The sequence below is a fragment of the Actinoplanes sp. NPDC026619 genome (assembly GCF_040638295.1).
In the GTDB taxonomy this organism is placed as follows: domain Bacteria; phylum Actinomycetota; class Actinomycetes; order Mycobacteriales; family Micromonosporaceae; genus Actinoplanes.
Window position 1 is genome coordinate 164,185 of record NZ_JBEZYA010000017.1, and the last position, 101,763, is coordinate 265,947.

Here is a 101,763-nt window from a genome sequence, read left to right on the forward strand (position 1 = left end):
GGTGGGCTCCGCCGGCTCGTCGGGGGTCTCGGTGCGGGCGGCATCGCCGGCCTGGGCGCGCAGCGGCACCTGCGGCAGGAACAGGAACAGCAGGAACGCCACGACCAGGATCGCCGCCGCCAGCAGGAAGATGTGGTCCATCGCCGTCGAGAAGCCGGACTGGAACGGCCGGGTCAGCGCCGGCGACGCCTTCGCCAGGAAGGACGTGTCGTCCAGCGAGGTGGCGCCGCCACCTTGCAGAAGAGCCAGCAACGGCTTGTTGGCCGGCAGCGCGGCCAGCGCCGGATCGGCCACTGCCTTCCGCGCGCTGTCGGTGGCGAACGCGTCGGCGATCCGGTCACCGACGGTGCCGAACAGGATGGAGAGGAAGATCGCGGTGCCCGCGGTGGCGCCCATCTGCCGGAAGAACGTCGCCGACGCGGTGGCCACCCCGATCTCCGACGGCGCCATCGCGTTCTGCACGGCCAGGGTGATCGGCTGGAGCACGAAGCCCAGCCCGAGCCCGAACACCCCCATGAACACCCCGGCGTGCCAGAACGGCGTGTCGACCCCGAGCGTGGCCAGCAGCAACAGCCCACCGACCATGAGCAGAGCACCGAGCATCGGGTACGGCTTGTAGCGGCCGATGCGACTGATCAGCTGCCCGGAGACGAGCGACCCGAGCATGATCCCGGCGGTGAGCGGGAGCAGTTGCAGACCCGACTCGGTCGGCGTCGCACCCCGCACGATCTGCAAGTAGAGCGGGAGCAGGGCGAGGCCGCCGAACATCCCCATGCCGATCACGAAGCCGCCGGCCGAGGTAAGCGCGAACGTCCGGTTCCGGAAGAACCGCAGCGGGATCAGCGCCTCCTCTTTCATGTGCGCCTCGGCGACGAGGAAGGCGAGCAGCCCGACGGCGCCGACGGCGAAGCAGGCGATCGAGCGCAGGTCGGTCCAGCCCCAGGTGCGGCCCTGCTCGGCCACGGTGAGCAGCGGAACCAGGCAGACGCAGATGGTGGCCGCGCCCCACCAGTCGATGCGGTGGTTGCGGCGGTTGTGCGGCAGCCGCAGCACCCGGGCGACGACGACCAGCGCGACGATACCGATCGGCACGTTGACCAGGAAGACCCAGCGCCAGCCGGTGAGCCCGAGGATCTCGTCGGCGCCGGCGAAGAAGCCGCCGACGACCGGCCCGAGCACGCTGGACATGCCGAAGACACCGAGGAAGTAACCCTGGTAGCGAGGGCGGTCCCGGGCCGGGACGACGTCCGCGATGATCGCCAGAGCCAGCGAGAAGAGGCCGCCGGCGCCGAGGCCCTGCACCGCGCGGAAGCCGGCGAGCTGGTACATCGAGGTCGCGAACGAGCAGGCGGCCGAGCCGATCACGAAGATCGTGATGGCGGCCAGGAAGAAGCGCTTGCGGCCGTAGATGTCGGAGAGCTTGCCGTACAGCGGGGTCGAGATGGTCGCGGTGATGAGGTACGCCGTGGTGACCCACGCCTGCATCGAAAGCCCGTGCAGGTCGTCGCCGATGGTGCGGATCGCCGACGCCACGATCGTCTGGTCGAGGGCCGCCAGGAACATGCCGAGCATCAGCCCGGCGAGCACCTCGAGAATTTGGCGATGACTGAGTTGAGCTGACTCGCTGGTTGATCCCACTCAACTCGCAACGATGCATCGCGCCGTCAGGTTTCAGCGTGGCCAAAGCCGGACATCAGCGGCGCCCGTCAGGGTCGCCGTCCGGAAGTGCGCCGGGCGGAATCCGGACGGAATGGGGTGTCCTATGCGGAGAACAGTCGTCGCGGTGCTCGCGGGCGTGATAGGTGCGGCAGCGTTGGCCGGCGTGGCATCGGCGGTGGTCATCGCCCCGGCGTCGCCGCGGGCCGGCAAGCTGGTGCAGGTCGGCCCGATCGCCGAGCACGGCTTCCCGGCGTGGTTCCGGGACAGCAACGACGTGCGGCTGGAGGCCTGCACGTCGCTGGACGATCCGCTCTGCCCGGCGCTGGCCGACGAGGTGCCGAACCCGGAACAGCCGGTCTCGTTCCCGGACAATTTCCCGGGCGAGTTCTTCTACCAGTTGACCGACGCCACGCTCAACCTCACCTCGGGCGCCAAGGTGGTGATCGGGATGAACCTGGAGGGAGCGTTCGCCAACGACGAGGTGGTGGACGGCGACCAGATGGTGTTCGGCCGGATCCGGATCCGGTTCGACGCGCCGGCCGGCGAGCGCTACCGGATCACCCACCCGTACGGCGTCGACGACCTGGTCGCGACCGACAAAAAGGGCGTCAACCTGACCGACGACGTCGGTGCGGTGGCGGGCGCGTTCGGGCAGGTCCTGAACAGCCGGATCGGCCCGTTCCTCAAGTGGGATCCGGCGGTCGCCCCGGCCGCTCCGGCGGGCTACGCCGGCGATCCGGGCGTGACCCACAAGATCGTCGGCAGCCCCTACAACACCAACTTCATCCGGATCGAGCGCCTCGATCCGGTCACCGGCGCGGTCCTGAGTCAGGTCGGTTTCACCGATTTGTTCAGCGTGCAGGGCCGCTACGCGACCAACGCGGGCGTCGATGTCGATCAGGCGACGTACGCCGACAGCGCGCTCGAGGTGTTCGCGACCAGCGAGCCCGGCCAGTCGATCGAGGTGACTGGCATCCCGGCGCTGGGCTTCCGCACCACCCGGCTGCGCGGCGGCAGCAACGGCCGCTACTACGGCCGTTTCCCGCTCACCGGCCCGGTCCCGCCGGGCACGAAGATCGAGGTGGTCAACGCCAGCGATCGGCCGGTCGCGAAGAAGATCAGGGCGGTCACCGACGTGGTGCGGATCAGCAAGATCGAGTACGACGCGGACGCCGCCCGTCTCAGCGTGGAGGCGACGTCGAGCGGCGGCAGCGCGCTCACCGTCACCGGCTTCGGCCCGCTGACCAACTCCCCGTTCACCTCGGTCCTCGCCCCGCCGCCGACGATCACGGTCACCTCGGCCGGGGGCGGCTCGGCGACCTCGGCGCTGTCCGGCACCGGTGGGACGTTCCAGCCGGCCGCTCCGGTGGCGGCCGCGATCGCTGACTCCCCGGCGATCATCGGCCAGACCGTGCGGTTGAGCGGCGGCGGCTCGGCGGGCGAGATCGACACGTACGCCTGGATGCAGACCGCCGGTCCGGCCGTGACGCTTTCCGGCGGGAGCTCCGCGACCGCCTCATTCGTCCCGACCCAGCCCGGCACCTACACGTTCGCGCTTGCGGTGGCCGGCCCCGGCGGTGAAAGCACGCCGGCGTCGGTGACGATCACGGTGGTCGCGGCGGCACTGCCGAAGTCGGTTCCCGGCGCCGAGCAGACCGTCGTCCGCGGTCGCGCCGTGACTCTGGACGGCAGCGGGTCGACCGGCGTGGAGACGTACTCCTGGCGGCAGGTCTCCGGCCCGGCGGTGACGCTCACCGGCGCCACCACCGCGAAGCCGTCGTTCACCTTCCCGGCGCAGGCGTTGCCGGCCGCACCCGGCCCGAACGCCACCTTCGTCGCGGACAACAGCCCGGTCGTGCTGGAGCTGACCGTGCGCAACCCGGCCGGGACCGATGTCGCGACGACGACGGTCCGCCCGGCCGCCGAGCAGTTCACCGGGCTGGCCGTGCGCTACCGCACCGGCAACAACGAGTGGCGGATCAGCGGCACCAGCACGCTGATCACCGGCCAGCGGGTCATCGCGGTGCTCGGCGCCAACCTCACCGGCCGGGTGATCGGCACGCCGGTGGCGGTGGACGCGGCGGGCGCGTTCAGCATCCGGGTCACCGGCCCGGCGCCTGGCCCGGTGACGCAGATCAGCCTGGTCACCACGAGCGGCGGCACCCAACTGGCGATCCCGGTGCAGGTCACGAACTAGCCGCGAGCAGGCCGCGCAGGTAGCGGCCGGATGCGCCGGACACCTGACCGGCCACGGCGTCACGGATCAGCGTGGCGCGGTGGCCGGTCAGTGCGTCCGGGCGCTCGCCGAGCAGGTGGGCGTGGGTGAGATGGTCGACCGCGCCGAGCACCTCGGCGGCCGGATAGCCGGTGAGCCGCACCAGATCGTCGGCGCTCAGGTCGCCGAGCACCGCGCAGAAACGCAGGATGTCCCAGGCCGGGTCGGGCATCCACCGGGTGCGGGACCGGGCGGTCTGCATGGCCACCCCGAGCGCCACCTCGCGGGACCGGTTCGCGACCGCGACCAGGGCCGGGATGCCGCCGGTGCGGAGCAGCAGCGTGTCGTCGCCGAGCGGGGCGAGCTCGTCGGCGGTGAGCGGCTCCAGCCGCAGCACCACCGGCGTGCCGAGGCCGGCCACCGGGCGGCGGACGATCTGCGACGGGTAGTGGTAGGTCAGCACCACGTGCAGGCCCGGGCAGTTGGCGGACAGCCAGGCCAGCTCGGCGACGCTGGCGCCGTCGAGGTCGGCGGCGTCGTCGACGGCCAGCACGACCGGTTCCGGGCCGGTCAGTGCCGCGGCGATGCGGTCGAGCTCGGCACGGCCCATCGGTTCGCCCGGACCGGCCGCGTCCACCACGGCCAGCACCGCCGGCTCGACGCCGAGCTGAACCAGCGCCGACCGCAGCCAGGCGAGCCGCTGCACGCCCACCGACGAGCCCGCCACGCCGGCGCCGACCCGGCCGACCAGGTGCCGGGCCAGCTCGGCGAGGAAGGCCGTCTTGCCGGCGCCGTGCGGGCCGACGATGTGGATGACCTTGGGCTGGTGCGGCTCGACCAGGACGCGCACCTCGGCGATCCGGCCGAGGAACTCATCGCCGACCGGCTGCCGGCGCGGTGGCGGCGGTGGCGGCGAAGGAACCGGTGTCCGGTCGGTGAGCAGCTTGCGATGCAGGCGCAACAGGTCGGCCGACGGCGATACGGCCAGCTCGTCGCTGAGCACCCGGCGGCAGCGCTCGAAGAACCGCAGCGCGTCGTCGCGCCGGTCCATCGCGATGGCCGCCTCCATCGCCATCCGGTAGCCCCGCTCCAGGAACGGGTTGAGCTCGATCGCCTCCTGGGCCAGCCGCAACGACCGGTTCGCGTCGCGTTCCAGGCAGGCGGTGGCCAGTTCGAGGCGGGCGCCGACCGCGGCGATCTGCACCTCGGTGCGGGCCGAGTCGGCCCAGTCCGCGTACGGGTCCTCGGGAAACGGCAGCTCCCGGGTCAGCTCGAGGATCTCCTCCTGGCGGGAGAGCCGTTCCGGGCCACCCTGCGGCAGCGAGTCGAGGTCGCGGACCAGTTGCCGCAGGTCGGCGAGGTCGAGCTCGGCCCGCGCGGTGTCGAAGTAGTAGCCGCCGCCGTTGGTGACGATGAAGCAGGCCGAGGCCGCGTCGTTCGGCTGGAACCGGCGGCGGATCACCGAGACGTAGTGCTCGAGCGCGGCCACATGATTGCCGGGCAGGTCGTCGCCCCACACCGCGTCGGCGAGCGCGTCCTTGGACTGGATCCGGCCGTGCCGGGCGGCCAGCACGGCCAGCACCTGCCGCGCCCGCCGGGGCAGTTCACCGGCGGGAAGCACGGTCCCGTCGCCGGCGATGACCGACAACTGTCCGAGCACTCTGACTCGCATGTCCGCCTGATCGGCAGATCGGCCGCGATTCTCAGCTTTTACACAGGTCGACTTCAGGCCCCGTTTCTAGCGTCTGCCGCCCCTGGCACCTGAGGAGACGGGAGGGCCCATGGCACGTGGAAAGGTGAGCCGGCGCGATCTGTTGCGGGGCGCGCTGGCGATGGGCGGCGGTGGACTCATCGTCGCGGCGGGCGGCGGCGAGGTGCTGGCCGCGTCGAGCAAGCTGGCCTCGAAGAACACGCCGACGCCGTACACCAATATGTTCCGGCGTCCGCCGGTGCTGATGCCGTTCGAGGAGGGCGCCGACGAGCAGGGGCCGTTCCAGCGTTACCGGCTGACCCAGAAGCTCGGCGCGGCCTCGATCGTGCCCGGCCTGACCACCACCATCGCCGGCTACAACGGGATCTTCCCGGGCCCGACCATCAAGGTGAACCAGGGCACCCGCACCGAGGTGCGGATCGCCAACAAGCTCACCGTGAACCGGATCAACGGCCTGCCCTTCTCCACCGTCACCCACCTGCACGGCTCGGCGTCGCTGCCGCAGTACGACGGCTACGCCAACGACCAGACCGCGCCCGGGTGCTGCAAGACTTACAAGTACCCGAACTGGCAGCAGGCGCGCACGCTCTGGTACCACGACCACAATCACCGGGACACCGCGCAGAACGTGTTCTCCGGGCTGGCCGCGCAGTACCACCTCAGCGACCGGTACGAACGAGCACAACTGCCGCAGGGCGAGTACGACGTGCCGCTGATCGTCAGCGACATGGCGTTCAACGCGGACGGCTCGGTCGCCTTCGACGACTCGTCCAACGCCGGCTTCATGGGCGACGTCATCCTGGTCAACGGGGTGCCGTGGCCGCTGATGAAGGTCAAGCCGCGGGTCTACCGCTTCCGCGTGCTGGCGGCCGGCATCTCCCGCTCGTTCCGGTTCGGGCTCTCCACCGGCGACCCGGTCTACATCGTCGGCACCGACGCCGGCATGACGCCCAAGGTGGCCGCGGTGCCGTCCTGGCGGCACGGCGTCGCCGAGCGCTACGAGGTGCTGATCGACTTCCGGAAGTACAAGCCCGGCACCAAGGTCGAGCTCAAGAACCTCAGCAACAAGAACAACGTCGACTTCGCCAACACCGGCAAGGTGGTCCAGTTCCAGGTCGTCGAGGACACCGGACCCAAGGATGTGTACGCCATCCCGACCACCCTTGATCTCGGCCCGCAGCCGTTCGCGAACCGCGGCGCGATCGAGGTCAACAAGCTCACCGCCGACATGGCGGTCGCCAGGCGCCGGCTCCGGGTCGAGCGCAAGCACGGCCTCTGGACGATCAACGGCGAGACCTGGGAGGACGTCGAGGACTCCGGTTTCACCCGGGTGCTGGGCAATCCCAAGCCGTACGACATCGAGATCTGGGAGTTGGTGAACGAGTCCGGTGGCTGGTTCCACCCACTGCACATCCACCTGATCGACGCCCAGATCATCGGCCGCAACACGACCGCGGACGGCAAGGCGCACGCCTGGGAGGGCGGCGGCAAGGACGTCTTCTATCTCGGCGAGAACGAGACCGTGACCGCGCTCATGCAGTTCACCACCGGCGACGGCAACGCCGGCGGCCGGTACATGACGCACTGCCACAACCTCGTGCACGAGGACAACGACATGATGATCCAGTTCGCGGTCGGCGACGCGAAGGTCAACGACCCGGTCTCCTCGGACAAGCCGGTGAGCGACGGCGAGGACGAGATGCCGACGACGTACGGCGTCTCGTACCCCCTGGGCACCTGATGCGCCGTTTGCTGATCGCCGCCGCAGTGGCGGCGGCCCTGATCCTGGCCGGCGTGTACGCGTCGGCCAGGCCTCCCGCGTCGTCCCCATCGACCACCGCCATAGATGGGGACGACGCGGGCGACGCCCAGGCGACCACGACGTTCGACGGGGCGATGGTGCGCAAGCGGGCGGCCATCGCCGTGCACCCGGCGGCCGGCGCGGACCGGGTGAAGATCCGATCCGAGTTGGCCGCCGCGGCCCGGAGGGCGGACCTCGGCGCCCTGACCGAGGCGACCTTCGCGGTGTTCAGCGAACAGATGCTCGACTATCTGGTGCCGGAGATGACGTTCGTGCTGCCCGAGGGGGTCGCGGTGACCCGGGGCGAGGCGTTCATGCGCGACAACCAGCCCACCGACGTAGCGTTCTACCTGGTCGAGCCGGTGCTCGTGCACGACCTGACGTTCGCCGTGGTGCCGGCGGCCGGAGTCACGCCCGCCACGGTTCGGGCCACCGAGGACTCCGAGGGGATCCTGTCCGACACGCTCAACCACTACGACACGGCGGTGCAGCCGGCCGGGGTGACGGTGAAGTATTTCGGCGCGATCCTGTCCGACCCGGCCATCGCCTCGGTGCGCGACGCGATGGCCCGGGCCGCAGGAGTGCCGGCCGACCGGGTGCAGTTGACCGCGAACGAGCCCGGCCCCGGCATCGACCTCTCCAACGGGGCGCCTCTGCTCGACGACGAGTCACCCCACCATCACCACTGACCTCAGCTGGTGTAGCTGCCGGCGTCGAGGTCGGCGATCAGGCCCGGCCCGGTCGGCTTCCAGCCGAGCGTCTGCTGGGTCTTCTCGCTGGTCACCGGCGCGTCCATGGCGAAGAACATGGCCAGCCACTCGAAGTGCTCGGCCGGGACCGACTTGACCGGCAGGTCGAGCGCCCGGCCGATCGCCTCGGCGATCTCCCTGGTGGTGACGCCCTCCTCGGCGACCGCGTGCCAGGAGGTGCCGGCCGGCGCCTCCTCGGCGACCATCCGCACCAGCGCGGCGGCGTCGGTCACGTGCACGGCCGGCCAGCGGTTGCTGCCGTCGGCCGGGTAACCGCTGACGCCGCTGCGGCGGGCGATGTCGACGAGGGCGGCCATGAAGCCGTAGTCGCCCTTGCCGTGCACGGTCGGCGCGAACCGGACGACCGCCGCGCGCACGCCCCGGCCGGCGAAGGCGAGGGTGGCGGCCGCGTTGGCCGACCGCGGGTGGGCGGCCGGGTCGGGCTGGTCGTCCTCGGTGGCAAAGCGGCCCTGGGCGAGGCCGATCACGCCCGAGGCGATCACGAACGGCTTGCCGGTGCCCTCGAGCGCCTCGCCGATCGTGGTGATCGCGACGCCGTCGGCGCGGGCGCCCTCGGCCATGCCCGCGGGTGTGAAGATGTGCTTGTAGCCGAGGTGGATCACGCCGTCCGAGTCGGCGGCGCCGGCCCGCAGGCCGTCGAGGTCGTCCAGGTCGCCGCGGCGGACCTCGGCCCCCACCGCTTCGAGCTTGGCGGCGGACTCGTCCGAGCGGGCGAGACCGACGACCTGGTGGCCGGCCTTCAGGAGCTCGGCGGTGGTGGCGGAGCCGATCCAGCCGGATGCGCCGGTGACGAAGATGCGCATGGAAACCTCCAGTGATGTCACTTGATGACATCACCGACGTTAGCACGAGTGATGTCATCAAGTGACATGACTAGAATCATGGTCGTGGCTAGGTGGCAGGGAGGAACGGCGGGCCGTCTTCAAGAGACGGCCATGCGGCTGTACGTGGAGCGCGGCTACGACCAGACGACGGTCGCCGACATCGCGAACGAGGCCGGCCTCACCGCGCGCACGTTCTTCCGGCACTTCGCCGACAAGCGCGAGGTGCTCTTCGCCGGCTCCGAGTTCCTGCGCGATGCCATGGTCAAGGCGGTCGCCGACGTGCCGTCGTCGGCCGACCCGATGCGGGCCGTGGCCGCCGCGCTCGACGCCACCGCCGCCGTGCTCGGCCGCGACCACCGGCACTCCAGTCAGCGGCAGGCGGTGATCGCGTCGAACGCCGAGCTGCGTGAGCGCGAGCTGATCAAGATGGCGAACCTGGCCGCGCTCCTGGCCGGCGAGCTGCGCGAGCGGGGCGTCCCGGGTCGCGACGCGAGCCTGGCCGCCGAGAGCGGCGCCGTGGTGCTGCGGGTCGCCTTCGAGCAGTGGGTCGACGGGCCGCCCACCGGCGATCTCCGCCAGATCATGCGCGACACCCTGGCTCGCCTGAGCGTCGTCACCAAATCTTCAGCGAACCCACAGGACGACTAGAGCCGCTTTTCCGAGTATGTGCCGAAATTTCGGTCATCTCGGAGAGGCGCCCATGAGGTTCCGTTCCTGGCTCGCGATCGGTTCACTGCTCCCGACTCTCCTGGTCGCGGCACCGGCACAGGCATTTGCCCCGATCGGGCAAGGCTTCACGATCACCCCGGCCGACCTGGCGTACATCCTCAAACAGATCAAGATCGCCGAGGCGCACGTGGCCGGCACGAACAGCGTCACCGGCCCGTGCGGCGCGCTGCTCGCCCAGCTCGGCAGCCCTCTTCTCGCTCAGGGGCTGCGCACCGTCGACGGCTCGTGCAACAACCTGATCCCCGGCCAGAACAGCTACGGCGCGGCCGACCAGCTCTTCCCGCGGCTTGCCGACGCCAGTTTCCGGGCGGCCGAGAACAGCACGACCTACGCCGCCAAGGGCGTGGTCTACGACTCGCAGCCCCGGCTGATCAGCAACCTGATCGCCGACCAGACCGCCGGCAACCCGGCCGCGGTCGCCGCCGCCGGGGCCCCGGTGCGCAGCCAGTCCGGTTCGTCGACACCGGCCGGCGACGGGAGCACGCTGTTCATCCCGAACGTGACCACCGACGTCGGGCTGTCCGCGCCGTACAACTCGTGGTTCACGCTCTTCGGGCAGTTCTTCGACCATGGCGTCGACCAGACCGTCAAGGGCGGCGGCACGGTGATCGTCCCGCTGCGCGCCGACGACCCGCTGATCGCCGGCCCGGACCGGATCCCCGGCAACGCCGACGACCCGCGGCCGGGCGACGCCCGTTACGTCGCGCCGTCGATGCGCTTCATGGTGTTGACCCGCGCGGCCACCCAGCCCGGCGGCGTTCAGGAAGCCGAGAACACCGACACCCCGTGGGTCGACAACTCGCAGACCTACACGTCGCACGCCGCCCACCAGGTGTTTCTGCGCGAATACCGGCGGGACGCCACGACCACCGGCCGCCTGCTCGAAGGCGCCGCCGGCGGCCTGCCGACCTGGGCCGACGTCAAGCGGCAGGCCCGCGAAGTGCTGGGCCTCGCGCTGACCGACGCCGACGTGCTGGCCGTCCCGCAAGTCCTGGCGGATGCTTACGGGCGATTTGTCCCCGGCCCGGCTCGCGGCCTCCCTCAGTACGTCACCGCCACCGGTCTGGTCGAGGGCGACACCGCCAATCCGGTTCCGATCCCAGCGGGTGCGCTGCGGACGGACGCGCCGTTCCTCGGCGACATCGCGCACGATGCCGACCCGTCCTCGGGCCTTCGACCCGACGATGACTCCGTGGTCAGTCCGACCGTCGCCGCCGGCACCTACGACGACGAGCTGCTGGACACCCACTTCATCGCCGGTGACGGCCGGGTCAACGAGAACCTCGGCCTCACCGCCGTCCACCAGGTCTTCCACGCCGAGCACAACCGCCTGACCGGCGACATCGAGCGGGTCCTGACCGAGGACGGCACCGCGCTCGCCGACTGGCAGAGCTTCGACGGCACCTGGAACGGCGAACGAATCTTCCAGGCCGCCCGGTTCGTCAACGAGATGGAATACCAGCACCTGGTGTTCGAGGAGTTCGCCCGCAAGATCCAGCCGTCGATCAACGCGTTCCAGCCGTTCGCGTTCCCGCAGACCGACCTCAACCCGGCCATCTACGCCGAGTTCGCGCACGCCGTCTACCGCTTCGGGCACTCGATGCTGACCGAGACGATCGCCCGCACCCGGGAGGACGGCACCGACGACTCGGTGTCGCTGTTGGACGGTTTCCTCAATCCGGTCGCCTACACCGATGGCGGCACGCTCGGTCCTGAGGACGCCGCCGCCGAGGTGATCCGGGGCATGTCCGGCCAGGTCGGCAACGAGCTCGACGAGTTCATGACCGACACCCTGCGCAACAACCTGCTCGGCCTGCCGATGGACCTGGCCGCGGTGAACATCGCGCGCGGCCGCTCCGAGGGGGTGCCCCGGCTCAACCCGTTCCGCCGCACCCTGTACGCGAAGACCGGTGATACCCGGCTCAAGCCGTACACCAGCTGGATTGACTTTGGTGAACACCTGAAGCATCCGGAGTCGCTGGTCAACTTCGTCGCCGCCTACGGCACCTACCCGACGATTGCCGCCGCCACGACGGTGGCCGGCAAGCGCGAAGCGGCCCGCGTCCTCATCGAGGATGCGCCCAGCGGCGCGGCCGAGTTCCTCAACGCGACCAGCGGATCCGGCCTCGAGGATGTCGACCTGTGGATCGGCGGCCTCGCCGAGGTTACCGACCCGTTCGGCGGCCTGCTCGGCAGCACCTTCGGCTACGTCTTCGAGAACCAGCTGACCCGCCTGCAGGACGGCGACCGGCTCTACTACCTGGCCCGTACGCCTGGCATGAACCTGCGCACCCAGCTCGAGGGCAACTCGTTCGCCGAGCTGATCGGGCGCACCACCGGCGCCGGATTCCTGCGCGCCGACGCGTTCGCGACCAGCGACTGCGTCTTCGACCTGGCGCAGCTGACCGGCACCGGCAACCAGGTCACCGACGACCCGGCGACCACCTGCGACGAACACGCCCTGCTGATCCGCATGCCGGGCGGCACGATCCAGTACCGCGCCCGCAACAGCGTCGACAAGCCCGGCCTCAACGCGCAGTCGGTCTACCGCGGCACCGACGACCCCGACCGGGTGGTGGCCGGCAACGACAACGACACGATCTGGGGCGCCGAGGGCGACGACGTGCTCGAGGGCGGCGCCGGCAACGACGTGGCGCTGGGCGGCGAGGGCGACGACATCATCACCGACTCCGGCGGCGACGACATCCCCAAGGGCGGCCCCGGCAACGACGCGATCGCGGCCGGCCCCGGACTGGACATCGTCAACGCCGGCACCGGCAACGACTTCGCCGACGGCGGCGCCAACACCGATACGGTCTTCGCCGGCGAGGGCAACGATCTCGTCCTGGCCGGCGACGGCGAGGACGAGGTGTTCGGCGACTCCGGCGACGACTGGGCGGAGGGCGGCGACGGCGCCGACCTGCTGCAGGGCGACAGCGGCAACCTGTTCTTCCTGGACGACTCCAACAAGCCCGGCAACGACGTGCTGATCGGCCAGGGCGGCGACGACGACTACGACATGGAGGGCGGCGACGACATCGGGGTGCAGGGCCCCGGCATCGAGAAGAACGCCGGCGGCTCCGGCTGGGACTGGTCCATCGCGGCCGCCGCCGACCAGGGCGGCGACGCCCAGCCGATGGACTCCGACCTGGCCCTCCCGTTGACCCCGCTGGGCATTCCCGCGATCGGCGTCCGCGACCGCTACAACGAGGTCGAATCTCTGTCCGGCGGCGCCGGCGACGACACCCTGCGCGGCGACGACCTGGTCCCGGCGAACATCGGCGGCGGCGGCTTCATCGGCTGCGACGCCCTGGACGCCACCGGCATCGCCCGCATCAACGGCCTCGACCAGGTGGTGACGACGCTGCCGACGCCGGCATCGGCCGTCGGCAACGCCTCCGGCCGGGCCTGCGACCTGCACGGCAACGTCTGGGGCGCCGGCAACATCCTGCTCGGCGGCCCCGGCAACGACACCATCGAGGGCCGCGGCGGAGACGACCTCATCGACGGCGATCGTTACCTCACGGTCCGCCTGTCGGTCCGCGACGCGTCCGGCGCCGAGATCCGCACCGCCCGAAGCCTCACCGAGCTCCGCCCCGACATCCTTTCCGGCAAGATCAACCCCAACGACATCCATGTGGTACGGGATATCCAGACGTCCCCAACCACAGACCACGACGTAGCCGTGTTCACGGGTCCACGCGCCTCGTACACGATTACCCCGATCGCCGGCGGCGTTCTGGTCGCCGGTCCCGACGGCAACGACCCGGTCCGCAACGTGGAAACCCTGGAATTCGACGACGAATCCGTGGATGCCACCGGTTTCGTGGCCCGCCCCGCGGTGACCGCGATCGCCACCGACGCCGGCGCGACCGTCCTGCTGACCATCCCCACCGGCACCGCCGCGACCAGCCTGACCCTGCGCCGCGCGGCCGGCCCCACCACGACCGACACCGAGCTGGCCGCGGATGTCCGCACCGTGGACGTCACCGGCCTGACCAACGGCGTCCCGGTGACCTTCCAGATCCGCATCAACACCTCGGCCGGCCCCGGCGTGTTCTCGACGGCGTCGGACCCGGTGACTCCGCGGGCCGGCGCCACCCCGCCGGTCGCGACCGGCCCCGGCATCCCGGCGATCGGCACCGCGACCGTCGGCGACGAATCGGCCGTGGTGCGCTGGACGCCACCGGCTTCGGACGGCGGTTTCCCGATCATCGGCTACGAGATCCAGGCGGTCGACCCGGCCACCGAGGCCGCCGTGGCCGTGGATGCCGCCGCCCCCGATGCCACGTCGCTGACCATGTACGGCCTGACCAACGGCGTGCGCTACGCCTTCCGGGTCCGAGCCGTGACCGCCACCGGCGCGAGCGAGTTCTCCGCCCTGTCCGCTCCGGTCACCCCCGGCCCGGGCCCGTCAACCAGCGCGCCGGCGACGTCCCACCCACCGACGACCCAGCCGACCCAGCCGCCGACGACCCAGCCGACCCAGCCGCCGACGACCCAGCCGCCGACGACCCAGCCGACCCAGCCGCCGACAACGCAGCCGCCGACCCAGCTGCCGACCACCCAGCCGACTGCCCAGCCCACCACTCAGCCGACGACGATTCAGCCGCCGGCACCGACGGGCGGCCCGACAACACAGCCCACCACCAGCCCGCCGACCAGCCCGCCGGGTTCCGTCCCCGGAGCTCCCGCCCTGGGCGCGCTGAAAAGCGGAAACGGCACCGTGGTCGTGCGCTGGGCCGGTCCCGCGTCGACCGGCGGCTCACCGATCACCCGCTACGAGATCGAGGTGCTGGCGGCCGCGAACGGCGCACGGACGGGCGCGATCCGCAGCGCATCCGGGACCAGCCGGGAACTGACCGTGACCGGCCTGGCCAACGGAACCGCCTACCGCTTCCGGATCCGGGCATGGAACGCGTCCGGCGCCGGAGCGTGGTCAACGCCGTCGGCCCCGGTCGCCCCGCGAACCGTCCCCGGCGCACCCACCAGGGTCACGGCCCGTCCCGGCCCCCGAACCGTGACGATCTCCTGGTCCCCGCCGGCAAGCACCGGTGGCGCCGCGGTCACCGGCTACCGGGTCACCTGGCAGCCCGTGAACGGCGCGCCGGTGATCGTGACCCGCCCCGCGTCGGCGCGTTCGGCAACGTTGACCGTCAGGGGTTCCGGCCGCGTCACCGTCCAGGCGATCAACCCGGCGGGTGCGGGGAAGGGAGTCACCCTCGTCGTCCAGCCCCGCTGAGGCTGCCGATCATGGCGGCCGGAAGCGGCCGACGGCCGTGGCCACGCACCCAGTCGGTGCGTGGCCACGGTTGGTCGGAGCTGCGGTTGTGGAAGTTGATCGCCGTATTATTCCGGAACTTTTCGGTAAGCCCCGTCGCTGGCGCTGGTGGCCATCGAGGCGTAAGCGCGCAGCGCCGCCGAGACCGGACGGGTGCGGTCGACCGGTGTGTAGGGCTTCGGGCGGCGCTCCTGCTCGTGCCGGCGCTGAGCGAGGGTCTCGTCGTCGACGTGCAGCGAGATGCTGCGCCCCGGGATGTCGATGGTGATCTCGTCGCCGGTCTCGACGAGGGCGATGAGCCCGCCGGCGGCCGCCTCCGGAGAGACGTGGCCGATCGAGAGGCCGCTGGTGCCGCCGGAGAAACGTCCGTCAGTGATCAGTGCGCACGCCTTGCCGAGGCCGCGCCCCTTCAGGAAGGACGTCGGGTAGAGCATCTCCTGCATGCCCGGCCCGCCGCGTGGCCCCTCGTAGCGGATGACCACCACGTCGCCCTCGACAACTTCCTTGCCGAGGATGCCGGTGACCGCGTCGTCCTGGGATTCGAAGACCCGGGCCGGCCCGGTGAACTTCCAGATCGACTCGTCCACGCCGGCGGTCTTGACGACGCAGCCGTCCGGGGCGATGTTGCCGAAGAGGATGGCCAGACCACCGTCGACGGTGTAGGCGTGCTCGACCGAGCGGATGCAGCCCTCGACCGAGTCGGTGTCCAATTTTGCCCAGCGGTTTTCGGTGCTGAACGGCTGGGTGGTGCGCACCCCGCCCGGCGCCGCGTGGAAGAGCTCCAGCGCCTCGGCCGAGGGCGACCCGCCCCGGATGTCCCACTTGCCGAGCCAGGACGTCAGGTCGGGGGAGTGCACCGCCCGGACGCCGGTCTTGAGCGACCCGCCTCGGTGCAGCTCACCGAGCAGAGCCGGGATGCCGCCGGCCCGGTGCACGTCTTCCATGTGGTATTTCGGGCTGTTCGGCGCGACCTTGGACAGGCACGGCACCCGCCGGGAGATCGCGTCGATGTCCGACACGCTGAAGTCGAGCCCCGCCTCGCGGGCCGCCGCCAGCAGGTGCAGCACCGTGTTGGTGGAACCGCCCATCGCCACGTCGAGGGCCACGGCGTTTTCGAACGCGTCACGACTGGCGATCGAGCGCGGCAGGACCGACTCGTCGTCCTTCTCGTAGTACTCCTTGGCGATCTTGACGATCAGCCGGCCGGCCTCCTCGAAGAGAGCCTTGCGGGAGGCGTGCGTGGCCAGCGTCGACCCGTTGCCGGGCAGCGAGAGGCCGATCGCCTCGGTGAGGCAGTTCATCGAGTTGGCGGTGAACATGCCGGAGCACGAGCCGCAGGTCGGGCAGGCGGCGCGCTCGATGGTGTCGAGCTGGGCGTCGGTGACGTTTTCGTTGGCGCTGGCGCTCATCGCGTCGACCAGGTCGAGCTTCTCGTGCACGATGCCCTCGATCGCGACCGTCTTGCCGGCTTCCATCGGGCCGCCGGAGACGAAGACCGTCGGGATGTTGAGCCGCAGGGCGGCGATCAGCATGCCGGGGGTGATCTTGTCGCAGTTCGAGATGCAGACCAGGGCGTCCGCGCAGTGCGCGTTGACCATGTATTCCACCGCGTCGGCGATGAGCTCGCGGCTGGGCAGCGAGTAGAGCATGCCGCCGTGGCCCATCGCGATGCCGTCGTCGACGGCGATCGTGCTGAATTCGCGGCCGACACCGCCGGCCTCGGCGATGGAATCCGCGACGAGGCCGCCGAGGTCCTTGAGGTGCACGTGCCCGGGTACGAACTGGGTGTAACTGTTGGCAATCGCCACGATGGGCTTGCCGAAGTCGTCGTCGGTCATCCCGGTGGCGCGCCAAAGGGCACGCGCGCCGGCCATGGTCCGACCGTGGGTCGAGGTCCGGGAACGCAGGTCAGGCATTACCTCAGCATGCCACTCCGGTAAGGGGCGGCTGCCAGTTGCGTCCACAGCGCGGGATTTCAGGGCTCCCTATTCGGAGCGAGATCGGGCACAGTGTTCCCGTGCAATCACCGTCCGGCGTGGAGCTGGCCGGGCTGGCCGGTCTCCTGATCGCCGTCCCGGCCGTTGCCCTGCTGGGCAATTCCGGCCGCCGGCACACCGGCGCGGCCCGGCGGGCGCACCTCATCCTGGCTCTCGGCGGGGCGCTGGCCACCGCGGCGGCCCTCGCCGGGCTGATCAGCGCGCTGCTCACCGACGCGCCGGTGCCGCGCATCCACCTGGGCTCGGCGGTGGCGATCGGCACCGCGATCGGCACGCTCACCCTGCTGGTCGGCACGGCCGTGCTGCCCGGCGCGGCGGAGAGCCCGGGGGCGGCCCTGCGTCACCTGCTCGACGGCGTGGTCATCGCGGCGGCGTTCTGGTTCGTCGGCTGGGTGCTGCTCACCGAGCCCACCCACCTCCTCGGCGGCGCCACCCCGATGGCCTGCCCCTCGATCCTGGTCCCGGCCGGGCTCGCGGTGATCTCCCTGGGCCTGACCATCGTGCTGGCGCTGCACGCGCACCGGCCCCGGCTGACCACCGTGCGGGTGGCCGGCGGGGTGACCCTGGTGGCGATCGCAGCGGTGGCCCTGGGCGGCGGCATCTGCCAGGACCGCGACATCGACGTCCTGTGCGGCGCGCTGCTGCTGCCGGGCGGGCTGTTCATCATCGCCCGCGCGGTGAAGGTGGCCGACCGCCCGGTCGAGGTCGTCGGCGACGTCAGCGAGCGCGGCACCGCGTACGCGGTGGTGCCGATGTTCGCGATGGTCGCGGCGCTGGGCTGGCACCTGTCCCAGAGCGGCGAGTTCGACTTCTACGGCTACCTGGGCGCCAGCGTCGAGGGCTTCGCGCTGGTCGCCCGGCAATACCTGGCGCTCGGCGACGTGCGGCGATACACGCTGAAGCTGCGGCAGAGCGAGGCGCACTTCCGCGAGCTGGCCCACACCGACCCGCTCACCGGCCTGGCCAACCGGCGCGGCCTGCAGCGGGCGCTCAAGGAGTGCCAGTGCCCCGAGGAGCCGCTGGTGCTGGTCGGCATCGACCTCGACGGCTTCAAGACGGTCAACGACGTGCGCGGCCACGACGTGGGCGACGCGGTGCTGGTCGAGGTGGGCGAGCGGCTGCGGCGCAACCTGCTGGCCGGTGACGTGGCGGCCCGGCTCGGCGGCGACGAGTTCGCCATCCTGATGCGTGGCACGGCCGACGAGGCGACCCTCACCGCGCACCGGCTGCTGGCGGTGCTGGGGGAGCCGTACGAGGTGGAGGGCATTTCGATCTTCCTGTCCGCGAGCCTGGGCGTGGCCGACACCGGCGAGCTGATCCGCGACGCCGACCTGGCCCTGCGCTACGCCAAGCAGCGCGGGAAAAACCGGGTGGAGCGCTACCAGCCGCGTTACGACGAGCTGCTGCGCCGCCGGGGCACGCTGGAGAGCGAGCTGCGGCACGCGATCGACCGGGAAGAGCTGCGCCTGGTCTTCCAGCCGGTGGTGGCGCTGCCGTCGATGCGGCCGGTCGGGGCCGAGGCGCTGCTGCGCTGGCACCACCCGACGCTGGGCGCGGTCCGGCCGGACGAGTTCATCCCGGTGGCCGAGGAGGCCGGCCTGATCAACCGGATCGGCTCGTGGGTGCTCGACAACGCGTGCAAGCAGCTCGCCGACTGGCTGGCCAAGGGGCACGACGTCTGGGTGTCGGTCAACCTGTCGCCCAAGGAACTGCACGCCGCCGACTACGCGGGTCAGGTCGCCGACGTGCTGGCCGAGCACGGCGTGCCGCCGCAGCGACTGGTGCTCGAGGTGACCGAGCACGCGGTGGCCACCGACATGGACGAGCTGATCAGCCGCCTCGCCGAGCTGCGCACCACCGGCGTGCGGATCGCGCTCGACGACTTCGGGGCCGGCTATTCGTCGCTCAGCCAGTTGCGCACCCTGCCGGTCGACATCCTCAAGATCGACCGTTTGCTGGTGGCCGAGCCGGAGTCGCGCACCGGCGAGGCGGCGCCGCTCGTCGACGTGGTGGTCCGGCTCGGGCACCGGCTCGGTCTCGAGGTGCTGGCCGAGGGGATCGGCACGCCGGCGCAGCGGTCCTCGGTCGAGGAGGCCGGCTGTCGGCTCGGGCAGGGCTCGCTGTTCGGCTGGGGCGTGCCCGCCGAGCATCTGGAAGCTCAGTTGGACAGCCTCCGCACCGGCACCCGGCCGGTGCCGCAGCCCCGCAACGAGCCGCCGAAGGGCGCCGCGGCGCGCAGCCAGGTAGTGACGCTCGGGCCGGGAATGAAGCAGCTCAGAGCCGTTTTGCCGACCGATCCCACGTTCGGGTCGATGGTCGGTGATCAAAATGTGGGATCAGTTGACTCGCCGAGTGAGATGGGGCAAGGTTAGGTCCATGTGCTTCGCATCCCGAGTACTTAGTTGAGCGCACTCCTCCCGCAGTGATTTCGGTGAGGGTGCGCTAGGTCCCGTGCTTACAGCACGAGGGCCTTTTTTGTTGCTCAAGTACTGATGGATGACCATCCCGAGAAGGTTCGAATAGCCATGACGAGACCCACTCCCGAGACCCTCGCCCACCGAGCCAATCCGGCCACCGTCGCGGCCGGCGCCCCGGCTTCGGCCGTAGTCACTCCGGTGCCCACCTCCGGCGCCGGCGCTCTTGTTCGGTCGCTCGAGGCGCTCGGGGTCGAGGTCGTCTTCGGCATTCCGGGCGGGGCGATCCTGCCGGCCTACGACCCGCTGTTCGACTCGAAGGTCCGCCACATCCTGGTCCGCCACGAGCAGGGCGCCGGGCACGCCGCCACCGGCTACGCCCAGGCCACCGGCAGGGTCGGCGTCTGCATCGCGACCAGCGGCCCGGGCGCGACGAACCTGGTCACCCCGATCGCCGACGCCTACATGGATTCGGTGCCGATCGTCGCGATCACCGGCCAGGTCGCCCGGCCGTCGATCGGCACGGACGCCTTCCAGGAGGCGGACATCCAGGGCATCACCCTGCCGATCACCAAGCACAACTTCCTGGTGCAGACCCCGGAGGAGCTGCCCCGGATCCTGGCCGAGGCGTTCCACCTGGCCGCCACCGGCCGGCCCGGCCCGGTCCTGGTCGACATCCCCAAGGATGTCCTGCAGCTGCCGACCACGTTCGCCTGGCCGCCCACCCTCGACCTGCCCGGTTACCGGCCCACCCTGCACCCGCACGGCAAGCAGATCCGCGAGGCGGCCCGGCTGATCGCCGCCGCCCGCCGCCCGGTGCTGTACGTCGGCGGCGGCGTGCTCAAGGCCGGCGCCACCGAGGGGCTGAAGAAGCTGGCCGAGATGACCGGCATCCCGGTGGTCACCACGCTGATGGCCCTGGGCTCGTTCCCCGATTCGCACCCGCAGCACCTGGGCATGCCGGGTATGCACGGCACGGTCCCAGCGGTGTACGCGTTGCAGAAGTCCGACCTGCTGATCACCCTGGGCGCCCGCTTCGACGACCGGGTCACCGGCAAGCTGGACTCGTTCGCGCCGGACGCCAAGGTCGTGCACGCCGACATCGATCCGGCCGAGATCGGCAAGAACCGGCACGCCGACGTCCCGATCGTGGGCGACGCCCGGCACGTCATCGACGAGCTGATCGCCGCGGTGTCGGCGACGGCCGGCGGCATCAAGCAGTACGAGTCGTGGTGGGCGACCCTCAACGAGCTCCGCGAGCGTTACCCGCTGGGCTACGACGAGCCGACCGACGGCACCCTGGCCCCGCAGTACGTGATCCAGCGGATCGGCGAGCTGGTCGGCCCGGAGGCGATCTACGTGGCCGGCGTCGGCCAGCACCAGATGTGGGCCTCCCAGTTCATCCGCTACGAGAGGCCGGGCACCTGGCTCAACTCGGGCGGCGCGGGCACGATGGGCTACGCGGTTCCGGCCGCGATGGGCGCCAAGGTGGGCCGGCCGGACACGGCGGTCTGGGCGATCGACGGCGACGGCTGCTTCCAGATGACCAACCAGGAGCTGGCCACCTGCGCGCTGGAGGGCATCCCGGTCAAGATCGCCGTGATCAACAATGGCAACCTGGGCATGGTCCGGCAGTGGCAGACGCTCTTCTACGACGGTCGCTACTCCAACACCGAGCTGGGCACGCACAAGCACCGGATCCCCGACTTCGTGAAGCTGGCGGAGGCGCTGGGCTGCATCGGGCTGCGGTGTGAGTCCAAGGATGATGTTGACAAGATCATCAAGCAGGCCATGGAGATCAACGACGCCCCCGTGGTCATCGACTTCACCGTCGGCAAGGACGCCATGGTGTGGCCCATGGTCGCGGCCGGCACGAGCAACGACGAAATCATGTTCGCCCGGGACGTGCGCCCCAGCTTCGAAGAGGACGACCTGTAATGAACAAGCACACCCTCTCCGTGCTGGTCGAGAACAAGCCCGGTGTGCTCGCCCGGGTGAGTGGGCTCTTCTCCCGGCGCAGCTTCAACATCGACTCCCTGGCGGTGGGCGAGACGGAGAACCCGGACGTCTCCCGCATCACGATCGTGGTCAATGCCGACTCCTCACCCCTGGAGCAGGTGACCAAGCAGCTCAACAAGCTGGTGAACGTTCTGAAGATCGTCGAGCTGGACCCGCAGCAGTCGGTCCAGCGCGAGCTCCTGCTGGTCAAGGTGCGCGCCGACCGTGCGCAGCGGGGCCAGGTCCTCGAGACGGTGGAGCTGTTCCGGGCGAAGGTGATCGACGTCGCCCCGGACACCCTGACGATCGAGGCGACTGGCAACCCCGACAAACTGGACGCGTTGCTGCGCGACCTCGAGCCGTACGGCATCAAGGAGATGGTGCAGTCGGGTCTCGTGGCCATCGGCCGCGGCTCTCGCTCCATCACGACCGGCCCGGCGCTCCGCGCCGCCTAGACAAACGAAGCCCGTCCCTGCCCCGCCGCCGCCTTAACACGACTAAAGACTCAAAGGATTCAAATGACCGCGGAAGTTTTTTACGACGACGACGCCGACCTGTCGATCATCCAGGGCAAGAAGGTTGCCGTGATCGGCTACGGCAGCCAGGGCCACGCGCACTCGCTGTCGCTGCGTGACTCCGGCGTCGAGGTGGTCGTCGGGCTGCAGGAGGGCTCGAAGAGCCGGGCCAAGGCCGAGGAGCAGGGCCTCGAGGTCAAGACGCCGGCCGACGCGTCCGCCTGGGCCGACGTGATCATGGTGCTGGCGCCGGACACCGCGCAGCGCAAGATCTACACCGAGTCGATCGCCCCGAACCTGACCGCCGGCAAGGCGCTCTTCTTCGGCCACGGCCTGAACATCCGGTTCGGCCTGATCACGCCGCCGGCCGACGTGACCGTCGCGATGGTCGCCCCGAAGGGCCCCGGCCACCTGGTGCGCCGCCAGTACGTGGACGGCAAGGGCGTGCCGTGTCTGGTCGCCGTCGAGCAGGACCCGACCGGCGAGGGGCTCGCGCTCGCGCTCTCCTACGCGAAGGCGATCGGTGGCGCGCGGGCCGGCGTCATCAAGACCACCTTCACCGAGGAGACCGAGACCGACCTCTTCGGCGAGCAGGCGGTGCTCTGCGGCGGCACCGCGGCGCTGGTGCAGACCGGCTTCGAGGTGCTCACCGAGGCCGGCTACGCCCCGGAGATCGCCTACTTCGAGTGCCTGCACGAGCTCAAGCTGATCGTCGACCTGATGTACGAGGGCGGCATCTCCCGGATGCGTTACAGCGTCTCGGACACCGCCGAGTTCGGCGACTACGTCAGCGGCCCGCGGGTCATCAACGCCGAGACCAAGGCCGAGATGAAGCGGATCCTCGCCGACATCCAGTCGGGTGAGTTCACCCGCCAGCTGATCGAGGACGACGACAACGGCGGCCCGCTGCTCAAGAAGTACCGCGAGCAGGGCGCCAACCACCCCATCGAGGTCACCGGCAAGAAGCTGCGCGACATGATGAGCTGGGTCGACCGGCCGATCACCGAGACCGCCTGACGCTTCCCCTTCGGCGCCCGTCTTTGTTACAAAGGCGGGCGCCGAAGCATTTTCGAAACGTCCACGTTACGTCCCCCTTACCTTCGCGGTGTCGAAATAGAATTGTGCGTCATTCAGGTACATAGGAGGCCGGTCCGGCGGGTACATTCCCCGCATGCGACTGGCTGATTCTTTCCGGAGTGAGCGTTTCGGCGCGGTTCGGATTCACGAGCTGCAGCGGGTCATTGAGCTGGACTCGGGCGTGTCGGCCGGGCCCGGCAGTCGTATCGTCCCGACGGATGCGTTGCGCGCCGTCGAATCGCAAATGGTAATCGTCGTGCCCTGCATGAATGAGACACGAAGCGTCATCGAGGGAGTGCTCTCCGGCATTCCGCACGACTGTCTGATAGTTCTCGTGTCGAACAGCGACCGGGCCCCGGTGGACCGGTACGAGATCGAGGCGCAGACGGTCGAGCAGTTCTGCCGGCTGGCCGGGCGCTCGGCGATCACCGTGCATCAGCGCGACCCGGGCGTGGCCGGAGCGTTCAAGGCGGCCGGCATGCCCGAGCTGATCGACGACGCCGGCCTGGTCCGCAACGGCAAGGGCGAGGCCATGCTGATCGGCATGGCGCTGGCCGCCACGACCGGTCGGCGATACATCGGCTACGTGGACGCGGACAACTACGTGCCCGGTTCGGTCCACGAATACTGCAAGGTCTACGCGGCCGGGCTCTACCTGGCCGAATCGCCCTACTCGATGGTGCGCATCTCCTGGCACTCGAAGCCGAAGCTGCGCGACAACCGGCTGTTCTTCAGCCGAAAGGGCCGCAGTTCGCAGATCACCAACGAGTGGCTCAACCGCTTCCTGGCGGAATACTCCGGGTTCGGCACCGAGGTGATCGCCACCGGCAATGCGGGTGAGCATGCGATGACCCTCGACCTCGGCCTCAAGCTGCGCCTGGCCGGCGGTTTCGCGGTCGAACCGTACGAGTACCTGGACCTGTTCGAGCAGTTCGGCGGCGTGCTGGAGAGCACCAGTGCGGACGTCATGACCAATTCGGTCCCGGTGCTGCAGATCGAGACCCGCAATCCGCACTTCCACGACAACAAGGGTGAAGAGCACGTGCAGGGCATGCGGATGCAGGCCCTCAACGTGCTTTATCACTCGCCGGTGACGCTGCCGGCGGTCCGCCAGCAGATCATCGAGTTCATGATCGAGCAAGGTGCGCTCGGCCCCGGCCAGGAGCCGCCGCGCGAGCGGGTCTACCCGCCGGTCGGCACGCTCGATCTCGACCTGCTCTACGACGCGCTGGACGCCGAGGCGCTCAGCTTCCGGCAGCCGGACGGCCTGGCCGCGGCGGGTATGCCGGCGGCGCCGCCGATCGACCGCGCGGCGATCCCGCGGCGCGTTGCTTAGATGACAATCATGTGACGCCGGTCACAAATACGTGACGCGACGACGGGAGTCAGCGGCACCATACGAGCGCGGCACGCGTCGCGACAACGTATGGAGGGGCTTTGACTCCCGTCGTTCTGATCGCCGAGGAACTCGCCCCGTCCGCCATCGACGTGCTCGCCTATGACTTCGACGTCCGCCACGTCGACGGCACCGACCGGGCCGCCCTGCTCGCCGCCGTCGCCGAGGCCGACGCGCTGATCGTGCGCAGCGCCACCGCGGTCGACGCCGAGGTGTTCGCGGCCGGCGGGCTGCTGAAAGTCGTCGCCCGAGCCGGCGTCGGTCTCGACAACGTCGACGTGTCCGCCGCCACCGCCCGCGGTGTCATGGTGGTCAACGCGCCGACCAGCAACATCGTCTCGGCCGCCGAGCAGGCCATCGCCCTGCTGCTCGCGGTCGCCCGCAACACCGCCAGCGCCAGCCAGTCGCTCAAGCGCGGCGAGTGGAAGCGGGCCCGCTACACCGGCGTCGAGGTGCAGGGCAAAACCGTGGGCGTGGTCGGGCTCGGCCGGATCGGGGTGCTGTTCGCGCAGCGGATGGCGTCGTTCGGCACCCGGCTGATCGCCTACGACCCGTACATCCAGCCGGCCCGCGCCGCTCAGCTCGGCGTGCGGCTGGTCGGGCTCGAGGAGCTGATGCGGGAGAGCGACTTCATCTCGGTGCACCTGCCGCGTACACCGGAGACGTTCGGCCTGATCGGCGAGAAGGAGCTCGGCATGGTCAAGCCGGGCGTGCGGATCGTCAACGCGGCCCGGGGCGGCCTGATCGACGAGCAGGCCCTCGCGGTCGCGCTGGCCGAGGGCCGGGTCGCCGGGGCCGGCCTCGACGTGTTCGTCACCGAGCCGACCACCGAGTCGCCGTTGTTCGCCTTCGACAACGTGGTGGTCACCCCGCACCTGGGCGCGTCGACCGCGGAGGCGCAGGACAAGGCCGGCCTGTCGGTGGCGCGCAGCGTGAAGCTGGCGCTACAGGGGGAATTCGTGCCGGACGCGGTGAACGTGCAGGCCGGCGGGGTGGTGGACGAAGACGTACGCCCGCTGCTGTCGCTGGCCGAAAAGCTCGGCCGGGTCTTCACCGCGGTAGCCGGCGGCGTCGCGGCCAGCGTCACCGTGGAGGTGAGCGGGGAGATCGTCTCGCACGACGTCGGCGTGCTGAAATTGGCCGCCACCAAGGGCCTGTTCGCGTCGGTGGTCGACGAGCGGGTGACGTACGTCAACGCCCCCCAGCTCGCCGCCGACCGGGGCGTCGACGTCGAGCTCGCGATCAGCGAGGAGCCGTGCGATCACCTCAATCTGGTGACCGTGCGCGGCGCGCTGCCCGACGGCCGCCGGGTGAGCGTGGCCGGCACGCTGACCGTGACCGGCACCCGCGAGATCTGCAAGCTGACCGGCGTGGACGGGTTCGACATCGACCTGACCGCGCACGGAGTGCTGCTGTTCTTCCGGTACAGCGACCGGCCCGGCGTGATCGGTGCGATCGGCACACTGCTGGGCGAGTCGGGCGTCAACATCGCGGCCATGCAGGTGGCCCGCCGCGAGGCCGGCGGCGAGGCGCTGATGACCCTCACGCTGGACTCGTCGATCGACGCCGAGGTGCTCGCGGCGGTGGCCGAGGCGGTCGGGTCGGCCCGCGGCGCCCTGGTCGACCTACGAAGCGAATGACCTGGTCGGCGGCGGATAGACGGTGCCGTCCTGCAGGTCGAGCAGATCCAGGTTGAGTTCGGCGGCCAGCCTCTCGATCGTCTCCAGCACCACGTCCGGGCAGTTCTCGTCCAGCCGCATCTCGATGTGGTCGGCGGCGGCGTGCAGCGGCGCATGGGCCCAGGGCGAGCCGGGCAGCGAGGCACGGGGGCCCCGGTCGGGATAATGGCTGGTCAGGGCGTCATAGAAGGCGACGACGCGGGGGTCGGCCGGGCGTTGCGGGTGCTCCCCGCGCGCGCAACGGGCGTTGGCGTCCCGCACCGCGTCCGGCGGGTCCGTCTTGTCCATCGCCCACACCACTAGGTCGAAACTCACCGGCGCATGGTGCCATCACGGCGGGCGACACGCGGGAAGAAACGGCGGCGACACGCGGGGGATGCGTCTTGCGCGTCATTAGTCCGCATCGCTAGCGTTGTCCCCGTCGTGCAGCCCGCAGGCGGGCCCGTCTTCGGGTGACGTGTCTGCCGCCGCGCGCCGCGCGACTGTGAATCCGGCGAGACCAAGCCACGCGTCATCGTCGCAGCAGCCCCCGACCGTTTGCCGCGGTGCGGGGGCTGTTCGCGTCTCGGGCCTTGGGACCGCGTTACCGTAGATCGGGACGCGGGTCTAGCCTTGGGCCCGTCTGGAGTACGACTCGAGGGAGCTAAAAGTGAGCGTGGCGCGGATCGCGGTGGTGGCCGGCGACGGCATCGGAACCGAAGTAACCGCCCAGGCCCGAAAGGTCATCGAGGCCGTGCTCCCGGGCACCGAGTTCGACGACTACGACCTCGGCGCCCGCTTCTACAACCGCACCGGCGAGGTCCTGCCGCAGGCCATCGAGGACGAGTTGGCCCGCCACGACGCCATCCTGCTCGGCGCGATCGGTGACCCGAGCGTCCCGCCGGGCGTCCTCGAGCGCGGCCTGCTGCTGAAGCTCCGCTTCGACTTCGACCAGTATGTAAACCTGCGCCCGTCGAAGCTCTGGCCCGGCACCACCAGCCCGCTGTCCGGCCTCAAGCCCGGCGAGATCGACATGGTCGTGGTCCGCGAGGGCACCGAGGGCCTCTACGTCGGCGCCGGCGGCGTCCTGCACAAGGACACCCCCGCCGAGATCGCCACCGAGGAAAGCCTCAACACTCGGTACGGCGTGGAGCGCGTCGTCCGGGACGCGTTCGCCCGCGCCCAGCGCCGCGAGCGCCGCCATCTCACCCTGGTGCACAAGACCAACGTGCTGACCAAGGCCGGCAGCCTCTGGGCGCGCACGTTCGCCGCCGTCGCCGCCGAGTTCCCCGAGGTCACCACGGAATACCAGCACGTCGACGCGGCCAGCATGTTCATGGTCAGCAACCCGCAGCGGTTCGACGTGGTGGTCACCGACAACCTCTTCGGCGACATCATCACCGACATCGCCGCGGCCGTGACCGGCGGCATCGGCATGGCCGCCAGCGGCTCGGTCAACCCGGAGCGCAAGTTCCCGTCGACCTTCGAGCCGGTGCACGGCTCCGCGCCGGACATCGCCGGCAAGGGCATCGCCGACCCGGCCGCCGCCATCCTCTCCGCCGCCCTGCTCCTCGAGCACCTGGGCCACGAGGACGAGGCCCGCCGCGTCTCCGAGGCGGTCGCCGCCGAGGTGGCCGGCCGCACCCCCGGCGCCGACCTGCGCACCGACGAGGTCGGCGACCGCGTCGCTGCCGCCCTCTGAGCGTTGTCTTAACGGGCGTTCGGGGTATCTTCAGGTGCACCTTCCCTTACGCCTAGAAAGCAGGTCGCCGAACCATGAGCGGTGGTGACAACCTCGATTTCGAGATCCGTCCGAACCCGGCGCCCGTAGCCGCCGCCGAACGCGACGCGCTGCTGGTCAACCCCGGTTTTGGGCGCATCTTCACCGACCACATGGTCACGGTGCGCTACGCCGAAGGCAAGGGTTGGTACGACGCACGCGTCGAGGCCCGGGCGCCGATCTCGGTCGACCCCGCATCCGCGGTGCTGCACTACGCGCAGGAGATCTTCGAGGGCCTCAAGGCGTACAAGATGGCCGATGGTGGGGTGGCGATGTTCCGCCCCGACGCCAACGGCGCCCGGTTCGCCCAGTCGGCGAAGCGGATGGCGATGCCGCAGCTGCCCGAGCCCGCGTTCCTGCAGTCGCTGCGCGAGATGATCCGGATCGACCAGGAGTGGATCCCGCAGAGCGACGAGGGCAGCCTCTACCTGCGCCCCTTCGCGTACGCGAGCGAGGTCTTCCTCGGCGTCCGCCCCGCACTCGAATACCTCTACCTGGTGATCGCGTCCCCGGTCGGCGCCTACTTCTCCGGCGGCGTCAAGCCGGTCTCGGTGTGGGTCAGCCCCGACTTCACCCGGGCCGCGCCCGGCGGCACCGGCGCGGCGAAGTGCGGCGGCAACTACGCGGCCGGCCTCTCCGCCCAGGCCGAGGCGATTGAAAACGGCTGCGACCAGGTCGTCTACCTCGACGCCGTGCAGCGAAAATATGTCGACGAGCTGGGCGGCATGAACGTCGTCTTCGTCCTCGACGACGGCAGCCTGGTCACCCCGCCGCTGACCGGCACCATCCTGCCGGGAATCACCCGCGACTCGGTGCTCAAGCTCGCCCAGCGGGCCGGCCGCCGCGTCGAGGAACGCCCGGTCAGCATCGACGAGTGGCGCGAGGGCGCCGCTTCGGGCCGCATCCGCGAGGCCTTCGCCTGCGGCACCGCCGCCGTGATCACCCCGATCGGCACGATCAAGTCCCCCGACTTCGAGTTCACGGTCGCCGACGGCGGCTCCGGCCCGGTGACGATGGCCCTCCGCAAGGAACTGGTCGACATCCAGCGAGGCCGCGCCGAAGACCCGTTCGGCTGGGTCCACCGAGTCCTCTAAGGGCTTTCGCTTCTTCGGGCCGGCGGCGGCCTTCGGGGTTGGGATTTCCTACGCTTGGACGGTTGGGGCCGGGGTGACCCCACACCAACGGTGGAGCGCTTTTATGTTGGTGCGGGGTCACCCCGGCCCCAACCTCGCGTGGGATCAAGCGACGGCCAGGCGATGGCTTGCTCACCGCTGGGTGCCTGGCTGGGCTTGGCGTTCACCTCCGGCGCGGTGGTCTGGCTGCCGCGCGGTGGCGACGCCGGGCGCTCCGCTCGGGCAGGCCGAGCCGGGTGGTGGGCTCCGCGACGCACCTCGCCGCCTACGGCCATAGCAGGCAAGCTCAAAGCCCAAGCCACCTTCTCAACTCACCGACTAGTGCTTCGATCGATACGGCGGCGACGACAGCACCACTGATGCGGAGACTCGGCCCTGCCTGGTGCCACCTGGAGCTCTTTCTCTCGGCCGTAAGCGGCGCGGTGCGCCGCCGGACCCACTACCCAGCGCGGCCTGCCCGCCGGAATCTCCGGCCGTTGCCACCGCGCGGCAGCCAGATTCCGCAGCGAAGGGGGACCGCTCAGCCCGGCCAAACACGCAGCGGCGAGTAAGCCAAAGCCTGGCCGTCACGTGTTCCCCGCGAGGTTGGGGCCGGGGTGACCCCGCACCAACATAAAAACGCTCCACCGTTGGTGTGGGGTCACCCCGGCCCCAACCGTCCCAGCGTGAGCGAAAGGCACTACGACAGGAGGTGGCCCCGCATGGCGTCGATCTCCTTGTCGAGCATGCCGATCTCGCGGACGTAGTTCTCGATCGAACCGTGCAAGGCGCGCAAGTCGGACAGGAACATCAGCATGGCGCCCGGGGGCGAGTCGAACATGTGCTCGTTGCCGAGGACCGCTGACGGGTGGTTCTCCATCAGGTAGTCGGTGAGGCGCTTCATCGACGACGTGGTCAGCGCGTAGTCGGCCGCGATGTCCTCGTCGGACACGCCCAGCAGGGACAGCGTCAGTGCGCAGACCGTGCCGGTGCGGTCCTTGCCGGCCATGCAGTGCACGATCACCGGCGCGCGCGACGCGTCGGCGATGATGCGCAGTGAGGCGAGCAGTGCTTCCTGGCCGTCCTCGGCGAAGTTCAGGTAGCGGTCGGCCAGCCAGCGCTCGTGGACGACGTCGGACGGGTGGTCGATCTCTTCCCAGTCGACGTGCTCGAGCACGAGATTGCGGTAGTCGAGGCCGTAGCGTTCGGCCACCCGGCCGTACCGCTCGATCTCGTGCGGGCGCCTCAGGTCGATCACGGTGCGGACACCGAGGGCGGCGAAGGCGGAGGCATCCTCGTCGCCGATGCGGTGCAGCGCGTCCGAGCGGAAGAGTCGCCGCCAGCGCACGGTGCGGCCGTCGAGTCCGGCGTAACCGCCGACGTCACGGAAGTTGTACGTCTTGGAAAATCCGAGATTCCGCGTCTCCACACCCCCAACCTAGTCTCGAAAGGTGGAACAACGCTTCCCACGGCAGCCGAGAGTGGCATGCTTCATCTCGTGACCCACTCCGTGCTGATTATTGGCACCTAGCGCGCCGGCTGACTCTTCGCCGACGTGCTGACCTCCCGCATCCGCGGGGGGTCTTTTTGTTGGGCCCGCCAAGAAACAATCCTCGGAAAGGGATTTCCCCCATGGACTACCAGGTCTTCGACACCACGTTGCGCGACGGCGGGCAACGCGAGGGAATCAGCTACTCGGTCGCCGACAAGCTCGCGGTGGCGAAGCTGCTGGACGAGTTCGGTGTGGGCTTCATCGAGGGCGGCTGGCCCGGCGCCATGCCGAAGGACACCGAGTTCTTCGAACGGGCCAAGACCGAGCTGGACCTCAAGAACGCGCTGCTCGTCGCGTTCGGCGCGACCCGCAAGGCCGGTGTCGCGGTGGAGGCGGACAAGCAGGTCAAGGCGCTGCTCGACGCCGAGACCCCGGTGGTCTGCGTGGTCGCCAAGTCGGACATCCGGCACGTCGAGCGGGCCCTGCGCACCACCGGCGACGAGAACCTGGCGATGGTCCGCGACACCGTTCGCCACCTCAAAGAAAACGGCCGCCGGGCGTTCGTCGACTGCGAGCACTTCTTCGACGGCTTCCGCTACGACCCGGCGTACACGGCAAGTGTGGTGAAAGCCGCGATCGACGCCGGCGCCGAGCGGGTCGTCATGTGTGACACCAACGGCGGCATGCTCCCGTCGATGATCACCAAGGCGATCGAGGAGGTCGTCGAGCGCACCGGCGTCAGCGCCGACCAGCTCGGCATCCACTGCCAGAACGACACGTCCTGCGCGGTCGCCAACACGATCGCCGCCGTCGAGGCGGGCGTGAAGCATTTCCAGTGCACCGCGAACGGTTACGGCGAGCGTCCGGGCAACGCCGACCTGTTCGCGACGGTCAGCAACGTACAGCTCAAGCTCGGGGTTCAGGTCCTACCGGACGGCTGCCTCGAGAAGGCGACGCGGGTCTCGACCGCGCTCGCCGAGATCGCCAACATCGCCCCCGACACCCACCAGGCTTACGTCGGGGCCGCGGCTTTCGCTCACAAGGCGGGGTTGCACGCGAGCGCGATCAAGGTGGATCCGCTGCTCTACAACCACGTCGACCCGTCGGTTGTCGGCAATGACATGCGGATCCTGGTGACGGAGATGGCCGGCCGGGCCAGCATCGAACTCAAGAGTCGCGAGCTCGGACTGGAGCTGGCCGGCCACCCGGACGCCGTCACCACGATCACCCAGAAGGTGAAGGACCTGGAAGCCGGCGGCTGGTCGTTCGAGGCCGCGGACGCCTCGTTCGAGCTGCTGGTGCGGGGTGAGCTGCCGGGCGAGGGCTACGCCCGCCCGTTCAACCTGGAGTCCTACCGGGTGCTGGTCGAGCATCGCGAGGACGGCTCGGTGGTCTCCGAGGCGACCGTCAAGGTGCGGGTCCGCGGCGAGCGGGTGATCGCGACGGCCGAGGGGAACGGCCCGGTCAACGCGCTCGACGAGGCGCTGCGGGTGGCGCTGTCGCAGCACTACCCGCAGCTCAAGACCGTCGAGCTGACCGACTACAAGGTGCGCATCCTGGAGGGCAGCCACGGCACCAACGCGGTCACCCGGGTGCTGCTGGAGACCGGCGACGGCAACCGCGACTGGACCACCGTGGGCGTGCACGAGAACATCGTCGAGGCCAGCTGGGTCGCTCTGGTCGACGCACTGACCTACGGCCTTGCCCGCACGTCGACGGCGGCCTAGAGCGGCAGCCGCCCGGCGGAGGCGATCAGCGCGATCGCTTCCGCCGCCGGCATCGCCGGCAACTGACGTCCGTCCCGCAAGCGAAGAGCGATCAGGTTTTCCGCCACCTCCCTCTCTCCGACGATGCCGATATACGGAATTTTCCGGTCCCCAACCGCAGCTCGGATCCGCGCGCCGAGCGAGCCGTCCTCGTGCACCTCGGCGCGTACCCCGGCCTCGACCGCCGCGACCGCGAATCCCCGCGCCGCCTCGGCCTGGCCCGCCCCGAGTGGCAGCACGTCCAGCTGCACCGGCGCATACCAGGCCGGGAACGCCCCCTGATGCACCTCGATCAGATGCCCGAAGAGCCGCTCCATCGACCCGATCAGGCTCTGGTGCACCATGACCGGTCGTTCCCGTCCACCGTCCGCGGCCACGAACGACAGGTCGAAGGCGGCCGGCTGGTGGAAGTCGATCTGAATGGTGGCGAGGGTCCATTCGCGCCCGGCCGAGTCCTCGATCTGCACGTCGATCTTCGGCCCGTAGAACGCCGCTTCGCCCGGTGCTTCGTTGTAGTCGACCCCGGCCAAAGCCCCCCGCAAGAGGCTTTCGGCCCGTGCCCACATAGCGTCGTCCCCGGCATACTTGCCCCCATCACCGCGCAGCGACAGCCGGAAGGCAGCCGGCTCGAAGCCCAGCGCGGCATGGGAGACACGCATCAGCCGCAGCACCGCGGCCACCTCATCGCCCACCTGGTCAAGGGCGCAGAAGTTATGGGCGTCGTCGAGCTGGATCGACCGCACCCGGGCCAGTCCGCCGAGCACTCCGGAGCGCTCGGCGCGATACATCGGCCCGACCTCGGCGATCCGCATCGGGAGATCGCGGTAGGAGCGCTGCCGTGACTTGAAGATCAATGCGTGGTGCGGACACTGCGACGGCCGCAGCACCAACTCGTCGCCACCGAGCCGCATCGGCGGGAACATGTCGTCGGCGAAGTTCTGCCAGTGCCCCGACATCTCGTACATCTGGCGCTTGCCCAGAGCGGGGGAGTGCACGTGCCGGTAGCCGTGCCGGCGTTCAATTTCATAGAGATAGGACTCGACCGCGTGGCGCGCGGCGGCGCCGTCGGGCAGCCAGAACGGCAGGCCCGCACCGATCAGCGGATCGGAGTCGAAGAGGTCGAGCTCGCGCCCGAGCTTGCGGTGGTCGACAGACATTGGGGCTCCTCGCGGGAATGGGCGAGACCCCAGGCTCCGGGCATCTCGCCCGGAGTTGGCTGATCAGGTCAGCGAAGATCAACGCCGGGTGGAACCGGCGTCGTCGTCACGAACCTGCGCATCATGCGGCCAAGGCTAGGGCCGGCGGCGCGGCGAAGCATCCGAATTAGGCTGGCACCCGTGACCGCACCCCGTTTGGAGATCGAGTACTGCACCCAGTGCCGCTGGCTGATGCGCGCCGCTTGGTACGCGCAGGAGGTGCTCACCACGTTCCCGCGCGACCTCGGCGAGGTGGCGCTGGTGCCCGGCATCGGCGGCGTCTTCGAGATCCGGCTCGACGGCGAGAGCCTGTGGTCCCGCAAGGAGAACGGCGGCTTCCCCGAGCTGGCCGACCTCAAGCGCCAGGTGCGCGACCGGGTCGCCCCCGACCGCGACCTCGGCCACACCGATCGGGCCAACACCGACCGGACCCGTCAGTCGTCGTCGGAGAGCAGCTGAAACAGCAGGTGGTCGCGCCACTCGCCGTTGATTCGCAGGTAACGCGGCGCCACGCCGTAGCGTCGGAAGCCGTTGCGTTCCAGCACCCGCTGAGAGGCCGCGTTGTGCAGCTGCGTGCCCGCCTCGATCCGGTGCAGCCGCAGCTCGCCGAAGGCGAAGCGGGCGACCTCGGCCACCGCGGCCGAGGCGAGCCCGCGCCCGTTCGCGTCGGCGGCCACCCAGTAACCGAGGCCGGCCGACTGGAACGGCCCGCGACTGACCGCGCTGAGCGTGATGCGCCCGCGGATCCGCCCGTCGTCGATGATCACATGCGGGTAAGCGGCGCCGGTGGCCACCTGGTGCAACGCGCCCTCGAGGTAGGTGCGCTGCCCTTCCTCGGTGTAGTAGTCCTCCGGCCGGATCGGCTCCCACGGCTGGAGGAAGTCGCGGTTGGCGGTGAGCACGGCCGCCATCTCGGGAGCGTCGCTGGGCGAGACGAGGCGGGTGATCACTCCGACATCATGCCGCCGGGACGGTGAGCACGGCGATCAGGGCGCGGTGGTCACTTCTGGGGATGCGATGCGCGCTCAGCTGCCGTACGCCGATGCGCTTGTCGACGAGCACATGGTCGATGGTCACCTTCGGGACGCCCTCGTGCTCCAGGTAGGGCCAGGTCGGCACCAGCCCCGACCCGGTCGCGTCGCCGGCGTCGCGGTAACCGGTGCTGATCAGCCTGCGTAGCGACCGATGATCGAGCGTGGAGTTGAAATCGCCGAGCAGCACCTGCGGCGGCCCTTCGGCGTCGGGCTGCGGCTGGTCGGCGAGATCCTGCTGCCACTGCCGGTTGACGTCCGGAGTGACCGGCGCCCGCGGATGCGCCGACTCGAACACCAGCGGCCCCGCCCCCGGCGGCTGCACAGTCCCGTACGCCTGGCGGAAGCCGCCGCCGTACCGCCGATCTCCGCCCCCGGTGATCGGAAAGCGCGAGTAGAGCCCCGACCCGGACGCCCCGGGTTCGTCGCCGAGCGACGAATAGGGCAGCAGCTCGCGAAGCCCACTGCTCTCCAGTGCCCGCCGCCCGCTCGGGGTGAACTCCTGCAACGCGAGCACGTCGACCTTGTTCTCCCGCACCAGCCGCACGATCGCCGCCGGATCGGCCCCGCCGATCAGCATGTTGCTGGTCATCACGTGCAGCTCGACCCCTTGGGACGGCCCGGGGTCGCCGGTCCGCACCCGCGGCATGACCAGCACGGCAAACACCAGAACAACGGCGAACGCGACCACCGCGACATTCCAGCGCCGAGCGGCGACGGCCAGCACGAGGGGCACCAGGCTCCATCCGGCGACGTACGGCGTGAAGGCCATCAACTGCACCAGCGCCCCGCGCTCCCACCCGCCGAGCCGGAAGACCAGCCAGACGACGGCCGGCACAACGAGAACCCAGAGCAGCACACTTACCACCTTGCGTTGCTTTTTCGGTACCGGTACGGGCCGAACCACAGCCGCGGTGCTGATGATCTTCACAGAGCCGAGGCTAGTGGCGCGACACCCACCAAGGGCCCATCATCACGAGGTCTGCACAACCCCTTCACGGATCGAAGACTGGCATGCTGTCGATCTATCCGTACGGGGGTGCTGTGATGGCAGTGTTGCGTGTTCGTGGTTTTGCTCTTCCCGAAGGCGAGCCGGTCGATCTCTATGCCGACGGCGATCGATGGACGTCGGACCCGGTGCCCGGCGCCGAGCTGGTCGCCGAGGGCTGGATCCTGCCCGGCCTGGTCGACGCGCATACCCACCCGGGGGCCAACGCGCCCGGCGACCCGCTGGACCTGGACATCTTGAAGGGTGACCTCCGGGCGCACCTGGATTCCGGGGTCACGCTCATCCGTTCGCCCGGCCTCGCGGATGACCCGCCCGACTGGTTCGGTCAGTCGGACGACAGCCCGCGCGCCTTCCACGCCGGCCCGTGGATCGCACAGCACGGCCAGTTCATGCCGGGCTGGGGCCGCCGCCCCGACCCGGCCGACATGCCTGCCGTTGCCGCCGAGCAGGCCGCCCGCACCGGGTGGGCCAAGGTGGTGATCGACTGGAAGCCGGGCGACGAGGTCATGCCGGTGGACGTGCTGCGCGAGGCGGTCCGGCGGGTGCACGCGGTCGGCGGACGGCTGGCGGTGCACTCGCAGCACGCGGCCGGTGGTGCGGTCGCGGTCGAGGCCGGCGTGGATTCCATCGAGCACGGCATGGGCCTGGACCCGGCGCTCCTGCCGCTGATGGCCGAGCGGGGCATCGCGCTGACCCCGACGCTCTCGGCGATCACCGAGCACCTGGCCCAGATCCTCGCCGACCCGGAACGCGCCCGCACCAACTGGCACGTGCCGGGCGCGAGCGTGCACCGCCGGCTCGCCGCGGCCGCCGTCGAAGCCGGCGTGACGGTGCTGGCCGGCACCGACTCGCGCCCGCACGGCGGCGTCGCCCGGGAGATCCGCGCGCTGGTGGCCGCCGGCATTTCCCCGCACGAGGCCCTCGCCGCCGCCTCCTGGACCGCCCGCTCCTACCTGGGCCTGCAAGGCCTGGTCGACGGCGCCCCGGCCGACGCGGTCGTGTTCGCCGCCGACCCACGAGCCGACCTGAGCCAGCTCGACCAGCCCCAAGCCGTCATCGTCCGCGGAAAACGCGCCCACCGACGGCCGGACCCGCACTGACGTCAGCGATCCGCCGGCGGCCGGTAGGTGTCGCACCGGCCGCCGCGCTCGGCCTGGGACGCCGTCCAGCCCGCGCAGAGCCGCACCGGCGGCTTGACGCCACGGAAGAGGTAGGAGGCCTCGACGCGGACTCGGGTCCGGCCCGGCCCGCACTGCCGGCCGAACGTCTGCCACTCGACGCCGTCCGCAGGCCCGCTGCGGGCGACCTGGACCACGGCACACCGGAACAGCCCACGCCCGGCCAGGGCACCGGAAATACGGATCGGCGCCCCGGGCCCCGCCGGGCTGTGCTCATAGGTGCCGGTCCCGATAAAACCGTCACTGACCAGCCGAAACGTCGTAGTCTCGGCAGCCGCGGCGGGCGTCGCGACGACACCTAGGCCGACACCGGCGGCGAGCGCGGCAAGCATGAAAGACCGCATTTTCTGGCCCCTTCCAAGGCGGGTGGACGGATCGTCAAGAGTTCAACGCCGTACCGTCCGCCTGGTCGTTATCGGTCATCCGATGTAGGCCATCGCGAAGCCGATCGTGGGGATGCCGAAGACGAGCGAGACAACCGCGAGCTTGGTGATCGTCGGGCGCACGGTCAGCGCCGCATACACCCCGGCCAGCGCCGGCGCCATAAACAGCTGCGGCACCAAGGTCGAACGCGGCACCAGCACATCGAACGCCGCGCAGACCAGCGAAAAGACCAGAGCCGAAACCCAGAGAACCAGCCCGATTGCGTACGCGACCCGCGCCCCGAATCGCACCGCGAAGGTGGTGTCCGCGGCCCCGGTGTCCGCGACCAGGTCGGTAACCGTGGTGGGCACGTAGAGCGCCGCCGCGAACAGCACCCCGATCACCCCGAACTGCCAGGGAAACTGCCACGGCTCACGGGTGATCGACCACCCGGCAACCGGCGAGACGAGCCCGACCACCAGCGCGTTGACCGCAACGTCCCACCCCGGCCGCGTCTTGAGACGCAGCGGCGGCACGCTGTAGGCCCACCCGAGCACCAGCACGCCGCCCACCCCGACCACGAAGAGCGGCCCGACGACCAGCGCGGCCCCGACCGAGGCGACCGCCATCAAGGCGTACCACCGACGGAGGCGCGCGGCGGACACCGCACCGGTGACCAGCGGCGCGTTCGCCTTGCGCGGGTTAGCCCGGTCGCTGTCGAGGTCGTGCAGGTCATTCTGAGCGAGAACCGCACCCCAGATCAGCGGCCCGAGGACAAGCAGGGCCACGGCCGCCCGCGGAACGTCGTCCGGCAGCCAGGCCCGCCCGGCGAGAACGGTGCCGAGGTAGGCAGGCGCCCACGAAACCGGCCAGAACCAGGGCCGCGCTACCGCCATGAGCAGAACAGAAGGACGCCGAGCCAACGTCGTCATGCCCGCATCGTCGTACTGCGCTCCTGTGCCGCCGCTGTGCTCCCGTGCCCCGCAGAGACGAAAATCGACAGACCGAGCTGCGCCGCGTCGATACTGACGGCCTTGGTCACCCCGTCTCGCTGGCCGGCTCCGGCCAGCCAGGTAAGGCGAGCGGAGCCGCAGGTGACTGTGCAACTCTCATGCCGCCGTCCTCCGTCACGTCGACGCCAGCGCTCGGGGGCTGTCGCTCCGGCTCGATCGGGTGCCCCGAACTGGTCGGAACTGCCGATCCAGGTGGCCGCCGACTCCGGCGGCCAAGCTCAGTTCGTGACCGGCTGCCGGAGGATTGTGCGGAGTTTTTCGGGGGCGACCTTGCGGGCGTCGCTCAGGTAGATCTCGTGGTGTTTGCCGGTCATGCGGAGGGCGTTGGCCGGGATGAACTCGGCGTGCATGCGGGCCAGCACCGGCGCCTCGTCGTCGTAGGAGCCGACGTGCAGGGTCTGCACGCAGCGTCCCTCGGACAGCTTCTCCAGGCGCACGGCCTCGGACGTGAGCATGTCCGGGGTGATCCAGTCGGGGGTCATGATCATCAGGGTCCAGTGCCAGCGGGACTTGTCGCGGGCCGCCGTGAAGGACTCCATGTCGTCGGCCCACCACAGGCCTTCCAGGGGTGGGACGACGTAGTCGCGGGCCAGCTCGCGCTTGCTGGCGAACTTCAGCTGATAGGCCACCGGGTAGAGGGCCGCGGTGGCCTCGGCGAACGCGGGGCCGGTGTTCGGGTCGCCTTGGCCGTCGATCATCAGGTACTGCAGGTCGGGCACGTCGACGATCGCGAAGCGCCCGCGTGGCGCGCGGTAGGCCGCGATCTCCCGCTTGAAGTCGATTTTGTCGGCCATCAGTCGGTCGGGAAGGAGCGGCGGTTCTTCTTCGTCTCGCCGCGGCGTTTCTTCTCGGCGATGCGGCGTTCGACCGAGCCCTTGCTCGGGCGGGTCGCACGCCGGGCCCGCGGCGGTGCGGCGACCGCGCTCGCGACCAGGGCGGCGAGGCGGGCGGCCGCGGCCTCGCGGTTGCGCAGCTGGGAGCGGTGCTCGGAGGCGACCACCGTCAGCACGCCCTGCACCAGGCGTGATTCGAGCCGGGACAGCGCGCGCTCGCGCAGCGTGGTGGGCAGCAGCGGCGAGCCGGCGACGTCCCAGGAGAGCTCGACCCGGGAGTCGGTGGTGTTGACCCCTTGGCCGCCGGGCCCGCTGGATCGCGAGAAGCGCCAGGCAAGCTCGGCCGCCGGAATCGTCAAGCGGTCGTTGACCCGGACATCCTCAAGCACGCGCCCAGCATGGCACCCGGGGCCGGGAAGCCGCCACGCGGTTATCGATCAAGCGGGGCGACCGTTGACCCACAGGGCAGTATGGGTGGGTGACGTCCCCAAGTGCGCCGGTTGTCACCACCGGCTATCCGTGGCCTATTGAAACCACGCGACTGGCTAACGGCCTCCGGGTTGTGGTCAGTGAAGACCGGAGCTCGCCGGTCGTCTGCGTCAACCTGTGGTACGACGTGGGCTCGCGCCACGAGCCGGCCGGGCAGACCGGCTTCGCGCATCTCTTCGAGCATCTGATGTTCGAGGGCTCGGAGCACGTCAAGAAGACCGAGCACATGCGGCTCGTCCAGGGCAACGGCGGCTCGCTGAACGCGACCACCAACCCGGACCGCACCAATTACTTCGAGACCATGCCGTCGGAGCACCTCGAGCTGGCGCTGTGGCTGGAGGCCGACCGGATGGGCGGGCTGGTGCCGGCGCTCACCCAGGAAACCCTCGACAACCAGCGCGAGGTGGTCAAGAACGAACGCCGCCAGCGGTACGACAATGTCCCGTACGGCGATGCCTGGTTGCGTCTTCTCGCCCTGCTCTACCCGCCGGGCCACCCGTATCACCACGCCACGATCGGGTCGATGGAGGATCTGAACGCGGCGAGCCTGGACACTTTCAAGGCGTTTCATCAGCAGTACTACGCCCCCAACAACTGCGTATTGACGGTTGTCGGCGACGCGGGGAAAGAAGAGGTCGTCGCGCTCGCCGAGAAATACTTCGGGGCGATCGAGCCGGTCGCCGGCATTCCGGCGGCGCCCGGCGGGCACCTGACCGGGCCGGCGACGACCCCGGCGCGGGAAACGGTGCATGCGGCGGTGCCGGCGCCGCGGATCTACCTTTCGCACCGTACGCATCCGTTCGGCACCAAGGGGTACGACGCGATCACCGTGCTCGCCACGATTCTCGGCAACGGGCGTGGCTGCCGGCTCTACCAGCGGTTGGCCGACGGCAAGCGGATCGCCCAGCCGGACTACATCGGCTCGTACGGCGTCGATCTGGCGCACGCCCCGGCCCCGCTGATCATCACGGCGACGGTCAAGGACGGCGTGGACGTGGCCGAGCTCGAGGACGGTCTGTCCGAGGTCGTCGCGAGCCTGGTCAGCGAGCCGGTCACGGAGGACGAGCTGTCCCGGGCCAAGGCGCTGCTGACCACCGCGTGGTGGCGGTCGCTGTCCACGGTGGGCGGCCGGGCCGACACCCTGGGGCGGTACGCGACGCAGTTCGGCGACCCGGCCACGGTGGCCTACCGGCTGCCGCAGTGGCTCGCGGTGAACGCCGACGACGTGACCGAGGCCGCCGCGTACGCCCTCAAGCCCGAGTCCCGGGTGACGCTGACCTACCTGCCGGAGGAAAACGCATGACGCTCGTCGCCACCAGGCCGGGGACGGGCGAGGCCCGGCCGTACACCTTCCCGGAGATCCGCCGGGTCGCCGTCAGCGGCGGCACCGTGATCGCCGCCCACCTGCCCGGCCAGCTTCTGGCCAGCGCCATGCTGATGCTCGAGGCCGGCGCCGCGCACGAGTCCGACGGCCGTGAGGGCACCGCGACCGTGCTGGCCAAGTCGCTCGAGGAAGGCACCCGGGCGCGCGACTCGGCGGCCTACGCTCTCGCGCTCGAGGGCCTCGGCGCCGAGCTGTCCCCGGCGGTCGACTGGGACTCGTTCCGGGTCGGCGTCTCCGCGCCGGTGCCGTTGCTGCTCGACGCCGTCCGGCTGGCCGGTGAGGCGGTCCGCACCCCGCGCCTCGACCCGGCCGACGTGCTGCGGGTGCGCGACGACGAGGTGACCGCGCTGCGGATGGACTGGGCGCAGCCCGGCCCGCGGGCCGACGCCACGTTGCGCGCCGACCTGTTCGGCACCGGCCGGTTCGGGCGTCCGCTGCACGGCGATCCGACGTCGGTGGCCGCCGTGACCGTGGACGACGTGGTCGCGTTCCACCAGGGGTGGCTGCTGCGCGCGGGCGTGCTGCTCGTGGCCGGCGACCTGGACACGCTCGACCTGGCCGCGCTGGGTGCGGCCGCGTTCGCCGGCACCACCGGCGAGCCGCCGGCGCCGGCCGGCCCGCTGCCCTGGTCGGTGCGCGAGCAGCGCAAGATCATCCTGGTGGACCGGCCCGGCTCGGTGCAGTCGACGCTGCGCATCGGCCACCGGGCGCCGGAGCGGGCCAACCCCGACTACGTGTCGATGACTCTCGCGGCGACGGTGCTCGGCGGCGCGTTCACGTCCCGGCTCAACCACCTGATCCGCGAGGTGAAGGGCTACACGTACGGGATCCGCGGCAGTTACGCGATGTCCCGGCGCTTCGGCCGGTTCGAGGTGGCGGCGGGCGTGCAGACCGCGGTGACGGTGCCGGCGATCGTCGACACGCTCGGCGAGATCGACCGCACCCAGCTCGACGGCATCACCGAGGACGAGCTGGCGGTGGCCCGTTCGTGGCGGGCCGGCCAGCTGTCGGTGGAGATGCAGACGCCGGGCGCGATCGTCGGCGCGCTGAGCACGCTGGTGCTGCACAACCTGCCGGACGACTACTACCCGACGGTGCGCCGGGAGTATTTGGAGGCGACCGTCGAGCAGGTGTCGGCGGCCGCGGCGGCGCACCTGCACCCGAAGGGCCTGACCCTGGTGATCGAGGGGGACGCCGCGGTGATCCGGGACGAGTTGACCGCGGCCGGCATCGGCGACGTGGAAACCGCGTCGATCTGATCGGATGAGCCGGCGGGGCGGGTCAGCCCTGCCCCGCCGGCTCACGGAAGGTCCGGAACCAGCTCACGGTAACTGCGGAAGTCGCCGGCGCCGGTCGCGGCGAGCATGCCGTGCACGACCGCCCGGCTGAACGTGTCGGCGGCGACCGTGAGCAGTGCGCTGAACTCCACCGGCCCGAGCGGCGCGCCGGTTCCGGTGGCGAGCGCGAAGATCGTGTCACCGTCGAACATGGAGTGCACCGGGCGGATCGCCCGCGCCATGCCGTCGTGGGTGACCCCGGCCAGCTTCTGGCACTGCGCCTTGGTGAGGCTGGCGTCGGTGGCCACGACGCCGATCGTGGTGTGGAAGCCCCGGACGGGCGCCGCGACCGGCTCGATCGGCGAAATGTCCGGAAACTCCCCGGCGAGGCCGAACGGCAACCCGTAGAGCATGCCGGTCGACGGATCCACGCACGAGCCGGCCGCGTTCACCACGGCCAGCGCGCCCACGGTAAGGCCGCCTTCGATCACCACCGGCCCGCCTGTGATCACCGCGCTGGCCGAGCCGACCCCGCCCTTGAGCCCACCGGCCACCGCCCCGGTCCCGGCGCCGACCGTGCCCAACGCCACCGGTCCGTCGCTCGCGGCGTCGTAGGCAGCCGCCCCGAACGCGGCATCCGGCGCCCGGCCCCAAGTGCCGCCGCGACCGAGATCGAACAGCACGGCGGCCGGCACGATCGGCACCACCTGATGGGGCTCGGGGCCGACCGGGAACCCGATCCCGGCCGCCGCCAGCCGCCGCATCACCCCGCCCGCCGCGTCCAGCCCGAACGCGCTGCCCCCGCCCAGCACCACGGCGTTGACCCGTTCCACCAGGTTGCGTGGATCGAGCAGGTCGGTCTCCCGGGTGCCGGGCCCGCCGCCACGCACGTCGACCCCGCCGACCGCACCGCCCGGCGGCGCCAGCACCACCGTGGTCCCGGTGAGCCATCCGTCGCCGATCTGCTCGTAATGGCCGACCCGCACGCCAGCCACATCGGTGATGCCGTTGAGCCGTCCGGGTCTGATTTCGGTCACCCGACTCACACTAGCCAGGTTCGGTAACGCGGGCCCGATAGCGTCGGCCGCATGACGATCACCAGCACGCCGGCCGAGATCCGCCCGGCTCGTCGGGTGACCCGCACGGTGCTGCTCGCACTGCTGGTGCTGCCCGGCCTGCTGTGGGCGATCATCCGGCTGTTCGGCTGGGAGCGCGGCCCGCTGGTGCAGTTGTTCGCCTTCACGCCGTACGCGGCCGGCTGGGTGTTGATTCCGCTTTTGATCGCGGTGATCGCCCGGAAGTGGCTGATCGCGGCGGCCGCTCTGCTGGCCGCGGCGCTGCTGGCGGTGTGCGTGCTGCCGCGCGCGCTGCCCGACGCCGACCGGGGCCCGTCGGCCGGCCTGCCGCTGACCGTCATGACCATCAACGTGTACATCGGCCACGCCGACCCGGCCGCGATCGTCAAGCTGGTCCGGGACCACGACGTGTCGGTGCTGGCGCTGCAGGAGTTCACCCCCGAGGAGATGTGGGGCCTGTCCGCGGCCGGCCTGGACCGCTTGCTGCCCTATCACTCGCTGGCCGATGTCTGGGGCACGACCGGCTCGGGGCTCTACTCCCGCCTCCCGGTCAGCGCGACCGGTTCGACGCTCAGCAAGGGCGGCAACCGGCAGGCGTACGCGACGGTCCAGCCACCCGGCGCCACCGCCCTGGCCGTCGACTCGGCGCACCCGCTGGCCCCGTACGCGACGTCGGCCCTCGGCGATTGGCGAGCCGACCTGGCCGACGAGCCCGCGACGAACTCGACCGGAACCCCGCACATCCTGATCGGCGATTTCAACTCGACGCTCGACCACGCCCCGGTCCGCAACCTGATCGAACAGGGCTACCGGGACGCCGCCGACACGGTGGGCAAGGGCTTGATCGCAACCTGGGGCCCGTACGGCGACAAGCATCTGCCCCCGGTAACGCTGGACCACGTCCTGGTGGACAAGCGCATAGGCGTGCGGGATGTCGCGGTCCACGGCGTAGCCGGAACCGACCACCGAGCCGTGATAGCCGAACTGACCGTCCCAACGGCGTGATCAGCGGCGGCCTGATCAGCGGCGGTTGAAGGGGGCCACTGCCTCTCGGCTCCGGGCGGAGTCCTCCGGGCCCATCAGCTCTTCGCAGACTCGGATCAGGCGGGCTCGCAGGGCGGCCGCGCGGCGGGCGAACTCACGCTGGCGCGCCACATACTCCGCCTTGCCCTCGGCGGTTTCGATCTTTACCGGCTCGAAGCCGTACGACGTCAAGTCGTACGGGCTGGCCTGCATGTCCAGCAGGCGGATGTCGATGGCCAGGGCGAAGCAGTCCAGGGCCAGCGCGCCGGGGACGGCGGGGCCGAGTTTCTGCGCCCACTTGTGCACGTCCATCGCGGCGTGCAGGCAGCCGGGCTGGTCGAGGTCGACCTGGGTGGCCCGGGTGGGCTGCAGGCGGTTCAGGCCGACGGCCTCGGGGGTGAAGAAGCGGAACGCGTCGAAATGCGTACAGCGGATGGGGTGTTGTTCGACGACCTTGTCGGTCTCGGCCTGGCCGAGACGCAGTGGCAGCGGGTGGCGGTGGTCGGGGTCGCGGTAGACCATGGCCCACTCGTGCAGGCCGAAGCAGCCGGAGAAGACCGGGCGGGACGCCGTCGCGGTGAGCAGGCCGTGGATGTACCGCACGCTCTCGCCGCGGGCGTGCATGAACGCCACCTCGTCCAGCGTCACGACGCCGTCGGGGTAGCTCATGTAGAACTTCCAGTTCGCCTGCTCGGCCCGGCCGCCGGGGGCCGGGGCCAGGCCCGCGCCGACGCCGGGATGCCAGCGGCGCAGTTGCGCGGGGCGGGTGCCGTAGTAGTCGTAGAGGAAGTCTTCGATCGCGTGTTTCTCGCCGGTGGCGCGCCGGGCGCGGTGGCCCGCGGTCATCTCGTCGGCCCGCTCGGCGTGGGCTTGGCCGAGGGGAATCCAGGTGACCGCGGGCAGCGTCGTGGTGAGCGCCCTCACCTGCTTGATCCCCATCGCACCAGCGTATCCAGCCGAGGCGATCAACACGATCACCGTTAGGCGCGAATGAGGTCCGCCACGGCGGCCGGATGCCCCAAGTCAGGTGCATTATGGTCGAATTCCGGCGTAACGACGAGCTTGGCGTTCGGGATCACGTCGACCAGCAAGGGCAACATCTGCTTGATGTACGCCGGGGAGCGCCCGCCACCGAGCAGAAGAACCGGCGCGGTGATCGCCCCGTAGCGGCTGCCGTCCGAATCAAGCGCATAGATCTCGTGCAGTTCGCGCACCACCGTCGGCAGCAGCTCCCGGGTGGCCCGGCCCTCGGCCGCGAACCGCTGCATCGCCCAGACCATCGCGGTGACCAGCGCGCCGCCCGGCATGAATTCGCACGTGTGCAGGAAGTGAACCATCGCGCGCGCGTCCTTGCCCTCGGCGAGCAACTGCTCGTAGCGGGGCATCCAGGACCGGGGCATGGTGTTGCCGATGCTGACCCCGGGCTCGTAGGCGATCACCCGGTCGAGGTCGGTGCGCAGCGCGACGTGCAGCGCGATCAGCCCGCCGTAGCTGTGCCCGAAGATCTGCTTGGACCCGGTCTCGGTCAGCACTTCGAGCGCGTCGGAGATCTCGGCATCGAGGCAGTAGGAGGAGTCCTGCGCGGGGCTGCGGCCGCGCCCGCGCCGCTCGACGACGTGCACCGTGTACATCTCGGACAGGGCCGTGGCCATCGCACCGTAGTGCCGGGCCCGGCGGGTGGCGCCGGGCAGGACGACCAGCCCGGGACCTCGACCGACCGTCGTTACATCGACAGAAGACATGCTGAAGAATGTAGTACATCTACTACATTGTTGATAGTGTGCTGGACATGGGAGGAATGACTTTGGCGGGGGAGCTTGACGCCGGCCCCGAGGTGCCGGTCGCCGAGCGGGTCATCGACGTCCGTGACCTGCGCATGCGTTATGGCGCCAAGGACGTGCTGGCCGGGGTGAGCTTCACCGCCCGGCGCGGCGAGGTGCTGGCCCTGCTCGGCCCCAACGGAGCCGGCAAAACCACGACTATCGAGATCCTCGAGGGTTTTCGGATGCGCTCGGCCGGCGAGGTGAGTGTGCTCGGCGTCGACCCGGCAGTGGCCGGCGAGCGCTGGCGCGCCCGCGTCGGCGTGGTGCTGCAGTCCTGGCGCGACCACGGCAAGTGGCGGGTGCGCGAGCTGCTGAAGCATCTGGGGACGTATTACGCGGACTACTCCACACCGGAGATCCGCCGGCCGTGGCCGGTCGACGACCTGCTCCACGCCGTCGGCCTCACCGCGCAGGCCGACCAGCGGGTGATGCGGCTCTCCGGCGGGCAGCGCCGCCGGCTCGACGTGGCGATCGGCATCGTCGGCCGCCCCGAGCTGCTCTTCCTCGATGAGCCGACGACCGGCTTCGACCCGGCCGCCCGCCGCGAGTTCCACGACCTGGTGCACCGGCTGACCGATGTGGACGACACCACCATCCTGCTGACCACCCACGACCTCGACGAAGCCGAGAAACTGGCCGACCGCATCGTGATCCTCTCCGGCGGCGTGATCATCGCTGACGGTTCGGCCGACGAGCTGTCCCGGCAGGTGGCCGGCCAGACCGAGATCCGCTGGACCCGCGACGGCCAGCGGTTCATCCACTCGGCGGCGGATGCGACGGCCTTCGTCCGGCAGCTCTTCCTGCAATACGGCGAAGACATCGGCGACCTCGAGGTGCGCCGCGACAGCCTTGAGGACACCTACATGAAGCTGGTGCTCGACGCCGAGGGAGGCGCGCGATGATGACGGTTCTGCGCACCGGGCTGGCCCGCGGCGGCATCGAGCTGCGGCAGACCCTGACCACGCTCAGCGACCTGTGGACCTACCTTTTCCCGGCCGCCATCCTGGTCGGCACGGTCTTCTTCATGCGCGACGCGCACGTGCCGGGCACCAGCTTCTCGCTCGGCGCGAGCACGCTGCCCGGCGTGTTCGGCATGGGCCTGGCCTTCGGTGGCCTGGTGACGGTGGCCCAGCTGCTGGTGGTCGAGCGGGAGGACGGCACGCTGCTGCGGGCCAAGGCGGTGCCGAACGGGATGGGTGGTTACCTGGTCGGCAAGGCGGTGGTGGTCGGCGGGATGACCGCGATCAGCCTGGCCCTCCAGCTGGTGCCGGGCCTGTTCCTGGTCGACGGGCTGCACGTGAGCGCGAGCGGCTGGCTCAACCTGCTCTGGCTGCTGCCGCTCGCCTTCGTGGCCACCATGCCGCTCGGCGCGGTGATCGGCTCGATCTTCGAGAACCCGCGCAACATGGGCCTGGTGGTGCTGCCGGTCTTCGGACTGGTCGCGATCTCCGGCATCTTCTACCCGATCACCAGCATGCCGGGCTGGCTGCAGGCCGTCGGGCAGGTCTTCCCGATCTACTGGCTAGGGTTGGGCATGCGCTCGGTGTTCCTGCCCGGCTCGCTGGCGGTCGTCGAGCTGACCCATTCCTGGCGGCATCTCGCGACGTTCGGCGTGCTCGCCGTCTGGGCCGTGCTGGGCCTGTCGCTGGCGCCGTGGTTCCTGCGGCGGATGGCGCGCCGCGAGTCGGGTTCCGCGGTTGCGGCCCGGCGTGAGCGGGCAATGGCCACCGTGGGCCGCTGAGGAGCCGGGCAATTGGGTAACAGTGAAATCACGTACAACCGCATCGCGATGCTGCGCGCCGAGCGTGGCATCTCGCGGCGGCAGCTCGCCGACGCCCTGGGTGTCCACTACCAGACGGTGGGCTACCTGGAGCGCGGCGAGTTCAGCCCGAGCCTGCACCTGGCCCTGCGGATCTGTGCCTACTTCGAGGTGCCGACCGAGGTGGTGTTCTCCCTCGAACCGTTCCCCCGGCTGGGCGCGGAGTCCAACGGCGCGGCGCGACCGGCGTAGATTTCGCGGGAGAGCCTCGAGAGATAGGGAATTCTTCGTGCGTTTCGCCCGCTTTGTCCATGCTGGTGGAGTTTCGTTCGGCGTCGTCGAGGGCGCCGAGGGCGAAGGCCTGACCATCGCCGAGATCGACTCACTGCCGTTCGCGAAGGTGACGTTCACCGGTCAGCGCTGGGCGCTCGCCGATGTGCGGCTGCTCGCTCCGATCTTCGCGAGCAAGGTGATCGGGGTCGGCCGCAACTACGCCGACCACGCCGCCGAGCTCGGCAACGAGGTGCCCAAGGAGCCGTTGATCTTCCTCAAGCCGTCCACCTCGGTGATCGGCCCCAACGACGCGATCCGGCTGCCACCGCAGTCCAAGCGCGTCGAGGAGGAGGCCGAGCTGGCCGTCGTGATCGGTGCGAGCGGCGCCCGCCGGGTCGACCGGGCCGGGGCCGAGCAGGCCATCTTCGGCTACACCATCGCCAACGACGTGACCGCCCGGGACCTGCAGCGCAGCGACCCGCAGTGGACCCGGGCCAAGGGCTTCGACTCGTTCTGCCCGGTCGGCCCGTGGATCACCACCGGCCTCGACGTGAGTGACGTCGAGATCCGCTGCGAGGTGGGCCGCAACCCCGACGCCATGGAGATGCGCCAGATCGGCCGCACCAAGGACATGGTGTTCGACATCCCGACCCTGGTGTCGTACGTGTCGCACGTCATGACGCTGCTGCCCGGCGACATCATCCTCACCGGCACTCCGGCCGGGGTAAGCGAGCTGACCGCCGGCGACTTCTGCTCGATCTCCATCCAGGGCATCGGCGAGCTGCGCAACCCGGTGGTCTCACTGGAATAGCTCGACCGCCGCGGCCCACGACATGCCGTTAGCCGCCCGGTACGCCCGGGCCACCTCCTCGGTGGTCAGGGCGGACCGGGCGGTTTTTTCGGCCTCGTCCCGGTCGCGTACCTCGTCCGGGGTGAAGATCGCCGAGCCGAGCGCGGACCGCTCCCGCTCGGCCACGGCCAGCAGGGTCAGCGCCCGCTCCGGCGGCTCGAGCTGGGCCAGCGCCTCGATCGCGTCCAGCTGCCCCTCGGTGATGCCCAGCTCGGTGTAGATGGCCAGGGACTGCCGAAGGTAACCGCCGGACACCTCGAACGCGCCCCGGCGGCGGGCCACGATGCCCAGGTTCGTCAGCGCGGCCGCCTCACCGCGCGCCTCGCCGATCGCCCGGAACGCGCCGAGCGCCCGCTCGAACAGCGGCGCCGCCTCGTCGAGCCGGTCCAGGCAGCGCAGCGTCCCGCCGGTGTTGTTCAGCCCGGCCGCGATCATCCGGGCGTCGCCGGCCTCCTCGGCCAGCTCCAGCGCCTCGTATCCGTAGGCCAGCGAGGCCTCGTAGTCGCCCTCGCCCTGCGCCGTGATCAGCAGGTTGTTCAGCGCGGCCAGCACCCCGGCCCGGTCGCCGAGCAGCCGGAACGTGGCCAGGCCCTGCTCGCCGAGCCGGCGTGCCCCGGCCAGGTCTCCGCTGTTGCGGGCCAGCGCGGCGGCCGCGCGCAACGCTCGCCCGCGGGCCGCGGACGCCTCGGCCGGCGCGGTGTCCAGCGCGTGCCGCAGCCATCCGAGACCCTCGGTCATCCGCCCGGTGATCCACCAGTACCACCACATCGCGGCGGCGAGAGTCAGCGCGTCGGCCGGATCGCCAGCGGTCAGCGACCACTCCAGGGCGGCCAGGATGCTCGGATGCGCGGCGTCCATCGAGGCCAGCCAGGCGGCGTGCGCCGGGCCGTCCGGTGGCGGCGGGGTGGCGAGCCGGTCGAGCCAGAGCGCCACGAACCGGCGGCGGGCCGGGTCGTTCCCAGTCAAGTGCTCGGCCGCGTACTCCCGAATCGTCTCGATCAAGCGGTAGTGCGAGCCGTCCCACTCCACCATCGAACGGTCGGTGAGCTGGGCGAGCGGTTCGAGCGCGTCGGCGGCGTGCACCCGGGTCGCGGCGTCGGCGTCGAACGGGCCGGCGAACAGGCTGAGCCGGGCCAGCAGCCGCTGCTGGGCCTCGTCGAGCAGGTCGTGCCCCCAGTCGATGGCCGCCCGCATGGTGCGGTGCCGTTCCACCGGGGAGTTGCCGATCAGCAGGTCGAGGCGGCCGGTCACCGCGGCCAGCGGCAGCGAGCGCAGGCGGGCGGCGGCCAGTTCCAGGGCGAGCGGCAGGCCGTCCAGCCGCCGGCACAGCTCGGCGGCCGGCTCCCGCTCGGCCGGGCGCAGGCCGGCGCCGCCGCGTGCGGCCGCCACCCGATCGCCGAACAGCCGCACGGCGTCGGCCGGGGCCAGGCCGGGCAGCGGGCAGAGCGTCTCGCCCGGCACGCCCAGCGGTTCCCGGCTGGTCGCCAGCACGCGCAGCCCCGGCACCGCCCGGATCAGGCTGTCCACCGTCTCGGCGGCGGACGCGCGGACGTGCTCGCAGTTGTCCACCACCAGCAGCGCCCGCCGGTCGCCCACGTGCCGGGCCAGAGCGTCGATCGCGGTCACCCCGGGCTCGTCGCGCACGCCGGCCGCGGCGGCGAACCGGGTGGCGTCGGCCGTCGCGTAACCGGCCAGCTCGACGACGAGGACCAGGGCGTACTCGGCGGCCACCTCGCGGGCCAGCTCGTAGGCGAACCGGGTCTTGCCGCTGCCGCCCGGCCCGGTCACGGTGAGCAGCCGGGTCTCACCGGCCAGGGCGTGCGCCCGGTCCAGCTCGGCCCGCCGGCCGATGAACCGGCTGCGCGATCCGGGCAGACCCGGGGCCGGGCGATCCAGCGTCGGATCCCGCCGGCGGATCCCCGCGGCGAGGGCGGCGAGAGCCGGTCCCGGTTCCGTTTCGTACGACCGGAGCACCGCCACCGCCGACGCGAAGACATCCAGTGCGTCCGCCGATCGCCCGGCCCGGTGCAGCTCCAGCATCAGGCGCTCGACCAACGGCTCGGCCGCCGGTTCGGCGGTCACCCAGGCCCGCAGCTCGGCCAGCACCGGGCGGCCGGCGGCCAGCTCCCGGTCGGCCCAGTCGCGGCGGGCCGCGAGCAGCAACTCATCGAGCCGGGCCGCGGCCGCCTCGACGATCGGCCCGCCGCCCCCGCCCTCGTAGGCCGGCCCGCGCCACAACCCGAGATCGCCGGTCGCCTCGAACTCCGCCGCGTCCAGTTCGCCGGCGTGCAGCGCATAACCGCCGGCGGTCGAGGTCAGCCGGTCACCGACCACTTTGCGCAGCGCGGACGCGTGCACCTGCAGCGCCGGGCCGGCCGTCGCCGGCGCGCCCTCGGGCCACAGCTCGGCGATCAGCCGCTCGGCCGAGACGAGTTGCCCACCCGACGCGATCAGCGCGGCGAGCAGAGCGCGCGGCCGCGGCGCGAGCGGCGCGGCTGACCCGTCCCCGGCCCGCACCCGAACCGGCCCCAGCACCTCGAAGCGCATCGAACTCCGTCTTAAGCGTTTGTTTGGCGGCCGCCCCCACGCTAGCGGGCGGTGACGGGGCGGGGCGACCGCTGCGGCCGAGGGGGACGCGGCGGTCGCCGCCCAGGTGCCGGGATCGCGCGTGACTTGGACCGGCAAGAACCCCTGACCCACCGACCCGTCCGGCATTCTGTCCCTGGGGAGGTATCGATATGAAGATCCTGGTTACCGGCGCCACCACCAACATCGGGCGGATGGTCGTCGACGAACTGCTCGCGCTGGGCGCGGACGACGTGCGTGCGCTGACCGTCGATCCGGCGCGGGCCGTGCTGCCGGACGGGGTCGAGGTCGCGCGCGGGTTTCTCGGTCGCCCGGCGACGCTGCCCGCCGCGTACGCCGGGGTGGATGTGCTCTACCTCGCGCCCTATCTGCCCACCGCGACCGAGGCGTGCCGGCTGGCCGCCGAGGCCGGCATCGGCCGGATCGTCGACCTGGCCGGGCCTAAGGGCGCGCACTGGCAGGGTGTCGAGGACGCGGTCGAGGCGTCCGGGCTGGCGTTCACCCACCTCGAGCCGGGCGAGTTCATGGCCAACGCGGCGATCTGGAGCCGGCAGATCCGGGCCGGCGACGAGGTGCGCGACACGTGCGGCGAAGCGGCCAACGCCCCGATCGCCCAGGAGGACATCGCGGTCGTCGCGGCCCGCGCGCTGGTCGACGACTCGCTCGTCGGCCGGTCGCTGGAGCTGACCGGGCCGGAGACGCTGTCGCGGCGGCGGAAGGTGGAGTTGATCGGGCAGGCGCTCGGCCGTGAGCTTCGTTACGTCGAGTTACCGCGCGACGAGGGCATCGCCGAGCTGGCGAAGGACATGGGCGAGCATGCGGCCTGGTATGTCGACGGTCAGGCGATGCTCGTCGACCACCCCCAGCAGGCGAGCCCGACGGCTGCCGGAATAGCGGGCCGACCTGCGACGACGTTCCTGGAGTGGGCCCGCCGGCACGCGGATCTGTTCCAAGAGCCATAACCCGATTTGGTGGGCCCGGGGCGGTCGGGTAGAGTCGTTTCACGGCGCGGGAAACCGGGCCAATGGGGTATGGGGTAATTGGCAGCCCGACTGGTTCTGGTCCAGTTAGTCTAGGTTCGAGTCCTGGTACCCCAGCGCTACCACTCCTGCAGAGGATGGTGGAGCTGGATTCTGATAGAGTTCGGCCTCGCCGCTGAAGCGAGAGCGAAGCGCAGCGAAGTAAAAGCAAGTCCTGGCCCCGTCGTCTAGCGGCCTAGGACGCCGCCCTCTCAAGGCGGTAGCGAGGGTTCGAATCCCTTCGGGGCTACATTCGCGGTTGAGGCCTGTCAGCAGAAAGCGCTGACAGGCCTCATTTCGTATATCTGCCCGGGGGCCGAGCCCCCGGACTCGCACGATGAGTGGTCGCTCGCACGATGAGTGGTCGCTCGCACGATGAGTGGTCGCTCGTGGGGCAGGTGTCGCCCCAAATTGCGCGGTTCGGCATCGATGGACTTCGGCATACTTACTCGATGGCAGACACCGTGGTCCGTCGAGTCGATCTCGGCTATTTCATCCGCCCCGCCGAGGAGACCGGCACGGGTCATCCCCGCGTCGAGCCCACCCTCGGTTACCTGATCGAGCACGCGCAGGGCAGCATCCTGGTCGACACCGGCATGGGCAGCCATCCCGAGGTCGACGCGTGGTACCGCCCGCGGCGCATCCCGCTGCCGACGGCGCTGGCCGCCGCCGGGGCGAAGATCGACGACGTCGGGTACGTGGTGAACTGCCATCTCCACTTCGACCACTGCGGCGGCAACCCGATCCTGGCCGGCCGCCCGGTCTTCACCCAGCGCACCGAGCTCGCCCTGGCCCGCACGACCGAGGACCACACGCTGCCGGAGCTGATCGACCACACCGGCGCCCACTACGAGGAGCTGGACGGCGAGGCGGAGATCCTGCCCGGCGTGATCATCCTGCCGACTCCCGGGCACACCGCGGGCCACCAGTCGGTGGTGGTGACCCGCCGCGACGGCACGGTCATCGTGGCCGGCCAGAGCCACGACAACGCTTCGCTCTACACCGGCGACGTGCTGTCGCAGCGGGCCGGCGTCGGCCACCACCCGGTCTGGCTGGACCGGCTGCTGGCCTACGACCCGAAGCAGGTCGTCTTCGCTCACGACAACGCGGTCTGGACTCCCTGCTCCAGTCAGGTGAGCTGACCCGCCGGGAACGCGGCCGCGATCTCGGCGCGCCCTTCGTGGAAGTGCGACCAGCCCTCGTAGTGCACCGGCACGATCTGCCGCGGCTTCAGGTGGGAGCACAGCCGCACCGCGTCCCGCCCGGTCATCGTGAACCGGGCGGGGCCGGTGAGCCCGAACTGCACCTTGCCCAGGTGCAGGACGGCGGTGTCCACATCGAAGCGGGACGCCACCTCCAGCAGGCCGGGGAAGACCACGGTGTCGCCGGAGATCCACACCACGGTGGACGATCCGGCCGGCCGCAGGGCGAAGCCGATGCTCGGGCCGATGATCGGGATCAGCGCGGCCGGGCCGTGCCGGGACGGCGTCGCGGTGATCTCGACACCCTTGATTTCCATGGTCTCCCACGGCCGGAGACCGTGCGCGTTGCCGCCCAGCCGCCGGGCCCCGGTCGCGGTGGTGACCACGATCGGGACCGACGGCAGGAGCTTGCGGCCCGCGTCGTCGAGATTGTCGGCGTGCTGGTCGTGGGTCAGGAGCACCGCGTCCAGCTCGCCGAGTTCGGCAACGCCGACGGAGGGGCCGGTGAGCTTGCGCGACGACGTGCCCCAGCCGAACGAATATCGCCGGCCCGGGGCGTCGAACGTCGGGTCCACCAGCAGCCGCAGCCCGTCGAGCTCCAGCAGCGCGGTCGGCCCGCCGATGTGGGTGATGTTCATTTCGCGTGCGCCAGCGCCCATTCGAGGACCTCGTCGGCGATCTGCTCCCAGCCCTTCTGAGCCGGCAGGAGGTGGGCGTATCCCTCGTACTCACGCCTCTCGGTGGTCGTTTTTGACTTGTAGTGCTTGCAGTTCGACTCCTGGATCGCCGGCGGCATGATGTGGTCCTCGGAGCCGGAGACGAACAGCAGCGGCGCCCGGTCGTCGTTGTGGTAATCGACCCAGGTGTCCTGGTGGCCGGGCTGGAAGTTGGCCAGCACCCCGCCCCAGAGAATGCCGCCGCTGGCCGGGATGTGATAGCGCTCGTAGAGCGCGCGGGCCTCGTCCTCGGTGAAGGTGTTGGTGAAGGCGTACTGCCATTCCTCGAAGCTCAGCCCGATCGCCTGGTGCCGGTTGGCCGGGCTCTTCAGGACCGGGAACGTCGACTTCAGCTGGGACAGCGGCACCGTCCGGACGCCCTCGGTGGGCGCCGAGTTCAGGGCCACGCCGGCCGCCCCGAAGCCGTGGTCGAGCAGCACCTGGGTGAAGGCGCCCCCGGCCGAGTGCCCGATGATGATCGGCGGCTCCGGCAGCGCCCGGATGGCTTCCTCGAAGTGCGCGATGATCTGTGGCACGGTGACGTTGACGATCGGCGTCGGGTCGGCGTTCAGCGCCTCCACCTCGACCTCGAAACCCGGGTAGGCCGGCGCGATCACCTGGTGACCCTTGGCCTCGAAGTGTGCTTTCCAGTGCTCCCAGCTGCGCGGAGTCACCCAGAATCCATGTACCAGAACGATCGGCTTCATGGCTCCGATCGTGGTGGGAGCGCGTCCATCCGCGCATCACGTGCGGCGCGTAGTCAGTCGTGCAAACTCGCGCGTAACTGCCGCCGCGACCGCACGCCGAGCTTCCGGTAGACCTTCCGCAGGTGGTAATCGACGGTGCTGGCGCTCAGATAGAGATGGGCCGCGATCTCGGCGTTGGTGCCGCCATCCCGGGCCAGGCGCGCCACGGCGGCCTCCTGCGGGGTCAAGGCCGTTTCGTCAGCCTTCGGTACGGGGGTCAGCACGCTCCCGCCCAGCGCGCGCAACTCCTTGCGGGTGCGTTCGGCGAACGCCTCGGCGCGTACCTCCTCGAACATCGCCAATGCCGTAGCGAGCTGCTCGCGGGCGTCCCGGCGGCGGCGCTGGCGGCGCAGCCACTCGCCGTAGAGCAGTCGCGCCCGGGCCAGATCGCCGTGCCCTAGCCCGCCGGCCAGGTGCTCGATCGCCCGCTGGTAATGCGTCTCCGCCTCGTCCGGGCCGGCCAGCAGCGCCCGGGAACGTTCCAGCAGGCCGGTGGCGCGCGTCGAGTCACAGACGCCGGCGGCCAGGGTCAGGTCGGCGAGCGCGAGCCGGGCGGTGGGCCGGTCGCCGCAGCGCAACGCGGCCTCGACCAGGTCGGGCAGCGCGCCGGCGTACCGCCGCGGACGACCGAGCTCGACCAGGTCGCACAGGGTGTCCCGGGCGGCCGAGTAACGGCTCTCGGCGTTGTCCAGGATCGCCAGGCTGAACCGGGTCCACCCGTGCAGGGCACCGAGGGTGAGCGTCTCGAAGACGGCGAGCGCGGCCGTCACCGACTCCCGGACGCCCGGCCCGGACCGCCAGGCGACCAGTTCCGGGTGGCGCCAGACCAGCTCCTGCTCGGCGGTCATCCCGATCGCCTGCCGCAGCCGTTGCCCGGCCAGCGCCCGGTGCGCGGCCTGGCGTTCGGCGAGCGTCGCGCCGCCGTAGACGGCCGATCGCACGAGCGGGTGCCGGAACGTTGCCGCGGGCAGCCCGGTGATCAGCCGGTCGGCCACCGCCGGGGTGGCGTCGGCCGGAACGGCGCCGAGCACCCGGCCCGCCGCCACGAGCTGGTCGGCGGTGCCGCCGGTGTTCGCCGCCGCGAGCAACAGCCAGGTGCGGGTGGCCGGGGGATAGGCGGCGACCCGGGCCGCGTAGTGCGCCTCGAGCCGGCTGCCGACCGGCACCGGGTCGGGCAGCGCGGCGCCCCCGCGCAGCTGCTCGGGGGTGAGCTCCTGGGCCAGATCGGTGAGTGCCAGCGGATTGCCGCCGGTGGCCCGGGCGATGCGCGCGGCCAGAGCCGGATCGACCGGGGTGGCCACCACGTCGGTCAGCAGCGCGGCGGCGGCCGGCGGCGCCAGGCCGGTGATCTGCCGCGACTCGACGCCGGCGAGCAGGCCCGGATCGTCGCCGTCGGCGCGCAGGCCGAACAACAGCACCACGCCCTCGGCGTGCAGGCGCCGGGCCACGAAGGCCAGCGCCCGCAACGATTCCCGGTCGAGCCACTGACAGTCGTCCACGAGGCAGACCTGAGGAGCCTGGCCGGGCAAACCCTGGGCCAGCAGGGTCAGCGTGGCCAGGCTCACCAGGTATAGGTCGGGTGGCGGGCCGTCGGCGAGGCCACAGGCGACTTCCAGGGCGGCGCGCTGGCCGGCCGGCAGCCGCTCCCGGCCGGGCAGCAGCGGGATCAGCAGGCGGTGCAGGGCCGCGTACGGGAAGTCGGCTTCGGACTCGACCCCACCGATACGCAATGCGCCTGGCACGGTGCCCGCGGCGTACGCAAGCAGCTCGGTCTTGCCGACGCCGGCCTCGCCGCGCAGCACCAAGCTTGCGCTGCGCCCAGCTCGCGCCTGCTCGAGGAGCGCATCGATGGACGCGCACTCCGCCTCGCGCCCGAAGAGTCGCACGCGGGCACTTTATCGGCCGGTTGTTACGTGGTCACAGCCCGGAAAGTCGTTGTCCGGCGCGGACGACGGCCATCGCGTGCCGCTCTCCGGGGCGGCGGCCGAGGCGTTCGATCGGACCGCTTATTGAAATTGAGGCGATCACCCGCCCGGTGCGGTCGCGGATCGGCGCGGAGACGCTGGCCACACCGGGCTCGCGCTCGGCGACGCTCTGCGCCCAGCCGCGGCGGCGCACCTCGGCGAGCGTGCGGCCGGTGAACTTGCAGCGGGGCAGCAGCGGCATGACCGCCTCGGGCGGTTCCCAGGCGAGCAGGATCTGGGCGGCGGAGCCGGCGGTCATCGGCAGCACCGAACCGACCGGCACGGTGTCACGAAGGCCACTCGCTCGTTCCGCGGCGGCAACACAGATACGCTCGTCGGCACGGCGCAGGTAAAGCTGCGCGCTCTCCCCGGTCGCGTCCCGCAATGCGGAAAGCAGGGGCTCGGCGGCGGTCAGCAGAACGTCCGGCGCGGCGTTCGCCAGCTCGCCCAGACGGGGGCCCGGACGCCAGCGCCCCTGGGTGTCCCGGACCAGCATCCGGTGGATCTCCAGGGCCTGGGCCAGGCGATGTGCAGTCGCCCGGGGAAGCTTCGTTCGGTCGACGAGTTCGGCCAGACTGGCGCCGTCGACACACGCCGCCAGGATGACTACCGCCTTGTCGAGAACGCCGACACCGCTCATACTGTGTCCCACAAGCCGAAACATACCTCCCAGAATTTAGGATGTCCAGATGGTGGGAGTCACTCCGAAGCCGAGGGTCTTGGCGGAAAAAGTGTGGGACGACCACGTCGTCCGCTCCGCCGACGGTGAGCCCGATCTGCTCTTCATCGACCTGCACCTGCTGCACGAGGTGACGAGCCCGCAGGCCTTCGACGGCCTCCGGCTGGCCGGGCGCCCGGTTCGACGCACCGATTTGACGCTGGCGACCGAGGATCACAACACCCCGACCGGGTATGACGATCCCTCGTTCAACGCCAAGCGCGGCGAGCTCTTCACGATCGTCGACACGGTGTCCCGCACGCAGATCGAGACGCTGCGCAAGAACTGCGCCGAGTTCGGCGTGGAGATCCGCCCGCTCGGCGACGTCAACCAGGGCATCGTGCACGTGATCGGCCCGCAGCTCGGCCTGACCCAGCCCGGCCTCACGATCGTCTGTGGTGACTCGCACACCGCCACCCACGGCGCGTTCGGCGCGCTGGCCTTCGGCATCGGCACCAGCGAGGTCGAGCACGTGCTCGCCACCCAGACGCTGCCGCAGGCCAAGCCCAAGACGATGGCCGTGACCGTGGTCGGCGAGCTGCAGCCCGGCGTCTCCGCGAAAGACCTGATCCTCGCGCTCATCACGCAGACCGGCACCGGCGGCGGCAACGGCCACATCGTCGAATACCGCGGCGAGGCCATCCGCAAGCTCTCCATGGAGGGCCGGATGACCATCTGCAACATGAGCATCGAGTGGGGCGCCAAGGCCGGCATGATCGCGCCGGACGAGACCACTTTCGCCTACCTGAAGGGCCGCGAGCGTGCGCCCCAGGGCCAGGCGTGGGACGACGCCGTGGCGTACTGGCAGACCCTCGCCACCGATGAGGACGCCGAGTTCGACACCGAGATCATCCTGGATGCCTCCGCGGTCAGCCCGTTCATCACCTGGGGCACGAACCCGGGCCAGGGCGCGGCGCTGGACAGCGTGGTGCCCGACCCCGACGAGTTCATCGAGGAGACCGACCGCAACGCCGCCCGCCGGGCCCTGGCATACATGGACCTGGCGCCCGGCACCCCGTTCCGGGAGGTCCCGGTCGACGTGGTCTTCGTCGGCTCCTGCACCAACGGCCGGCTCGAGGACCTGCGCGCCGCGGCCGACGTGCTGCGCGGCCACAAGGTGCACGACGACGTCCGGATGATGATCGTCCCGGGCTCCTACCAGGTGCGTGAGGCGGCCGAGGCCGAGGGCCTCGACAAGGTCTTCACCGAGGCTGGGGCCGAGTGGCGCTTCGCCGGCTGTTCGATGTGTCTCGGCATGAACCCCGACACGCTCAGCCCCGGCCAGCGCGCCGCCTCGACGTCCAACCGCAACTTCGAGGGCCGGCAGGGCAAGGGCGGGCGTACGCACCTGGTCTCCCCGCAGGTCGCCGCCGCTACCGCCGTGGTGGGCCGCCTGGCCGCCCCCGCCGACCTGTCCTCCGCCGGCCTGTGACTGGAGTTTCACGATGGACAAATTTGTGACCCACAGCGGCAAGGTCATGCCGCTGCGCCGTTCTGATGTGGACACCGACCAGATCATCCCCGCCGTCTACCTGAAGCGGGTCACCCGGACCGGCTTCGAGGACGGCCTGTTCAGCGCCTGGCGCGAGGACCCGACGTTCGTGCTGCACAATCCGGCCCACGCCGGGGCCACGATCCTGGTGGCCGGCCCCAACTTCGGCACCGGCTCGTCCCGCCAGCACGCGGTCTGGGCGCTGCGGGACTGGGGCTTCAAGGTGGTCATCGCCTCCCGGTTCGGCGACATCTTCCGTGGCAACGCCCTCAAGGAGGGCCTGCTGCCGGTCCAGCTCGACCAGAAGGCCATCGAGGCCATCTGGGACCTGGCCGACAGCGAGCCGGATAAAGAGATCACGGTGGACCTGGGCTCTCGTCAGGTGCGCGTGGACGACGCTTCCTGGTCCTTCCCGATCGACGATTTCAGTCGCTGGCGCCTCATGGAAGGCCTCGACGACATCGGACTGACGCTGCGCCACGAGGAATCGATCACGGCGTACGAGAAGCAACGACCCAACTTCAAACCGGTCGTTGCCTAGGCGCAATTCGCTGTCTCCTCACGGAATTTCGCCCTCACCGGGTCCCCGGTGAGGGCGAATTCGTTGCAACACAAGGGTTTTTTTGCCACGAATGTTTGTGTCTGCTGGTCAGAGGGCATACGGTGCGCGCAGAATGGCTCGCATTGGGCCAGTTGTTTCGCTTGGGAGGAAAACCGTGAACAAGGCCGAGCTCATCGAGGCGCTCGCCGCCCGACTCGGAGACCGGAAGACGGCGACGGCCGCACTGGACGCGGTCATCAGCGAAGTCGAGAACGCCGTCACCAAGGGCGACAAGGTCGCGATCACCGGGTTCGGGTCTTTCGAGAAGCGGGTTCGTAATGCGCGTACCGCGCGCAATCCGAGGACCGGCGAAGCGGTGAAAGTGAAGAAGACATCGGTGCCCGCGTTCCGGCCCGGCACCGCTTTCCGGGACATGGTCGCCAGCGGAAAGGCCGCCAAGGCGGCCGCCCCCGCGAAGAAGGCCACGGCGACAGCGGCCAAGGCGGCGCCGGCTTCTAAGGCGGCGCCCGCTTCGAAGGCGGCACCCGCTTCGAAGGCGGCACCGGCCAAGAAGGCGGCCACCACCACCAAGGCCACCGCCACCAAGGCGACGGCTACGAAGGCGACCGCCACCAAGGCCGCCGCCACCAAGGCGGCGCCGGCCACCAAGGCGACCACCGCGACCAAGGCCACCGCGGCCAAGAAGACCGCGGCGACCAAGGTGGCACCGGCCAAGAAGACGGCCACCGCCACCAAGACCGCGCCCGCCAAGAAGGCCGCCACCAAGACGGCGCCGGCCACCAAGGCAACCACCGCCACCGCGGCCAAGAAGACCGCGGCGACCAAGGCCGCGCCGGCCAAGAAGACGGCCACCGCGACCAAGACGACGGCGGCGGCCAAGAAGACCACCGCCCGCAAGACCACGTCGGCAGCAGCCAGCACGCCGGCCCGTTCGCGGGCCACGGCCACTACGCGCAAGACCCGCTGACCGGCACCTAGAACGCAGCGAAAGGCGTCCACCCGATCGGTGGACGCCTTTCGTGTGTCCGAGCGCGGGACGGCCCCGACGCCTACGGTCCGGGCATGGAGCACCGAGCGATGCCACGGGGGCTGGTCAGCCGGTCGCTGATCGCCGCCCTGCTGTTCGCGGTCGCCGTCGTGCCGGGATGGACGCTCGGCAACCTCGCCGAGGACTGGACCGGCAACGGATTGCTCGACTGGCTGGTCACCTGCGCCTGGTGCGGCCTCGCCGTGCGGGTGCTGGCGCCGGCGGTGTCCTACCGGGCACGGGACGGCTGGCTGGGCGCGATCCCGCTGTACGGCATCTACCTCACCTGCGTGCTCAGTTGGCGGGTGGCGTACCTGCCGTTCCGGGACTGGGAGCCCCGCCCGGACGAACTGACCCGGGCCCGCTGGCTCACCGGCGACCACCTCGGCCTGTGGCGGGCCGACACCGTGCCCGCCCGCCGCGCGGTCACAGCCGAGACGCGTCCAGCAGCCGGTCCCCGGACCAGGTGAGCAGCCAGGCTTCACCCTTGGCCGTCTTGTAGGGCGCCGGGTCGGCCTCGTCGTGCAGGGTGGCCAGCATCGTCGGCATCACCTTGCCCTGGCTGCAGATTACCGGCACGCTGCCCGGGCGCAGCTCGAGCAGGCGCTGGGCGCCCAGTTTCGCCTTGGCCGGCGCCTCGTCCGGGTCGGCCGGCTCGGCGAACGCGCCGTCCTGCACGATCGGCACGCCGCCCAGCAGCGCGGCGAGCGGCTCGAGGGTCTGCTTGCAGCGCAACGGGGTGGCCGCGATGAGCCGTTCCGGCTTGAGCAGCGCCAGCACGGCGCCGATCCGCTCGGCGTCGGCGCGGCCCTGCTCGTCGATCGGCCGCAGCGCGTCGTTGCCCTTCCACGCCTTGCGCTCACCGGCGTGCGCGTGCCGCACCAGCCCGGCCACCGCGGTCACCGGCGGCAGCTTCGCGACGTGGTCGAGCACCTCGCGCTCGTCGGCGTAACTGACTCGTTCGCGGGCCTCGGCCAGGGGCAGCCAGACCAGTTCGTCGACCTCGGCCGTGTCCTGCACCGGGCCGTCGCCGGCCGCCCGCATCAGCCAGTAGTCGACCGTCTTGGGCTTTCCGCTGGGCAGGTCGTAGGAGACGGTCGGCAACCGCAGCTGCGGCACACCGGCGCAGCCGGTCTCCTCGGTCACCTCGCGGACCGCGGCGGCCAGCGGGTGCTCGCCGTCGTCCAGCTTGCCCTTGGGCAGCGCCCAGTCGTCGTAGCGGGGCCGGTGGACGAGACAGATCTCGCCGCTCTCCCGGTAGAGAACACCGCCCGCGGCCAGTTCCAGATCGGGCATCAGGCGGTCTTGCCGATGATCCGGCGCAGGAGGGCTTCCTGCAGGTGCAGGTGCGGCTCCGAGGCGCTGAGCGGGCGGCGGTGCCAGGTGCCGTCGCCGGCCAGGTCCCAGCCCTCGCTCTGGTCGCTCATCGACAGCTCGAGGACCCGGCACAGGTCGCGCTGGGCCGACGGCAGCGTCACCCGGACCAGAGCCTCGACCCGGCGGTCCAGGTTGCGGTGCATCAGGTCGGCCGAGCCGATCCAATATTCGGCGTCCTCGCCGGGGCCGAACCGGAACACCCGGGAGTGCTCCAGGAACCGGCCGACGATCGAGCGAACGCGGATGTTGTCGGAGAGGCCGGGAACGCCGGGGCGCAGCGCGCACATCCCCCGGATGATCAGGTCGACCTTCACGCCGACCTGCGAGGCGCGGTAGAGCGCGTCGATCGTCTCCTCGTCGACCAGCGAGTTCACCTTGAACTGGACCAGCGACTCGCCGCCCGCCCGCGCGATCTCGGCCTGCTGCTCGATCCGCTCGATCAGGCCGGAGCGCACGCCGTGCGGCGCCACCAGCAGACGGCGGAACGACCGCTGCCGGCTGTACCCGGTGAGCACGTTGAACAGGTCGGTGACGTCCGCGCCCACCTCGGGATCGGCGGTCAGCATGCCGAAATCCTCATACAGCCGGGCGGTTTTGGGGTGGTAGTTGCCCGTGCCGATGTGGCAGTACCGCCGGATCTGGTTGCCCTCCTGGCGTACCACCAAAGCCGTTTTGCAGTGGGTTTTCAGGCCGACCAGGCCGTAGACGACATGGCAGCCGGCCCGTTCCAGGGTGCGCGCCCAGGCGATGTTGGCCACCTCGTCGAAGCGCGCCTTCACCTCGACCAGCACGACCACCTGCTTGCCGGCGGCGGCCGCGTCGACCAGCGCGTCCACTATCGGGGAGTCGCCGCTGGTGCGGTACAGCGTCTGCTTGATAGCCAGCACGTTCGGGTCGGCGGCGGCCTGCTCGATGAAGCGCTGCACGCTCGTCGAGAACGAGTGGTACGGGTGGTGGACCAGGATGTCGCTCTCCCGCAGCCGGTTGAACACGCTGCGCGGCACCTCGCCGTCGGCCAGCTGCGGGTGGGTGGCCGGCACGAACGGGCGGTCCTTCAGGTCGTCGCGATCGCACTCGCCGAACACCTGCCACAGCGACGACAGGTCGAGCAGGCCGGGCACCCGGAGCACGCCCTGGCTGTCCATGTCGAGCTCGCGGACCAGGGTGTCGAGCACGTGGTCGCTGATCGAGGCGGCCACCTCGAGGCGCACCGGCGGGCCGAGCCGGCGCTGCGCGAGCTCGCGCTCGAGCGCCTGCAGCAGGTCTTCGTCGCGGTCCTCGTCGACTTCCAGCTCGGCGTTGCGGGTCACCCGGAACAGATGCCACTCCTGGATCTGCATGCCGGAGAACAGCTGGTCGAGGTGGACCGCGATGAGCTCCTCGACCGGCAGGAAACGCACGCCGCGGCTGTCGTTCTGCACCGTCACGAAGCGCGGCACGTTGTTCGGCACCTTGATCCGGGCGAACAGCTCGGACGCGCCGCCGTCCGGCTCACGCAGAACCACGGCCAAATTCAAGGACCGGCTGGAGATGTACGGGAACGGGTGCGCCGGGTCGACCGCGAGTGGAGTCAGCACCGGGAAGACCTGCTCCCGGAAGTACGTGCGCAGGCGCTCCCGTTCGGCCGGGCCGAGCTCGCCCCAGCTGACCAGCTCGATCCCCTCGGCGGAGAGCTTGGCCCGCACCTCGTCGGCGAAGCAGGCGGCGTGCCGGGTGACCAGGTCGGTGGCCCGCTGGCTGATCATCTCGAGCTGGTTGCGCAGCGAGCTGCGGTCGCCGCCGCGCATCGGCAGGCCGGCGCTCAGCCGTCGCTTCAGCCCGGCGACCCGGACCATGTAGAACTCGTCCAGGTTGCTGGCGAAGATGGCCAGGAACTTGGCCCGCTCCAGCAGCGGGGTGCCCGGGTCCTCGGCGAGCGCCAGCACCCGCGCGTTGAAGTCGAGCCAGGACAGCTCGCGGTTGAGGAATCGGTCCTCGGGCAGCTCGGGAGCGCCGTCCGTCTCGAATGCCTCGTCGCCTGCCGGCTCCGTCACGTTGGGCTCCAAGTCGTCGGGGCTGGGCAGTTGCTCATCGCCTCGGGGCAGTTGTTCATCGCCTCGGGCAAGGTGTTCATCGCTTCCGAGAAGTTCATCGCCTCGGGGAAGGAAGCGGCCGTTCGGGCCACGCCGACGGGTTTCGGGGATCCGGGGCGAGGTTTGCATCGCCCCATCATTGCGGGTTCTGGTGAAACGTGAAACGAACTACCGCTTGATCAACTCAGCCGATTCCGGGAATGGTGACCCGGGACACAGCGCCGGTAGGCTCGGTGTCGATGTTGACTCGCTGCCCCAGACGCAGCAGCCGCAAACCTGACCGGTCGAAGGCAGCCGAATCAAAGGCCAGCTCATCACCGGTGTCGAGGAGAAGGGTGCCGCTGCGGGTCGCGGGGTCGAAGGTCGCGATGGTGCCCTGCATGCCCTGAACGCTACCGGGTTCAGGCGGCGGGGACGCAGCTCACCGTGAGTCCGAGATCACGCAACAGCTCACAGGTGTGCCGACCGGCCCCCAGAGCGAGCACCTGGCGCAGGTCAGCCGGGGTGTCGACGTCTTGCCGCAGGCCCGGCCACGCACCGGCCAGCGCGGTCGCCCCGGAGGCCGCGTGCGCCGCCGCCGAGCCCGGGCCGAAGCGCGGATCGAGCGGCTCGCCCGGCCCGGCCGCCAGCAGGACGGTGCCGGTGCCGGCGGCGTCGGCCACGAAACTTCTCTTCGTCACCAGGCTCAGCGCCTCGTCGAGCTGCTCGGGCCGCAGCGCCGGCAGGTCCCCGGCGAGCACCGCACGGAACCGGCTGAGCCCGGCGATCTCGTCGGCGCCGTGCCGCATCGCCGCGTTCAGCTCGGCGGCCGGTGTGTCCGGCACCACCTTCGCCCCGAGCTCGCCCACCGCGGCCGCCACCACGGTGTCGTCGGTCACCACGATCAGCTCGGCCACCGCCGTGCCGGCCAGCACCGCCGACACCGTGTCGCGGACCATCGCCAGCGCCAGCTCACCGTGCCGGGGGGCGGGCACCGCGCCACGCAGCCGGCTCTTCGCCGCACTCAGCCGCTTGACGGGGATCACCGCCGTCCAGTCGCGCACCATGGTCCAAGTCTGCCAGCGGCCCCGCTGCCGACCCCTGCCTGGTCCCGCGGCCCGCGAGCAGGCATGATTCGTCCGAGGTATGGGGAACCGCGGTGGGGACACGCCGCGGATAAGGCAGGAGGGGCCGTGGCTCGGCGCAAGCTGGGATTCTGGCGGCGGTTCGCGGCTGGGTTGTGCATCCCGGTGCTGAAGGTCTGGACCAAGCGGGCCTGGACCGGGATGGAGAACATCCCGCGGACCGGCGGCGTCATCATCGTGCCCAACCATGTGTCGCACTTCGACCCACTGGTGGTGGGTTACTACATTTTCGGCGCCGGTCGCTGGCCACGCTTCCTCGGCAAGGCGAGCCTGTGGCGGGTGCCGGTGATGGGCCCGTTCCTGCGCAAGGTCCAGCAGATCCCGGTCGAACGCGGCAGTGTGGAAGCGGTGAAGTCGCTCGACGTCCTGATCGACGCCCTGCACCAGGGCGGCGTGGTGGTGATCTATCCGGAGGGCACCACCACGAAAGACCCGAACCTGTGGCCGATGCGGGGCAAGACCGGCGCGGCCCGGCTGGCGCTGGTCACCGGCGCGCCCGTGGTGCCGGTGGCGAACTGGGGAGCTGAGCGGATCTTCGACCCGCGTACCAACCGGTTGAGCCTGCGACCGCGCACCCCGGTGACCGTCACCGCCGGCAAGCCGATCGACCTCTCCGCGTGGATGGGCGCGGCGCCCAGCCGGAGCATCCTCGACCAGATGACCGAGCACATCATGCTCGAGATCCAGCACCTGGTGGCCGGTCTGCGCGACGAGCCGGAGCCGGCCGGCCTCTATGAGCGCCCGAGCAAGCGAGCTGGTGCCTGATGGGCCGCGCCACTGTTCTCGGTTCCGGCGCCTGGGGCACCGCCTTCGCCAAGATGCTGGCCGAGGCGGGCAGCGACGTGACCATCTGGGCCCGGCGCGAGTCGGTCGCCGCCGAGATCCGGGAGGGGCACGTCAACGAGGGCGCACTGCCCTCGATCAAGCTGCCCAAGGAGATCGACGCCACCAGCGACCTCGCCGAGGCGCTCGACGGCTCGTCGCTGATCGCCATCGCGGTGCCGTCCCAGACGTTGCGCGGCAACCTCGCCGAGTGGGCCGGCCACTTCGCGCCCGACGCGACCCTGGTCTCGCTGATGAAGGGCATCGAGCTCGGCACCACCAAGCGGATGAGCCAGGTCATCGTGGAGACCGCGCGCGTCGACGCCGACCGGGTCGTGGTCGTCTCCGGCCCCAACCTGGCCCCGGAGATCGCCGCCGAGCAGCCCGCGGCGACCGTGGTGGCCGGCACCGACCCGGCCCGTTGCCGGGCCGTCCAGCAGGCCATCGCGCTGCCCTACATTCGGCCCTACACGAGCGAGGATGTGATCGGCTGCGAGATGGGTGGCGCCGTGAAGAACGTCATCGCGCTCGCCTACGGCATGACCATCGCGATGGGCCTGGGCGACAACACCCGGGCCTCGCTGATCACCCGGGGGCTCGCCGAGACCGCCCGGCTCGGCGTGGCGCTCGGCGCCGACCCGCTCACCTTCGCCGGCCTGGCCGGTCTGGGCGACCTCGTCGCCACCTGTTCGTCGCCGCTGTCCCGCAACCGCACGTTCGGCGAGCAGCTGGGCCGGGGCAAGACGCTCGAAGAGGCGCAGAAGGCCGCCCGGCAGACCGCCGAGGGCGTGAAGAGCTGCCTGGCGATCCGCGACCTGGCCCGGTCGGCCGGCGTCGAGATGCCGATCACCGAACAGGTCGAGCGGGTCTGCCACGAGGGCGCCGACCCGCGCGTCGCGGTCCGCATGTTGATGGGACGGGAGATCAAGCCGGAATGAGCCACTCCGACGGAACCAGGTCCGTGCACGCGGGACTGCCCGAGAAGCCTTCCGTCGGCGAGCCGTTCCTGCCCGGACCGGTCTTCGCCGCGCCGTTCCACCTCGACCCGGCCGCCGGCCCCGGCGAGAACGACTATGCCCGTACCCAGCACCCCACCCGGCGCGCGCTGGAGTCGGCGATCGGGCAGCTGGAGGGCGGCCCGACGCTGGTCTTCGCGAGCGGGCAGGCGGCGATCACCGCGCTGCTGCTCTCGGTGCTGCGCCCCGGCGACACGGTGGCGCTGCCCGCCGACGGATACTTCACGGTCCGCGCCTTCGCCGAGGGAACCCTTCGCGAGCTGGGCGTTTTTGTAATTTTGGTGCCGACCGTCGGTCCATATCCAAACTTTTCGGGTGTACGGCTTGTGCTGCTCGAGTCGCCCGCCAACCCCGGCCTGGACGTCTGCGACATCAAGGCCCTGGCCGCTCTCGCCCACGAGGCGGGGGCCATCGTGGCCGTCGACAACACCACCGCCACGCCGCTCGGGCAGAACCCGCTCGCCCTCGGCGCCGACGTCGTGGTCGCCTCCGGCACCAAGGCGCTGACCGGCCACTCCGACGTCCTGCTGGGTTACGTGTCCAGCAACGACGACGCGCTGCTCGGCAAGGTGGAGACCTGGCGCAAGCAGACCGGCGCGGTGCCGGGCGCGTTCGACTGCTGGCTGGCGCACCGCTCGATCGCCACCCTCGACCTGCGACTGGGCCGGCAGACCGCCAACGCGGCCGCGATCGCCGCGCTGCTCGCCGCCCGGCCCGACGTGACCGGGGTGCGCTGGCCGGGGCTCGAGTCCGACCCGTCCTACGCGGTGGCGCGGGCCCAGATGCGGCGCATTCCCGGCGTCGTCTCGTTCGACCTGGGCTCGGCCGAGCGGGTGGCGCGCTTCCTGACCGCGGCGTCCCTGGTCTTCGCGGCGACCTCGTTCGGCGGGGTGCACACCTCGGCCGACCGGCGGGCGCAGTGGGGCGACGACACCGCGCCCGGGTTCGTGCGGCTGTCCTGCGGCATCGAGGACACCGCGGATCTTCTGGCGGACCTCACGGCGGCGCTCCACGAGGCCTGACGCCCCTCTTCGGTAGCGTGCCCGGCATGGACAGCTTCTCCTTCTCCGGCGACGAGGTCGCGGCGCTGACGCAGGGCGAGAGCTTCTTCGTGGCGCCGGGGGAGCGGGTCTGTCCCGCGTGCGGCGAGCGCCGGCTCCGGGCGTACGTGAACAGCCCGGTGAATGCCCGCCGCCCGACGCTGGTCAGTTACGTCTGGTGCGCCGCCTGCCGCAAGTTCGTCGGGACCCGGGCCAAGCACCCGGCCGGCCTGATCTTCTCCGACCCGCTGGCTCTGCTGAGCACCGCCGAGCGGCGCGAGCTGGAGCGCAGCCTGGTCGGCTTCCTCGCGCACCTCGATCAGTTGTGGGACTCCGGGGTGCTGCCGCAGTCCTTCGCCGCCTGACGTGTTTCTGGCCTTGCGTCTTCTTGCGCGTTGGTTCTATGGTTCGTTGCATGAGTAATGAACCGCAGAACTAGGGAGGCTCCGGTGTTCGACGACCGCAGCCCGATCTATCTGCAGATCGCCGACGGCATCAAGAACGACGTCTTGAGCGGCACCCTCAAGGAGGACGAGCAGGTCATGTCCACCAACCAATACGCGGCGTTCTACCGGATCAATCCGGCCACCGCGGCCAAGGGCTTCGCCCAACTGGTCGAGGAGGGTGTGCTCTACAAGAGGCGCGGGATCGGCATGTTCGTCAGCCCCGACGCGCGGGAAAAACTGCGGGCCGGCCGGCGCGAGCGGTTCTTCACCGAGGTGGTCGACCCGATGCTGGCCGAGGCGAAACGCGTCGGCATCGGCGTCGACGAGATCATCAGGCATCTGGGCGGCGCGCGATGATCGAGTTGCGCGACGTGACGGTGCGGTACGGCTCGACGGTCGCCGTCGACAACGTGAGCCTCGATCTGCCGACCGGCAAGATCTACGGCCTGCTCGGGCGCAACGGCTCGGGCAAGACCAGCCTGCTCAGCGTCCTCGCGTCCTACCGTCGCCCGAGTGCCGGCACGGTCCGGTTCGACGGCGCCGACGCCTTCGAGAACCCGGCCGTGATGCGGCAGACCTGCTTCATCCGCGACACCATCGACGCCAACGACTCCGACCGGACCCGCGCGGTGCTCCGCTTCGCCGGCTGGATGCGCCCGGGCTGGGACGCCGACTACGCGGCCCGCCTGACCGATCTGTTCGAGCTCGACCCGCGCAAGCGCATCTCGGCGCTTTCCCGGGGTCAGCGGTCCGCGCTCGGCGTGGTGCTCGGCCTCGCCGCCCGGGCGCCGCTGACCATTCTCGACGAGACATACCTGGGCATGGACGCGGTCGCCCGCGGCAACTTCTACCGCGAGCTGCTCGCCGACTACCTCGCCCACCCGCGCACGGTCATCCTGTCCACCCACCTCATCGAGGAGGTCGCCGACCTGTTCGAGCGGGTCGTCATCCTCGACCGGGGGCGGGTGCTGCTGCACGAGGAGACCGACGAGTTGCGCGGCCGCGGCATCACCGTGACCGGTCCGGTTGCGGCGGTTGACGCCTTCGCCGGCGGGCGCACCGTGCTCGGCGAGCAGAGCCTCGGTGGCGTGCGCGCGGTGACGCTCGACTGGCGGCCCGAGCCGGCCGACGTGGCTCGCGGCGAGGCGGCCGGGCTCACCTTCGGCCCGGTCGGCATCCAGGACCTCTTCGTCCATCTCACGTCACCGTCGCAGCGGCTGGAGGCCGTCCGATGAGCGTCTACCGCGCTCTGTTCCGGGTCTACCGGCCGATCATCATCCCGTTCGCGGCGATCCTCGTCACCTTCGACCTGATCGTGACCGCCCTGATCGTCTACGGCGCCGGCCACCTCGGTTTCAGCATGTGGCTGGTGCTGGCCGGCAACGCCGCAAAATATTGGCTGCTGGTCGTCGGCATCATGCTCGTCGTCATGCAGCTGCGCCAGTTCGTGGCGAACGGCGCCACCCGCCACGAGTTCCTCGCCGGGTTCGCGGTCTTCGGCCTGATCGTCGCGGCCGGCTTCGCCGCGGTCGTGGTGCTCGGCCACGGCCTGGAGAGCCTGGTGCTCGGCGCGGCCGGCCGGCGCGGCGTCGGTTATCCGACTCTGTCGGCGACCGGTCTGCTCGGCGAGTTCGGTCAGGTGTTGCCCGAGGCGCTGGGATACCTGATCTCCGGCGCCCTGATCGCAGCCGGCTTCTACCGCTGGCGGCCGTGGATCGGCCTGGTCGTGATGCTCGGCGGCGCGGTGCCGCTGGCGGTGGCCGACAGCCTGCTCGGCGTCGACGAGTTCGGCAACGCGAGGGCCCACCTGCCCTTTCTCGCGGCGCTGGCGCTCTCCCTGCTGGCCACGGCGCTCGCCGGATGGGCGTTCCACCGGGTGATCAGCGACGTCCCGATAAGACGCACGAGCGGGTAACCCGAGCCCGGCTCGCCTCGGCTGAATGGCCGGGTCGTGCGCCCACATCCCTGACCAAGGGCGGATGGTCCGCGGCGTCACCACCGCGCAGGATCGCCTTGGCCGTGTCTTGCATCGGCAAGCCATGCTGCTTCACAGGGAACCGAAAGGAAACGCACAGAGATGTCGACGGGGCAGCTGTCAAGGTCGGTGGTGAACGTGTCCGGGGAAAGCCGCGACGAGGAGACGGAAGGGCTCGCCCGGTGGGTGCGGCCACCATCGTCGCGGCGCACGGTGGCGCGGCTGGTCCAGTTCGTGGGTCTGATCGACGCCGTGTTCTGCGTCCTGGCGCCGCGCCACCACCAGTTCGCGTTGCTCGCCGACATGGTGCCGACCGCCGGAATGCTCACCGCCCGGGTCGCCACCGGCGTGGTCGGTGTCCTCCTGATCTACCTGGGCGCCGGCCTGCGCCGCGGCAAGCGCCGGGCCTGGCAGCTCGCGCTCGTGCTGTCTCTCGTCGGCATCGCGCTGCACCTGGTCAAAGGCGGCCTGGCGCCGACCGTCTTCGCCGGCGTGATCGCCGCGCTGCTGGTGGCCAAACGCGACGAGTTCACCGCCGACGGCGACCCGCGCAACCGCTGGCGGGCGGCCCGGGCCTGCGCGACGTTCCTCGGCGCCGGCTTCGTGCTCGGCTTCGCCGAGATCGCCGTGCGGGTCAATCGGCTCGACGGCCGTCCCGGCGTGCTGAGCTGGGCCGCGCACGCCGCCCTCGGCCTCATCGGGGTCACCGGCCCGGTCCGCTTCCAATACCCACTCGGCTCGCTGACCGTGACGGTCACCACCGGCGCGTTCGGACTGCTGGGCTGCGGTCTCGGCGGGCTCCTGCTGCTGCGCCCGAGCAGCGGCCGGCGCCGGGCCGACGAGGACGACGACCACGCCCGGTTGCGCGAGATGCTCGACCGCGGCGGTGACGCCGACTCGCTCGGATACTTCGCGTTGCGCAGCGACAAGCAGCTCGTCTGGGCGCCGTCCGGCCGGGCCGCGGTGGCCTACCGCGTGGTCAACGGCGTCAGCCTGGCCTCGGGCGACCCGCTCGGCCTGCCCTCCGAGTGGCCCCGCGCCATCGGCCGATGGCTGGCCGACTGCGCCCGGCACGGGTGGACGCCGGCCGTGCTGGCCTGCGGCACCGCCGGCGGCCGTGCCTACCAGAAATTCGGCCTCGACGTCATCGAGCTGGGTGACGAGGCGATCGTCGACGTCGCCGAGTTCTCGCTGCAGGGCCGGTCGATGCGCGGGGTCCGGCAGGCGGTCGGCCGGATGCGCCGCTCCGGTTACTCGTGCCAGGTCGTCCGGCAGCGCGATCTCGCTCCGGAGGCGCTCGCCGAGGCGGTGGCCTGCGCCGACACGTTGCGCGACGGCAAGGTCGAGCGTGGCTTCTCGATGGCGTTGTCCCGCATCGGCGACCCGGACGACGGCGAGTGCCTGCTCGTGCTCTGCCGCGACGAGGAGGGCGCCCTGCGCGGTCTGCTGCAGTTCGTGCCGTGGGGCCGGCGTGGACTGTCGCTCGACCTCATGCGCGGCGACCGCACCGCCCCGAACGGCCTCACCGAACTGATGATCGTCTCGGCGATCGAGGCGGCGGCCGAGGCCGGTGTCGAGCGCATCTCGCTGAACTTCGCGGTGCTGCGGTCGGTGTTCGCCCGCGCCGAGGAACTGGGCGCCGGGCCGGTCACCCGGCTCTGGTGCGGCGTCCTGCGGTCGGCCTCGCGGATGTGGCAGATCGAGTCGCTCTACCGGGCCAACGCGAAATACCAGCCCGCCTGGCAGCCGCGCTTCCTGTGCTTCCCGTCGGCCCGCGACCTGCCACGCATCGCGGTCGCCGCGCTCAGCGCCGAGTCGTTCCTGCCGCTGGGCGCCCGGCCCGCGCCACCCGCGCCACCCGCGCCGCCGGCGCCACCCGCGCCGCCGGCGCCACCCGCGCCACCCGCAGCTGTTGCCGGGCCGGCCGCGTGAGTCTGACCGGCCTGCCACTGATCCTTCTCACCTGGGCCCTGGCGATCGCCGCGGTGGTCGCCACCGTGCGCTGGTGGCGGCCCGCCGGCCGGTCCCGGGTGCTGGTGCGCGTCGCCGGGCTGGTCGCGATCGAGGTGCTGGTGGTGGCGGGCGTCGGACTGATCGTCAACCGCGAGGACAGCTTCTACCCGTCCTGGCAGGCGCTGGGCGGCGGGCCGAATGTCGTCGAGGTCGCCTCCGCGCGGGCCGGCCGGCTCGATGACACGCTCGACTCGCACGGCGCGGTCGCCTGGTCGCCGCCGGCTGCCGAGGCCTGGCATCTCGCCGGCGCGCCGCGCCTGATCGTGCCGGCGGAATACGCGTCGCAGGCCGACCGAACCTTCCCGATCGTCGTGGTGCTGACCGCGGCGACTGATGTGCCAGCCGCCGCCGGAGCGGTCACCGTCGTCGTGCATCCGTCCGTCGAGACGGCCGCAAGCGCCCTGTCGACTCTGCCCGAAAGCCTCGGCGAGGATGCCCGAGTCACCGGCCGGATGGCGATCCTGGCCGACCCGGAGTGGATGGGGCTGGCGCACGGGTGGCCGGGGCATCCGCCGGTCATCGCCGGACACGCCCCGGCCGCGTTTGCCCAAGCCGACCGCGACCTGCCCGCGCCCCTCGCCGCCCCGGAGAACCTGCCGTCGCTCGCTGCCCCGCTGAGGCCTTCGTCGCCGGGGTCTCCGTCACTCGGGTCTCCGTCGCCGGGGTCCCGGTCGCTCGGTTCTCCGTCGCTCGGGTCTCCGTCGCTCGGTTCTTCGGCGTTCGGTTCTTCCTCGCTCGGGTCTTCGTGGTGAGCATCGACGGAACGTGGACGCTGGTCCTGGGGCTGCTCGTCGTGCTGGCGTTCACCGTCGGGACGGCGTTGTTCTGGGATCGCACCCGGGTGCTCGGCCGGACCGGTCTGATCGTCCTGGTAGTCGTCGGCGTCGCGTCGACGGCGGCGATCGAGGTCAACCGTCTCACCGAGACGTACCCCAGCTGGAGTGCGCTCACCGGCGACGAGGACCGGCCCCCGCCGCCGACCGGCCTGCTGGCTGGCGCCTCCCCGGCGTTGCCGGGCAAAGGCCGCCTCGTGACCTATCAGGTGCCCGGCCCGGCCAGCGGCATGGACATGCCGATGAGCGTCTACCTGCCCGCGGCTTATTTCGCGCCGGACGGCAGGGGGCTCGACTTCCCGGTGATCGAGGCGCTGCACGGCTACCCGGGCACGCCGCAGTCCTGGATCAAGCGGCTCGACATCGTCGGCCGGCTCGACCAGGAGATCGCGGCCGGGCGGATGGCGCCGACCGTGGTGCTGCTGCCGTTCCAGACGCCGAACCGGCTGCTCGACACCGAGTGCACCGACATGGCCGGTGGGCCGCGGTCCGAGACGTACCTGACCCGGGATGTTCCGGACTGGGCCCGCGCTCACCTGCGGGTGCGCCGCGACCGCGCGGCCTGGGCGTTGACCGGCTATTCGGCAGGCGCGTTCTGCGCGATGAACCTGCTGCTCAGGCACCCGGACCAATACACCGCGGCGGCGAGCCTGTCCGGTTACGCCGACCCGGGCATCAAGGTCGGCGACCACAGTGAGAAGACCACCAACAACATCGCCTGGCGGCTGACCCACCTGCCGATCCCGGCGGCGGCGCTGTGGATCGGCTGGGCCGACGACGACGTCGACGCCCGCGACGGCTCCCGCCGTGTTGCCGAGCTGGCGAAGCCCCCGCTGACGGTGGTCACCGCGGTCGTCCCGCGGGGCGGCCACAGCCACGCGGTCTGGCGGCAGATGGAGGGCCCGGCCTTCGACTGGCTGTCGGCCCAGTTGGCGCGGCCGGCGCCGCAGGTCTAGTGCTGGAGATGGGCAGTGCGGTGGACGCTCAGCTCGTACAGCCAATCTCGGGTGACCGGCATCTCCGAGCCGCCGGCGACCCGGCGCAGGGCCTCGCCCGGCGCGATGCCGAGAAGCACCAGCGTCGTGCAGGCCAGTAGCGTGGACCGGCCGACCCCGCCGAAGCACTGCGTCGCCACGAACCGGCCGGACTGCACATGGGCGGCCAGCCGGCTGGCCAGGACCACGACCCGAGCCGCCTCCTCGCGCAGGGCGCCCGCGTCGGCGGCGGGGAATGCGACGAAGTCCACACCGAGCGCGGCGGCGGTCGACGCGGTGCCGGCCAGGCCCATCCGCTGCTGCTCGATCGCGGTCAGCGCGGACACGAGCACGGTGACGCCGGTGTCGGCGAGAGCGCTCAGCTCGTCGGCCTCCCAGCCGTCCGCGCGGGGGTGCGCAATCGTCGCCAGCTGGCCGGAACCCCGTCCGGCGATCACATGGAGTGATGCTTTCATTGACCCGCAGTTCCCTCGTCCCGTGGCGGCGGCCGGGTGATCCCGTGAGTGGCTTACGCAGAGTAGGGTCACCCCCGGCATGCCCGCTAGCAGGAAGCAGCGAGAAAAGTGACGACTCCTCGGAAAACCCGCGTCGCGATCGTGTTCGGTGGTCGTAGCACCGAGCACGGCATCTCGTGCGTGAGCGCCGGGAGCATCCTCGGCGCGCTCGACCCCGACCAGTACGAGGCGGTCCCGGTCGGCATCACCCGCGACGGTGCCTGGGTCCTGCCCGCCGGCGACCCGGCCGATCTGGCCATCACCGACCGGCGGCTGCCCGAGATCACCGCCGCCAGCGGCAACGCCGTGGTGCTCGCCGCCGACCCGACCGCCACCGAGCTGATCGTGCGCGAGCCGGGCGAGGGTCTCTCCTCGCTGGCCGGCGTCGACGTGGTCTTCCCGGTGCTGCACGGCGCCTACGGCGAGGACGGCACCATCCAGGGCATGCTCGAGATGGCCGGAATTCCGTACGTGGGCGCGAACGTGTTCGCCAGCGCCGCGGCCATGGACAAGGAATTCACCAAGAAGCTGGCGATCGTCGAGGGCATCCCGGTCGGGCCCTACGCGGTGCTCCGGGCCGGGGCCGAGCTGTCCGAGGCGGACAAGGAGCGGTTGGGCCTGCCGGTCTTCGTGAAGCCGTCGCGGGCCGGCTCGTCGCACGGCATCACCAAGGTGACCGACTGGGCCGACCTCGACACGGCCGTCGCCACCGCCCGGCAGATCGACCCGAAGGTGCTGGTCGAGGCCGCGATCGTGGGCCGCGAGATCGAGTGCGGGGTGCTCGAGGGCGAGGCCGGTGGTGCGCCCGAGTCGTCGCTGCTCGCCGAGATCCACGTCGGTGACAGCGACTGGTACGACTTCGAGACGAAATACCTCGAGGGCAGCCGTTACGACATCCCGGCCGAGCTGCCGCCCGTCGTGACCGCGCAGGTTCAGGAGTACGCCCGGCGCACGTTCACCGCGCTCGACTGCGCCGGCCTGGCCCGGGTCGACTTCTTCGTCACGGCCGACCACCAGATCTACCTCAACGAGATCAACACGATGCCCGGCATGACGCCGACCTCGATGTTCCCGCTGATGTGGGCGGCCACCGGCCTGGAATACCCCAAGGTCGTCGACCGGCTGATCCGCACGGCGCTACGCCGGGGGACCGGGCTGCACTAAAGCCGGCTCAGCTACTGAGTGCAGCCCGACGGGACACCCTTCGTGGTCGACTTCACGGTCTTGACCACGGCGTCGGAGAACTCGTTCGCCCACTGCGCCGTCTGCTGATAGCTGCCCGGCACCGTCACCTGCACCGCGACCGCACGGTCCATGGTGGTGAACACGTCGGCCGCCGGGCCGTCGGCGCCCCACCAGCAGACGCCGTTCATCTTGTACATCGTGGCGTCCAGCGGAACGCAGCCGGCGTGCCCGCCGTCCACCCGCTCGCACATCGTCGGCTGGGTGATCCCGCAGGCCACCGTGATCGGCGGCTCGCCGTAGGCGGCGTTCTGCTCCGGGCCGGCACTGACCTTACGGGCCGGCAGGTCGCGCACCGCCACCGGCAGTTGTGACGTCACCGCGAGGCAGACCTGGGTCGTCGCGGCGTCCAGCCGGGGCGCGACCATCTGCACCGGCGTCGACGGCGCCGACGCCTGCACGGTCGCCGACGGGGCCGCCTTGACCTCCGCGTCGTGCGGCGCGACCTTCCAGAACGCGACGAGACCCGCCAGCAGCGCGACCGGCACGGCGATCGCGGTCGCCCAGATGGCGGCATTCCGCGTCGTCGCGTCCGGCGTCTTCCGCTCGGGCGGTGTCTCTACGTCGACCATGCTCAGAGGTTTACCACGGAGCAGGTGAGGGTCCGCATGATGCCCGAGACGTTCTGGACCTGGCTCACAATCAGCCCGCCCAGGTCGTCGACCGTGTGTGCCTCGGCCAGAACGACCACGTCATACGGCCCCGTGACGGCATCCACCCGAATGACTCCGGGGATTTTGCCGATCGCGGCGGCCACGTCATGGGCCTTTCCGACCTCTGTTTGGATCAGGATGTATGCCTGGACCACGATCCGCTCCCATCCGCCGCCAGCCGTAACTCGAACGTGAAACTACCGTAAGAATCCACGCGGCTGCGCGGCGCCACCGGCACGGAAAGGCTGCTTACGTGAGCATTGCCGACATCGGCGAGTTCGGGTTGATCTCCCGGGTCGTCGCACGGCTCGAAACTGGGCCCCAGGTTTTGCTCGGACCGGGCGACGACGGAGCTGTCGTCGCCGCCCCCGACGGCCGGGTGGTGGCCTCCACCGACGTGCTCGTCGAGGGTCGCCACTTCCGCCGCGACTGGTGCACCGCCACCGACATCGGCCATCGCGCCGCCGCCGCCAACCTGGCCGACATCGCCGCGATGGGGGCCACGCCGACCGCGCTGCTGGTGGCGTTCTGCGCGCCTCCTGACCTGGACGCCTCCTGGGCCGAGGAGCTCGCCTCCGGCCTGTCGGCCGAGGCCGCGCTGATCGGGGCGAGCGTCGTGGGCGGGGACATGTCGTCGAGCCCGACCCTCACCATCGCGGTCACGGCGCTGGGCGACCTGGGCGGTCGGCCTCCGGTGGTGCGTGGCGGGGCGCAGCCGGGCGACATCGTCGCTCTGGCCGGGCGTACGGGGCACGCCGCGGCCGGCTACACCATTCTTTCCCGAGGATTCCGTACGCCGAAAGCGCTGGTCGAGGCGTACCGCCGGCCCGAGGTGCCGTATGCCGCCGGACCGCTCGCGGCCCAGCACGGCGCCACCGCGATGATCGACGTCTCGGACGGCCTCCTGCAGGACCTCGGTCACATCGCCACCGCGAGTCTCGCCGCCATCGACGTGCGCACCGACGCGTTCACGGTGCCCGACCAGATGCGCGACGCGGCGGCGGCACTCGGCGTCGACCCGTTCCACTGGCTGCTCGCCGGGGGCGAGGACCACGCGCTCACCGCGACGTTCCCACCCGGCGTGCCCCTGCCCGAGGGCTGGCGCGAGATCGGCCGGGTGTACGACGGCTCCGGTATCACGGTCGACAGCAAGCCCTGGTCCGGGGCCATGGGCTGGGACCACTTCCGCTGATTAGTCTTTTGGGCGTGCGCGAGATCAAGATCAAGAAGGCGGATTTCGGCGAGCCGGCGGTCCGCGCCCTGCTCGTCGACGTCCTCGACGAGCTGTCCGAACGGTATGGCGGCAGTGGCGACGACACCCCGATCGCCGACGACGACTTCACCGCGCCGAAGGGCGCGTTCTTCGTGGCCGAGGACGGCTCCGGTCTGGTGGGCTGCGCCGGGTGGCGGCGGCACGGCGACGACGCCGAGCTGAAGCGGATGTTCACCGCGAAGTCGACCCGTGGCCAGGGGCTGGGCCGGCGGATGCTCGCCACGATCGAGGACTCGGCCCGGCAGGCCGGCTGCGCCCGGTTGATCCTGGAGACCGGCGACCGGCAGCCCGAGGCGATCAGCCTGTACGAGTCGGCCGGCTACCTGCGGATCGCCGACTTCGGCTACTACGCGGGCGAGAGCGGCGTCCTGTCGTACGCCAAAAAGCTCTGACCGCACACACAAAGAGCCGCCGGGCCAATGGCCCGGCGGCTGATGTGTCTTTGAGCGCCTAAATCAGGCGCGCACGACCTTGCCGGCCTTGATGCACGAGGTGCAGACCTTGAGCTTCTTGGTCGTGCCGCCACCAGCGGGAGTGCGCACCGACTGGATGTTCGGGTTCCAGCGGCGGTTGGTCCGCCGGTGCGAGTGGGACACGTTGTGGCCGAAGCCCGGCCCCTTGCCACAGACGTCGCAAACGCTAGCCACGGGATACTCCTGGGTTGATACGAGAGACTTGAAGGCACCCAGCGAGACTCGCCCGGGCAACCCGGCAAGGTTACCCGATGGGTCCCCCCTACAGCCAATCGCCCCGGCTCAGGGTGCGGTCTCCCAAGAATGTCAGGGGACGTTAGTACGATTTTCGCGTGCTGGAGACCCTCGACGCCGCCGCGGTCCACCGCTGGTGCGGTGGTGGGCTGGAAGCGCTCCGCGCGCACCAACACGAAATCGACGAGCTGAACGTCTATCCCGTCCCCGACGGAGACACCGGCACCAACCTGGTCCTCACCTTGACGTCGGCCCAGCAGGCGCTTGACGAGGTCCTGACCGGCGAGGTCCTCCAAGCGCGCCCGGCCGACCGCGAGCTGGGCCGGGCACTGCGCCGGATGGCCCGGGGAGCGCTGCTGGGCGCCCGGGGCAACTCCGGCGTGATCGTCTCGCAGATTCTTCGCGGCATGGCCGACAGCATGTCCACCGCGGTGGCCGTGCGCGGCGGCGAGCTGGCCCGGGCGCTGCGCTCGGCCTCCGAGGCGGCCTATGCGGCGGTGGCCCGCCCGGTCGAGGGCACGGTCCTGTCGGTGGTGGCTGCCGCCGCCGAGGGCGCCGGCCGCATCAAGTCCGACGACCTGCTGGCGGTGGCCCGAGCGGCCGCGATGGCCGCCTCCGAGGCCCTGGCCCGCACCCCGCAGCAACTTCCCATCCTCGCCCGAGCGGGCGTGGTCGACGCCGGCGGCCGAGGCCTGTGCCTGCTGCTGGACGCCTTGGTCGAGGCCCTGACCCCGGCCGACGCCGGGGCCGACCCGGTGGGCTTGAGCAGCCCGGCCGTCCTGGTCGCCCCGCCTGCCGACGAGGGAGAGAGCGTGCGCGACCTGACGGCGAAGGCCGACGCGGGCCTCGGTTTCGAGGTGCAATACCTGCTCGACGCGCCGGAGGCGGCGGTCGGGGAGTTGCGCCGGGCGCTCGACCGGCTGGGAGATTCACTCGTCGTGGTCGGGTCGGGCGACGGCACCTGGAACGTGCACGTCCACGTGCCGGCTGAGTCGATCGGCGCGGCCGTCGAGGCCGGTGTGGCAGCGGGGCGGCCGCACCGGATCAGCGTCACACCGCTGACGGCCGGGCTGGTGGAGCCGGGGCCGGCGAAAACGGGGCCGGTGGAGACGGGGGGCACGCACGAGCCCGCCGCCGAGGAGCGGCCGGTGCCCCGGCGGCGCGGCGCGGTCGTGGTCGCGGCGGGCGACGGCCTGACCGCGCTGTTCGAGCACGAGGGCGCCACCGTGGTCGACCGGAACCCGTCGACCCGGGAGATGGTCAAGGCGATCGCGGCGACCCGGGCCGGCTGTGTGGTGCTGCTGCCCAACGACGCCAGCACCCACGCGGTGGCCATCGCCGCCGCCCGGGAGGCGGAGGGCTCGGGGGTGCGGGTGAGCGTGGTGCCGACCCGCTCGCCGGTGCAGGCGCTGGCGGCGCTGGCGGTGCGAGACGCCGGGCGGCCGTTCAGCGACGACGTCATCGCGATGGCCGAGGCGGCCGGCGCCTGCCGCTACGGCGAGGTCTGCACCGCCCAGCGCGATTCGCTCACGGTGGCCGGGCCGTGCCGGGCCGGCGACCTGCTCGGCCTGGTCGACGGCGAGGTACACGTGATCGGCGCCGATCTGGAAGATGTGAGCCGCCGCCTGCTCGACCGGATGCTCGGCGGCGGCGGCGAGCTGACGACCCTGGTGCTCGGCGCCGACGCCCCGCTCGCCCTGGAGGAGACGCTGCGCGGCCACGTCACGCAGACCTGGCCGTTCGTCGAGCTGCAGTGTTATGCCGGCGGCCAGCCCCGCTACCACCTGCTAGTAGGAGTGGAATGAGCGAGCCGACCGAGACAGTCGCACCGACGACGACCACCACGCCGCTGGGCAAGGTGCTCGGCGAGAAGACCGCGAAAGCGCTTGCCGACCACCTCGAGCTGCACACCGCCGGCGACCTGATCTACCACTTCCCGCGCCGCTACGACGAGCGCGGCGAACACACCGACCTGCGCGACCTGCAGATCGGCGAGCAGGTCACGCTGCTGGCCCAGGTGCAGTCGGTGAGCGTGAAACCGATGCGCGCCCGCAAGGGCAACATGCTCGAGATCACCATCGGGGACGGCTCGGGCGCGACGCTGACCTGCACGTTCTTCAACCAGGCGTGGCGTGAGCGCGACCTCAAGCGCGGCCGGTGGGGGCTGTTCGCCGGCAAGGTCACCGATTTCCGGGGCAAGCGGCAGCTCAACGGCCCGGCCTACCAATTGTTGCGGGCCGACGCCACCCAGGACGAGGCGGCCGAGGAGATCGAGGAGTTCGCGGGCGCGCTGATCCCGGTCTATCCGGCCGCCCAGGCCGTGCCGACCTGGGTGATCGCCAAGTGTGTGCGCACGGTCCTCGACACGTTCGAGCCGCCCGCCGACCCACTGCCGGGCGCGGTCCGCGCCAACCGCAACCTGGTCGGCATCGGCATGGCCCTGCACGAGATCCACCGGCCCACCTCGAAAGAGGCGCTGTTCACCGCGAAATACCGGCTGAAGTGGGACGAGGCTTTCGCCGTCCAGCTCACGCTCGCGCAGCGCCGGGCCCGCTCGGCCGGCACGCCGGGCCACGCCCGGCCGCGCGTCGAGGGTGGCATCCTGGCGAAGTTCGACGCCGGCCTGCCCTACGAGTTGACCGAGGGTCAGCGGGAGGTCGGCGAAGAGATCGCGGCCGACCTGGCGAAACCGCACCCGATGCACCGGCTGCTGCAGGGCGAGGTCGGCTCGGGCAAGACGCTGGTCTCGGTGCGCGCGATGCTCCAGGTGGTCGACTCGGGCGGCCAGGCGGCGTTGCTCGCGCCGACCGAGGTGCTCGCCACCCAGCACTTCCGGGGCATCAGCGACCAGTTGGGCGCGCTCGGCCGGGCCGGTGAGATCGACGGCGACCCGAACGGCACCCAGCTCACCCTGGTCACCGGTTCACTCGGCGCGGCGGCCCGGCGGGCGGCGGTGGCCAAGGCGGCGGACGGCACGGCCGGCATCGTGATCGGCACCCATGCGTTGCTTTACGAAGGGGTCGACTTCCACGATCTCGGCCTGGTGGTGGTCGACGAGCAGCACCGGTTCGGCGTGGAGCAGCGGGACGCGCTGCGCGCCAAGGCGTCGGTCCCGCCGCACGTCCTGGTGATGACGGCGACGCCGATCCCGCGCACGGTCGCGATGACGGTCTACGGCGATCTCGAGACGTCCACCCTGTCGCAGCTGCCGCGGGGCCGCTCGCCGATCGCGTCGCACGTGGTGCCGCCGGAGCGGCCGGCCTTCCTCGACCGGGCCTGGCAGCGGCTGCGCGAGGAGGTCAAGGCCGGCCACCAGGCGTACGTCGTCTGCCCGCGCATCGGCGCCGCCGACGGAGCCGAGGAGGAGGAACCGCCGGGCGACAACGAACCGGCCCGGCGCCCGCCGCTGGCGGTGACCGAGGTGGCCCCGCTGCTCGCCGAGGGCCCGCTGCGTGGCCTGCGGATCGGGGTGCTGCACGGCAAGCTGCCGGCCGACGAGAAGGACTCGGTGATGCGCTCCTTCGCGAAGGGCGACCTGGACGTGCTGGTCGCCACCACGGTGATCGAGGTCGGAGTCGATGTGCCCAACTCCACCGTCATGATCATTATGGACGCGGACCGGTTCGGCGTTTCCCAGCTGCACCAGCTGCGGGGGCGGGTCGGCCGGGGTTCGGCGCCGGGCATCTGTCTGCTGGTCACCGAGTCGGTGGAGGGCACGGCCGCCCGCGAGCGGCTGGACGCGGTGGCCTCCACGACGGACGGTTTCCGGCTTTCCGAGATCGACCTGGAGCAGCGCCGGGAGGGCGACGTGCTGGGCGCCTCGCAGTCTGGCCGGCACTCGCACCTGCGCCTGCTGTCGCTGTTGCAGGACAGCAAGCTGATCACCGCGGCGCGGGCCGAGGCCACCGAGCTGATCGGTGACGATCCCGATCTGACGAAATACCCGGCGCTGGCCGCTTCGGTGGCGGCGCTGGTCGACGAGGAACGCGCCGAATATTTGGAGAAGGGTTGATTCTGCACATCTGCCCGCGGGCCGCGTGGGACGAAGCGGTCGCGGCGGGCGTCTACGAAGGCGACACGCTCGCCACCCAAGGCTTCATTCACTGCTCCACGGCCGAACAGGTGCACCTGCCGGCGACGGCGCTCTTCCGCGGCCGCACCGACCTGATCCTGCTGCACATCGACGAGTCCCGCCTGCCGGTCCCGTTGATCTGGGAGGAGGGCGATCCGCCGCACCCCGACGGCAAGCTCTTCCCGCACCTGTACGCCACGCTGCCGCCCGATGCGGTGGTGGCGGTGACCGAGTACCTCCCGAACGCGGACGGCACGTTCAGCCAGCCGCAGGGCCTTTAACGCGCAAACAGAAAGGCGCGCCGACCCCTGCGGGTCGGCGCGCCTCTTCAGTTGGTGCGTCAGGCGGTGAACTTCACCTTGCGGCGACGGGCCATGAAGAACATGCCGGCGCCCAGGGCCAGCAGGACCGCGGCACCGCCGGCGATGCCACCCGCGGCAGCGCCGGTGACGGGCAGGCCGCCACCCCCGCCGTCCGAGTCACAGTCGGCCGGGGTCTCGTACGCGATGGTCGCGGCCTCGTCCTCGTACCCCTTCGGGGTGGCCGTGACCTTGAGGCCCTCGGAGGCCGGGAAATCGACGGTGCCGGTCGCGCCGGGCTTGACCGTGATGGTCTTCGAGTCGCCGGTGGACGGCTTGAAGGTCACGGTGATCGACTCGGGCCAGTCCTTCGGGACCTCGAGGCCGACCGTGAACGTGTCACACGTGGTGTCGTAGACGAACTGAGGCTCGGTCGCCGGCGTCGGGGTGTTGGTGCTGCCCGACGGATGCGGGGTCGGCTCGGACGAATCCGAGGGCCCCGGCGTCGGGAAGGAGCCCGACGGGTTCGGGAACGAGTTGCCCGGGTTGGGGAACGAGTTGCCCGGGTTCGGGAAGGAGTTACCCGGGTTGGGGAACGAGTTGCCGGGGTTCGGGAAGGAGTTGCCCGGGTTCGGGTTGTCCGGCGGCGTGGTCGGCTTGCAGTGGTCCAGGTGCTTCGGCTTGTGGATCTCGCGGCTCTTGCTGGTGCTGACGTAGCCGCCGCCGTTCCACTTCCATTCGCTCTGCACGCTGATCTGGGCCGTGTTCTCGCCGGCGGGCAGCGTCTGGGTGCCCTTCAGCACGCCATCGCGCTCGGCCGGGAGGACCGCGCCGGTGTCGAGGCCGGTGAGCGTCGACTTGGAGATCGTGGGGAGGGCCACGGCCTTGACGACCTTGCCCTCGATCTCCCACTCGCTGTTGGTGACCTTCCACTCGACGACCCACGAGCCGTCGGCGTTGGCGCACTTGCTGATGGGAGTGATCTCGGTTTCGCAGGCCAGAGCGGGGGCGGCGAAGGCCGCGACGCCGGCGAGACCGAGGAACGCGCCGCCGACAACCGTCGCGGAACGCCGAAGCTTGGACTTAAGCAGGTTCACGCCTACTCCTGTGTTGGGAATCAGGGGGCGGCAAGGAAGCGAAGGGCCGACGCCAGGACGGGGGCGAGGCCGCCGACGACGCCTCCCCACGTCGTCGTCGACACGGGGCCGTAACCACGTGCAACGACGCATGACGATATCCACTAAGCCGAAGCTGGGAAATCCCTCAGAGGGCGTTAAGTTTGTTGATGCAGATCCGTGATCTTCCATATACCGACGGGCATATCGCAACTGCTCAGAGTGGTCGTCACATTGGATGTGTTCACTCGGTCATTGCCCTGTGTGAGTGGTGCAGTAGCTTCGAGTGGTGCTACCCAACGACCCCGGTGAGGCCGTATGACCAGGATCATTGCCGGCGCCCACGGCGGCCGCCGGCTGGCCGTTCCGCCCGGTTCCGGCACCCGGCCCACTTCGGATCGTGTTCGGGAAGCGCTCTTCAGCGCCCTCGACTCGATGGTTGACCTGGAGGGGGCGCGTTTCGCGGATCTTTATGCCGGTTCGGGGGCGGCCGGACTCGAGGCTCTGTCCCGGGGAGCTTCCCACGCACTACTGGTCGAATCGGACGCTCGCGCGGCCCGCACGATTCGCGACAACATCGTGGCGTTGCGGGTGGGCCCGGCGGCCCGGCTCGTCACCGGCAAAGTGGCTCAGGTCCTCGCCGGTCCACCGGACGGCGGCCCGTACGACGTGATCTTCGCCGACCCGCCCTATGCCGTGACCGCCGACGAACTCGTCGAGCTGCAGCAGGATCTGGTGGTCAACGAATGGCTCACGAAGGACGCCGTGATCGTCCTCGAGCGGGCGCGACGGGGCGACCCGATCAACTGGGTGGAAGGCGTCACTGCCGACCGCAGCAAACGTTACGGGGACACTACTCTTTGGTACGGTCGCCGATCATGAGACGAGCTGTCTGTCCCGGCTCCTTCGACCCGGTCACCAACGGCCACCTCGACATCGTCGGGCGGGCCAGCCGGTTGTTCGACGAAGTGATCATCGGCGTTCTGATCAACCAGTCGAAGAGCGGCTTGTTCACGATCGAGGAACGTCTCGAGATGCTGCGCGAGGCGACCGAGCAGTACGCCAACGTCCGGGTCGCGTCGTTCCACGGCCTGCTCGTGGACTTCTGCAAGGCGCAGGGCGCAGCCGTGGTGATCAAGGGACTTCGCGCGGTCAGCGACTTCGACTACGAGTTGCAGATGGCGCAGATGAACATCGGGCTGTCCGGCGTGGAGACGCTGTTCATGCCGACGAATCCGCTCTATTCCTTCCTGTCTTCCAGTCTTGTCAAAGACGTGGTCAAGTGGGGAGGCGACGCATCGGCGTACGTTCCGGATTTCGTCGGCGAGCGACTCGTGTCACGCCTCGCCCAGAACTGACTGCGCAGAACTGACTCCCGGCGCGCCGGAATCCGGCGCGGTGGTGACGCAGTAACGTGATCGCACCACGCTGCGTGGATGAGAGATGCCGCGTGGGTGAGAGATGACGGGAGTGAGAGACCGGTGGATCCGCTCGACAGCATCGACGAGATCATCGAACGCGTCCAGGATGCGCGATCCGTCCCGATGTCGCGGACGAACTTCATGTACGACCGGGCCGAGATGATCGACCTTCTCGACGCTCTCCGGTCGGCGCTGCCGTCCGAGATCCGGAAGGCCGCCGCCGTTCTTGACGAGCGCGACCGCATCATCGAGGCCGGCCGTCGCGAGGCCGACCGGATCATCAGCGAGGGTGAAACCGAACACGCCCGGCTGGTCTCGGTCAACGAGATCACGGTGTCCGCCGAGCACGAGGGCGCCCGCATCATCGCCGAGGCACGCGGGGAGGCCCAGCGGCTGCGCGAGGAGGTCGACGACTACGTCGACACCGCCCTGGCCAACTTCGAGCAGTTCCTGACCCGGGCGCTGGCCTCGATCGAGCGCGGCCGCGACAAGATGCACGCGCTGCGCGAGATCGGCACCTTCCAGGGCGAGGACAGCGAACGACCCCTGCCCTTCTGAGCTCTCCCGCCGCGGTGAGCTACCGTTCTGAGCTGTAACCGGCCCCGGATTCGACGCTGGGCCTCCAGCTCAGGTAACCTTTTTCGTCGGCCTCCCTACAGGCTGAGAGTTCATGATGCCCAAGTCACCGAAGAGTCACCTGGATCCCAGGCAGCCACTTGTCGTCGACACGACGAAGCTTCCCCGGCAGCCTGGTGCGACGCGTGCCCTCAAACGGGTGATCCCGGCACCGGCAGACCTCAGCCTGGAGCTGATCAGCGTCCCCGCGGGGTCGGACGTCGAGCTCGATGTCGTGCTCACGTCGGTCTCCGAGGGGGTCTACATCAGCGGCAGTGTCCGTGGCTCGCTCTCCGGCGAGTGCGGCCGCTGCCTCAACGAGATCAGCCAGCCTTTCGACGTCTCGATCGCGGAGCTGTTCGCCTACGCGGACAGCACCACCGAGGAGACGACCGACGAGGACGAGGTGGGCCGGATGCAGGGCGACCTGATCGACCTGGAACCGGCGGTCCGGGACGCGGTGGTGCTCGCACTGCCGACCAACCCGCTCTGCCGGGCGGACTGCCCAGGCTTGTGCCCCGAGTGCGGGGTGCATTTCGACGACCTTCCGGCCGATCACAGCCATGCGGACGTCGACCCCCGCTGGGCCGCTTTGCACAACCTGACAAGAACTGAGGAGTAGGAACCGTGGCCGTCCCGAAGCGCAAGATGTCGCGCAGCAACACCCGGTCCCGCCGGGCGAACTGGAAGGCGACCGCGGTTGCGACCGTGGCCTGCCCCCAGTGCAAGTCGCCGAAGCTGCCGCACACCGCTTGCTCGGTCTGCGGCACCTACAACGGCCGCCAGGTCCTCGAGGTTTGAGCCTCGAGGAGTGACGCGCCCCATCATCGGGCGGGTCGCACCTGGGCCACGGCGAACCACCGGTACGCCGGCTCCCGATCCGGAGCCGGCGACCGCGCGGATCGCCGTCGACCTCCTCGGCGGGGACCACGCTCCCGCCGTCGTGGTTGACGGCGCTCTGCACGCCTTCCAGGACGATCCGTCCCTTCACCTGTTGCTGGTCGGCCCGCACGATGCAGCCGACGCGATGGTTGCTGCCATCGACCCGGCACAGCGCGGCCGAGTGACCCACGGGGCCGCAATCACCCAAGATCAACCCGACGATGGTGTACGCGCTGCCGTCCGTGCCGTGGCACACGGCGAGGCCGACGCCGTCGTCTCGGCCGGTAACACCGCCGCGATCGTGGTCTCGGCCGCTCGCGCGCTCGGCCGCTGGCCCGGCGTGCGCCGCCCGCCACTGGCCGCCGTGCTGCCCACCGTCGCCGGCCGTCTCGTGCTCCTCGACGTCGGTTCCGCCGTCGATCCGGACGAGCACTTCCTTCTCATGCACGCCCGCCTGGGCGCCGCCTACGCGGCCGTGGTTCACGAGGTCGCCCGTCCCCGGGTCGGCCTGCTCACCATCGGCATCGAGCGGGGCAAGGGCGACCGCCTGCGCCGCGCCGCGCCGCCGCTGTTCGAGGCCGCCGACCTGCCGGCCGGCGCCCGCTACGTGGGCCTGGTCGAGGGCAACGACGTCGTGACCGGCGCGGCCGCCGATGTCGTGGTGACCGACGGCTTCACCGGAAACATCCTGCTCAAAGGCCTGGAGACGGCGTACGCCCAACTCGGCCCACCGGGCGCCCCACTCAACGATGGCCCAGCCGGCGTGCCCCGCGCCGCCCTGCTCCTCGGCGTCGGCGGCACCGTCGTCGTCTGTCACGGTGCCGCGTCCAGCTCCGATCTGGCCGCCGGCATCGCGCTCGCCGCTAACCTGCACCGTCGTGCCGCGATGGTGGCGATGGTCGATCACGTCGTCAATGAAGAGCACAGCCCGCACAACGAGGTGTCCCATGATGGATAAGCGCCGCCGGCCGTCCACCCTGCCGCTCGAGGAGGCGTTCGGCGTGCCGATCGAGCCCGGCTTGCTGGAACGTGCCCTGACCCACCGTTCATACGCCTACGAGAACGGGGGCCTGCCGACCAACGAGCGGCTCGAGTTCCTCGGTGACTCGGTGCTCGGCGTGGTGATCACGTCGGCGCTCTACCACAACCACCCGGACCTGCCCGAGGGCCAGTTGGCCAAGCTGCGGGCCAGCGTGGTCAACATGCACGCGCTCGCCGACGTGGCCCGCACCCTGGGCCCGGCGGGTCTCGGCCCGCACCTGCTGCTCGGCAAGGGCGAGGAGACCACCGGCGGCCGGGACAAGGCGAGCATCCTCGCCGACACCCTGGAAGCGCTGCTCGGCGCGATCTACCTGGAACACGGGCTGGACGTGGCGGGCGAGGTGATCCACCGGCTGTTCGACCCGCTGATGGCCGAGTCGGCCGGCCGCGGCGCGGCCCTGGACTGGAAGACCAGCCTGCAGGAGCTGACCGCCGCGCTCGGCCTGGGCGTGCCGGACTACGTGATCGAGGACTCCGGCCCCGACCACGCCAAGACCTTCACCGCCTGGGTGGTGGTGGCCGGCGAGCGCTACGGCGGTTCCGAGGGCCGGAGCAAGAAGCAGGCCGAGCAGCGCGCGGCCGCGGCCGCCTGGCGAACACTGAACGACCGCGGCAACGAGGCCCCGGAAGAGGCCGCGGACGAGGCCGAGAAGCTGGTCGACGAGAAGCTGGTCGACGAGAAGCTGCCCGACGAGAAGCTGGGCGACGACGAGAAGTGAGCGTCGCGGTGACGGAGCAACCGGGAGGCGGGCAACCGGGCGCCGAACAGGCGGAGGAGCGCCCGCCCCGCCTGTGGGAGGCGGCCGGCGCCTGGCGTGGCGTGCTCACCGCCGTCGGGATCTTCGCGCTGACCAGGGTCGCCCAACTGCTGATCCTGGCCTGGCTGGGCGGCGCGACGCACGACGACAACACGCTGCGCGGGCGACTGCTGGTCTGGGACGCGGGCTGGTTTCTCCGGGTCGCGGTGGACGGCTATCCACACGCGTACACCTATGACACGAACCATGTGTTGCAGGGCAATGAGCTGGCCTTCTTCCCGCTGTACCCGATGCTCATCCGCGGCTTCGACGCGGTCGGCTTCAGCGCGCAGACCGCTGCCCTGGTGGTCAGCTGGACCGCGTCGATCGCCGCGGCGGTGGCGTTGCATCTGCTCGGCACCACGCTGTACGGCAAACGGACCGGGTGGACACTGGTCGCGATCTGCTGCAGCGCGCCGGTCTCGGTGGTGCTGTCCATGGCGTACTCCGAAGCGCTTTTCCTGGCTTTGGTGGCCGGCATGTTCGTCGCCGCGCACCGGCAGGTCTGGTGGGCGGCCGGCCTGCTCGGGCTCGGCGCCGCGCTGACCAGGCCGACCGGTGCCGCGGCCGCGCTCGCCCTCGCCGTGGCCGCGATCATGGCGGCCCGCCGGAACCGGAAGACGGCCTGGCAGCCGCTGCTGGCCGCCGCGGTGGCACTGGCCGGCGTGCCGCTGTTCCTGGCCTGGGTGGGTCTGCGGGTCGGCGACTGGAGCGCCTGGTTCCGCATCCAGACCGCCGGCTGGGGCACGTCCTTCGACTACGGGGCGAGCACCTTCTCGTTCCTGAACGAAACGCTGCGCACCGGCGACGGCTGGATCCCGATGAGCGTGGCGCTGATCCTGCTGGTCGCGCTGGCCGCGGCCGGGGTGGCGCTGGCCGGACGACCGTGGCCGCCGCTGGCCGTCTACGGGGTGGTGGCCATGGTGCTGGTGTACGGGCAGGCCGGTTTCTACCACTCGAAGCCGCGACTGCTGCTGCCCGTACTGTTGACGCTGCTGCCGGCGGCCGTCGCGGCCGCCCGCGCCCGCCCCCGGGTGGCGGTGCTGTCGATCGTGGCGTGGGCAGCGTTCGGACTCTGGTACGGCGCCTACCTGATCACGGTCTGGCCGTACACGTTGTAGCCGTAAACGTTGTAGAGGGGGCGTTGTGCCTGAGCTGCCCGAGGTCGAGACCGTCCGGCAGGGCCTGGCGAAGTGGGTGGCCGGCCGGACGATCGCTACCGTCGAGGTGCACCACCCGCGCGCGATCCGGCGCCACCTGCCCGGCGACGCGCACTTCATCGCGATGCTGACCGGCCGCACCGTCATCGACGTGTCCCGGCGCGGCAAGTACCTGTGGCTTCCGCTCGACTCCGGTGACGCGATCGTCGGCCACCTCGGGATGAGCGGCCAGTTGCTGATGCAGCCGGCCGACGCCGAGGACGAGAAGCACCTGCGGATCCGGTTCACGTTCACCGACGGCGGGCCACAGCTGCGCTTCGTCGACCAGCGCACGTTCGGCGGTCTCGCGGTGAGTGAGAGCGGCGCGGAACTGCCCGACGAGATCGCGCACATCGCCCGCGACCCGATGGACCCGCTCTTCGACGACGAGGCGTTCGTGACCCGGCTGCGCGGCAAGCACACCGAGGTGAAGCGGGCCCTGCTCGACCAGACGTTGATCAGTGGGGTCGGCAACATCTATGCCGACGAAGCGCTGTGGCGGGCGCGGCTGCACGGCGCCCGACCGACCGACGCGCTGTCCCGGCCGGCCGCGCGCCGGCTGCTCGCCCACGTTCGGGACGTACTGGGCGAAGCCATCGTGGCCGGCGGGACCAGCTTCGACGAGCTCTATGTGAACGTGAACGGGGAGAGCGGCTACTTCGACCGGTCGCTCAACGCGTACGGCCGGGAGGGCGAGCCGTGCCATCGGTGCGGCACCCTGATGCGCCGGGAGCAGTTCATGAACCGCTCGTCGTTCAGTTGTCCGCGCTGCCAGCCCCGCCCACGTATGCGCTGACACAGGGACTGGCATCGGTCGCCAGGCCGAACCCGGCGCCGCGCCGCCCCATCAGCCGCCGGGCCGCGGTGAGCAGCGCCGGCGGGACCCCGTGCACGATGTGCCCGTCACCCGGCCGAACCCCGTCCCCGTCCCAGCTCTGGTAGGCCGTCCACGGACCCTCGAACGTGCAGATCCGCACGCCCAGGTCCCGGTAGAGCGGATTGGTCGGCACCCCCGGATTGAGCACGACCCGGTGCAGCCCACGTCGCGCTGCCAGCCGGATGGTCAGCGCCACCGGCCCGACCCCGCCCGACCCGGCCGGCGCCCGGTCGAGGAACAGCCCCTCGACGCCGTCCGCACGCCAGGCGTCCACATCGGCCAGCACGTCGGCGAGCGACCGGCTGCCCCAGTCCAGGTCGATCCGGCCCAGCGACTGATGAAGACTGCGTCGTTCGCCGGGAAGTTCCCGGATGATCCAGGTCTCGGCGTCCAGGGCGAGCTCGGGCGACGGGTGGGCGTACGGCGGGAAAAGGGTCTTCATGATGCTCTCCGGTGGTCGGCAGCGGTCAGGGCGACGACGAGCAGGCCGGCCGCATGGGTCACGGCGAGCGCGCCGACGGCGTTCGGCAGGGGGCCGGCGGCCGGTATGGGCAGAAGCTTCAGAACGAGCACGGCAAGCGGGGGAGCAGCCGCCATGGTGGCGGCGATACCGGTGCGACCGCGGGCGGCGAGCAGGAACGTGATGGCGAAGACGCCGCCGAGCAGGGTGCCGCCGGCCAGCGCCTGCACACCGGACTGGGCATGGATACCGGCTATGACGGCCGGGCCGGCGTCGAAGCCGATCACCGCCAGCCAGCAGCCGAGTGCCAGCGGCGGCACCAGACCGGCCACCGTGACCAGCGTGACCTTCCGCGGCGAGGCGTCGCTCTGGCCGATGTTCCAGGCGATCAGCGCCTCGAGGATCGGCACCGCCACCAGCAGCGGCAGCCAGAACGGCACGGTCGAGCCGGACGGCCCGCCCCGCCACAGCACGACCACGCAGATCGCCTGGGACGCGCCGATCACCAGGTAGCCGGCCGAGCGGCGCAGCTCGGACCGGGTCAGCGCGAACCTGCGGCGCGGCGCACCGGGCAGCATCGCCGGCCGGAACGCCCGAACCAGCGGCAGCACGATCGCCGCCGGCAGCAGCGTGTCCACCGCCAGCCACGGGACCGGGCTGCCGATCAGGGCGGCGAGCGTCGCGCCGGCAAGAACCCAGCACGGCAGGCTCCACCGCACCACGTCCGCCTCGGACCTGGTGACCAGCGCCGCGGTCACCGTCGCCATGGTGGCCAGCCCGCCCAGCCCGACCACCAGGGCCAGCCCGCGTTCAGGTCCGACCAGCGAGTCCGGCGCGATCCAGACCAGCGCGCACCACAGCCCGGTCACGACCCCGAACCCGGCACCCACCAGGCGACAGGCGGCGGTCGGTCCGGCCCGGCGGGCCACCGCCACACCGGCGCAGGTCAGAGCCTGCGCGGCGGTCCAGCCGAGCAGCAAGGTGACCAGCGGGATCGGCCAGGCGACGTGTCGCAGCGCCGCGCTTCCGGCCACCCCGACGCTGATCGGCGCGAGGTAGAGGGCGCAGCGCAGCAGGGTGGCGCCGAGATAGGCGCGACGTTCGCCAGGCCGCCGATGGGTCCGGGGAATCGCCGGCAGGGTGGATACCCGCGGCGGCGAAGCGAGGTCCGGCCCGGCGGCATGCCTCGGCCGTACGGCGGTGCCGTGACCGCTCAGCGTGGTCGACCCGACCCGACTCTCAACAGCCCGGTTGTCGGCAGCCCGGTTGTCGGCAGCCCGGTTCTCGACGGCACGGTTCTCGACGGCACGGTTCTCCGGGCGGCGGCGGGTGCGGCCCTTCGGCGTACGCGTCGGGGTCGTCCCTCGCCTGGGCGTGATCGTCATCGGTCCTCCCGGATCAGCCAGCGCAGCGTCGCGGGCGGCGAGGTCCGCGGTGCGGGAATGGTCAGCGCCAACTCGAAGGCCGGCGCGGGTGACGGCGGCGGCCCGGTCAGGTCGGCGTAGAGCGCGCCGTAGACCCGGACCACCCGGTCGTTGGTGAAGTGGGTGAGCGCCCGCCGCCGGGCCGCGTCGCCGAGCTGCCGCCGGCGGGTCGTCGCGCGCAGCAGGTTCACGATCGCGATGGCCAACTCGGCCGGGTCGTCCGGCTGGACCAGCACACCGGCGTCGCCCAGCGTCTCGGCGGCCGGCCCGACGTCGACCCCGACCACCGCCCGGCCGGACATCATCGCCTCGATCAGCCGGTACGGCGGGTCGGCCGGCCCGGGCACATGCGCGACGACGTGCCCGGCGGTGTACCGGTCGCGCGGGTCGGCCGGGAGCGGATGCAGCCGTACGGCCCGGCCCAGCCCGGTGCGCTCGATCTGCTCGGCGCAGTGATCCTCGTGCACCGCGGTGACCCCGACCAGGTGCAGCACCGTCCCCGGGACGGCCGCCGCCACCTGCTCGAACGCGGCCAGCAGCGGCGCGAGCCCGCTGTCCGGCCCACCACTGCCGGCCCACACCACGGCCGGCTGTTCGGTGGCCGGTTCCGCGATGATCGGGTATTCCGACGGGTCCACCCCGGCAGGCACCTGGACCAGCCGGGCCGCCTCGGCGCCGTGCCGCAGCGCCCAGCCGTGGTGGTAAGCGCTCAACGGGGCGATCAGGCCGGCCTCGGCGTACCCGGTACGGGCCACCGCGGCCCGGAACCGGCGCAGCACCGCGCGCACCGCCGGGGCCAGCCGCTCCTCGGCCGGCCGGTACCGGGCGACCGGCGCCCGCGCCTCGGTGAGCAGCAGCGGGATGCCGGCCCGCCACCGTCCGGCCAGCGCGGTGAGCAGCGGCGTGGTTCCGCCGACGCAGTGCACCAGGTCGGTCCTCGGCAGCGGCACCGCCAGCGCGCCGAGGGCATGCTTGAGGAGCGTGGCCGCGGTCCGGGCGTCGCGCGTGGTGAGCCGGGGCAGCGGCGTCTCGTCGCCCGCCGCGGGTGCGCCGCGCCAGGCGTCCATCAGCAGGTCGGCGAGGGGAACGTTGGTCAGCGGGTCGGGCCGTTCCGCGGCCAGCTCGGCGAGCCCGCGCAGCCCGCCGGCAAACCGGCTCTCCTCCACCAGCCCTCGGCAGAGCAGGTGGGCGGCGCCACGGCCGGTCTCGTTGTTGTCGCCGCGCCGCCGTTCCCGGCCGAGGTTCCGACCGATCTGGACGGCCTCGGCGGAGCGGACGTTGAGGGGCAGCGGGTACGCCGGGACGGACGGCGGTTCGCGGTCCGTGACGGTCAGCAGATCGAAACGGAATCGGCGCAGGCCCTCCACGAGGGTGCGGCACCAACCGCTCAGCGCGTCCCGCCGGAACGGGTACCCGCCGCCGGTAAGCAGGCACACGCGCTCGGGCGACGGGGTCGATTTCACGAAGGAGGCAACGACACAACCCAGAAAAGTTACGAGATCCTGTCGGGTAGGCGACAAAATTACGCGACTTTTATCCGATTTGCCGCCCGACTTGTCCGAAATGTCAGGATATTGAGGTCAACTTCGGGGTATGCGAGTGGTGGCGTTTGGCGCCGGGTGCCCCGCCACCGGCACCCGGCGTCCTCGACTCGCCCCGACAGTCGCCGGCGCTTGATCGCCGTACGGAAGAACCGTTTTATCGCCGTACATACGACGGCATTGCGGTCGCCGCCGACCGTAAGCAGTGGAAGAAGTCGTGGGCAAACCGGCAAAGGAAAACATAAGCCCTGGTAAAGAACTCCAGGGTGGCATGATTCACTAGTCTCGAGGGCCGGTCCGCGGTCGCACCGCTTGACGGAGCGTGGGTATCGGCGGACTATGGAGGTGTCGCCAGTCGCGCCCACTCATGCCCGGTTTCACCTCAGGCATGGGACATCTGCACCTAAGACATTCGTGGGTGCACGACTCTGCGCTCACGCGTGCCCGTGTGTGCAGACGCCGTGCGTGCAGATAGCCGTGCTCGCTGATAACTGTGGCGCAAGTTGGGCGCGCGCTGCAAGCGCATAGTTCAAAACACGCAGTCCAAAACGCTGCGCGTCGTTCAAACACCAAGAAGAAGCAATGCTTCTCAAGGAGTCACCATGGCGAAGGCCCTGTTCGGCCACGTAGGTGCGGCGCCCGATCGGCGCCTGCTCGACGAGGTCACCCGACTGCGTTCCAGGGTGCAGGCTCTGGAGTTCGAGGTCACCCGCCTCCGGGCGGAGAATGATCGTCTCGCGGCTGCTGCCGCGGAGGCAGACGACATCCTGCGGCTCACCGAGCCGGCGCTGACCTGAGTTCCACCCGCCGCCTCGGTGCGGCGGTCGATCCCCCCAGCACCAGGACGTTCTGCACCTAGCGGTGCGGCACCAGGACGTACAGCACAGCTCCAAAGACGAAACGGCACACAGCGCGCCTCCACCCAGTGGCGGCGCGCATCTTTTTGTCCGAGCTTTAGTGGCCGGGCTCAGGTGGCCCAGACTTCCGGCTTTTCAGGCAGCTCAGACTTCCGGGCCTATTTGTCCGATTTTCCGGGATCGGTGGCCGCCGTGCGCGGCGTGCCGGGCCGCCGGACCCCGGTGCGGGTAGCCTGCTTGCCAGCAATTCCCCCTGCTTGCCAGCAATTTCGTCGCCGACCCTCGGAGATCCGTGCACCTCAAGAGCCTGACGGTCAAGGGCTTCAAGTCCTTCGCCTCCGCTACGACGCTGCGCCTCGAGCCGGGCATCACCTGTGTGGTGGGCCCGAACGGCTCCGGCAAGTCCAACGTCGTCGACGCCATCGCCTGGGTGCTCGGCGAGCAGGGCGCCAAGGCACTGCGCGGCGGCAAGATGGAAGACGTCATCTTCGCCGGCACCTCCGGCCGCGCGCCGCTCGGCCGGGCCGAGGTGACGCTCACGATCGACAACAACGACGGTGCTCTGCCGATCGAGTACACCGAGGTCTCGATCACCCGCCGCATGTTCCGCGACGGCGCCAGCGAGTACGAGATCAACGGCAACGCGTGCCGGCTGCTCGACATCCAGGAACTGCTGAGCGACTCCGGCATCGGCAGGGAGATGCACATCATCGTCGGCCAGGGCCGGCTCGACGCGATGCTGCACGCCAAACCCGAGGACCGCCGCTCCTTCATCGAGGAGGCCGCCGGCGTACTCAAGCATCGCAAGCGCAAGGAAAAGGCGATCCGCAAGCTCGACGCGATGCAGGTCAACCTCAATCGCTTGACCGACCTCACCGCCGAGCTCCGCCGCCAGCTCAAGCCGCTCGGCAAGCAGGCCGAGGTGGCCCGCCGCGCCGCCGGCATCCAGGCCGACCTGCGCGATGCCCGGCTCCGGCTGCTCGCCGACGACCTGCACACGCTGCGCACCACTCTGGACAAGGAGATCGCCGACGAGTCGGCGATGCGCGACCGCCGGCACGAGGTCGAGGCGGAGAACCGCGAGATCCAGCGGATGCTCGCCGACCTCGAGCACGCGCACGCCGAAGACGCTCCGCTGCTGCAGGCCGCCCAGGACACCTGGTACAAGCTGGCCGCGCTGCAGGAGCGGTTCCGCTCGATGGAGCAGCTCGCCAACGAACGGCTGCGCCACCTGGCCGCGACCCCTGACGAGGAACGGCCCGGTCGCGACCCCGACCAGTTGGTCGCCGAGGCCGAGCGGGTGCGCGAGCAGGAAGAGGAACTCCGCGAGGCGCTCACCGACGACCAGATGCGGCTGGCCGAGGCGGTCGAGCGCCGACAGGACCTGGAACGGCAACTGGCCGCGGCTGAGGGCGCGCTGCGCAACGCGGCCAAGGCGATCGCCGACCGCCGCGAGGGCCTGGCCAAGCTGACCGGCAACGTCAACGCCGCCCGCGCACGTACCGGGAGCGCGGCCGAGGAGATCGAGCGGCTTGCCGCCGCGCACACCGACGCCCTCACCCGCGCCGAGGCCGCACAGGGCGAGGTGGACGCGGTTGCCGCCGAATCCACCGAGGCCGACCGGGACAACGTCGAACTGGACGAGCGGCACGCCGAGGCGCAGGCCGCCCACGACCGGGCCGCGGCCGTGGTGCGGGAGCTGTCCGACGCCGAGCGCGCGGCCGAGAAGGACGCGGCCAGCTGGAAGGCACGCGAGGAAGCCCTCGCCCTCGGCCTGCAGCGCAAGGACGGGGCCGGCGCCCTGCTGGCCAAGCGGGACCAGGTACCCGGCCTGCTCGGCAGTCTCGCCTCGATGCTCACCGTTCGCGCCGGCTACGAGGCGGCGATCGCTGCCTCGCTGGGCTCGCTCGCGGACTCGGTCGCCCTCTCCGGTGTGGACGAGGCGATCGAGGCGATGCGTACGCTCAAGATCGCCGATGCCGGGCGGGCCGCGCTCGTCGTCGCCTCGTCGGCGGCGCCCGGCATGCGCGGCTCCCTGGAGTCGCTTCGCCCGACCATTCCCGAGGGCACCGTCTGGGCGCCCGAAGTCGTCGACTGCCCCGAGCAGATCCGGCCCGCCGTCAACCGTGCCCTGCGCGACGTCGTCCTCGTGGCCGACCTCGGCACGGCCGCCGAGGTTGTGGCGAGCAACGCCGAACTGCGTGCGGTCACCCCCGACGGTGACGTGCTCGGCACGTTCGCCGCGGCCGGCGGCTCCGGCAAGGCCACCAGCTACATCGAGGTGCAGGCCGCGGTCGACGAGGCCAAGGCCAAGCGCTCCGCGTCCGAGGAGGCGATCGGCGAGCTCAAGGGTCAGCTGGTCGACGCCCGTGCCGAAGTCGCGGAGCGCAAGGAGGCGGTCAACGTGGCCGCCGCCGCCAAGCGCGCGGCCGAGGGCGAACGCAACGCTGCCGCCCGCCGTCTCGCCGAGCTGGGCGCAGCCGCCCGGTCGGCCAAGGCCGAGAGTGAGCGCCTCGGCGCGGCCCGGCAGAAGGCCGAGGCGGCGCGCGAGAGCGACCTGATGCGCCTGGCCGAGCTGGAGGAACGACTCGACCTGGCCGAGTCCACCCCGATCGACGAGGAACCGTCCACCGAGGAACGCGACACGCTCGCCGCCCTGGTGCCGCAGGCCCGGCAGAACGAGATGGAAGTACGTCTCGCGGTGCGTACCGCCGAGGAGCGGGTCTCCTCCATCGCCGGCCGAGCCGACTCCCTGATGCGCCAGGCCAACGCGGAGCGGCAGGCCCGTGAGCGGGCTGCGGCCCGCCGGGCCGCCCGGGCCCGCGGCGCCGAAATCGCCAAGGCGGTCGCGCTCGGCGCGGCCACCGCCCTGGCCCGGGTCGGGCTGTCGCTGAGCGCGGCGGTCGAGGCGCGCGACGCGCTCGCGCAGGCCCGCACCGCACGCGAGGCCGAGCTGCAGGAGGTCCGCGCCAGCGCCAAGCGTCTGGTCGCCGAGCTGGAGCGGCTCACCAGCGAGGTGCACCGCGACGAGATGGCCCGCGCCGAGCAGCGACTGCGCATCGAGCAGCTCGAGGCCAAGGCAGCCGAGGACTTCTCGCTCGACGTGGACACGCTGATCACCGAGTACGGCCCGGAGCAGTTGGTGCCGCCGAGCGCGGCCGAGACGGCCCAGGCCGAGAAGGACAGCAAGCCGGTGCCGGAGCCAGCGCCGTTCCACCGGCCGACTCAGGAGAAGCGGGCCAATAAGGCGGAGCGTGACCTGCAGCTGCTCGGCAAGGTCAACCCGCTGGCGCTGGAGGAGTTCGCGGCGCTCGAGGAGAGGTTCAAGTTCCTCTCCGACCAGCTGGAAGACCTCAAGGCCACCCGCAAGGACCTCCTCACCGTGGTCAAGGACGTCGACGAGCGCATCCTCGAGGTGTTCACGTCGGCGTTCGAGGACACCGCGCGCGAGTTCCAGATCGTCTTCCAGGTGCTGTTCCCGGGCGGCGAGGGCCGGCTCGTGCTCACCGACCCGGAGGACATGCTGGCCACCGGCGTCGAGGTGGAGGCCCGTCCGCCCGGCAAGAAGATCAAGCGACTGTCGCTGCTCTCCGGTGGCGAGCGTTCGCTCACCGCGGTGGCGATGCTGTGCGCGATCTTCCGAGCCCGCCCTTCGCCCTTCTACATCATGGACGAGGTCGAGGCCGCCCTCGACGACGTCAACCTCGGCCGGCTGATTACTCTCTTCGAGCAGTTGCGGGAGAAGAGCCAGCTGCTGATCATCACGCACCAGAAGCGCACCATGGAGGTCGCCGACGCCCTGTACGGCGTCACCATGCGCGCCGGTGTGACCCAGGTGATCAGTCAGCGACTCAAGAAGGAAGAGGAATAGCCAGCATGTCGCCGCGCGAGCGCGCCCAGGCCCTGCTCATCGACCTGGACGGCGTTTTGCGCCGCTGGGATCCGGCCCCGATGATCGCCGTCGAGGTCGACTACGGCCTCAAACCGGCCGCCCTGCTCGAGACATCGATGTCGTGGGACATCTACCGTCCCGCGGTGGCCGGTGAGATCACCGACGCGGATTGGATGCGCCTGGTCGCCGAGCGCTTGCCGATCGAGCCCGATCGCGCGGCAGCCGCGGTGGCGCAGTGGCAGTCCTACCGTGGCGAGCCCGACCCGGACGCGCTGGCCTTCGTCCGCGAGGTGCGGGCCGGCGGGCGCAAGGTCGGCCTGGCGACGAACGCCACCGACCGGCTGCGCCCCGACCTGGACGCGCTCGGCTTGGCCGACGAGGTCGACCTGGTGATCAGCTCGTGGGAGCAGAAGCTGCACAAGCCGGCCCGTGAGTTCTTCCATCGGGCCTGCGAGCTGATCGGCCACCAGCCGAAGCATGTGCTCTTCGTCGACGACGACGACCGCGCGGTGCTTGGCGCCCGTGCTGCCGGCCTGCCCGCCTACCGATGGACCGGCCCGGAACACGTCGCCTACCTACGCAAGGCCCTCGACCTGTCATAGCCGCAGGTGGTAGGCGTTCCGGCGGGGTCGGCGTTGTGGATCGATGGTTGCCGGTGGGAGGAATTCGGGGCGGCCGTCGGGACTGATGCGAACCTGCCAGCCGGTCTGGTGGATGACGCGGTGGTGATGCCGGCAGAGCAGGCACGCATTCGTGAGTGCGGTCGGTCCACCGTCAGCCCAGGGGATGACGTGGTGGCCCTCTGACCAGTTGGGTGGTCGGTCACAACCGGGAAAGCTGCATCCGCGGTCGCGGAGGATCAGCGCGCGCCGGATCGGACCGGAGATCAACCGCCGGGCGCGCCCGACATCGAGGACCTGCCCGGCGGTGCCGAGGACGGCCGGAATGATCCGAGCGTCGCAGGCCAGCACGCGCGCCTCGGCGGGGCTGATCAGGGCGCCGTTGTCCAGCACGCCATGGCTGCTGTCGCGTTGCACCACGCCGCCGGAACCGGCGGCGCCGTCCACCGGCGCCGGCCGCACAGGGCTCGCCACCGCACTGACGGGCGTGACACTGGCAGGCGTCGCACCCGCAGGCGTCGCACCCGCAGGCGTCGCACCCGCAGGCGTCGCACCCGCAGGCGTTGTGCCGCCAGATGCCATGCTGGCGGATATCGCGCTGGCAGCTGTCGTGTCGGTGGGTATCGAGTCGTCGGACGCAGCGATGGCAGCCTTGGCGCCGCCGGGCGAGACATTCGGCGGCCCGGTCGGGCTCTTGCCGCGGCGACGATGGCCGTCCGTCCGTTGGCTGGTCGGTGCACTGTGGCCGGCGGGCCGGTGACCGTTTCGCGGAGTGCAGGTGGGCGATGGATCACCGGTTTGAAGCGCCGTACCGGGAACGGTTTGCAGGGTGGCGATCGGGATCGTGACGACCACCTGGGCCGCGTCGCCGCCCGTGGTCGGCAGGCCGCCGTCACGCAGGACGCGGGCGCACACCTCGACGAGGGCGTCCGCTCGCCGCTGCGTCGGGGTCCGAGCCAGATCGGTGTCGCCGGCGGTGGCGTGGTCGGGGCGGCACAGCGGGGCCAGCGCCGCGCTGACCGTGGCCGCGGCGGCACGCTCGAGCCAGCCGGACAGGCGCACGCGGCCGTCGCCGAACGGGCTCAACGTGAACCCGCGGCTGTGACGCGCGCGTTCCTCCTGGCGTCGCAGCACGGCCTCGTCGTATCGGTCACCTGCCTCCGGGTCGACATGCGCGAGGATCCGCGTGCCGAGCTGGGAGAGCGTCATCGGATCGAACTGCGACGCGTAGGCGATCAATGACTTCTCGGCCTTCGCGAGGGTCTCGATTCCCGCTTCCTCGGGCAGGTCGGCGATTGCGGTGCCGATCGCGCGCGCCTGCTCGGTCGAGACGGCCCCGGCGGAGACCGCGGCGTCGAGCGCCGGTGAGGCGTCGAGCAGCTCACCGAGCCGCACCAGCCGCTGCGCATCGGCCGGACTCGCGTGCAGCCGCTGCCGGAGCCAGACCACCGTGCTCGACGCGGCCTCGGCTGCCGGGAGACCGCGGACCTCGGCCTGCCGGACGAGGCGCGCGGCGACCGCGGTCAGCTGTTGCACACCGGTCCACGCCTCTTCCAAAGAGGCAAGCAGGTCCGCGTCAGGTAAAGCCCACACGGCCGCGCCAGCGCACTCGGCGAGTGCGGCGCGGGTCCGGGTCAGTTCCTCCAACACCCCCACAGATTAGAACACCCGTGCCATTTAGCGGGTTGGTGTGGGTAGCTCTAACGGGTTGATGGCGCACAAAAAGGGCGGCACGCAAGGGGTCGGTGCTCGTTCGACGGTTGCT

The 101,763-nt window shown here is 70.9% G+C and carries 91 protein-coding genes, 2 tRNA genes and 1 pseudogene (1 of these 94 only partly in view); 60 read left to right on the top strand and 34 right to left on the bottom strand.

Features of this window, described 5'->3' with window-relative positions; genetic code table 11:
* Positions 1 to 1,587, bottom strand: the 5' portion of a protein-coding gene (locus AB0E90_RS32415; RefSeq protein WP_360414490.1) for an MFS transporter. 897 nt of this gene lie to the left of the window's left edge; 1,587 of the gene's 2,484 nt are visible here — the first part of the coding sequence; the start codon lies at positions 1,585 to 1,587; its stop codon lies beyond the left edge, outside the window.
* Between the two features lie 175 nt (positions 1,588 to 1,762).
* Between AB0E90_RS32415 and AB0E90_RS32420 the strand changes: the two genes are divergently transcribed.
* The gene (locus tag AB0E90_RS32420) at positions 1,763 to 3,856 is read left to right on the top strand and encodes a hypothetical protein (RefSeq protein WP_360414493.1); all 2,094 of its coding nucleotides are present in this window, start codon (positions 1,763 to 1,765) and stop codon (positions 3,854 to 3,856) included.
* Here the strand turns inward: AB0E90_RS32420 and AB0E90_RS32425 are convergent.
* The gene (locus AB0E90_RS32425; RefSeq protein WP_360414496.1) at positions 3,846 to 5,546 is read right to left on the bottom strand and encodes a BTAD domain-containing putative transcriptional regulator; all 1,701 of its coding nucleotides are present in this window, start codon (positions 5,544 to 5,546) and stop codon (positions 3,846 to 3,848) included. The two genes, AB0E90_RS32420 and AB0E90_RS32425, sit on opposite strands and share 11 nt — an antisense overlap.
* A gap of 109 nt (positions 5,547 to 5,655) precedes the next feature.
* On the opposite strand from AB0E90_RS32425, the gene AB0E90_RS32430 reads away from it, so the two are divergent.
* Entirely contained in the window at positions 5,656 to 7,326 is a 1,671-nt protein-coding gene (locus AB0E90_RS32430; protein WP_360414499.1) for a multicopper oxidase domain-containing protein, read from the top strand.
* Positions 7,326 to 8,075, top strand: a complete 750-nt coding sequence (locus AB0E90_RS32435; protein WP_360414502.1) for a hypothetical protein — start codon at positions 7,326 to 7,328, stop codon at positions 8,073 to 8,075. The genes AB0E90_RS32430 and AB0E90_RS32435 overlap by 1 nt, the downstream gene beginning before the upstream one ends.
* A gap of 2 nt (positions 8,076 to 8,077) precedes the next feature.
* On the opposite strand, the gene AB0E90_RS32440 is transcribed toward AB0E90_RS32435, so the two are convergent.
* A complete protein-coding gene (locus tag AB0E90_RS32440; RefSeq protein ID WP_360414505.1) occupies positions 8,078 to 8,959 on the bottom strand; it encodes an SDR family oxidoreductase in 882 nt (293 codons plus the stop codon).
* A gap of 132 nt (positions 8,960 to 9,091) precedes the next feature.
* Between AB0E90_RS32440 and AB0E90_RS32445 the strand changes: the two genes are divergently transcribed.
* Together AB0E90_RS32445 and AB0E90_RS32450 are read left to right on the top strand one after the other, a co-directional pair.
* Entirely contained in the window at positions 9,092 to 9,628 is a 537-nt protein-coding gene (locus AB0E90_RS32445) for a helix-turn-helix domain-containing protein (RefSeq protein ID WP_360414507.1), read from the top strand.
* Between the two features lie 52 nt (positions 9,629 to 9,680).
* Positions 9,681 to 14,951 (top strand): peroxidase family protein, encoded by a 5,271-nt coding sequence (locus tag AB0E90_RS32450; RefSeq protein ID WP_360414510.1) that lies wholly within the window; start codon positions 9,681 to 9,683, stop codon positions 14,949 to 14,951.
* A 107-nt stretch (positions 14,952 to 15,058) separates the two neighbouring features.
* On the opposite strand, the gene ilvD is transcribed toward AB0E90_RS32450, so the two are convergent.
* Positions 15,059 to 16,906 carry a dihydroxy-acid dehydratase gene (ilvD, locus tag AB0E90_RS32455; protein ID WP_360414513.1) on the bottom strand — a complete coding sequence of 616 codons (1,848 nt, stop codon included), beginning with the start codon at positions 16,904 to 16,906 and terminating at the stop codon, positions 15,059 to 15,061.
* Positions 16,907 to 17,007: 101 nt separating this feature from the next.
* Here ilvD and AB0E90_RS32460 point away from each other — a divergent pair, with 101 nt between their 5' ends.
* From AB0E90_RS32460 to serA, 6 genes and pseudogenes are all read left to right on the top strand, one after another.
* Complete coding sequence (locus AB0E90_RS32460) at positions 17,008 to 19,359, top strand: bifunctional diguanylate cyclase/phosphodiesterase (RefSeq protein WP_360414516.1); 2,352 nt, start codon at positions 17,008 to 17,010, stop codon at positions 19,357 to 19,359.
* A 153-nt stretch (positions 19,360 to 19,512) separates the two neighbouring features.
* On the top strand, positions 19,513 to 21,339 hold the full coding sequence (locus AB0E90_RS32465; RefSeq protein ID WP_360414519.1) for an acetolactate synthase large subunit: 1,827 nt from the start codon (positions 19,513 to 19,515) through the stop codon (positions 21,337 to 21,339).
* A complete protein-coding gene (gene ilvN / locus AB0E90_RS32470; protein ID WP_020518072.1) occupies positions 21,339 to 21,854 on the top strand; it encodes an acetolactate synthase small subunit in 516 nt (171 codons plus the stop codon). Before AB0E90_RS32465 ends, ilvN begins: the two co-directional genes overlap by 1 nt.
* A gap of 48 nt (positions 21,855 to 21,902) precedes the next feature.
* Positions 21,903 to 22,931, top strand: a pseudogene (gene ilvC / locus AB0E90_RS32475) (ketol-acid reductoisomerase); the annotation flags it as partial.
* A gap of 154 nt (positions 22,932 to 23,085) precedes the next feature.
* The gene (gene mpgS / locus AB0E90_RS32480; protein ID WP_360414523.1) at positions 23,086 to 24,327 is read left to right on the top strand and encodes a mannosyl-3-phosphoglycerate synthase; all 1,242 of its coding nucleotides are present in this window, start codon (positions 23,086 to 23,088) and stop codon (positions 24,325 to 24,327) included.
* 101 nt (positions 24,328 to 24,428) lie between these two features.
* Positions 24,429 to 26,027 carry a phosphoglycerate dehydrogenase gene (gene serA / locus AB0E90_RS32485; protein ID WP_360414526.1) on the top strand — a complete coding sequence of 533 codons (1,599 nt, stop codon included), beginning with the start codon at positions 24,429 to 24,431 and terminating at the stop codon, positions 26,025 to 26,027.
* On the opposite strand, the gene AB0E90_RS32490 is transcribed toward serA, so the two are convergent.
* Positions 26,013 to 26,381 carry a hypothetical protein gene (locus AB0E90_RS32490; protein ID WP_360414529.1) on the bottom strand — a complete coding sequence of 123 codons (369 nt, stop codon included), beginning with the start codon at positions 26,379 to 26,381 and terminating at the stop codon, positions 26,013 to 26,015. The genes serA and AB0E90_RS32490 overlap by 15 nt on opposite strands.
* A 340-nt stretch (positions 26,382 to 26,721) precedes the next feature.
* Here AB0E90_RS32490 and AB0E90_RS32495 point away from each other — a divergent pair, with 340 nt between their 5' ends.
* Both AB0E90_RS32495 and AB0E90_RS32500 read left to right on the top strand, forming a co-directional pair.
* Complete coding sequence (locus AB0E90_RS32495) at positions 26,722 to 27,747, top strand: 3-isopropylmalate dehydrogenase (RefSeq protein ID WP_360414709.1); 1,026 nt, start codon at positions 26,722 to 26,724, stop codon at positions 27,745 to 27,747.
* Positions 27,748 to 27,821: 74 nt separating this feature from the next.
* Complete coding sequence (locus tag AB0E90_RS32500; RefSeq protein WP_360414532.1) at positions 27,822 to 28,919, top strand: branched-chain amino acid aminotransferase; 1,098 nt, start codon at positions 27,822 to 27,824, stop codon at positions 28,917 to 28,919.
* A 718-nt stretch (positions 28,920 to 29,637) separates the two neighbouring features.
* Here AB0E90_RS32500 and AB0E90_RS32505 read toward each other — a convergent pair.
* A complete protein-coding gene (locus tag AB0E90_RS32505; RefSeq protein WP_360414535.1) occupies positions 29,638 to 30,366 on the bottom strand; it encodes a tyrosine-protein phosphatase in 729 nt (242 codons plus the stop codon).
* A 203-nt stretch (positions 30,367 to 30,569) separates the two neighbouring features.
* Between AB0E90_RS32505 and cimA the strand changes: the two genes are divergently transcribed.
* Positions 30,570 to 32,156, top strand: a complete 1,587-nt coding sequence (gene cimA / locus AB0E90_RS32510) for a citramalate synthase (RefSeq protein ID WP_360414538.1) — start codon at positions 30,570 to 30,572, stop codon at positions 32,154 to 32,156.
* Here cimA and thrS read toward each other — a convergent pair.
* Entirely contained in the window at positions 32,153 to 33,352 is a 1,200-nt protein-coding gene (gene thrS / locus AB0E90_RS32515; protein WP_360414541.1) for a threonine--tRNA ligase, read from the bottom strand. The two genes, cimA and thrS, sit on opposite strands and share 4 nt — an antisense overlap.
* A 180-nt stretch (positions 33,353 to 33,532) precedes the next feature.
* Here thrS and AB0E90_RS32520 point away from each other — a divergent pair, with 180 nt between their 5' ends.
* Positions 33,533 to 33,850 carry a SelT/SelW/SelH family protein gene (locus AB0E90_RS32520; protein ID WP_360414544.1) on the top strand — a complete coding sequence of 106 codons (318 nt, stop codon included), beginning with the start codon at positions 33,533 to 33,535 and terminating at the stop codon, positions 33,848 to 33,850.
* On the opposite strand, the gene AB0E90_RS32525 is transcribed toward AB0E90_RS32520, so the two are convergent.
* Both AB0E90_RS32525 and AB0E90_RS32530 read right to left on the bottom strand, forming a co-directional pair.
* Positions 33,826 to 34,341, bottom strand: coding sequence for a GNAT family N-acetyltransferase (locus AB0E90_RS32525; protein ID WP_360414547.1), 516 nt, complete (start codon positions 34,339 to 34,341; stop codon positions 33,826 to 33,828). The genes AB0E90_RS32520 and AB0E90_RS32525 overlap by 25 nt on opposite strands.
* Before the next feature lie 7 nt (positions 34,342 to 34,348).
* Complete coding sequence (locus tag AB0E90_RS32530; RefSeq protein WP_360414550.1) at positions 34,349 to 35,281, bottom strand: endonuclease/exonuclease/phosphatase family protein; 933 nt, start codon at positions 35,279 to 35,281, stop codon at positions 34,349 to 34,351.
* A gap of 188 nt (positions 35,282 to 35,469) precedes the next feature.
* Between AB0E90_RS32530 and AB0E90_RS32535 the strand changes: the two genes are divergently transcribed.
* Positions 35,470 to 36,531, top strand: a complete 1,062-nt coding sequence (locus tag AB0E90_RS32535) for an amidohydrolase family protein (protein WP_360414553.1) — start codon at positions 35,470 to 35,472, stop codon at positions 36,529 to 36,531.
* Positions 36,532 to 36,533: 2 nt separating this feature from the next.
* Here AB0E90_RS32535 and AB0E90_RS32540 read toward each other — a convergent pair whose 3' ends face one another.
* The 4 genes from AB0E90_RS32540 to arfB all read right to left on the bottom strand — a co-directional run bounded on the left by AB0E90_RS32540 (position 36,534) and on the right by arfB (position 39,207).
* Positions 36,534 to 36,953, bottom strand: a complete 420-nt coding sequence (locus AB0E90_RS32540) for a hypothetical protein (protein WP_360414556.1) — start codon at positions 36,951 to 36,953, stop codon at positions 36,534 to 36,536.
* A gap of 75 nt (positions 36,954 to 37,028) precedes the next feature.
* The gene (locus tag AB0E90_RS32545) at positions 37,029 to 37,904 is read right to left on the bottom strand and encodes a UbiA prenyltransferase family protein (protein WP_360414559.1); all 876 of its coding nucleotides are present in this window, start codon (positions 37,902 to 37,904) and stop codon (positions 37,029 to 37,031) included.
* 299 nt (positions 37,905 to 38,203) lie between these two features.
* Complete coding sequence (locus AB0E90_RS32550) at positions 38,204 to 38,779, bottom strand: GyrI-like domain-containing protein (protein WP_360414562.1); 576 nt, start codon at positions 38,777 to 38,779, stop codon at positions 38,204 to 38,206.
* Positions 38,779 to 39,207 carry an alternative ribosome rescue aminoacyl-tRNA hydrolase ArfB gene (arfB, locus tag AB0E90_RS32555; protein ID WP_360414565.1) on the bottom strand — a complete coding sequence of 143 codons (429 nt, stop codon included), beginning with the start codon at positions 39,205 to 39,207 and terminating at the stop codon, positions 38,779 to 38,781. Before arfB ends, AB0E90_RS32550 begins: the two co-directional genes overlap by 1 nt.
* An 89-nt stretch (positions 39,208 to 39,296) precedes the next feature.
* Here arfB and AB0E90_RS32560 point away from each other — a divergent pair, with 89 nt between their 5' ends.
* On the top strand, positions 39,297 to 40,610 hold the full coding sequence (locus AB0E90_RS32560; protein WP_360414568.1) for a pitrilysin family protein: 1,314 nt from the start codon (positions 39,297 to 39,299) through the stop codon (positions 40,608 to 40,610).
* On the top strand, positions 40,607 to 41,950 hold the full coding sequence (locus AB0E90_RS32565; protein ID WP_360414571.1) for a pitrilysin family protein: 1,344 nt from the start codon (positions 40,607 to 40,609) through the stop codon (positions 41,948 to 41,950). Before AB0E90_RS32560 ends, AB0E90_RS32565 begins: the two co-directional genes overlap by 4 nt.
* 41 nt (positions 41,951 to 41,991) lie before the next feature.
* Here AB0E90_RS32565 and AB0E90_RS32570 read toward each other — a convergent pair whose 3' ends face one another.
* On the bottom strand, positions 41,992 to 43,005 hold the full coding sequence (locus AB0E90_RS32570) for a P1 family peptidase (RefSeq protein WP_360414574.1): 1,014 nt from the start codon (positions 43,003 to 43,005) through the stop codon (positions 41,992 to 41,994).
* A 51-nt stretch (positions 43,006 to 43,056) separates the two neighbouring features.
* Between AB0E90_RS32570 and AB0E90_RS32575 the strand changes: the two genes are divergently transcribed.
* Positions 43,057 to 44,049: an endonuclease/exonuclease/phosphatase family protein gene (locus AB0E90_RS32575; protein ID WP_360414577.1), complete on the top strand. Its 993-nt coding sequence runs from the start codon at positions 43,057 to 43,059 to the stop codon at positions 44,047 to 44,049.
* Between the two features lie 15 nt (positions 44,050 to 44,064).
* Here the strand turns inward: AB0E90_RS32575 and AB0E90_RS32580 are convergent, their stop codons facing one another.
* Entirely contained in the window at positions 44,065 to 45,006 is a 942-nt protein-coding gene (locus AB0E90_RS32580; RefSeq protein ID WP_360414580.1) for a 3-methyladenine DNA glycosylase, read from the bottom strand.
* 41 nt (positions 45,007 to 45,047) lie between these two features.
* Positions 45,048 to 45,809: an alpha/beta hydrolase gene (locus AB0E90_RS32585; RefSeq protein ID WP_360414583.1), complete on the bottom strand. Its 762-nt coding sequence runs from the start codon at positions 45,807 to 45,809 to the stop codon at positions 45,048 to 45,050.
* A 56-nt stretch (positions 45,810 to 45,865) separates the two neighbouring features.
* On the opposite strand from AB0E90_RS32585, the gene AB0E90_RS32590 reads away from it, so the two are divergent.
* Genes AB0E90_RS32590 through AB0E90_RS32605 form a run of 4 tightly spaced genes read left to right on the top strand, consistent with a single transcriptional unit; the run spans position 45,866 to position 48,733 of the window.
* Positions 45,866 to 46,792 (top strand): ABC transporter ATP-binding protein, encoded by a 927-nt coding sequence (locus tag AB0E90_RS32590; protein ID WP_360414711.1) that lies wholly within the window; start codon positions 45,866 to 45,868, stop codon positions 46,790 to 46,792.
* Entirely contained in the window at positions 46,792 to 47,631 is an 840-nt protein-coding gene (locus tag AB0E90_RS32595) for an ABC transporter permease (protein ID WP_360414713.1), read from the top strand. The genes AB0E90_RS32590 and AB0E90_RS32595 overlap by 1 nt, the downstream gene beginning before the upstream one ends.
* A gap of 48 nt (positions 47,632 to 47,679) precedes the next feature.
* Positions 47,680 to 47,901: a helix-turn-helix transcriptional regulator gene (locus AB0E90_RS32600; protein WP_360414715.1), complete on the top strand. Its 222-nt coding sequence runs from the start codon at positions 47,680 to 47,682 to the stop codon at positions 47,899 to 47,901.
* A gap of 37 nt (positions 47,902 to 47,938) precedes the next feature.
* On the top strand, positions 47,939 to 48,733 hold the full coding sequence (locus AB0E90_RS32605) for a fumarylacetoacetate hydrolase family protein (protein ID WP_360414586.1): 795 nt from the start codon (positions 47,939 to 47,941) through the stop codon (positions 48,731 to 48,733).
* On the opposite strand, the gene AB0E90_RS32610 is transcribed toward AB0E90_RS32605, so the two are convergent.
* Positions 48,722 to 51,319, bottom strand: a complete 2,598-nt coding sequence (locus tag AB0E90_RS32610; RefSeq protein ID WP_360414589.1) for a BTAD domain-containing putative transcriptional regulator — start codon at positions 51,317 to 51,319, stop codon at positions 48,722 to 48,724. The two genes, AB0E90_RS32605 and AB0E90_RS32610, sit on opposite strands and share 12 nt — an antisense overlap.
* 191 nt (positions 51,320 to 51,510) lie before the next feature.
* Here AB0E90_RS32610 and AB0E90_RS32615 point away from each other — a divergent pair, with 191 nt between their 5' ends.
* From AB0E90_RS32615 to AB0E90_RS32630, 4 genes are all read left to right on the top strand, one after another.
* Complete coding sequence (locus tag AB0E90_RS32615; RefSeq protein ID WP_360414592.1) at positions 51,511 to 52,320, top strand: NAD(P)H-binding protein; 810 nt, start codon at positions 51,511 to 51,513, stop codon at positions 52,318 to 52,320.
* Positions 52,321 to 52,383: 63 nt separating this feature from the next.
* Positions 52,384 to 52,455 (top strand) — tRNA-Gln (locus AB0E90_RS32620).
* 99 nt (positions 52,456 to 52,554) lie between these two features.
* Positions 52,555 to 52,627: transfer RNA gene (locus AB0E90_RS32625), tRNA-Glu, on the top strand.
* Positions 52,628 to 52,829: 202 nt separating this feature from the next.
* The gene (locus AB0E90_RS32630) at positions 52,830 to 53,519 is read left to right on the top strand and encodes an N-acyl homoserine lactonase family protein (RefSeq protein WP_360414595.1); all 690 of its coding nucleotides are present in this window, start codon (positions 52,830 to 52,832) and stop codon (positions 53,517 to 53,519) included.
* On the opposite strand, the gene AB0E90_RS32635 is transcribed toward AB0E90_RS32630, so the two are convergent.
* Genes AB0E90_RS32635 through AB0E90_RS32650 form a run of 4 tightly spaced genes read right to left on the bottom strand, consistent with a single transcriptional unit; the run spans position 53,507 to position 57,645 of the window.
* Positions 53,507 to 54,217, bottom strand: a complete 711-nt coding sequence (locus tag AB0E90_RS32635; RefSeq protein ID WP_360414598.1) for an MBL fold metallo-hydrolase — start codon at positions 54,215 to 54,217, stop codon at positions 53,507 to 53,509. The genes AB0E90_RS32630 and AB0E90_RS32635 overlap by 13 nt on opposite strands.
* Positions 54,214 to 55,002: an alpha/beta hydrolase gene (locus AB0E90_RS32640; RefSeq protein WP_360414601.1), complete on the bottom strand. Its 789-nt coding sequence runs from the start codon at positions 55,000 to 55,002 to the stop codon at positions 54,214 to 54,216. Before AB0E90_RS32640 ends, AB0E90_RS32635 begins: the two co-directional genes overlap by 4 nt.
* Before the next feature lie 53 nt (positions 55,003 to 55,055).
* Entirely contained in the window at positions 55,056 to 56,927 is a 1,872-nt protein-coding gene (locus tag AB0E90_RS32645) for an AAA family ATPase (RefSeq protein WP_360414604.1), read from the bottom strand.
* Positions 56,928 to 56,958: 31 nt separating this feature from the next.
* A complete protein-coding gene (locus AB0E90_RS32650) occupies positions 56,959 to 57,645 on the bottom strand; it encodes an IclR family transcriptional regulator (RefSeq protein WP_203724414.1) in 687 nt (228 codons plus the stop codon).
* A gap of 49 nt (positions 57,646 to 57,694) precedes the next feature.
* On the opposite strand from AB0E90_RS32650, the gene leuC reads away from it, so the two are divergent.
* The 4 genes from leuC to AB0E90_RS32670 all read left to right on the top strand — a co-directional run bounded on the left by leuC (position 57,695) and on the right by AB0E90_RS32670 (position 61,274).
* Complete coding sequence (gene leuC / locus AB0E90_RS32655) at positions 57,695 to 59,155, top strand: 3-isopropylmalate dehydratase large subunit (protein WP_360414608.1); 1,461 nt, start codon at positions 57,695 to 57,697, stop codon at positions 59,153 to 59,155.
* A gap of 13 nt (positions 59,156 to 59,168) precedes the next feature.
* A complete protein-coding gene (gene leuD, locus AB0E90_RS32660) occupies positions 59,169 to 59,756 on the top strand; it encodes a 3-isopropylmalate dehydratase small subunit (RefSeq protein WP_360414610.1) in 588 nt (195 codons plus the stop codon).
* 175 nt (positions 59,757 to 59,931) lie between these two features.
* On the top strand, positions 59,932 to 60,744 hold the full coding sequence (locus AB0E90_RS32665; protein WP_360414612.1) for an HU family DNA-binding protein: 813 nt from the start codon (positions 59,932 to 59,934) through the stop codon (positions 60,742 to 60,744).
* A 95-nt stretch (positions 60,745 to 60,839) separates the two neighbouring features.
* A complete protein-coding gene (locus tag AB0E90_RS32670) occupies positions 60,840 to 61,274 on the top strand; it encodes a hypothetical protein (RefSeq protein WP_360414614.1) in 435 nt (144 codons plus the stop codon).
* Here the strand turns inward: AB0E90_RS32670 and AB0E90_RS32675 are convergent.
* Both AB0E90_RS32675 and AB0E90_RS32680 read right to left on the bottom strand, forming a co-directional pair.
* Positions 61,231 to 62,100 (bottom strand): NUDIX hydrolase, encoded by an 870-nt coding sequence (locus AB0E90_RS32675; RefSeq protein WP_360414616.1) that lies wholly within the window; start codon positions 62,098 to 62,100, stop codon positions 61,231 to 61,233. The two genes, AB0E90_RS32670 and AB0E90_RS32675, sit on opposite strands and share 44 nt — an antisense overlap.
* Positions 62,100 to 64,214 carry an RNA degradosome polyphosphate kinase gene (locus AB0E90_RS32680; protein ID WP_360414618.1) on the bottom strand — a complete coding sequence of 705 codons (2,115 nt, stop codon included), beginning with the start codon at positions 64,212 to 64,214 and terminating at the stop codon, positions 62,100 to 62,102. Before AB0E90_RS32680 ends, AB0E90_RS32675 begins: the two co-directional genes overlap by 1 nt.
* A gap of 30 nt (positions 64,215 to 64,244) precedes the next feature.
* Here AB0E90_RS32680 and AB0E90_RS32685 point away from each other — a divergent pair, with 30 nt between their 5' ends.
* Complete coding sequence (locus AB0E90_RS32685; protein ID WP_360414620.1) at positions 64,245 to 64,415, top strand: hypothetical protein; 171 nt, start codon at positions 64,245 to 64,247, stop codon at positions 64,413 to 64,415.
* A 22-nt stretch (positions 64,416 to 64,437) separates the two neighbouring features.
* Here AB0E90_RS32685 and AB0E90_RS32690 read toward each other — a convergent pair whose 3' ends face one another.
* Together AB0E90_RS32690 and cofC are read right to left on the bottom strand one after the other, a co-directional pair.
* Entirely contained in the window at positions 64,438 to 64,635 is a 198-nt protein-coding gene (locus AB0E90_RS32690) for a cold-shock protein (RefSeq protein WP_360414622.1), read from the bottom strand.
* A 19-nt stretch (positions 64,636 to 64,654) separates the two neighbouring features.
* Positions 64,655 to 65,299: a 2-phospho-L-lactate guanylyltransferase gene (gene cofC / locus AB0E90_RS32695; protein WP_360414624.1), complete on the bottom strand. Its 645-nt coding sequence runs from the start codon at positions 65,297 to 65,299 to the stop codon at positions 64,655 to 64,657.
* A 126-nt stretch (positions 65,300 to 65,425) separates the two neighbouring features.
* Between cofC and AB0E90_RS32700 the strand changes: the two genes are divergently transcribed.
* The 10 genes from AB0E90_RS32700 (at position 65,426) to AB0E90_RS32745 (ending at position 74,478) form a co-directional block, all read left to right on the top strand.
* Positions 65,426 to 66,142: a lysophospholipid acyltransferase family protein gene (locus AB0E90_RS32700; protein WP_360414626.1), complete on the top strand. Its 717-nt coding sequence runs from the start codon at positions 65,426 to 65,428 to the stop codon at positions 66,140 to 66,142.
* On the top strand, positions 66,142 to 67,137 hold the full coding sequence (locus AB0E90_RS32705) for an NAD(P)H-dependent glycerol-3-phosphate dehydrogenase (RefSeq protein ID WP_360414628.1): 996 nt from the start codon (positions 66,142 to 66,144) through the stop codon (positions 67,135 to 67,137). Before AB0E90_RS32700 ends, AB0E90_RS32705 begins: the two co-directional genes overlap by 1 nt.
* Positions 67,134 to 68,237 carry a cystathionine gamma-lyase gene (locus AB0E90_RS32710; protein WP_360414629.1) on the top strand — a complete coding sequence of 368 codons (1,104 nt, stop codon included), beginning with the start codon at positions 67,134 to 67,136 and terminating at the stop codon, positions 68,235 to 68,237. Before AB0E90_RS32705 ends, AB0E90_RS32710 begins: the two co-directional genes overlap by 4 nt.
* A gap of 26 nt (positions 68,238 to 68,263) precedes the next feature.
* Positions 68,264 to 68,620, top strand: a complete 357-nt coding sequence (locus AB0E90_RS32715) for a hypothetical protein (RefSeq protein WP_360414631.1) — start codon at positions 68,264 to 68,266, stop codon at positions 68,618 to 68,620.
* Positions 68,621 to 68,704: 84 nt separating this feature from the next.
* A complete protein-coding gene (locus AB0E90_RS32720) occupies positions 68,705 to 69,058 on the top strand; it encodes a GntR family transcriptional regulator (protein WP_360414633.1) in 354 nt (117 codons plus the stop codon).
* Positions 69,055 to 69,936: an ABC transporter ATP-binding protein gene (locus tag AB0E90_RS32725; RefSeq protein ID WP_360414635.1), complete on the top strand. Its 882-nt coding sequence runs from the start codon at positions 69,055 to 69,057 to the stop codon at positions 69,934 to 69,936. The genes AB0E90_RS32720 and AB0E90_RS32725 overlap by 4 nt, the downstream gene beginning before the upstream one ends.
* A complete protein-coding gene (locus tag AB0E90_RS32730; RefSeq protein ID WP_360414637.1) occupies positions 69,933 to 70,616 on the top strand; it encodes a hypothetical protein in 684 nt (227 codons plus the stop codon). The genes AB0E90_RS32725 and AB0E90_RS32730 overlap by 4 nt, the downstream gene beginning before the upstream one ends.
* 198 nt (positions 70,617 to 70,814) lie before the next feature.
* Positions 70,815 to 72,608, top strand: coding sequence for a phosphatidylglycerol lysyltransferase domain-containing protein (locus AB0E90_RS32735; RefSeq protein WP_360414639.1), 1,794 nt, complete (start codon positions 70,815 to 70,817; stop codon positions 72,606 to 72,608).
* Entirely contained in the window at positions 72,605 to 73,441 is an 837-nt protein-coding gene (locus AB0E90_RS32740) for a hypothetical protein (protein WP_360414641.1), read from the top strand. The genes AB0E90_RS32735 and AB0E90_RS32740 overlap by 4 nt, the downstream gene beginning before the upstream one ends.
* Complete coding sequence (locus AB0E90_RS32745; RefSeq protein WP_360414643.1) at positions 73,438 to 74,478, top strand: alpha/beta hydrolase-fold protein; 1,041 nt, start codon at positions 73,438 to 73,440, stop codon at positions 74,476 to 74,478. Before AB0E90_RS32740 ends, AB0E90_RS32745 begins: the two co-directional genes overlap by 4 nt.
* Here the strand turns inward: AB0E90_RS32745 and AB0E90_RS32750 are convergent.
* Positions 74,475 to 74,954, bottom strand: coding sequence for a hypothetical protein (locus AB0E90_RS32750; RefSeq protein WP_360414645.1), 480 nt, complete (start codon positions 74,952 to 74,954; stop codon positions 74,475 to 74,477). The two genes, AB0E90_RS32745 and AB0E90_RS32750, sit on opposite strands and share 4 nt — an antisense overlap.
* A 126-nt stretch (positions 74,955 to 75,080) precedes the next feature.
* Here AB0E90_RS32750 and AB0E90_RS32755 point away from each other — a divergent pair, with 126 nt between their 5' ends.
* Positions 75,081 to 76,175, top strand: a complete 1,095-nt coding sequence (locus AB0E90_RS32755) for a D-alanine--D-alanine ligase family protein (RefSeq protein WP_360414647.1) — start codon at positions 75,081 to 75,083, stop codon at positions 76,173 to 76,175.
* 11 nt (positions 76,176 to 76,186) lie between these two features.
* On the opposite strand, the gene AB0E90_RS32760 is transcribed toward AB0E90_RS32755, so the two are convergent.
* A complete protein-coding gene (locus AB0E90_RS32760; RefSeq protein WP_360414649.1) occupies positions 76,187 to 76,825 on the bottom strand; it encodes a DUF3515 family protein in 639 nt (212 codons plus the stop codon).
* Between the two features lie 2 nt (positions 76,826 to 76,827).
* A complete protein-coding gene (locus tag AB0E90_RS32765; protein ID WP_360414651.1) occupies positions 76,828 to 77,061 on the bottom strand; it encodes an Lrp/AsnC ligand binding domain-containing protein in 234 nt (77 codons plus the stop codon).
* Positions 77,062 to 77,159: 98 nt separating this feature from the next.
* Here AB0E90_RS32765 and AB0E90_RS32770 point away from each other — a divergent pair, with 98 nt between their 5' ends.
* Together AB0E90_RS32770 and AB0E90_RS32775 are read left to right on the top strand one after the other, a co-directional pair.
* Complete coding sequence (locus AB0E90_RS32770; protein WP_360414653.1) at positions 77,160 to 78,098, top strand: thiamine-phosphate kinase; 939 nt, start codon at positions 77,160 to 77,162, stop codon at positions 78,096 to 78,098.
* 14 nt (positions 78,099 to 78,112) lie between these two features.
* Entirely contained in the window at positions 78,113 to 78,571 is a 459-nt protein-coding gene (locus AB0E90_RS32775) for a GNAT family N-acetyltransferase (RefSeq protein ID WP_360414655.1), read from the top strand.
* Positions 78,572 to 78,634: 63 nt separating this feature from the next.
* On the opposite strand, the gene rpmB is transcribed toward AB0E90_RS32775, so the two are convergent.
* Positions 78,635 to 78,826, bottom strand: a complete 192-nt coding sequence (rpmB, locus tag AB0E90_RS32780; RefSeq protein WP_026207002.1) for a 50S ribosomal protein L28 — start codon at positions 78,824 to 78,826, stop codon at positions 78,635 to 78,637.
* A gap of 158 nt (positions 78,827 to 78,984) precedes the next feature.
* On the opposite strand from rpmB, the gene AB0E90_RS32785 reads away from it, so the two are divergent.
* From AB0E90_RS32785 to AB0E90_RS32795, 3 genes are read left to right on the top strand one after another with little or no spacing between them, the layout of a single operon-like run.
* Entirely contained in the window at positions 78,985 to 80,691 is a 1,707-nt protein-coding gene (locus AB0E90_RS32785) for a DAK2 domain-containing protein (RefSeq protein WP_360414657.1), read from the top strand.
* A complete protein-coding gene (recG, locus tag AB0E90_RS32790; RefSeq protein ID WP_360414659.1) occupies positions 80,688 to 82,898 on the top strand; it encodes an ATP-dependent DNA helicase RecG in 2,211 nt (736 codons plus the stop codon). Before AB0E90_RS32785 ends, recG begins: the two co-directional genes overlap by 4 nt.
* Positions 82,895 to 83,239, top strand: a complete 345-nt coding sequence (locus AB0E90_RS32795; RefSeq protein WP_360414661.1) for a DUF952 domain-containing protein — start codon at positions 82,895 to 82,897, stop codon at positions 83,237 to 83,239. The genes recG and AB0E90_RS32795 overlap by 4 nt, the downstream gene beginning before the upstream one ends.
* A 59-nt stretch (positions 83,240 to 83,298) precedes the next feature.
* Here AB0E90_RS32795 and AB0E90_RS32800 read toward each other — a convergent pair whose 3' ends face one another.
* Entirely contained in the window at positions 83,299 to 84,354 is a 1,056-nt protein-coding gene (locus tag AB0E90_RS32800; RefSeq protein WP_360414663.1) for a DUF3824 domain-containing protein, read from the bottom strand.
* A 336-nt stretch (positions 84,355 to 84,690) separates the two neighbouring features.
* On the opposite strand from AB0E90_RS32800, the gene rsmD reads away from it, so the two are divergent.
* The 9 genes from rsmD (at position 84,691) to mutM (ending at position 91,123) form a co-directional block, all read left to right on the top strand.
* The gene (rsmD, locus tag AB0E90_RS32805; protein WP_360414665.1) at positions 84,691 to 85,254 is read left to right on the top strand and encodes a 16S rRNA (guanine(966)-N(2))-methyltransferase RsmD; all 564 of its coding nucleotides are present in this window, start codon (positions 84,691 to 84,693) and stop codon (positions 85,252 to 85,254) included.
* Positions 85,251 to 85,730, top strand: coding sequence for a pantetheine-phosphate adenylyltransferase (gene coaD, locus AB0E90_RS32810; RefSeq protein WP_360414667.1), 480 nt, complete (start codon positions 85,251 to 85,253; stop codon positions 85,728 to 85,730). The genes rsmD and coaD overlap by 4 nt, the downstream gene beginning before the upstream one ends.
* Before the next feature lie 123 nt (positions 85,731 to 85,853).
* The gene (locus tag AB0E90_RS32815) at positions 85,854 to 86,351 is read left to right on the top strand and encodes a hypothetical protein (protein ID WP_203800578.1); all 498 of its coding nucleotides are present in this window, start codon (positions 85,854 to 85,856) and stop codon (positions 86,349 to 86,351) included.
* Between the two features lie 115 nt (positions 86,352 to 86,466).
* Positions 86,467 to 87,030, top strand: coding sequence for a DUF177 domain-containing protein (locus tag AB0E90_RS32820; RefSeq protein ID WP_360414717.1), 564 nt, complete (start codon positions 86,467 to 86,469; stop codon positions 87,028 to 87,030).
* A 5-nt stretch (positions 87,031 to 87,035) separates the two neighbouring features.
* Positions 87,036 to 87,209, top strand: a complete 174-nt coding sequence (rpmF, locus tag AB0E90_RS32825; protein ID WP_203724382.1) for a 50S ribosomal protein L32 — start codon at positions 87,036 to 87,038, stop codon at positions 87,207 to 87,209.
* Between the two features lie 100 nt (positions 87,210 to 87,309).
* On the top strand, positions 87,310 to 88,248 hold the full coding sequence (locus AB0E90_RS32830; RefSeq protein ID WP_360414719.1) for a phosphate acyltransferase PlsX: 939 nt from the start codon (positions 87,310 to 87,312) through the stop codon (positions 88,246 to 88,248).
* Complete coding sequence (gene rnc / locus AB0E90_RS32835; RefSeq protein WP_360414670.1) at positions 88,238 to 89,050, top strand: ribonuclease III; 813 nt, start codon at positions 88,238 to 88,240, stop codon at positions 89,048 to 89,050. Before AB0E90_RS32830 ends, rnc begins: the two co-directional genes overlap by 11 nt.
* An 8-nt stretch (positions 89,051 to 89,058) precedes the next feature.
* Positions 89,059 to 90,249, top strand: a complete 1,191-nt coding sequence (locus tag AB0E90_RS32840) for a mannosyltransferase family protein (protein WP_360414672.1) — start codon at positions 89,059 to 89,061, stop codon at positions 90,247 to 90,249.
* A 25-nt stretch (positions 90,250 to 90,274) separates the two neighbouring features.
* Positions 90,275 to 91,123, top strand: coding sequence for a bifunctional DNA-formamidopyrimidine glycosylase/DNA-(apurinic or apyrimidinic site) lyase (gene mutM, locus AB0E90_RS32845; RefSeq protein ID WP_360414674.1), 849 nt, complete (start codon positions 90,275 to 90,277; stop codon positions 91,121 to 91,123).
* Here mutM and AB0E90_RS32850 read toward each other — a convergent pair.
* The 3 genes from AB0E90_RS32850 to AB0E90_RS32860 are packed head-to-tail and all read right to left on the bottom strand — an operon-like array spanning position 91,083 to position 94,551.
* The gene (locus AB0E90_RS32850; protein WP_360414676.1) at positions 91,083 to 91,646 is read right to left on the bottom strand and encodes a spherulation-specific family 4 protein; all 564 of its coding nucleotides are present in this window, start codon (positions 91,644 to 91,646) and stop codon (positions 91,083 to 91,085) included. The two genes, mutM and AB0E90_RS32850, sit on opposite strands and share 41 nt — an antisense overlap.
* On the bottom strand, positions 91,643 to 93,049 hold the full coding sequence (locus tag AB0E90_RS32855) for a hypothetical protein (protein ID WP_360414678.1): 1,407 nt from the start codon (positions 93,047 to 93,049) through the stop codon (positions 91,643 to 91,645). Before AB0E90_RS32855 ends, AB0E90_RS32850 begins: the two co-directional genes overlap by 4 nt.
* Positions 93,046 to 94,551, bottom strand: a complete 1,506-nt coding sequence (locus AB0E90_RS32860) for a DUF3492 domain-containing protein (RefSeq protein ID WP_360414680.1) — start codon at positions 94,549 to 94,551, stop codon at positions 93,046 to 93,048. The genes AB0E90_RS32855 and AB0E90_RS32860 overlap by 4 nt, the downstream gene beginning before the upstream one ends.
* A 680-nt stretch (positions 94,552 to 95,231) precedes the next feature.
* Here AB0E90_RS32860 and AB0E90_RS32865 point away from each other — a divergent pair.
* The 3 genes from AB0E90_RS32865 to AB0E90_RS32875 all read left to right on the top strand — a co-directional run bounded on the left by AB0E90_RS32865 (position 95,232) and on the right by AB0E90_RS32875 (position 99,980).
* The gene (locus AB0E90_RS32865; RefSeq protein WP_020518001.1) at positions 95,232 to 95,426 is read left to right on the top strand and encodes a hypothetical protein; all 195 of its coding nucleotides are present in this window, start codon (positions 95,232 to 95,234) and stop codon (positions 95,424 to 95,426) included.
* A gap of 352 nt (positions 95,427 to 95,778) precedes the next feature.
* The gene (smc, locus tag AB0E90_RS32870) at positions 95,779 to 99,357 is read left to right on the top strand and encodes a chromosome segregation protein SMC (RefSeq protein WP_360414682.1); all 3,579 of its coding nucleotides are present in this window, start codon (positions 95,779 to 95,781) and stop codon (positions 99,355 to 99,357) included.
* Positions 99,358 to 99,362: 5 nt separating this feature from the next.
* On the top strand, positions 99,363 to 99,980 hold the full coding sequence (locus tag AB0E90_RS32875) for an HAD-IA family hydrolase (protein WP_360414684.1): 618 nt from the start codon (positions 99,363 to 99,365) through the stop codon (positions 99,978 to 99,980).
* Here AB0E90_RS32875 and AB0E90_RS32880 read toward each other — a convergent pair.
* Positions 99,975 to 101,648, bottom strand: coding sequence for a DUF222 domain-containing protein (locus AB0E90_RS32880; RefSeq protein ID WP_360414686.1), 1,674 nt, complete (start codon positions 101,646 to 101,648; stop codon positions 99,975 to 99,977). The two genes, AB0E90_RS32875 and AB0E90_RS32880, sit on opposite strands and share 6 nt — an antisense overlap.
* Positions 101,649 to 101,763: the final 115 nt, after the last annotated feature.

Coding starts and splice junctions, on each gene's coding strand:
- AB0E90_RS32575 (WP_360414577.1), top strand. CDS start 43,057: ATGACGATCACCAGCACGCCGGCCGAGATCCGCCCGGCTCGTCGGGTG.
- AB0E90_RS32595 (WP_360414713.1), top strand. CDS start 46,792: ATGACGGTTCTGCGCACCGGGCTGGCCCGCGGCGGCATCGAGCTGCGG.
- AB0E90_RS32550 (WP_360414562.1), bottom strand. CDS start 38,779: ATGGCCGACAAAATCGACTTCAAGCGGGAGATCGCGGCCTACCGCGCG.
- AB0E90_RS32540 (WP_360414556.1), bottom strand. CDS start 36,953: ATGCGGTCTTTCATGCTTGCCGCGCTCGCCGCCGGTGTCGGCCTAGGT.
- AB0E90_RS32730 (WP_360414637.1), top strand. CDS start 69,933: ATGAGCGTCTACCGCGCTCTGTTCCGGGTCTACCGGCCGATCATCATC.
- AB0E90_RS32445 (WP_360414507.1), top strand. CDS start 9,092: ATGCGGCTGTACGTGGAGCGCGGCTACGACCAGACGACGGTCGCCGAC.
- AB0E90_RS32565 (WP_360414571.1), top strand. CDS start 40,607: ATGACGCTCGTCGCCACCAGGCCGGGGACGGGCGAGGCCCGGCCGTAC.
- AB0E90_RS32535 (WP_360414553.1), top strand. CDS start 35,470: ATGGCAGTGTTGCGTGTTCGTGGTTTTGCTCTTCCCGAAGGCGAGCCG.
- mpgS (WP_360414523.1), top strand. CDS start 23,086: ATGCGACTGGCTGATTCTTTCCGGAGTGAGCGTTTCGGCGCGGTTCGG.
- AB0E90_RS32420 (WP_360414493.1), top strand. CDS start 1,763: ATGCGGAGAACAGTCGTCGCGGTGCTCGCGGGCGTGATAGGTGCGGCA.
- AB0E90_RS32850 (WP_360414676.1), bottom strand. CDS start 91,646: ATGAAGACCCTTTTCCCGCCGTACGCCCACCCGTCGCCCGAGCTCGCC.
- cofC (WP_360414624.1), bottom strand. CDS start 65,299: ATGGTGCGCGACTGGACGGCGGTGATCCCCGTCAAGCGGCTGAGTGCG.
- AB0E90_RS32450 (WP_360414510.1), top strand. CDS start 9,681: ATGAGGTTCCGTTCCTGGCTCGCGATCGGTTCACTGCTCCCGACTCTC.
- coaD (WP_360414667.1), top strand. CDS start 85,251: ATGAGACGAGCTGTCTGTCCCGGCTCCTTCGACCCGGTCACCAACGGC.
- AB0E90_RS32580 (WP_360414580.1), bottom strand. CDS start 45,006: ATGGGGATCAAGCAGGTGAGGGCGCTCACCACGACGCTGCCCGCGGTC.
- AB0E90_RS32435 (WP_360414502.1), top strand. CDS start 7,326: ATGCGCCGTTTGCTGATCGCCGCCGCAGTGGCGGCGGCCCTGATCCTG.
- AB0E90_RS32600 (WP_360414715.1), top strand. CDS start 47,680: ATGCTGCGCGCCGAGCGTGGCATCTCGCGGCGGCAGCTCGCCGACGCC.
- AB0E90_RS32875 (WP_360414684.1), top strand. CDS start 99,363: ATGTCGCCGCGCGAGCGCGCCCAGGCCCTGCTCATCGACCTGGACGGC.
- AB0E90_RS32820 (WP_360414717.1), top strand. CDS start 86,467: ATGCCCAAGTCACCGAAGAGTCACCTGGATCCCAGGCAGCCACTTGTC.
- AB0E90_RS32640 (WP_360414601.1), bottom strand. CDS start 55,002: ATGAAGCCGATCGTTCTGGTACATGGATTCTGGGTGACTCCGCGCAGC.
- thrS (WP_360414541.1), bottom strand. CDS start 33,352: ATGTCTGTCGACCACCGCAAGCTCGGGCGCGAGCTCGACCTCTTCGAC.
- AB0E90_RS32425 (WP_360414496.1), bottom strand. CDS start 5,546: ATGCGAGTCAGAGTGCTCGGACAGTTGTCGGTCATCGCCGGCGACGGG.
- AB0E90_RS32650 (WP_203724414.1), bottom strand. CDS start 57,645: ATGAGCGGTGTCGGCGTTCTCGACAAGGCGGTAGTCATCCTGGCGGCG.
- AB0E90_RS32705 (WP_360414628.1), top strand. CDS start 66,142: ATGGGCCGCGCCACTGTTCTCGGTTCCGGCGCCTGGGGCACCGCCTTC.
- AB0E90_RS32865 (WP_020518001.1), top strand. CDS start 95,232: ATGGCGAAGGCCCTGTTCGGCCACGTAGGTGCGGCGCCCGATCGGCGC.
- AB0E90_RS32635 (WP_360414598.1), bottom strand. CDS start 54,217: ATGAACATCACCCACATCGGCGGGCCGACCGCGCTGCTGGAGCTCGAC.
- ilvN (WP_020518072.1), top strand. CDS start 21,339: ATGAACAAGCACACCCTCTCCGTGCTGGTCGAGAACAAGCCCGGTGTG.
- cimA (WP_360414538.1), top strand. CDS start 30,570: ATGGACTACCAGGTCTTCGACACCACGTTGCGCGACGGCGGGCAACGC.
- AB0E90_RS32675 (WP_360414616.1), bottom strand. CDS start 62,100: ATGCCCGATCTGGAACTGGCCGCGGGCGGTGTTCTCTACCGGGAGAGC.
- AB0E90_RS32545 (WP_360414559.1), bottom strand. CDS start 37,904: ATGACGACGTTGGCTCGGCGTCCTTCTGTTCTGCTCATGGCGGTAGCG.
- leuD (WP_360414610.1), top strand. CDS start 59,169: ATGGACAAATTTGTGACCCACAGCGGCAAGGTCATGCCGCTGCGCCGT.
- AB0E90_RS32725 (WP_360414635.1), top strand. CDS start 69,055: ATGATCGAGTTGCGCGACGTGACGGTGCGGTACGGCTCGACGGTCGCC.
- rnc (WP_360414670.1), top strand. CDS start 88,238: ATGATGGATAAGCGCCGCCGGCCGTCCACCCTGCCGCTCGAGGAGGCG.
- AB0E90_RS32710 (WP_360414629.1), top strand. CDS start 67,134: ATGAGCCACTCCGACGGAACCAGGTCCGTGCACGCGGGACTGCCCGAG.
- AB0E90_RS32590 (WP_360414711.1), top strand. CDS start 45,866: ATGACTTTGGCGGGGGAGCTTGACGCCGGCCCCGAGGTGCCGGTCGCC.
- ilvD (WP_360414513.1), bottom strand. CDS start 16,906: ATGCCTGACCTGCGTTCCCGGACCTCGACCCACGGTCGGACCATGGCC.
- AB0E90_RS32615 (WP_360414592.1), top strand. CDS start 51,511: ATGAAGATCCTGGTTACCGGCGCCACCACCAACATCGGGCGGATGGTC.
- AB0E90_RS32500 (WP_360414532.1), top strand. CDS start 27,822: ATGAGCGGTGGTGACAACCTCGATTTCGAGATCCGTCCGAACCCGGCG.
- AB0E90_RS32715 (WP_360414631.1), top strand. CDS start 68,264: ATGGACAGCTTCTCCTTCTCCGGCGACGAGGTCGCGGCGCTGACGCAG.
- AB0E90_RS32855 (WP_360414678.1), bottom strand. CDS start 93,049: ATGACGATCACGCCCAGGCGAGGGACGACCCCGACGCGTACGCCGAAG.
- AB0E90_RS32630 (WP_360414595.1), top strand. CDS start 52,830: ATGGCAGACACCGTGGTCCGTCGAGTCGATCTCGGCTATTTCATCCGC.
- AB0E90_RS32440 (WP_360414505.1), bottom strand. CDS start 8,959: ATGCGCATCTTCGTCACCGGCGCATCCGGCTGGATCGGCTCCGCCACC.
- AB0E90_RS32670 (WP_360414614.1), top strand. CDS start 60,840: ATGGAGCACCGAGCGATGCCACGGGGGCTGGTCAGCCGGTCGCTGATC.
- AB0E90_RS32610 (WP_360414589.1), bottom strand. CDS start 51,319: ATGCGCTTCGAGGTGCTGGGGCCGGTTCGGGTGCGGGCCGGGGACGGG.
- rsmD (WP_360414665.1), top strand. CDS start 84,691: ATGACCAGGATCATTGCCGGCGCCCACGGCGGCCGCCGGCTGGCCGTT.
- AB0E90_RS32760 (WP_360414649.1), bottom strand. CDS start 76,825: ATGGTCGACGTAGAGACACCGCCCGAGCGGAAGACGCCGGACGCGACG.
- AB0E90_RS32690 (WP_360414622.1), bottom strand. CDS start 64,635: ATGCAGGGCACCATCGCGACCTTCGACCCCGCGACCCGCAGCGGCACC.
- AB0E90_RS32465 (WP_360414519.1), top strand. CDS start 19,513: ATGACGAGACCCACTCCCGAGACCCTCGCCCACCGAGCCAATCCGGCC.
- AB0E90_RS32585 (WP_360414583.1), bottom strand. CDS start 45,809: ATGTCTTCTGTCGATGTAACGACGGTCGGTCGAGGTCCCGGGCTGGTC.
- recG (WP_360414659.1), top strand. CDS start 80,688: ATGAGCGAGCCGACCGAGACAGTCGCACCGACGACGACCACCACGCCG.
- AB0E90_RS32430 (WP_360414499.1), top strand. CDS start 5,656: ATGGCACGTGGAAAGGTGAGCCGGCGCGATCTGTTGCGGGGCGCGCTG.
- leuC (WP_360414608.1), top strand. CDS start 57,695: ATGGTGGGAGTCACTCCGAAGCCGAGGGTCTTGGCGGAAAAAGTGTGG.